Consider the following 112872-nt stretch of genomic DNA (forward strand, 5'->3'; position numbering starts at 1 on the left):
CCATGATCTCGTCTGCACCTATAACTGGGGCGCGATGGATGTGGTGATGGCGCACCGGTTGTTCGCCGACGCTTACCGCTTGCCCCCGCTGGTGCATCACGAGGATGGCTTCAACGAGGATGAGGCGACGCGGCTCAACACCAAGCGTAACCTGTACCGCCGCGCTGCGCTGGGGCGGGCGGCGCGGGTGATCGTGCCGTCGACCGGGCTGGAGGCGATCGCGCGCGACGTGTGGCATCAACCCCCCGAGCGGGTCGCCCGCATCGCCAACGGCATCGACACCGCCGCTTTCGGCAAGGCGCCCGATCCTGCAGCGCTGCCGATCCGCAAGGATGAAGGCACGTTCTGGGTCGGCACGCTGGCGGGCCTGCGCGCGGTCAAGCGCCTGCCCGATCTGGTCGCCGCCTGCGCCAAGCTGCCGCCCGAATGGCATCTGGTGATCTGCGGCGAAGGGCCTGAGCGTGCGGCCATCCTTGCCGCTGCCGAGACCCACGGGATCGCCGCGCGCGTCCACCTGCCCGGCAATGTCGATCCGGCGCGGGTCGTCGGCCTGTTCGATATCTTTGCGCTGTCGTCCGCCTCGGAACAGTTTCCGCTTTCGGTGGTGGAGGCGATGGCGGCCGGCCTGCCGGTCGCCGCGCCGGACGTCGGCGATGTGCGTGCCATTCTGGCCGAGCCCAATCGCGCGGCTGTCAGCCCGCCCGGCGATGTCGCGGCCTTGGGCGCGGCGTTGGCCATGCTCGCCGCCGATCCGGCCCTGCGCGCAAGGCTTGGCGCCGCGAACCAGACCCGCGCCCGCGCCGAATTCGATTTCGCCGGAATGCAGGCGCGCTACGAGGCGGTCTATGGCGCGGCGATGGGCCGGGCCTTCTGATACCTGCCAATCCTCGCAGATTGCTTCATCTCCCGTTCAATCGCCGCGCGTCATCCCCGCCCGAGACCATCCGCCGCCATTGCGCGAAACGCAGCACCTGCCTAAAGAGCGCGCTGCCTCTGCCGCTTGGCGGCGCATGAACTGAACAAGGACAACCGGCCCGCCATGGCGCGCACTCCGACCAACACGCCCCCGGCCTCGACCACCTCGAACGAGGACGAGGTGCTGATCCGCGAAATCGACGAAGCGGTGCGCGAGGATGCCGTGCTCGAATTCCTGCGCAAGCACGGGGTCAAGGTGCTGGGCGGCATCATCCTGGGCATTGCAGCGCTGGGCGGCTATCTGGTGTGGGATCACTTCAGCGAACAGAAGCTGGAACAGCAGTCCGAAACGCTGATCGCCGGGATCGATTACCTCGACCAGCGCGATTATGTGACCGCCGCGGAAAAGGTCGCGCCGCTGCTGGGCGCGGATTCCTCGCCCGGGGCGCGGGCGGCGGCGCGGTTCGTGCAGGCCAGTGCCGCGCTTCAGGCGGGCGACAATGCCAAGGCGAGCACGCTGTTCCGGGCGATTGCTGCCGATGCCGAGGCGCCGCCGGTGATGCGCGATCTGGCCAAGGTACGCGATGTCAGCATCAATTTCGACACCATGAAGCAGTCCGACGTGATTGCGCAGCTCGGCCCGCTGGCCAAGCCCGGCACGCCGCTGTTCGGCAGCGCGGGCGAGTTGGTGGCGATGGCTCACCTCGAAGCTGGCAACCGCGCCGAAGCGGGCAAGCTTTTCGCCGCGATCGCCAAGGACGAAGACCTGCCTGAAAGCCTGCGCAGCCGTGCGCGCCAGATGGCCGGGCTGATGGGGGTTGATGCGGTGGTCGATGTGGACAAGCTGCTGAAGGATCAGGGCGTTGACGTGTCCGGGGGGGATGCTGGCGGCGATGCTGCGGCGCAATAGGACAAGAGGTTTGAATTGACGTGTATGACCAAGGGTAAACTAGCGCGCGCCGCCTTGCTGGCAGGCATCATGGCGGCCGGGCTGACAGGCTGCAAGGGCGGGCTGTTCGGCGGCGACAAGGACAAGACCACGCCGACGGTCGGCAACCGCATGCCGATCCTGTCGCGGATTGAAAGCGGGGCCGAGGTCGATCCCGCGCTCGCGGCGATTTCGGTGGTGCTGCCGCCGCAGCGCAACAACCCGGAATGGGGCCAGGCGGGCGGTTCGGCGAGCAAGTCCTATGGTCACCTCGCGCTCGCAGCCAATCCGCAGAAGGTGTGGACCGCGCGGGTCGCCGGTTCCACCAACCGGATGCGGCTCGCCGCGCCCCCGGTGGTCGGCTCGGGCAAGCTTTACGCCGAAGGCACCGATGGCGTGATCGTCGCCTTCGACAAGACCACCGGCGCGCAGCTGTGGACCCGCGGCGATGACGATCTGACCAAGGATCAGGCACCCTCTACCTTCGGCGGCGGGGTCAGCTACGAAGCGGGCCGCGTCTATGCCACCAACGGCGTGGGCGATACCAAGGCGCTGAATGCCGAAACCGGCGAGGTGCTGTGGAAGGTGAAGCCGGCAGGGCCGCTGCGTGGCTCGCCGACCATCGCCTTTGGTCAGCTGTTCGTGATGACGCAGGACAATCAGCTGATCTCGCTCAACGCCAGCAATGGCGATCTGGTGTGGGATGAAAGCGGCTCGAACACCCAGTCGGGTGTGTTCGGCGTGGCGGCACCGGCGGCCGGGCAGGGGACGATCGTTGCGGGCTATTCCAGCGGCGAGTTGACGGCCTATCGTTACGAAAACGGCCGCGTGCTGTGGTCGGACGCGCTGGCGCGTACCAATATCTCGACCACGGTCGGCACGATCACCGATATCGACGCCGATCCGATCATCGATTCGGGCCGCGTCTATGCGCTGGGGCAGGGCGGCCGCATGGCCGCCTATGAACTGGTCACCGGCCAGCGCATCTGGGAATTGAACCTCGCTGGCATTTCGACCCCGGCGATTGCGGGCGAGTGGATTTTCACGCTGACCGATGATGCGCGTCTGCTGGCGATTGCCCGTTCGTCGGGCCGGGTGCGCTGGATCACCCAGTTGCAGGCGTGGAAGGACGAAAAGGACAAGAAAGGCCCGATCTTCTGGACCGGCCCGGTGCTGGCGGGCGGCAACCTGTGGGTGGCAAGTTCGCGCGGGGAGCTGTGGAAGGTCAGCGCGGGCGAAGGTTCGGCAGAGCTGTTCGCCGATCTCGGCCAGCCGGTCAGCCTCCCCCCGGTGGTGGCCGACGGGTACCTCTACGTGTTGGACGACGCCGGGACGATCCACGCCTTCAAGTGATCTCCTGCAGAGGTTTGCGCCAGACCGGTGCCAGACCCCGTGCCGGGCGCCTTTGGCGCGGGCTTGATCTGCCTTTGGCTGGTTTTTGCGGCCTGTAGCCAAGCTGTTAACCACTCTGCTGTAGGGCAGGACGGCCATGACTGCGCCGTCCTTGTCCGTTCCAACATCGTGCGCTGCCGCGCCGCCTCCGGCCCTGCCGGTGAGCGACGTGTCGACCGGCGTCGGGCTTGCGGGGTTGGCGGGGCTGTTTGCGTGGATCGCCTTCTGCCGCTCGTTCCCGGACATCGCCGCAATGATCGGGCTGGAGGGTGGTCTTTCGCCTGAAAGAGGCGTCCTTTCAGGGCCTTACGCTGCGCTGGCGGCGATGTTGTTCACCGCCTTGCCGATGGCCCTGTGGTCGGTTCTGGTCGACAAGGTTCACCTGCGCCCCTCGACCGGGATCGACTGGAACCGCCCCCGACCGCTGGCTGAAGTGCTGCCGATTGCGGTGGTGAAACTGTGCGGGCTGTGGGCGACATGGGCGGTGCTGGCGGTGTGTTACGCTCTGGCGCGGTGGTATTGGTCGGGCAGTTACCTGTTTGCGATGGACGTGCTGATCGCGGCCATCGTGCCGCTGGTAACACTTTCTGTTCCTTATGTAATCTGGCTTGATCGCTATCTCGTGGAACCGCGCGATGCGACCTTCCAGTTCGGCGCCTTCGTGCTGGGCGGAGGGGTGATCGGGCGCGAGCAATGGGACAATGCCGCGCTTGCCAGGCACTGGCGGGCGTGGATCATCAAGGGCTTTTTCGGAGCCTTCATGATCTCGATCCTGCCCCCCGGCTTTGCGGAGATTGTCGAGGCGGATCCGGCGCAGCTGCTGAGCAATCCGGTGCAGTTTTCGATGCTGCTGGTGACGCTGCTGTTCGTGATCGACGTGCAGATCGGCACGGTCGGCTATCTGCTCACCATGCGCCCGCTGGATTCGCACATCCGGTCGGGCAACCCCTTTCTTGCCGGATGGCTGGCGGCGCTGCTGTGCTATCCGCCTTTCGTATGGGGGATCATCGGGGCCAATGGCCAGATCCTCAGCTACGAAGTCGACACGCCGGGCTGGGCGCACTGGCTGGCGGGCAATGACGCGCTGCTGTGGGCGTGGGGCGGGCTGCTCGTCTTGCTGACAGGCATTTACGCCTGGGCGACGGTGGTGTTCGGCATCCGCTTTTCTAACCTTACCTATCGCGGCGTGCTGACCCACGGGCCGTACCGCTTCACCCGCCACCCGGCCTATCTGTCCAAGAACCTGTTCTGGTGGGCGAGCGTGCTGCCTTTCCTCGTCACCAACGGGAGCACCGCCGATGCCATCCGCAACAGCTTTTTCCTGCTGGTGGTCAATGGCATATACTACTGGCGCGCGCGCACCGAAGAAGCGCATCTGCTGGCCGAGGACGAGAAATACCGCCAGTATCACGCATGGATGGAAGCCCACGGCCTCATCACCGCGCCGCTCGCCCGGCTGAAGCGCGCGATAATCGGCGATCCGGCACCGCGCCCCGGTGAAAGCCCCGCTTTCCCGGCGGAATAGCGCCTCAGAACGACTGTTCGTAAACGCGGCTGATGTCGCCGTTCCACTCGCCGTGGTAAGCATCGAGCAGGCGCTGGGCCGGAACCTTGCCGCTCGCCACGATCTCATCGAGCGTGTCGAGGAAGCCGGTTTCATTATCGCCCGAGGAATTCAGCCGCGCCCGCGCCGCCAGCCCCTTGTGCGCAATCGCCAGCGCCTCGCGCCCGATATCGCGCAGGGTATGGCCGCCGGGGACGGGGGCATCCAGCGCGAGTCTGGGCGCGGTGCCGCGCAGCGCCTCGCGTTCTTCCATCGTCCAGTGCTTGACCAGATCCCATGCCGCATCAAGCGCGCCTTGGTCATACAGAAGCCCGACCCAGAAGGCGGGCAGGGCGCAGATGCGGTTCCACGGTCCGCCATCGGCCCCGCGCATTTCAAGGAAGCTCTTGAGGCGCACTTCGGGGAAGGCGGTGGACAGGTGATCCCACCAGTCGGATTGCGTCGGGCGCTCGCCGGGGAGCACCGACAGCTTGCCATCGAGGAAATCGCGGAACGAAAGCCCCGCCGCGTCGATGTATTTTCCGTCGCGGAAGACGAAATACATCGGCACATCAAGCATGTATTCGGCCCAGCGTTGATAGCCGAAGCCGTCCTCGAAGACGAAGGGCAGCATCCCCGTGCGCGCCGGATCAGTGTCCGACCAGATGTGCGAACGATAGGACAGGAACCCGTTGGGCTTGCCTTCGGTAAAGGGCGAATTGGCGAACAGCGCAGTCGCCAGCGGTTGCAGCGCGAGGCCGACGCGGAACTTCTTCACCATGTCGGCTTCGGATGAATAGTCGAGATTGACCTGAATGGTGCAGGTGCGCAGCATCATGTCGAGGCCGAGATTGCCGACGCGCGGCATGTGGCGCAGCATGATGTCGTAGCGGCCCTTGGGCATGATCGGCAGCTCGGCGCGGGTCTTGTCGGGCCACATCCCGAGCCCGAGATAGCCGACACCGCATTTCTCCCCGACTGCCTTGACCTGTTCGAGATGCCGCCCGGTTTCGGCGCAGGTCTGGTGCAGGTTTTCCAGCGGCGCGCCCGACAGTTCGAGCTGGCCTGCCGGTTCGAGGCTGATCGCCCCGTCCGCGCCTTTCAGCGCGATGACGTTTCCGCCTTCCTCCACCGGGGCCCAGCCGAACTGTTCGAGGCCTCCCAGCAGATCACGGATGCCGCAAGGCTCGTCATAGGACGGCGCGCGCTTGTCCGAATGCTTGTAGACAAGCTTTTCGTGCTCGGTGCCGATGCGCCAGCGTTCGGCCGGTTTCTCACCGCCGATCATCGGGGCAACCAGTTGGTCGAAGCCTTCGATCACCGGATCGTCGGCAGTGGAAGCTTCGCGTGTGCTCATCGCAAGGGGGCCCTTCTCTGGCCGGTTGCCTTAGAAAACTGGTCTGGACGTGGGAAGGCAAATTCGCATGGCACCCGCGTGAACGGCCATCTTTTGCAGCTTCGCGCCGCAGTGGCGGTTGGTTACCAGTCGCCCGCGCTCGCCATCCACACCGACAGGGCGGCAATAGCGGCGGTTTCGCCGCGCAGGATACGCGGGCCGAGGGTAACGGGTCGGGCAGCGGGGTGCGCGCGGATCGCGGCGCGCTCGGCATCGTCGAACCCGCCTTCGGGGCCGGTGAGGATCGCGGCGGGGCCTTGATGGGCGGCAAAGGCGGCGGCGGCCGGTTCGCCGCCCGCTTCATCGGCGAAGAAGAGCGCGCGCTCCGTCGACCAACCGGACAGCAGCGCATCGAGCTTCACCGGCTCGGCCAGCTGCGGCAGCGCGGTGCGGGCGCATTGTTCGGCAGCCTCGGTGGTGATGGCACGGGCGCGGTCGAGGTTGAGCTTGTCGGCGACACAGCGGCGGGTGATGACCGGGGCGATGCGCGAAACGCCCAGTTCGGTCGCCTTTTCGAGGATCAGGTCGAAACGATCCTTCTTGAGCAGCGCGGGGCAGAGCCACAGATCCGGCATCGCCTCGCGCAGCCGGAGCATTTCGACCACCTCCAGCACCACATCACGCTTGGTCACCTCGGCCACGCGCGCGGCCCATTCGCCGGTCACATCGTCGCACAGGATCACGACATCGCCGGGCGCGGCGCGCATGACGCGGGCGAGGTAATGCGCGGGGTTCCCCTCGATCCGCACCACCGCGCCCATCGCCAATGTCTCGGCAACGAACAGGCGCGGGGCGCTCTTGGGGGGCCATGCCGGAACCTTTGGATGGTGCGTTGCGGGCATGGCTTTGCACTAGGCGCACGGGGCGCTAGGGAGCAAGTGATGTCCGCGCGAACCGCACAATTCCTGATCGCCGCCGTGTTCCTGATCCTGGGTGGCTGGGCGCTGTTTGCGCCTGCCAGCGTGATCGAACTGGCGGTGACGCAAGCCTATCGCGACAGCACTTTCCTCACGCGCTTCACCATGGCCTGTTTCGGTTCGCAGGCGTTATTGTTCGGATTGATGGCGCTGGTCACGCGCTGGAGCGCCAAGGCCTTCGCCGTGTTTGCCGTTTTGCTGTTGCCGTTCTTCGGGTTCAACTACTGGTTTCATTACGAGGTGCCGGTGCTGACCAGCATCGGGATGCTCGACTTTGCCGGGAACGTGACGATGCTGGTGCTGGCGATCCTCGGCTGGCGCGCGGCGCGGGCTGAGGACAAACGCGCATGAGCGAGCAGGTCGTCCCCGACAGCGAGCATAAGGGCCTTGTCGCACGCCTGCCGCAGCTGCCGCGCGATCTGGCGCTGCTCGCCCGCTTCGACCGGCCGATTGGCTGGTGGCTTTTGTTCTGGCCCTGCGTGTTCGGCGTGTGGCTGGCAGGCGCGGGGGCGCAATGGGCGCTGCTCGGCTGGCTGCTGGCGGGGAGCATCGCGATGCGCGGGGCTGGGTGCGTCTATAACGACATCGTCGATGCCGATCTCGACCGGCAGGTGGCGCGCACGGCTTTGCGCCCTGTGGCGAGCGGGCGCGTGTCGAAGCGCACCGCGTGGGGCTGGCTGATCGCGCTCTGCCTCGTCGGGCTGGTGGTCTTGCTGCAATTGCGGCTCGAAGCGCAGATCGTGGCGCTTGGCAGTCTGGCGCTGGTGGCGGCCTATCCTTTCATGAAGCGGATCACCTGGTGGCCGCAGGCATGGCTGGGGATGGTGTTCAACTGGGGTCTGCTGGTCGGCTGGACGCAATTGCGCTGGGACAATTGGGAGGTGCTTGCCGCGCTCTATGCCGGCTGCATCTGCTGGGTCATCGGCTACGATACGATCTATGCCCTTCAGGACCGCGAGGATGATGCGATGGTCGGCATTCGGTCATCGGCGCTGGCGATGGGGGCGCGGGTGCAGGCGGGGATCGCGGGGTTCTATGCCGCTGCCGTTGGCCTGTGGGCGCTGGGGTTCTGGCTCTATCGCGCCGATCCGCTGGCCTTGCTCGCGCTGCTGCCGGTCGCCGGGCATCTGGCATGGCAGGTGGCGACACTGGATGCAGACGATCCCGCCAACCCGCTCGCCCGGTTCCGCGCCAACCGCTGGGCGGGCGCGCTGATGGCGGCGGCGTGCTTCGTGGTGGGGAACGCGGGGGCCTGACGCGATGTGCAACCTCTACCGCATGACCAAGAACGCGAGCGAGGTGGCCGCGTGGTTTGATGCGGTGGACGCGGCGCAGGGCGCGAATTTCGGCGCGGAGGTCTATCCCGGCTACCCCGGCCTCGTCGTGGCAGAGGGCGCGGTGCAGGCGATGGCATGGGGTTTCCCGCTGGTGCTGACCGGCAAGCAGGGGCAGAAACTGAAGCCCAAGCCGGTCAACAATGCGCGGACCGACAAGCTCGGCACCTTCTTCTGGCGCCAGTCCTTCGAACGCCGCCGCTGCCTGATCCCGCTCACCGCCTGGGCCGAGGCGCAAGGGGCCAAGGGGCGCATGACCCGCACGTGGATGTCGCTGCCCGGCGTGCCGCTGTTCGCGGCGGCAGGCGTGTGGCGGCAGAGCGAGGAATGGGGCGCGTGCTATGCGATGGTGATGACCGATAGCGCGGGCTCCGACGCGGCAGGCGTGCATGAACGCATGCCCGTGCTGATCGCGCCCGAAGACCACGCCCGATGGCTCTCTGGCCCGCCTGACGAGGCGCAGGCCCTGTGTGGCCCGTGGCTGGGGCCGCTCGTGATTGATCCCACGAACGAGCCATGGGCGCGGACAGGGGGCAGCCAGCCGGGTCTGTTCTAGCCGATCCGGGGCGTCCGGCGGCTGACCGGGTTCGACGAACGGCATGAGCCTCGATCAATTGTGTGTGTTGCTCCACCAACACGGCTTTTCCTGCGCGCGAAGTGCGTTAGGATACAAAGGATTGAATCAGGGGATCCTTCATCATGCTCGAACTCGCTGGCGTCAGCCATGTCTATCCCAACGGCACCCGCGCGCTGGATGATGTGACCCTGTCGATCCCCAAGGGGATGTTCGGGCTGCTCGGCCCCAATGGCGCGGGCAAGTCAACGCTGATGCGCACCATCGCCACGTTGCAGGCGCCGACCGCCGGGAGCATCCGCTTCGGCGATATCGACGTGCTGGCCGAGCCTGATGCCTTGCGCCGCACGCTGGGATATCTGCCGCAGGATTTCGGTGTCTATCCGCGCGTCTCGGCCTATCAGATGCTCGATCACATGGCGGTGCTGAAGGGCATCACCAGCGCGGGCGAGCGCAAGGCGGTGGTCGAACACCTGCTGAATCAGACCAATCTGTGGGCTGTCCGCTCCAAGGCGATTGCGGGCTTTTCGGGCGGGATGCGCCAGCGTTTCGGCATTGCGCAGGCGCTGATCGGCGATCCGCAGCTGATCATCGTCGATGAACCCACCGCCGGGCTCGATCCGGAGGAGCGCAACCGCTTCCTCAACCTGCTGGCCGGGATCGGCGAGAATGTGGTGGTGATCCTGTCCACCCATATCGTCGATGATGTCGCCGACCTGTGCCCGCGCATGGCGGTACTGGCCGGGGGCAAGGTGCGACTCGAGGGCGCGCCGCTTGAACTGATCCGGCAGACGCAGGGGCGGGTGTGGCAGCGCACCGTGCCGCATACCCAGCTTTCCGAGATGCAGGCGCAATACGAGGTGATCTCGCACCGCTTCTTTGCCGGCGAAATCGTCGTCCATGTGCTTGCCGACAGCCAGCCGGATGGCTTTGCCCCGGTCAGCGGCGGGCTGGAGGATGTCTACTTTGCCACCCTCGCCGAAACCCGCCGTGCTGCCGTAGCGGCGTAAGGGGAGGCACCGTCCATGCTTACCGCGCGCCTTGCGGCCTTCGAACTGCGCTATCAGCTCAAGAACCCGGTTTTCTGGGTTTCGGTGCTGATCTTCTTCCTGATCGGTTTCGGCCTGTCCGCGAGCGACAATGTCAGCATCGGGACACCGGGGGCGGTGCACGAAAACTCGCCCTATGCCGTGACCTATCTGATGTCGCTGATGGGCACTTTCTACCTGTTCGTCATCACCTCTTTCGTCGCCAATGCGGTGGTGCGTGATGATGTGACCGGCTTTGGCCCGATGATCCGCGCTACCCCGGTGGGCCGCACCACGTTCCTTGCCGGGCGCTTTCTGGGCGGGCTGGCCATCGCGATCCTGGGCTTTGTCGCGGTGCCGCTGGGCATTGCGACGGGCGCGGCCATGCCATGGGTTGACCCGGAGACCGTCGGGCCGGGCGGCTTTGCCACCTATGCCTGGCCGTTTCTGGTGATCGCGGTTCCCAACATCATCCTGTCATCCGCGCTGCTGTTCAGCCTTGCCACCATCACCCGGTCGATGCTGGCGAGCTATCTCGGCGTGCTGGTGCTGGTGATGGCCTACCTGACCGTCAACGTGATCCTTGCCGCCGATCCGACCTATCAGGACACTCTGGCGCGCTACGAATTGCTGGCTGAAGGCGCGATCCGGCAGGTTTCACGCTATTGGACCGCAGCCGAGATGAACAGCCTCGCGATCCCGCTTGAAGGCAATCTGCTGTTCAACCGCGTGTTCGTGCTGGGCCTGTCGATGGTATTTCTCGCCTTCGCCTGGGCGCGCTTCAGCATGACCGAGCGTGCGCCGTCGCGCTGGCGGCTGCGGCGGCTCGCCAAACAGGCAGCGCGCACTGCCAAGGCGGAGCGCGCGGTGCCGCTTGCGCTTGCCGCCCCGGCCGCGCGCCGTTTCGGGTTCGGCCACGCGGTGCGCACCTTCTGGGCGCGGCTCAAGGCTGAAGTGATGCTGGTGGTCAGGAGCCCCGGCCTGATCGTGCTGCTGCTGATTGCGCTGTGCTTCATCGGGCTCAACCTCGCCTTTGCCCAGACCCAGTTCGGCACGCCGTCCTATCCGCTGACGGCCGATGTGATTGTCGTCGTCCTCAGCAACATGTTCATCTTCACGCTGATCGTCGCGGTGTTCTATGGCGGCGAGCTGGTATGGCGTGAGCGCGATGTGAAGATCGGCGAGATTGTCGATGCGACCCCGGCGCCTGCCTGGGCGATGTTCGTCCCCAAGATCCTCGCGGTGTTCGTGGTGTTGCTGGCGATGGCGCTGGTCGGGATGCTGACGGGGATCGCCTATCAGCTGATGAAGGGCGCGCCGAGCATTGATGTCGGCCTCTATCTCACCGCCTTCGTCCTGCCGCAGAGCGTCGATCTGCTGCTGCTGGCGGTGCTGGCTGTGTTCTTTCAGGTGCTCAGCCCCAACAAATATGTCGGCTGGGGGCTGATCCTGGTGTGGTTTGTGGGCCGGGTGTTCCTCAACAACCTCGGCTACACCAACATGCTCTATAACTTCGGGGGCGGGCCGGGCGAGCCGCTCTCCGACATGAACGGCACCGGCGGTTTCTGGGTCGGCGGGCTGATCGCGCGGGCCTATTGGCTCTGTTTCGGGGTGTTGCTGCTGGTGCTGGCGCATTGGCTGTGGCCCCGCGGCACGGTGGTTTCGGTCTGGCCGCGGCTGAAGGGCATGGGCAAGCGCATCAGTCTCGCCTCGGGCGGGATCGCGCTGGCGGCGGTGGCCGGGATGGTCGGCACGGGCCTTGTGATCCACCACAATATCAAGGTGCTCAACCGCTATCAGACCGCCGACGAGGCCGAGGCCTGGCTGGCCGAATATGAACGCAAATACCTCAAGTTCGCCGATCTTCCGCGCCCGGTCGTTACCGATGTCGCGTTCGATGTCGCGATCTTCCCGGATGAACGGCGGGTGGATGTGACCGGCCATTATGATCTGCGCAACGACAGCGGCGTGCCGATCAGCGAAGTCCATATCCGGCAGGGCGACGAGGCGGTTGAATATAGCCGGCTTGATCTTGCCGGGGCGAGGCTGGCCGAGGATGATACGCGGTTCGGCCACCGGGTCTTCCGTTTCGACACACCGCTCGCGCCCGGAGCGACGACGCGGCTCGATTTTACCTCGCGCGTTTGGCGGCGCGGCTTTGCCAACCGCGGGGCGGCGATCGACGTCGTCGACAATGGTACCTTCATCGACAACACGGTGTTCGCGCCGATCGTCGGGATGGACCGCCGTGGCTTGCTGACTGACCGCATCGAACGGCGGCGGCAGGGCCTGCCCGATGAACTGCGCATGGCAAAGCTGGAGGACACCAGCGCGCAGGCGGAAAACTACATCCGCGCCGACTGGGTCAATTCGCGCATCACCATTAGCACCTCTGCCGATCAGGTGCCGGTCGCGCCGGGCAACAAGGTGTCAGACCGCATCGAAGGCGGCCGCCGCATTGCGGTGTTCGAAAGCCCGGCGCCGATCCTCGATTTCTTCTCGGTGCAATCGGCGCGCTATGCCGAAGCGAGCGACCGCTACGGCAATGTCGAGCTGACCGTCTATCATGATCCGCGCCACGTCTGGAACGTGCCGGCGTTGCTCAAGGCGATGAAGACCTCGCTGGGCTATTACGAGCGCAATTTCGGCCCCTACCAGTTCGGCTATGCGCGGATCATCGAATTTCCGGGCTATCGCACCTTCGCGCAGGCCTTTGCCGGGACGATGCCCTATTCGGAAAGCATCGGTTTTGCCGCTGACGTGCGCGATCCGGAAACGATCGACTATGTCTCATACGTCACCGCGCACGAGCTGGGCCACCAGTACTGGGCGCACCAGATCGTGGGCGCAGACATGCAGGGTTCCACCATCCTGTCGGAAACGCTGGCGGAATACAGCGCGCTGATGGTGATGAAGGAGCTGTATGGCGAGGACAAGATCCGGCGCTTCCTCAAGTTCGGACTCGATCAGTATCTCGCCGCGCGCAAGGCCGATGTCCTGCCCGAACAGCCGATGGTGCGGGTGGAGAACCAGCAGCATATCCATTACCAGAAGGGCTCCCTGGTGATGTATCTGCTCCAGCAGCGGCTGGGCGAGGATGCGGTCAACCGGGCGCTGGCGCGGATGATCGCGCGCTACAAGTTCAAGGGCGCGCCGTACCCGCGCAGCCTCGATCTCATCGCCGAACTGCGCAAGGAGGCGAAAACGCCAGAACATCAGGCGCTGATCACCGACCTGTTCGAGAAGATCACGATCTACGATCTCAAGGCGAAGGAGGCAGTCACCGCCCAGCTTCCCGATCGCACCTGGCGCACCCGCATCACCATCGAGGCGGCCAAGTTCTATGCCGATGGCAAGGGCAAGGAGACTCCCGCCACCCTTGCCGAGAACATCGAGGTGGGCGTGTTCACCGACCGGCCTGGGTCTGGCAGCTTTGCCAAGGCCAATGTGCTGTCGATGAAGCGTTACCCGGTGCGCGGCGGCAGGCAGGTGATCGAGGTGATCAGCAAGGGGCGTCCGACATTCGCCGGGATCGATCCCTACAACTTCTACATCGACCGGGATTCCGACGATAATCTGGTGGCGGTGACGGAGAGCTAGCCTTCCGGCCCCAGTTCCGGATCAAGGTCGCGCGGCCGGGCGAAATGCACCAGCTCGGCGCAGTAGCGCTTCAGCTCGCTCCAGTGCTGGATATCGCATTCCAGCACGGCATAGGCGGCGGTCGGGAATTTCACGACCGCTTCCTTGAACAGCGCGTTTTCCTTGCCCGGCGCCACCAGTTCCAGAAGCACGTCCTGAAGGCCCGGATTATGGCCCGAAATCAGGATCGCGCGTGCCTCGTCATCGCCGCTGCCGGCATGGGCCTCGATGGTCTCGACGATGGTGTCGAAGCTGGCGAGGTAGAGCCGCTGATCATAGATCGGCTCTGCGTCAGGCATTGCGCCTTCCAGCGTCAGCTTGACCCGCACGGCGGGGCTGGCGAGGATCTTGTCCCACTTGATGCCGTGGTCGCGGATATGCTGGCCGATCAGTTCGGCCCCCTTGCGCCCGCGCGCGTTCAGCCCGCGATCGAAGTCGCGTTGGGCCGTATCATCCCAGTCGGACTTGGCATGGCGCAGGATGCCGAGGATTTTCATGGTTGCAAGGCGTCTCCTGATCGCGCGGTCTGCTTGCCCAGAACACCAGCGGCGAGGCGTTGTAAAGCCTCATCGAGCGTCACCCGCAGCACTGGCGTGCCTTGCGGGAAGGCCGACAGCAGCCGGGTGGGGAAGGCAGGGGAAAGGACGATGAAGTGGCCCGCGTCCTCCTTTGACCGGATCAGCCGCCCGAACGCCTGCGCCAGCCGCGCGCGAATGATGCGGTCGTCATAGGCGCTGCCGCCACCTGCCAGTCTGCGCGCCTTGTGGAGAATATCGGGCCGCGGCCAGGGGACCTGCTCCATCACCACGCACCTCAGCGAATGGCCCGGCACGTCCACCCCGTCCCGCAGCGCATCGGTGCCGATCAGGCTGGCGCGCGGATCGTCGCGGAAAATGTCGACGAGGGTGCCGGTGTCGATCGGATCGACGTGCTGGGCATAGACCGGCAGGCCCGCCCGCGCGAGCCGGTCGGCGATGCGGCCATGAACGCTGCGCAGCCGCCGGATCGCGGTGAACAGGCCGAGCACGCCGCCTCCGCAAGCCTCGATGATCCGCGCATAGGCCCCGGCCAGCGCAGGCAGATCGCCCTTGGCGATGTCGGTGACGATCAGCACCTCGGCGCGGCTCGCGTAGTCGAACGGGCTCTCCGCCGCCGAAAGCAGTGGCTCGCCCTCGATATGCGCCGCGCCGGAACGGGCGATGGCGGAGGCCCAGCGGTCATCATCCCCAAACCCCTCGGTGCCGCGGTCGGTCAAGGTGGCGCTGGTCAGCAGCACGCCGTGCGCGGGTTCCAGCACTACCCGGGCAAAGGGCTTCATCGGGTCGAGCCAGCGGCGATTGAGAGCCACATCGAACTCGCGCGCGTCGGAGCGGTCGACCGCGAGCCAGTCGACGAACTCAGGGTCGGCGGGGCCGCCCAGCCGGTCGAGCAGCGCCTCCCACGCCGCGATCAGATCGATCCGCCAGGCAAGCGCGAACCGCGCCCCCTCGATCCGCGCCCGGCCTTGGGCGTCGAGCCAGTCGGGCGGTTCGGCAAGGATCGCCTCCAACCGCCCGCCGAGCCGGATCAGCGGCACACGGATGCTGGCGAGCGCCTCGGCGGCGGCGGCGGCGGCTTCGATCACCTCGCCCGGAAGCCCCGCCGCCTCGGTCTCGATGCCATAGCCCGCATCCACCCCGCCGCTTTCGTCGCGGGCATAGGTCGCGGTGCGCACCGCGGCGAGCAGGGCTTCGAGCGGGCCGAAGGGGGCGTTCTCGGCAAGGCGCTGGAGCCAGCCGTCCGAGGGGAGCAATTGCCCCGCCTTGCAGGCTGCCGCGATGGCTTCGGCGCCTGCATCATCATAGCTGGCGAGATCCGCCAGCCGCGCCGACAGCCCGCGCCTGCGTCCACGCGTTTCCTTTTCCGGGCCGATGATCCAGCGCCGCAGTTCGATCGTTTCCTGCCCCGAAAGCGTCGCAGCAAAGGTGCTGTCGGCGGCGTCGAAGACGTGGTGGCCTTCGTCGAAGATCAGGCGGGTGGGGCGCTGGTTGGGGTCGCGGGCGCGGGCGGCGTTGACCATCACCAGCGCATGGTTGGCGATCACCAGATCGGCCTGCGCGCTATCCCGCGCCGCCCTTTCGATGAAGCACTTCCGGTAATGCGGGCATCCGGCATAGACGCACTCGCCGCGCTGGTCGGTGAGCGCCGCGATCCCGCGCTTCCTGAACAGCGTGCCGAGCCAGCCTGGCAGATCGCCGCCGATCATGTCGCCGTCGCGGGTATAGGCCCCCCAGCGCGCCACCAGCTGCGCCAGCACGGCGGGCCGACCGGCAAAGCCGCCTTGCAAAGCATCCTCAAGGTTGAGCAGGCAGAGGTAATTTTCGCGGCCCTTGCGCACCACCACCGGCGGGGTGCCATCGGGGCGTTTCACCGGCCACGCCCTGCGGCTTTCGGCGCGCAATTGGCGTTGCAGGTTCTTGGTGAAGGTCGACACCCACACCGTCCCGCCGCTCTGCCCCGCCCAGAGCGAGGCCGGGGCGAGATAGCCCAGCGTCTTGCCGATCCCTGTCCCCGCCTGCGCCAGCGCCAGATGCGGGCGACCGGGGGCGGAGCGCGGGGCGAAGACCTTTGCCACATCGGCGGCATAGGCGCGCTGGCCCTCGCGGCTCTCGGCCCCCTCGCCGGTGAGGCGGGCAAGCTGGGCCTGCACGGCCTCGGCGGATAGTTCCACTTGACGCGGAGCAGGGCGCTCGCCTGCTTCCTCCCATTCGGGCAGGCGCGCGAACAGCCAGCGTTCGGCGCGTTCCGGTTTGGCGATGTGGGGTTTCAGCACCTGCGCCCACGGCCAGCGCAGGCGTTCGAGCGTTTGCAGCGCGCTCCACGCGCCCTCGCGCTCGGGCCAGTCGGGGCTCTGGCACATGGCCGCCAGCGCGCCTGCCGCCTGCTGGAGCAGTTCCGGCACAGCGGCGTCGCTTTCCGGCACCGGCAAGCCCAGCGCCTCGGCCAGCCCGCGCGGGGTCGGCACACAGAAGCGTGCGGGGTGGACGAAGGCGAAGGCTTCGAGCAGGTCGAGCCCCGACAAATCCGGGTATCCCAAGCGGCTCGCCACCAGCGGCGCGTTCAAGAGCAGCACCGGGGTGTCGGCGGCGGCCATGATCGCATCGCCTTTGGACACGGCGCGCGTCGTGCCATCGCCCGCGCGCAGCCAATGTCCGCCATGGCTGGCATGGAGCGCGGGGAGGGGCAGGGGACCGGGGGGCGTCACGCGCGCAAGGATGCGCGAGCGGCGCTCGCTTGTAAACGTAGGTCACGCTGACTTTGCCCGGCAGGCTGTCCTACACCGCCCGATCGGCGTAGGCGGGTGCTGTCTCACCGGGGCAGGGCGCGTGAAGAGCCCCTGCTTCCCCTGTCCGTCAACTTATCGAATTCGGATATAAAGCATTGGCAAATTTGAAATAAATCAGAGAACGCCAGCTTGACAGGGTGTCAAGTTTGTCAAGCTGGCCCGCGCCATTGTGCTTGCAAGCTGCCGTTCCATCCCTAATAGCCGCCCCGTCATGACCATCACCCAAGAAGCCCTTATCGCCGCCGCCCAAACTTCCAAGGCCTGGCCGTTTCAGGAGGCGCAGCGCCTCGCCAAGCGCCTGCCGGAAGGCAAGCCCGGCGGCGTGCTGTTCGAGACCGGCTATGGCCCGTCAGGCCTGCCGCATATCGGCACCTTTCAGGAAGTGCTGCGCACATCGCTGGTGCGCCGCGCCTATGAAACGCTGACCGGCGGCGCGGCGACGCGGCTGGTGGCGTTTTCGGACGATCTCGATGGCTTGCGCAAGGTGCCGGACAACGTCCCCAATCAGGCGATGCTGGCCGAGCATCTGGGCAAGCCGCTGTCGCGCATCCCCGACCCTTTCGAAAAGTTCGAAAGCTTCGCCGCGCACAACAATGCGATGCTGCGCGATTTTCTGGATCGCTTCGGGTTCGAATATGAATTCGTCAGTTCCTCGGACTGCTACAATTCGGGCCGGTTCGACGAGGCGTTGCGCGGGGTTCTGGCGAATTTTCAGGCGATCCTCGACATCATGTTGCCGACCCTCGGCGAGGAACGGCGCAAGACCTATTCCCCGGTCATGCCGATCAGCCCGACGACGGGCGCGGTGTTGCAGGTGCCGGTCGAAGTGGTCGATGCAGGCGCGGGCATCATCCGCTTCACCGACGAGGACGGAAGCATTGTCGAGCAATCGGCCTTGGGCGGCATGGCCAAGTGCCAGTGGAAGGTCGACTGGGCGATGCGCTGGGTGGCGCTCGGTGTCGATTACGAGATGTATGGCAAGGACCTGACCGACAGCGGAATCCAGTCGGGCAAGATCGCCCGCGTGCTTGGCGGCCACAAGCCCGAAGGCCTGATCTACGAGCTGTTCCTCGACGCCAAGGGCGAGAAGATCTCCAAGTCGAAGGGCAATGGCCTGTCCATCGAGCAGTGGCTCGAATATGGCAGCGAGGAATCGCTCGGCTATTACATCTTCGCCAATCCCAAGAGCGCCAAGCAGCTCCACGTCGGCGTGATCCCCAAGGCGATTGACGATTACTGGCAGTTCCGTGCCGCCTTGCCGGGTCAGGATATAGACAAGCAACTCGGCAACCCGGTGTGGCATCTGCTGCGCGCCAATCAGCACCATGCAGGGGCCGAGGCTCCGGGGGCGGGTGATACGCTGCCGGTGCCGTTCAGCCTGCTGCTCAATCTGGTCGGCGTGCTGGGGGCGGGCGCGACCCATGAAGCGGTGTGGTCATACCTTGGCAATTATGTCGCCGATGCCGATCCGGCGGCGCACCCGGCGCTTGACGTGCTGGTGATGAAGGCGCTGGCCTATAACCGCGATTTCGTCGCCCCGACGCTGGCCAAGCGCGCGCCGGTGGATGGCGAGGTGGCGGCGCTATGGGCGCTCGATGCCGCGCTCGCCGAAGCACCGGCGGACATGAGCGCGGAGGACTTGCAGACCATCGTTTACGAGATCGGCAAGCAGGAGGAATTCGGGTTCGCTTCCCTGCGCGACTGGTTCAAGGCGCTCTACGAAACCCTGCTCGGTTCCGAACAAGGCCCGCGCATGGGCAGCTTCATCGCGCTCTACGGCATTGCGCCCACCCGCCAGCTGATTGCCGAGGCGCTGGCGAAGGCATGACCTGCGCATGACCCGTGACGCCGATCCGCACAAGCTCGCCCGCGACCTGCTCGGCCGCGACTTCGACGAGCTTGCCGCGGACGAGCAGCGGGTGCTGCGGCGGGTTGCGTCCGGCACTTTCACCGGGCGCGATGCGGATGAACTGGCGCAGGCGCACGAGACATGGAAGGACCGGCTGGCGGATCGCGTCGCGGCGGTGGGCGGCAGCTGGGGCTTTATCGTCGGTTTCGGCGTGGTGCTGCTGGTGTGGACCAGCCTCAACAGCGGGGTGCTGGAGGCGCTGGGGCTGGGGCCGTTCGATGCCTATCCGTTCATTTTCCTCAATCTGATGCTGTCGATGCTGGCCGCGGTGCAGGCCCCGGTGATCCTGATGAGCCAGAACCGGCAGGCGATGAAGGACCGCATCACCGCGCGCCACGATTACGAGGTGAACCTGCGCACCCAGCTGGAAATCCTGCGCCTGTCGCATCGGATCGAGATGCTGGCGCGCGAAGTGCACAAGCTCGCGCCCGAGACTGAGAACCCTCAGACACCCTCTGCGAAATGATTGCGGGCGTTTTGCCGCGTCAACTCCACTTGCGGGTGCGGTACCACTTGGTGATGACATATTTCACCCCGCGCTCAACCGGGGTTCCGGCGTGGAGCGTTGCCTCATTGGGGCGCCCGTCGGTCAGGGCATTGTTCCACAGCAGCAGCACGCCGGGCTTGGGCAGGATCTGGATACCGAGCGCGGTGAAAGCGGTCGAGCCGCCCGCTTCGACCGCATTGAGATAGGCCATCGCGGTCCAGCTGCGTTGCCCGCCCCGCGCTTCCTCCTGCGGCCAGTAGCCTTCGGAGGTGTAGAACCAGTCATTATGCGGCTTGAACTGCTGGCCGGGAAGGTAACGCTGGCCTTGCACCGGCTCGCCGATCTCTGCCTTCACGCCCAGCACCGCATCGATCCGCTGCGAGATCCCCGCCACAAAGGGATCGTGCGGGTCGAGATCGCCCGAATAGGATGTGCGAAAGCCGCTCGCATAGTCGAGCTCGTGGAGCGATGAGGGACGCGCAACCGTATCGATCATGGCGCAAAGCTGGGCGCATTCGTGTGCGGTCAGGAAGTTGCCGATGGCGAAGAGCTCGACCTTCTCGGACGGGATCCGGTAGACAGCGGGACTGGCAGCTAGCCGCGCGCGGACACTGGCGCCAAGCTGGACGAGGGCCTCCTGATCGGGAACGACTGCGGTCACGTCCCAAGCCTAGCAAGCAGAGCCGCGCGAAAAAAGCCCCGCCGGATCGCTCCGGCGGGGCCTGTTCTGGCGAGGTTTCGACCTACCAGAAGAAGTCGTGGATCACATCGACCACTTCACCAGTGTAGATGTCGACCAGCAGCACATCGTCATAATAGCGGACCCACTGGTAGGGACCGTAGACCGGGGGCAGATGGAAGGCCCACGGATCATTGATGAAGAAGCGCGGCTGAAAGAACAGGCTGTCGAGAAAGAAGCCCGTCTGCAACCGGCTGTAGCGGTGCGCCCGGAACGGCGCGACATAGGGGCCGGGGCGGAACAGGAACTGGTTGCCGCGACGGAAATCGAACCAGTCATAGGCCCGGTTGCCACGCCAGCCGCGATCCCAGCGCCGGAAATCCCGGTTGTCCCAGCCAGGGCGGCCGTTCCAGCCCCAGCGCCAGTCGTCGCGCCGCCAGTTGCGCCGGTCGCGCTGCCAATCTCCGCGGCGTCCATCGCGCCAGTCACCCCGGCGTCCGTCACGCCAGTTGCCGCGCGGGCCATCACGCCATTCGGCACGGCGTGCATCGCGGGCGATATCATTGACCTGACCGGCAAAGCCGTCCCTGCGACCATCGCCGCGCCAATTGTCACGCTGACCGTCACCGCGCCAATTGTCGCGCTGGCCATTGCCGCGCCAGTTATCACGGCGTCCATCGAAGCGATCGGCACGCCGCTCACCGCGATTCTCTATGCCCAATGCCCGGCGATCACCGCGATCCTCGATCCGATCGGCCCTCCGCTCGCCGCGATCCTCGATGCGCATCCCCTGACGTTCGGACCGGCGGTCGACGCGATCGGCGGCACCCTCGCGGCCCCGCCAATCCAGCCGGTTGTCGCGTGCATCACCGCGCTGCTCGACCCGGCCAGCGCGAAAGTCACTGCGGCGCTCAACCTGAGCCGCGCGTACTTCGCTACGACGGTCGACGCGGTCTGCGCGCTGTTCGCTGCGCCGTTCGATCCGTGCCGGGCGTGCCTCGGCCTGACGGGCTGCCTGTGCGCGACCGGCTACATCGCCGCCGAAGCCACGAGGGCTGCTCGCCCGACTTTCGCTGCGGGTCCGATCCGGGCGCGGTGCAGGCGCGGCGCGTTCCATCCGGGCTCTGGCCGGTCCGCCGCGATTTTCGCTTCGCATGGATGGTCGGGCGGACGGGCCGGAGGCCGCCTGATAGATCTGCACGTCGGCAGTTTCCTGTGCTGCGACAGGCATGGCAGGAAGCGCCATTGCCAGCGCAAGAGCCAGAGCGGACAGCGAGCCGGTCCGGGCATAGAGGTTCATCATCGCAAGTGCCTCCAGTGTCGCCGGCCCCACCACAAGCGGCTAGTTGATGGGGCGGGTTTAGCGGACGCAGACTGTCGCAGGGATGAACCGGCCCACCGATATTCAGAAAAAACTGCGCTAAAGTGAACGGGTGCAGGCCGTGCTTGACGGGTGGGGGTTTGCCGGAGAAGGCAGCTTTCATGCTAGAAACGCTCGATGAATGCCTCACGGATTGCCGTAACCGCCTGATCCGCGCGCCGCGAGACCGCAAGTCGCCGATGCATACGCCGGTGATCGTGACCGGTGATGTTGATGCGCGTGTGATGGTTCTGCGCGCTTTCGATTCGGTAGCCTGGCGGCTGCGGTTGCACACCGACATCCGCGCACCCAAAGCGCAGGTGATCCCCGCCGATCCCCGCGTGGCGGTGCTGTTCTACGACAAGGGTGCGAAGATCCAGATCCGTGCGCGCGGTCTGGGCGAGATTGTGGCCGCAGGTGATGAGGTCGATGCGGCATGGCGCGCCAGCACCAATTTTGCCCGGCGGTGCTATCTGGGCGATGGGCCTGGTTCGGCCTCTGACAAGCCGACTTCAGGCCTGCCAGCCGAGTTCGAAGGGGTCGAGCCGGACGACGCGCAGCTTCTACCCGCGCGGGAGAATTTTGCACTGCTGCGCATTACGCTCACCGCGCTGGACTGGCTTTATCTTGCGCATACCGGCCATGTCCGCGCGCAATTCGAACGGGTTGATGGCGCTGACAGCTGGAAGGGGCGATGGGTCTCGCCGTGATTGCCAGCCGGGGATCAGGCGGCGGAAGCGGCAGGGGATGACGTTGTTACTGAAGGCGGAGGCAAGAGAAACACCTCCTCAAGCTCGCTGGCTGATACGATATGCCCCTCGCCCTTGTTCAACGCCTGTTTGAGTGCGTATCGGGCCTGCATCATCAGAAAGTCAGCTCCGGCTTCCCCACCCCCGCCTGCAGCAACACCGAAGCTGGCGCTCAGACGGCCGGTGCTGCCGATCTGAGGCAGGTGCAGCCGCGCAAGCAAGCGGCGCAGACGAGCGGCAATGCGCTTGGCCGCGCGTTCGTCTGCGCCATCAATCACGATGGTGAAGCCGTCGCTATCGCTCATGCTGACCTGATCACCGCGGCGAAGGCCCGCCCGCATCACCGCGGCGACGTGCGCGCGCACCTGTTCGTTGGTGTCGGGGTTCCACATGGGACGAAGGCCGACGATCTGGTCGAGCTGACCATGGAGTACCGCCTTCGATCCGGCGCGCATGGCATTGCGATGGTCGGCAAGACTGATCGCCTCGGCAAAGGTGGCCGGCTGCATCAGCGCACTCAAAGGATCGCGGCGTGGATCAAGCCGACGATTGGCAAGCAGTCTTCCCGCCCATACGCCGACCGCTCCTGCGACCAGGTTCAGCACAACCGCCAACTCAAGCGGCACTTCGATTCCCGTGATCACGCCCCTGTTATCCCCATGCGACCTTTTTATCGCCACGGAGAGTGACTTACGTCGCTTTAAGGAAGCGTAAACCTGACGGATCCAGCGCAACATCGCTGGCGGATCGCGCCGCCAGCAGTGCTCCATCAGCGTGTCAGCTTCTTGTAGGCGAGGCGGGTCGGTCGGTCGGCAGCATCGCCCAGACGGCGGCGCTTGTCTTCCTCGTAAGCTTCGAAATTGCCTTCAAACCATTCGACATGGCTATTGCCCTCGAAGGCGAGGATATGCGTGGCCAAGCGGTCGAGGAAGAAGCGGTCGTGGCTGATGACCACGGCGCAGCCCGCGAAATTCTCGATCGCGTCTTCCAGCGCGGCGAGGGTTTCGACATCGAGATCATTGGTTGGTTCGTCGAGCAGCAGCACGTTGCCGCCCTGCTTGAGCATCTTGGCCATGTGCACGCGGTTGCGTTCACCGCCCGAAAGCTTGCCGACGTTCTTCTGCTGGTCCGCCCCTTGAAGTTGAACGCGCCGACATAGGCACGCGTGCTCATGTCCTGCCCGTTGACCTTCATGTAATCGAGCCCGTCGGAGATTTCCTCCCAGACGTTCTTCTTCGGATCGAGATGGTCGCGGCTCTGGTCCACGTAACCGAGGCGCACGGTCGAGCCGATCTCGATCGTGCCGCTGTCGGGCGTTTCCTTGCCAGTGAGGATCTTGAACAGCGTCGATTTGCCCGCGCCGTTCGGGCCGATCACGCCGACGATCCCGCCCGGGGGCAGGGTGAAGCTGAGGTTTTCGAACAGCAGCTTGTCGCCATAGGCCTTGGAGATGTTCTTGGCTTCGATCACCTTGCCGCCGAGGCGCTCGGGCACCTGGATGACGATCTGGGCCTTGCCGACCTGGCGGCTGTCCTGGCTGTTCTGCAATTCCTCGAACTTGCGGATACGCGCCTTGGACTTGGTCTGGCGCGCGGCCGGGGTCTGGCGGATCCACTCGAGCTCGCGTTGCAGCGCCTTCTGCTTGCCGCTTTCCTCGCGGCTTTCCTGCTCCATGCGCTTGGCCTTCTTCTCGAGATAGGTCGAGTAGTTGCCTTCGTAGGGATAGTACGACCCGCGATCGAGTTCGAGGATCCATTCGACCACGTTATCGAGGAAATAGCGGTCGTGGGTGATCATCAGCACCGCGCCGGCATATTCCTTGAGGTGGTTTTCCAGCCACTGCACGCTTTCGGCATCCAGGTGGTTCGTGGGTTCGTCCAGCAGCAGGATCGAGGGCTTCTGGATCAGCAGGCGGGTGAGCGCAACGCGGCGCTTTTCACCGCCCGACAGGTCTTTCACCGGCCAGTCGCCCGGCGGGCAGCGCAGCGCTTCCATCGCGACTTCAAGCTGGTTGTCGAGCGTCCAGCCATCGACTGCGTCGATCCGGTCCTGAAGCTCGCCCATTTCCGCGCCAAGTGCGTCGAAATCGGCGTCGGGCTCGCACATCAGGGCGCTGACTTCGTTGAAGCGGGCCACCAGATCGGCGGTTTCCTTGGCGCCTTCGCGCACGTTTTCGAGCACGGTCTTGGTCGGATCGAGCTCGGGCTCCTGCTCAAGATAGCCGACGGTGATGTTCTCGCCCGGCCAAGCCTCGCCGGTGAAGTCCTTGTCGATCCCGGCCATGATCTTGATCAGGGTCGACTTGCCCGCGCCATTGGGGCCGACGATGCCGATTTTTGCACCCTGATAGAACTGGATGTTGATATTGTTCAGCACCGGCTTCTGCGCGCCGGGGAAAGTCTTGGTCATGCCCTTCATGACGTAGGCGTATTGGGCGGCCATCGGTTGAGTCCTTTGGGATCGGATAGTCGGGTGGAGAAGTTTCGCTGGCGCAGATAGGGAAGGGGAGGGTCAAGGGCAAGCGGCTAGACAGTTGCGTGGAGCAGCGATAGCACCTGCGGTCATGAACCGCATTCTCCCTGCGCTGACCGCGCTTTCGTTTGCTCTCCTGTCTGGTGCAGCCGTTGCTCAATCGCCGTCGCTTGAAGCCGTGGCAGATGCTGCGCTGAAGGGCGATGGCATTGCTTGGGGTTTCGTTGAGGGCATTACCACCGAAGTCGGTCCACGTCAGGCCGGGACCGAGGCCGAAGCGCGCGCGCGGGCGTGGGCGGTGGCATGGCTGAAGCAATCTGGCTTCGAGAACGTCGCGATCGAGCCGTTCATGATGGACACTTGGGTGCCCGGCGACATCGCTCGCGCCCGCGTGACCGCGCCCTTTGCCCAGGATCTGGTCGTCCTGCCGCTTGGCAATTCGGCAGCAACGCCTGCTGGCGGCATTGAGGCCGAGGTGGTGTTTTTTCCGCACTGTCGATGAACTGCGAGCGGCGCCCGAGGGGAGCCTCAAGGGCAAGATCGCCTATATCAGCCACCAGATGCGCCCCGCGCAGGACGGATCGCATTATGGCTTTGCAGGGCCGGTGCGCTGGGTCGGGCCGGGCCTTGCGGCAAGCAAGGGCGCGGTTGGCGTCGTCATCAAGTCGGTCGGCACCGACTATCACCGCAACCCCCACACCGGCGGCACCAGCTTCCCCGCAGGCGTCGCCGCGATCCCGGCAGGCGCGCTCAGCCTGCCCGATGCGGAGAACCTTGAACGCATGTTTGCGCGCGCGAAGGGCAAGCCGCTCACGCTGAGGCTGGAAATGAACCCGCGCCAGATCGGCAAGACGGAAAGCGGCAACGTGGTGGGCGAAATTCGCGGGAGCAACCCCTACCTTCCGCCTGTGTTGCTGGCCTGCCACATCGACAGCTGGTGGAACGCTCCGGGAGCCTTCGACGATGGGGCGGGTTGCGGAATCATTGCCGCCGCCGCGCTCAATGTGGCCAAGGCCGGACAGCCGCTGCGCACCGTGCGCGTGCTGATGGCGGGAGCGGAGGAGACCGGGCTGTGGGGCAGTGCGGCCTACAGCAAGGCGCATATCAACGAGCCCATCGCGGTCGGCCTCGAAAGCGATTTCGGCGCAGATCGTATCTGGCGCTTCGAATCGAACTTCCGCGAAAGCAATCCGACGCTCCACAAGAAGATCGCCGCCGCCGTGGCGCGCTTTGGTGTGTCGGCAGGCAATGATGTCGCCACCGGCGGCGCAGACCTCAACATCGTGCGAGACCAGAAGGGCGCGCTGATCGACCTGCAGCAGGACGGCACCCGCTATTTTGATCTCCACCACACACCCGATGATACGCTCGACAAGATCGATATTGCCCAGCTGCGCCAGAATGTCGCCGTGTGGACGCAGGTGGTGGGTATCATCGCGAACGAGAGCACCTCGATCCAGACCGGCGGTCCGATCCCTTCGGCCCCGCCGATCATGCAAGAGCAATAGCCTCCTCGCCCATACACCTGTGCTGGCCGCATCGCAGCGCAGTTCGGCTATCAGAACTTGAGCAACATCAAGCTGTGCAACGGTGATCCCCATCGCCTGCCTGCAGATCGCCGCAATTGACCAGTGGCCGGCGGACTGAGCCCCGAAAGCACATTGCAATCAGGCTGCAATCGGCGAAGATTCTGCGTGCTTGTCCGAAAGGAGTCCCACTGCCATGACCGCAGCCAGCGCCCATCCCGATGATCCCCATTATGTGCATCGCACCGGCTGGCTGCGCGCGGCAGTGCTTGGCGCGAATGACGGCATCATCTCGGTATCCTCGCTGATCATCGGTGTCGCTGCGGCGATGCCCGAACCCGGGGCGATCATGATTGCTGGCGTTGCCGCGCTGATTGCAGGCGCGATATCGATGGCGGCAGGGGAGTTTATCTCGGTTTCCTCGCAGGCTGATTCGGAGCGGGCTGACATCCGCCGCGAAGCCGAGGCGCTGGCAGCCACCCCTGCTGACGAGGAAGCAGAACTGGCTGCGATCTACCGTGAACGGGGCCTCAGTGTCGAAACTGCCGCCGCAGTAGCGCGCGAACTGACGGCGCTTGATCCCTTGGCTGCCCATGTGCGCGATGAGCTGGGTCTGTCCGAACATCTTGCCGCGCGTCCTCTGCAGGCGGCACTGTCATCTGGTGTGACGTTCAGTGCGGCTGCCGCTGTGCCTCTGCTGGCGGCATGGCTGGCGCCTTCAGCGGCGATTGTCGAAACGGTTGTGACCGTTTCCCTGCTGGCGCTGGCAATTCTGGGCGCGCTAGGGGCCAGAGCAGGTGCCGCCCCGCTCGTGCCGGCTACGTTGCGGGTCGTGGGCTGGGGTGTGTTCGCCATGGCAACTACAGCGGCGGTAGGGCGGTTGTTCGGTATAAGTGTCTGAACGGCGTTGCCAAAGCAACCGCTCTGGCGAGGGCAGATCAGCACCTCGCCAGTAGCGACCTGATCATGCGCTTCTCACGGCCAGAGGCGGGAAGTGCGGCTCTTTACAGTGTTGCTGGAAAAATGGTCGGGGAGACAGGATTCGAACCTGCGACCCTCTGCTCCCAAAGCAGATGCGCTACCAGACTGCGCTACTCCCCGACGCCATGTTGTCCCGCCCTCCCGCGCCCGTTCCGGTGGGCCCGGCAGGATTCGAACCCGCGACCTAGCCGTTATGAGCGGCCAGCTCTAACCGCTGAGCTACAGGCCCCTTGGAAATGGAACCGGAAGGCAGGGCGACGGGTGCCTCTACTCTGCGTCCGCTCCTGAGACAAGCGGGCAAGCGGTGCCTATCCGCCGGTAGCGGCGATGATGTCGGTGACAGTGCAACTGCGCACCCCGCGTCGATCCAACTCCGAATAGACAGCGCCGAACCATTCGTAGAGCGCATCAACATCAACTTGCGTCCGGGCATAGGGGGTGTGGCCAGGGGCAAGGGTGGGACTGTGGAAGGACAACACAACCACCGGAAGACCGCGATCGATCACGATGCCGACCCCGCGCAGTGCCTCCTCGATCGACAGGCCCTCTGGCGTCAGCGCAATGCGTTCAAGCAGTCGAAAGCGGGAAAAGCCTGAGAAGAAGGTCGGAATATGGCGCTGCACCTTGTGGATCATCGGCCCGGCGCGGCGCAGCGGCCCCCAATAGGCGCTCGTCACCGGCAGTTCCAGCAGGCGCATCTCCCCGTCGACCCAATAGGGATCGAGCGGATGGGCGCTGTAATCCGGGCCGCCTTGCGGGCTGTAATCGAACAGCGGGCGCACCGAGGTGTCGATCCTGATCCCTGCGCGTTTCAGCAAATCGCCGGTGTGTGGGCCGAGACCATACCGCCCGGCACGATATATTAACGGGGGGGTGCCGAATGCCTTCTCGATCGCATCGCGAAGGCCCATGAACTTGGCTTCCTCAAGCTTAGCTGGCAGGTTTCCGGCGAAGGAATTGTAGACGTTGATCTCCTCCTCGAAGGGCGGGTTGACCCAGGGATGAAGCTGCACGCCTGCATCCGCCGTGCCGCGCCGCACCGCATCGCCGATGATTTCGACCGCACGCGGATCATGCACGATCGGCCAGTCGACCAGATAGACCGGATGCGCGCCGATTGCCTCGCAAAAGGACTGAAAGCGAGGGATCGCCCCGACGTGGGAGAGGCCATAGCCATCGCGGCGGAAAGGGCGGGTCCAGTCGAACTCTTCTTCAGTGTCGACCGTCAGCAGCACCCGTTGGCCAAACCCCGGCGCAAAGGCGGCCTTGCGGCCTGACGCAGGCACATCGCGCATCGATCCCGTCGTCATTGCCCCCTCACAATGTCGATTATCCCTCCCGTGCGCTAGGCAGAGCCTGACTCCCGGTCAAGAGCGGCAGGGAAAGAACCAGCGTATGGCCATCGCGATCAAGGCTGCCCCCGGCTGCGCGCGCCTCTGCACGGGCCAGCCGCAAGGCAAAGCCGGCACCGAACAGCCCGGCATTGATCGCGCTGCCGCCAGGGGCAGCGGTAGCGGCGAACAGATTGTCGGCAGCAGCCAGTCGCGCGGGCAGGTCGCAGGTAAGCCGCGCCAAGGCACGATGTCCGCCGATGAAGGGCTCGATCTGAACCCCCAGTCGCTCTGAAGGTGAACAAGCCGCAGCAAGGCTCGCCAGCAGCCGCCACACCAGCGCCTCTGCATCATCGTGGTCGATCGCCACCAGCACCGCGGTGGATTCCGCAAAGCCGAGGGCGATCCCCGCCTCCTGAGATGCGAGCACCGGATCAAGCTGCGCCGCCGTGCGCCGTACCAGTTCAGCAAGATCGCATTCGCCTGGCTGGATGGTGACGGCACCAGTCTCCAGGCGGGCAAGGCGATCGAGCTCCTCGAACCCGGCAAGGATGCGCGCTGCGTCCGCTGCAATCGCTGCCGCGAGCGCGCGATATTCATGCGGAGCAGGGCCGAAAAGCTGCTGCTGGATCACTTCCGCATAACCTTGAACTGCAGTCACCGGGGTGCGTAATTCATGGAGGAGCTGGCGGATGCGGTCGGCCTCGCGAGCCTCGGGACCAGAGGGTGCAGCGTGGGGATCGGGCAGGCGGCGCAGACGCCCGACATAGCCGGAGAAATGCCCCTCGTCGCTGAAACGCGGCTCGGCATCGACCAACCACCCGCCCGCGATGGCCGCAGCGCCGGAAAGGGTGATCGGCGTCTGGGTCACAGGCTGGCGACGCTGGAACGCGCGTTCCAGATTGCGCTCGCCGGGCGCACTGGCATCATCAGGCAGCTGTGCCCCGAACAGGCGGGTACCGACGACCATCGGAGCTACCTCGGCGGTGGCCCATTCGATCCGACCGCCAGCATCGGCGGCAAAGCCGAAGCCGGTAACGATACGCGGGGGCCGCTCAGGCAGCTCGCCCAGCGGCAGGCGCGGCGAGCTTTCAAGTTCGGCACGGCTTTCCCCGCGCTCGCGCCGGAACTGGGCAATGCGCTCGACCAAAGCGGAAATCTCGGTGCGTCCATTATCATCCCGGTCGTGGATCCTGGCGGGCGCAGTTGCCTGCGGACGCAGCGGGATGGGCGCAGAGGGGCGCACGGCCGGCTTGGTGGCGGGCGGCTCTGTAATGGTTTCTGCCAGCGCCGCAGCCGGGGCAGGCAACCCGCGATCATGGACGCCAAGGCGCGCCAGCAAAGCCTCAGCATCGACAGGTAGATCACGGCGCAGTCGCAAAAAACCGCGCGCACGCACCGGCAGGCGCGGGATCAGCGCGGTCCAGTCTTCAGAGGTGAGATCCGCCCGGCCCAAGGCAGCGGCAGCGACTTCGGGCTCGTGATCGGCAAGATGCGCTGCCAGGTCGGCGCTGCGGAAGCGCCAGCCGGGCTCGCGGATCATGCGCGCCCGCTCTGGCGCCGGGATTGCTTCGGCCAGCGCGTCCATTCGCAGCCATGCCGTCGCCAGCAGGCTCTGATCGACCTTGCTGTTGCCACGCAAAGGTTCTCGGCCGAGCAGATCGAGCAATTGCCGGAACTGCGTGCGCAATGCCCCCTCGCCTGTGGCGCGCTGGCGCAACACTGTGGCAAGGCGGTCATCGAAAAACACGGCGTCTCCTCAGGCGGGGCGCGGGGGCGAATCGGACGCAGGCCAAGCCCCGCGCAGTCCTGTCATAGCCCGTGCCAGCGTGAACGTCTTATCAGGATGAACCAATAGCCACACTCTGACGCGAAAGGCGCGTTGCAAAGCGGGACAATTGCTGGCAGACCTAATAATATTAGCCAAGCGGGCCATCCGGCGCGCATCTTGTTTCTTTGGGATCATAGGGCACGCGCGTTCCCGACGGGTAAAGGGCGCTGTGCCGAAGGAGCTTCAGCCACGTGGCCAATCTTGACGAAATCGACCGCCGCCTGCTCGCGGAATTGCAGGCGGAAGGCCGCGTCACCAATGTCGAACTTGCCCAGCGTGTCGGGCTGACTGCGCCGCCGTGCCTGCGCCGGGTGCGGGGCCTCGAGGAAGACGGGGTGATCCGCGGCTATCACGCCGATCTCGACCCGTCGAAACTCGGTTTTGCGATCACGGTCTTTGCGATGGTCAGCCTCAAGAGCCAGGCCGAAAGCGCCCTGCGCGAATTCGAGGATCATATGCGCGCGCTGCCCGAAGTGCGCGAATGTCACATGCTCAATGGCGAGATCGACTTCATCCTCAAGATCGTCAGCAAGGATCTGCAGAGCTTTCAGGAATTCCTCACCGGCAAGCTGACGCCCGCGCCTAACGTGGAAAGCGTCAAGACTTCGCTCACAATCCGCACTGCCAAGCACGAACCAGGCGTTCCCTTGTAGGTGGGTGGGGTGGGTGACCGGCTTCTTGCCGCATGCCATTTCTAATGCTATGAGTTTTCAGGTAAAACTATTGAGGCCTGCAATTGCGGCGGCGCGGCTTTGGGCTGACTACCGTGGAAAAGGGGCGTGCGGATGATCGATGAGCCTCCTGCTCCTGCCGAAGCTGTGCTTGCTGTGGTCGAGATTGAAGCTGCTGCTACTGCCCCTGAACCTGACCAGCACCATGGGAACAGGGTCGTGATCGACCTCTTGCAGCTTGTTCCGCCACCACCGCCGCCCGTGTGCGAACCGGATGAGCCCGATCCCTTCAACCCCGAAATCGTGGTGTGCCACACCAGCGAAGTCTCGCAGCGTCTGGGGCCGAAAGTCGGCCCTGAGGATGATGGCTTCGCCAGTGCCATCCCGCGCGCAAGGGTGCAATTGTCCGAAACGACGGCCGCCGAAGCCAATGCCACCAACCCGAGCGTTGGTGGCTGGAACGCGCAGGGCGCTGAATTGCGGCTGAAGATCGACTTTTGATGTCAAGGGTTCGCTGATGCGAACCCATGCGCCGCCCACCACGCCTGCCCACCCGGCTACCAATGATACGATCAGGCTATGGTGGCTGGGCGGGGAGGCACGACGGGCCGTAAAAGCCGCGATCAGTGCAACTTGAGCCGGGGCCGCACGATGCGGTTTACCCGGCCGATCAGCATCAGGAAGGTCGCCTTCACCCAGCCGTGAATGCCGATCAGGTGCAACCGGTAAAGCGAGGTGTAGATGAACCGCGCCAGCCGCCCTTCGATCGCCATGCTCCCGCCGATCAGGTTGCCCATCAGGCTGCCCACGGTCGAAAAGCGGCTCAATGACACCAACGAGCCCTTGTCGTAATAGACAAAGTGCTTGAGCGGCTTGCCCTTCTGCAACCGCACAATGTTGTCGAACACGGTTCCGGCCATCTGGTGCGCGGCCTGTGCGCGCGGGGGGACGGGGCGATCCTCGCCCGGCGGGGTGTAGCTGGCGCAGTCGCCGAGCGCGAAGATTGACGGATCGACTGTGGTCTGGAGCGTATCGGTCACAAGGATCTGGTTGCGGCTGTTGGTTTCAAGCCCGAGCTCCGACAGGAACTCCGCGCCCTTTACCCCCGCTGCCCAGACGATCAGATCGGCCTCGATCACGTCGCCGCACTTAGTGATGAGCTGGCGCGGGCGCGCCTCGATCACCTGTGTCCCCGGACGAACCTCGACGCCAAGCTGGCCCAATTCGTACTTCGCCGCATCGGCAAGTTTGTCGGGGAGGGCGGGGAGGATGCGCGGGCCGGCTTCGAGCAGCGTGACGTGCAGCCTACTCTCGTCGAACACTTCGAGGCCATAGTGCCGCAATGCGCCTGCCGCGTTGTAAAGCTCCGCCGCCAGTTCCACGCCCGTCGCCCCGCCGCCGACGATGGCAACGCGCACCTGTTCATTGGCGGTGGGGTCGTTCATCATCGCCCGGCTCACGCGCAGGCAGTGGTTCAGGAGCCGCGTGCGGAACCGGTCGGCCTGAGCGCGGCTGTCGAGGTAGAGGCAATGCTCGGCGACCCCCGGCACGCCAAAGTCATTCGAGACTGACCCCATCGCCAGCGCGAGGATATCGTAGCGGATGGTATGGGCCTCAATCAGCTCGCTGCCGTCCTCGTCATGCACAGGAGCAAGGCGGATGGTCTTGGCCTCGCGGTCGATGCCTTCAAGGCTGCCCTGAAAGAAGCGATAACCCCAGCGATAGCAATGCCCGCGATAGCCAACCTCGTCGAGATTGGCGTCGAGCGATCCGGCCGCGACCTCATGCAGCAGCGGCTTCCAGATGTGAGAGAGGTTCTTGTCGACCAGGATGATATCGTGCCGCTTGCGGCCATATTTGGCGCCCAGCCGCCGGACCAACTCGAGCCCGCCGGCACCTCCGCCAACGACGACAATCTGGGTCTTGCGGTTCATAACGGCACTCCTTCGCGCTGGTACGCGGCGCAATCCCGGTATGGTGATAGCCGGGCTGCAAGATAAAATCGCGTCAAATCATGCTGCTGATTGGCACCATGATCGTTCTCGAAGGGGAGGTTGTCGCGGCCATAGCGAAGCGGGCGGGAAGGGCCAAGCCTCCCGCCCGCTTTCGGGCTCAAATTTTTGTTGCAGTGCAACATAATTGCACCGGTTGGGGATAACGAGTGATCAGCCCTCGCGTTCCTCCAGCCACTTTTCCAGCCACTTGATCGAATAGTCGCCGTTCAGCACATCGTCCTGCCGCAGCAGTTCCTGGTGCAGCGGGATGTTGGTCTTCACCCCTTCGACCACCATTTCCTCCAGCGCCCGCCTGAGCCGCATGATGCAGCCTTCGCGCGTCCGCCCGTAGACGATCAGCTTGGCGATCATGCTGTCGTAATAGGGCGGGATCTTGTATCCGGCATAAAGCCCTGAATCCACGCGCACATGCATGCCGCCCGCTGCATGATAATAGGTCACAAGGCCTGGCGAAGGCGCGAAATTGAAGGGGTCTTCAGCGTTGATCCGGCACTCGATGGCGTGGCCGTGGAATTCGAGCTCGTGCTGCTGCACCGACAGCGGGCGTCCTTCGGCAATGCGGATTTGTTCGCGCACCAGATCCACCCCGGTGATAAGCTCGGTGACCGGGTGTTCGACCTGCAGTCGGGTGTTCATCTCGATGAAGTAGAACTCACCGTTCTCCCACAGGAATTCGATCGTTCCCGCGCCGCGATAGCCCATGTCGCGCATCGCCTGAGCGCAAACCTCGCCCATCCGCATCCGCTCCTCGGCGGAGATGACGGGGGAGGGGGCTTCTTCCAGCACCTTCTGGTGGCGGCGCTGGAGCGAGCAGTCACGCTCGCCCAAGTGGATGGCATTGCCATTGCCGTCGCCGAACACCTGAAATTCGATGTGGCGCGGATTGCCGAGGTACTTTTCGATATAGACGGTCGCATCACCGAAAGCGGCCTTCGCCTCGGTGCCGGCCTGCTGGATCAGCGTTTCGAGCTGGTCCGGCCCGTTGCACACCTTCATGCCGCGCCCGCCGCCGCCGGAAGCGGCCTTGATGATCACGGGATAGCCAGCCGCTTCGGCAATCGCCTTGGCTTCGGCGATATCGGAAACCGCGCCATCCGAGCCGGGGACCAGCGGCAGGCCGAGCGCGCCCGCGGTGCGCTTTGCCTCGATCTTGTCGCCCATCGTGCGGATATGTTCGGGCTTGGGGCCGATCCAGATGATGTCATGCGCTTCGACGATGTCGGCGAACTTGGCGTTCTCCGACAGGAAGCCATAGCCTGGATGGATCGCGTCGCACTGCGCGATTTCGGCGGCCGAGATGATATTGGCGATGTTGAGATAGGACTCGCTCGCAGGCGGCGGGCCGATGCACACCGCATGGTCAGCGAGCCGCACATGCATCGCGTCGGCATCGGCGGTGGAGTGCACCGCGACCGTCTCGATCCCCATCTCATGCGCCGCACGGTGGATGCGCAGCGCGATCTCGCCGCGATTGGCGATCAGGATGCGTTTGATACCCATGATCTTACGAGATCACCACCAGCGGCTGATCGAATTCGACCGGCTGGGCGTTCTCGATCAGGATCGCGGAGACGGTGCCGGATTTGGGCGCGGTGATCGGGTTCATCACCTTCATCGCCTCGACGATCAGCAGCGTGTCGCCTTCCTTGACGGGTTTGCCGACCGCGATGAAGTTCGCCGCGCCCGGTTCGGGCGCGAGGTAGCAGGTGCCGACCATCGGTGATTTGACGGCGTTGGCCATGTCTGGGCCAGCAGGCGCTGCGGCTTCTGCCGGGGCAGGAGCCGCGGCAGGGGCAGGCGCGGCGGCAGCAGGGGCGGGAGCTGCGGCATAGACGGGCGCGGCTGCAGCCACGGCCCCGCGCGACACGCGTATCTTGCGGTCGTCATCCTCAACCTCGATCTCGGTCAGGCCGGTTTCGTTGAGCAGCTCGGCAAGCTCGCGCACCAGCGCGGTGTCGATGTTCATGCCCCCCGACTTGCGTCCATTTGCCTTGCCGGATTGGCCAGCGTCGTTTGCCATGTATGTCCCTTGTTTTTGTGAAACGCCCGTGAAGCGCGAGGGACTATTGCCGCGAATTGCGGCTGGCAAGTGGCAAAGGCTGGATTTTGTGAAAGTCTGGTGACGGATCAGACCTGCCCGGACGCTACGGCTTCAAGCGCGATGCGGTAGGAATCCGCGCCGTGCCCCTCGACCGTCATGGCGGCGGCCATGCCGACATAGGACAGGTGGCGGAACGCCTCGCGGGTCTTGGGATCGGACAGGTGGACCTCGATCACCGGCGTGCGGATCGCCTTGATCGCATCGAGCAGCGCGATGGAGGTGTGGGTATAGGCCGCCGCATTCAGGAGCACAGCGCGCGCGCCCTGGCCTTGCGCCTCGTGCAGCCAGTCGACCAGCATGCCTTCATGATTGGTCTGGCGCATGTCGATTGCGAGCCCGAGTTCGCGGGCGCGATCCTCCAGCATCCCGGCGATATCATCGAGCGTGGTGGTGCCATAAATCTCCGGCTCGCGCGTGCCGAGGAGGTTGAGGTTGGGGCCGTTGAGGACGTAGACGAGATTGGTCATGCGCAGCGGCTTAGCGGGAAGGCGCGGGGCGGGGAAGGGAATCTCACGCCCCTTCCCACGTCGTGTAGTGGTGGACTGAACAACTGGCGACGAACTTCTCCATGCCTTGCGGAATGAAGGCGCGACTCCAGTCCTCTCCCGCAAATTCCTTGACCGAGCTTTCATCCTGCCATCGCGAGATCATAAGATATTCGTCTGCGTCCCATCGGGAAGGCTTGCATATCTCGACCGCGAGGGCGCCCCGTGCATGGCGCACGGCATCGACTGAGATCGCGGCAAATTTTGCCTCGAATTCTTCGCGTAAGTCAGCGTGGATACGGACGCAAAAAAGCCGGATAATCGGCATCTGTTAGCCTCTCTTGACCAGTGTCGGCGGGACCAAGGCAGGCTAGCGGCGCAATGCTGGCCCGGAAAGTGCCTACCGATCCACACCCCTGACCTTCCCCCACTGCCGCGCTGCCGTGTAGCCAAGGTAGCCGGTGCCGAACAGCGCATAGAGCGGTTCCGGCAGGCCATTCAGATAGGCATTCATCCCCGCCGCAATGTCCCTCGCAGCCACGGGATGGAAGGCGCTCAGCACCCCCATCGGCAGCGCTGCGAGCAGCAGCACATACATCACGTATAGGAAGCTCGGGCGGGCGCGGCTGGTCCAGGGGTCGGCGGAGTTGGCCTCGGCGACGATCGCCTGAAGCTGCGCCTCAATCATCTTCATTTCCTGGGTGCCTTCGAGCGCGATCAGTTCGAGCTTCGCCTTGGCGCGGGCTTCCTTGTCGGGGATGATCTTGTCGATGATCGAGGCGAGGGGGCCGATTAGGGCGTCGATGAGGGACATGGCGCGCGCTCCTGATTGCGTGAGTCGCGCTGAAAATGACCAAATCGGTTACAGTAGGAAAATGATTTAACCTATACATCGCCCGCTTCGGCGAGCAGCCGCTGCGCCAGCGCCAGATGAGGCCGGTCGAGCATCGCCCCGTCCAGTGCCACCACGCCTGCACCAGGGTGGTCGTCAAAGGCCTGCACCACCGCTCTGGCATGGGCCAGTTCCGCGGCGCTCGGGGTGAAGGCCGCGTTGATCGGATCAACCTGCGCGGGGTGGATTGCCAGCATTCCGCGGAACCCCTGCGCGCGCACGCGTCGGGCTCGCGTCTCCAGCGCTTCCAGATCGCGGAATTCCGGCTGCACGGTCTCGATCGCCGCTACCCCTGCTGCCGAAGCGCCGATCAGGCACAGGCTGCGGGCCATTTCATAGGTGTGGGAATATTCGCCATCCGGCCCGCGCTGCTCACGCGCGCCCAAGGCCGAGGACAGATCCTCTGCCCCCCAGCTCATCGCCACCAGCCGTTCGCGCCCCGGATAGTCCCCCGCATAGTCGCCGGTGCGGAACATCGCCGCCGCAGTCTCGGTGACGAGCGCGGCAATCAGCGTGCGCCCCGGCGGGATGCCGTTCGCGGCCTCGAGCGCGGTCAGATAGTGGTGCAGGCGGGTTAGGTCCGCCGCCCCTTCCGCCTTGGGCAGAAACACCCCGCCGGGCTGCGCGGGGATCACCGCGACAAGATCGGCGATACAGTCAGAGGTGGAAACCGGGTTGATCCGCACCCAGAGCCGGGCGCGGTTGTCCGAAGCAGCGATCGTGTCGGCCACCATCTGTCGCGCTGAGGGTTTCTTTTCGGGCGCGACCGAATCCTCCAGATCGAGCAGTGCGATATCAGCCGATCCGTCAATCGCTTTGCCCATCTTCTTTTCGCTGTCGCCGGGGGCAAACAGCCATGAACGCATTTTGGGAAGGGCAGGGTTGGACATGATACGATCCTCTCACCCCCCGCTTACGAAGCAGCATCGGGTGCTGCAAGCCTCAGAACGAGCCCTCGACATCGAAGCTGAAGATCGTGCCGAAGCGCCGGTCTCGCCGTTCGGAGAAGGCGGCGAGGCCCGCTGCGCGGTCGGTGAAGACAGTGCGTTCGAACCGATCGCGTTGCGACAGCAGGTTGCCGACCCGCGCACGCAGGGTCATGCCGGCGACATCCTTGTTTTCGACGAAGGCCGACAGGAAGGCAAAGCTGGGCTGATTCAGAAAGACCTCGTCCAGTCGAACGCCGCGCGCGTTTTTCTCCCAGTTCCCGTCGCCGCCAAACGCCCATGCGGTGCCCGGCACATCGTGCCGGAGGTTGAGCGAGACGTCGAGCAGGTCATTGCCCGAAACTTCGCGCAGGTTGCCCAGCAGAGGGTCGCGCACCTCGCTTTGAGTCCATGCCAGCGCGAGATCAAGCCGGGTGCCTTTCCACCCGAGCCGGTCGGACAGCAGCGTGGCGTTGCTGCTTATGCCGTAGAACCGTGCGGAGGGCAGGTTGCCCGGTGCCTGCCCACCGCCTGCAATCGGAATCTGATCGACGACATCGGTAAAGTCCTCGACGAAGCCGCTGACGTTGAGATTGCCGAGCGCGCCCAGCCGCCAACTCGCCTCCAGCTCGTAAACCCAGCTTTGTTCCGGCACGAGATTGGCATTGGTCACATCGGTGCGATCCTGATCGAGATCGACCGAGGCGATGAAATCGAAGAAGTTGAGCTGGCCGACGACCCGTTCGACGCGGCCCGCGAGATTGAGCGCGGGGCTCACCTTCCAGTCGAGCGAGGCAAACCCCTTCGGGCGCCAGAAACTGCGGGTCAGGCCCTGCGGCCCGGCCTGACTGATGCGCGAATATTCCGCGCCGCCCGACAGTTGCAATTGCAGGTTGTTCGCCAGCGCGCGGCTGAAGGTGAGCCCGGCATCCAGCCGGTCTTCATCGACCCGGTCGCTGGCACCGGGCAGCTCGACCGGTTGCAGCACCCCGGCACCGTCCCGCACGGCGAGGGAGGAATTGATCTCGAGGAAATTGCGAACGCCTTCCACTGCCGCGACGATGTTCCCGCCGACGGCTCCGAAGGTGTATTCCGACCGCAGGATGGTTTCCGCCTCGTCAGCATCCTGCACGAACAGCGAGCCTTGGGGCGCGGTGCCATCGGCAAAAGTTGTCACCACCGCATTGGTGAAGGGGCTGTCTTCGTAGCGATGATAGGCAATCAGCTTGAGCCGCCCCGGCCCGAGCGCGAATTGATAATCCGCGCCGAGTTCGAAATTGAATTCGTCCTCCGACCGGCTGAGGTCGCGCTGCCGTTCGACCGGCGCGCCGGGGGCATTCTGACGCGAAACCTCCGTCTCGCGGAAGAAGAAGCCCTGAGTCTCGCCGGTCAGGTTGAGCACATTGCCGTTGTCAGCCGAGCGTGTGAAGGAGCCCGACAGGCTGAGACGGTCAGAGTTGAAATTGGCCTGTTCGTCACGCTCTGCGACCAATGCGCCCGTGCCGTCGAAGACCTGCTCCGGCCCTTCATTGCCGCGCCGGTTGGAATCATTGCGCAGGGCCAGCGTCCATTCGTTCTTCGTCCCGCCGCCAGCCAGCGCGACCTGCCCGTTCAGCAGGCGGGCGGGTGTGCCGAAGCTGCGGAATTCGGGCGAATAGCGGAATTGCCCGCCGACCTGTCCGCTTGATCGGGTGACGACGTTGAGCACCTGCCCGGTCAGTCCGCCGATATCGAGGCTGGCCCCGTCAACCAGTTCGAGCCGCATCACATCGCCCACCGGGATGCGCCGCAGGGCCTGCACCGGGCCATTGGATTTGCCCGAGATGCGCCGTCCGTTGATCAACACATTGGTATCGGCCTGTCCCAGCCCGCGCGCATTGTCGCCCTGCCTGATGGCAAAGCCTGGAACCTGCTGCGCCATGTCCAGCGCATTGCGCGGCGCAAAGCGCGCAAAATCTTCAGGCGTGAATGTGCTGCGGGTGGTTGCGGCCTGCACCGCGGCGCTGCGTTCCGATCCGGTACCGTCGGGCGTGGCGATGCTGTCCTGCGCGGCGGCACCTGCCGCCCAGCAACCCATGCTTAGCGCAAGCAGAGGCGGGACCAGCAGCGCGGTCGAGGATGCGGACAGGCGAACCATGGAGCGCCTTTGCCTGCACTTGCAAGGCATTGTCGATAGGCAATCGCGCTTCCCATCGCCCAATCGGCAACCGGCTTCGACCAACGGGTTTGGTCGCTGCCTTGCGGAATTGCGAGGGGGGCGTCTTGCCCATGGCGAATGCGCCGATCGGTTGCTATGGAGGACGCGTTTCAACCAGCGGGGGAGCCGTCTGTGGCAATCGCATTTTCCGTAAACGGCAAGCCGGTCAGCGTCGAGGCCGAAGCCGACACGCCGCTCCTGTGGGTGCTGCGTGACGATCTGGGCATGACCGGCACCAAATTCGGATGCGGCGTCGCGGCCTGCGGGGCGTGCTCGGTGCATGTCGACGGTGCCATCACTCGCTCGTGCAGTCTCCCGGTGGGCGAGGTTGCGGGCAAGGGGGTGACCACGATCGAAGGCCTCAAGGGTGCCGACGGCACGCTTCACCGGGTTCAGCAGGCGTGGATAGACGCGCAAGTGCCGCAATGCGGCTATTGCCAGTCAGGCCAGATCATGGCCGCGGTGGCACTGATCGAAAAGGTCGGTACGCCTTCTGATGAGCAGATCGACGAGGCGATGACCAATATCTGTCGCTGCGGTACCTATCCGCGCATCCGCCAGGCGATCCTTGCCGCAACAGGCCGGGCCGCGGCCCAGACGGGAGAGGCATGATGGCAGACAATCCCGCCCCCGATCTTGACCTGCCGGAAACCCAGGCACCTGAGGCCAAGCCCAGGAAGAAGGGGCTCAAGCGCCGCATTTTCCTCGCCGGTTCCGCCTTGCTGGTGGGCGGCGGCGTGTTTGGCGTGTGGTGGATCGACCGCGATGCGAAGTCCAAGGCCAAGGCCCTGACCCAAGGGCCGGGCGAACACGCCTTCCTCACCTGGATGAAGATTGCCGAGGATGACACGGTAACGGTCTATTCGCCGCATATCGACATGGGTCAGGGTTCGCACACGGCGCTTGCCGCGATGCTTGCGGACGAACTCGATGCGGCATGGGACAAGGTCACGATCGAACAGGCTCCTGCCGACCTTGCCTTTGCCAATGCCGCGTTGGCCAAGGGCTTCCTGCCCGAGATGGTCGGCGAGAGCATGGCCGGGCTCGTGCCTGATGCAATCGTCGGCATGATGGCACGCTCGATGCCCTTGCAGATTACCGGCGGATCGTCGGCAGTGCGCTTCACCGGCGAAGTCGGGATGCGCAAGACCGGCGCGGCGGTGCGTACGGCGCTGGTCGCCGAAGCGGCTGACCGGCTCGGTGTTCCGGCCAACGAACTCACGACTGCCGAAAGTGTCGTCACGCATGCCACGTCGGGCAAGTCGCTGCGTTATGGTGAACTCGCGGCAGGCGCGGCCGGACGCTCGCTGGAAAGCGATCCGGTGCTCAAGACCCGCGACCAGTGGAAGCTCATCGGCAAGCCTGTTGCCCGGCGCGACATTCCGGCCAAGGTCGATGGCAGCGCCGTCTATGGGATCGACTTCGCCTTGCCCGACATGCGGGTGGCCACCATTGCCGCAGCTCCAGTGCGGGGCGGCACGCTGGAAAGTGTGGATGAGGCCCCAGCGCTCGCCGTAAAGGGCGTTGAAAAGGTCGTGAAGCTGCCTGATGCGGTGGTGGTGATCGGCAAGGGCTACTGGCCTGCGCTCAAGGGTCTGCAGGCGCTTTCACCGAAATTCTCCGATGGTGGCAACGGCGGGGTATCGACCGCAGCGATCTATGCGGCCCAGGCCAAGCTGCGCCAGACCGCCGAAAAGCCCGACAATGAAGGCGGCGAGGGCGATGTCGAGGCGGCGTTCGGGGCGGCTGGCGCCAAGGTCGTCGAGGCCGAATACCGCGTGCCCTTCCTGCACCATGCAATGATGGAGCCCTTTGCACTGACCGGCCATTTCAAGGAAGGCCAGCTCCATCTGTGGGGAGGTCTGCAAGACCCGCTCAGTACCCGCACCAAGGCGGCGAAGGCTGCCGGGCTGGATGTCGATGACGTGATCTTCAATCCGATGATCATGGGCGGCGGGTTTGGGCGGCGTTTCCCCGATCTGGTCGAAATCATCGATCAGGTCGCGCTGGTGGCCAAGCAGGTGCCATACCCCGTCAAGCTGATCTGGAGCCGCGAGGAGGAGGTGGGTCACGGCACCTATCGTCCGCAATCATCAGCTGGCCTCAAAGCCGCGATTAAGGACGGGCAGATTACCGCGCTGCGGATCGACTACGCCCAGAGCGGCAATGCAGAGGGTGAAGTTCCGTTCATCTATGCGATCCCGGCCACCTCCCGCCGCCATTTTGCCTATCAGTCGAACCAGATCGACGGGCCGTGGCGCTCGGTCAACGCCACGCAATTGGGCTTCTACACCGAAAGCTTCATGGATGAACTTGCGGCAACAGCCGGGGAGGATCCTTACCAGTTCCGGCGCAAGCACCTGCCGGAAGGCTCCCGCCATGTGACAGTGCTCGATGAAGTGGCCAAGCGGTCCGGTTGGGGCTCGCCTCTGCCTGATGGTGTGGGGCGCGGCATTGCCATCGTCGAAAGTTTCGGCACCATCGTTGCCGAAGTCGTCGAGGTGAGCATCAAGGATGATGGCTCACCCAAGGTGCTCAAGGCCTTTGCAGTGGTCGATTGCGGCACGACGGTGAGCCCCGTCAACGCCGAAGCGCAGATTGCGGGCGGCCTCATCATGGGGCTTTCGTCCGCGCTCGGCGAGCAGGTCACGATCGAAGGTGGCGCGGTGGTGGAGAGCAATTTCACCGATTACCCGATCCTCAAGCTCGCTGACGCGCCGCCGGTGGTTGATGTGCATTTCATCGAAAGCGGGGCCAAGACCGGCGGCATCGGTGAACCCGGCCTGCCGCCTGCCTCGCCCGCGCTCGCCAATGCGATTGCGGCGGTGACGGGCAAGCGTATCCGCAACCTGCCGGTGCTGACACAGGCCAAGGCTTAGGGGTCAAGGCTTGACGCTGGAAGGCTGGTCGGCGCTGATCCTTGCCGGTGGGGCAGGGCGACGCTTCGGCAGCGAGGGGGGCGGGGGCAAGTTGCTCGCGGACCTCGCCGGCGCGCCGGTAATCCGCCGGGTGGCGGACCGTGTTCTTGGCGCAGGATTTGCCGAGGTGATCGCCATCACCGGGGCCGGAGATGCATCGATCAGACGCGCGCTTGCGGGTGTCGATGTGTCCATAAGCCACGCCCCCGACTGGGCCGAGGGCATGGCCGCAAGCCTGAGGGCCGGGGTTGCGGCGCTGGCGCCCGAGGCAATAGGGGTCTGCGTGTTCCTCGGCGATATGCCGATGGTGCCGGTTGGGTTATGCCGCCCCTTGGTGGCAGCGGCTGAAACGGCAGGCTACGCCGCGCGCCCCAGGTTCGAGGGCAAGCCCGGCCATCCGGTCGCCTTTGCCCGCGTGGCCTTTGCCGACCTCGCCGGGCTGATCGGCGATGAAGGCGCGGCCGCCATGCTCAAAGGCCGCAGCGACGTGGCCTATTGCGATAACGCCGACAGGGGCGTGCTGCTCGACATCGACACACCGGACGACCTCGCAGCCGCCATTGCAGCGTGGAACGCCTGTGAGACCTCGGCGATCAGCGAAAGTGCGACATCGCGCGGAGCCTTGCCGAACCCGTAAAGCCCGATCGGGGCGCGCAGCCGCGTCAGATTAGCCTCGCGCACACCATGGCCGCGCAGCCGCACAAGCCGGCCTTCCAGCCGCGCCCGCGCACCGATCGCTCCGACATAGAAGGCCTCGCTCCCGAGGGCTGCGGCAAGACCGCGTTCGTCATCTTCGCGGTCGTGCGAGAGCACCGCGATAGCGGTCCAGCGGTCGATCCCGATTTCTGCCAGCGCGTCCGTAACATCGCCACGGTGATAGGCGATGCCGGGGAAAGGCGCGACATCCGGCCCACCGGGAGTGACAAGCACCGCTTTCCAGCCCAGTTCGCGTGCCAGTGTCACGGCAGTCAGCGCTGCGCCGTCCTCTCCGATGATCACCAGCCGCAGGGGCGGCGTGTACAGGCGGGAGTAGCGTGCTCCGTCCCATTGATCTTGAGGGGGCGTTTCGCCAGCGGCTTCGGCGTGGCGGGTCGTGCCATCGCTCCACAACAGCACCGCGCGGCGCGCGTGCCACGCATCGAGCAGGGCAGACACGGCGGGTTCATCGGCCATGACGGGCTCCACCAGCACCGTGATTCCCGATCCGCAGGCGAGGCGAATGTCGATCCACGGACTTCCTTCGCCATAGCGCAGCAGGCGCGGCGCACCCTTTGCCATTGCCATACGGGCGTGGCGGGCGACATCATCCTCGATGCAGCCACCTGACAGGAAGCCCCAGTGTGCGGTGTCGGTGATCAGCATCTGCGACCCGACATCGCGCGGCGCAGACCCGTCGACCGCAATTAGCGTGGCGATAGCAAAGTGCTGAGGCAAAGCCGGGGAGGCCAGCAAAGCCTCGCGAATATCGTCGATCGGGGCGTTGAGACGCCAGCGGCTCATGACAAGGCGGGCTTTCGAGAATGACGTCAGACCCCCAGCCTAGCCCGCGCAATCACGGCGCGCAATCGCTTGCCAAACCCACGCCGTATCACATCGTGCCTATGAACAGTTCAGCACGACCCGGCCGCGATTGTAGCTTTCAAGGGTCGCCGTCACCACGCGCTGCTCTCCGCTACGGATCGCCGGCCTCGCAAAATGACAGACAACGGTCGTGGGAGAAGCGATGTTCTGCGTCACATTCATCCAGTCATTCCAGTTGAAGTTTCGCTGCATCCGTTCGTTCGAGCGTCTGACGTCCGAGGCGGTGACCTTCATGGTGGCGACATATTTTCCGCCATTGAAAGCAATGCTCGATGGCCGAAACAACACTTGCGCGCCCGATGCAAAGAACTCGATCGCTCGGGCCTCATCGCAAAGGAACATGTCGCCGACGTTTTCGATGACCCCCGACCACCGGGCGAATTGGCAATTGGGATTGTTGCTTTGCGTGCTTGTCGATCTTGTCGAGGTCGGCCGCGCCGGAGCTGCCGCAGCATTGGCCTGCGCTGCGAGCCGGGCTTGCTCGCGGCGTTGCTGCTCTGCTGCACGGTCCGCCCGCGCCTTTTCGACGGCAGCCAAGAAATCGCGCCGGTTACGGTCTGAAGGAGCGTCACCCTTGGCGAAATTGCGTGTCGTCTTGGCCACCAGTCGGCCACCTTCAATCTTGTACAGGACATAGGGCAGGTTGGCAGACTTGGTGCGATCCCGCGCTTCAGATGACACAATTACAAGGTTGCCGGCCAGGTCCTCGAAGGCAGATACTGCACCGCCCGTAACGGCCGCGATGTCGCCAGCCGGAACGCTTCGCCAGATAAACTGATACGGCCCCGGTGCAGCTTCCGACATCAGCCAGTTCTGCGAAAAAATCCCGTCGAAACCGGCTGTCGTTATCGCCCCTACACAGGCGGCGTCCGGCTTGGAGAGCTTTTTCACGAGTGATTTTTGGGCCTTGTTGCACTGCGGAGTGTCCGACAGCAACTTGAGCGGCTCATCGAAACTCAAGGTTCCCTTGACGGGTGTCGCGGATAGCTCGTGGACCCGCAGGAAGCCCGCCCTGACCGGCGCTTCGGCCACGACCTGCACCGGAGCGCGTTCCTGCGACAGGTTGCCGTCCCATACGAAACCATTTCTGCCGGTTCTGAGCCAACGGCTTTCCCCGTCGGTACCGGTCACCCAGGTGCCTTCGATGACGGTTCCGGCAGGCAATGTCCGCAAGATTGTCGAGCCGGTAGTCGACGGCTTGTTACGCTCTCTTGCCGCCGACGTCACCCGCACGCTCACAGTGGGACCTTCAGGCCCCGTGTCTTTTGCGATGCCGCCTTGCCGTGGCGGCGCAGTCTTGCGGAAGGGATCGGTCCAGTCGCGCAGAAACTCGGCGGATGAGCGCCTGTCACCCGAACCGTAGATGTTCAGCCAATCGGGACTGAAACGGCTCGGAAAATGGCGAAGTTCGAAGTGCAGGTGACAGCCCTGCGCGGCGCCGGTTTCACCGACAAGGCCGATCTGCTCGGCCTTTCCCACCCTTTCATTGATTGCGAGCTTGCGCCCGTCTGCACGTTTGGGCGCATCGTTGAGATGGAAATACGAGGAAAAGGTTCGCTTCCCGAGCAAGTCCACGTCCCCATGATCGATGATGACCATGTAACCGAGGCTCTTGAAGTTGGGATCCTTCTTGCTGTCGATGACGTCGATGACGATACCGTCGCGCCATGCCAGCACGGTCGAGGTCTTGCACGGTGCAGGAATGTCCACCCCGGCATGCGTGCGGTCGCCCCAGGACGGATAGGTCCCGTGCAGGAATTGCCCCTCCCGACCATTCGGGACAATATCCGTGACTTGCAGTAACTGATCGGTGTTTGCTGACGCTGGAGCGGCGCTGAGCATGCCCGCCACGAGACATCCAAGGCCGAGTCCCCACTTCATCATGCATTTCCTTCTGCTTCGGCGGTGACTGCGGCCCAGATGGTCTCGATGTGGGCGAGGCTACTGCGTGACGCTCTTCGACGAGACGCCGACGATGATTGCAGCAAGATGCATCCCAGTGGGGATAAGCGGGATCCAGTTGAGGCCCGGTACCATATCGAAAACAGCGGCAAGAATTGGGAAGATGACCAGCCAGCCCTTATCGACGACGGCGCCGCGCAGCCAGCTGATGAGCACCAGTCCACCCAGGCAGGCCAGATGCACAAACATCAGGATGTTCAGACCGTTCCCGCCGCCAGCCATGGCATCCGCGGCCGCCAGACCGGCATTCACCACAGCTGAGTTCGATCCGAAATAAGGAAGCACGTAGGTCGGAAACATCAGTAGGAGGTAGAGAATTACAAAAGATGGCCCTGCGGCAACGTACTTCTTGATGGCGTCCATCGGAATATCCCCTAAGAATGATTACTTTGTTGTATTTATTAAATTTTTATGAGCTTTTTCATTATTTTACAATCTCATGCTGCGCGTCCTTGCAACGCCTGGATTGGTGCGGACTTACATTGGTGACATATTGCGATAGCGTGATGAGAGGTCGGCATGGCGCGCACGGCAGCCCAGGATCGTGTCCCACGGCGTGGTGTAGCTTATCTGGGCTACCGCCGATTTCGGCATCGGTTTGAGCCGGTCATGCGCCAGGCACAGCTGACAGCATGACGATGGGATTGTCGCTGACTGGCGCCATGGTTTCAAGTGTCATGTAGCGTGCCCGCTGGACAGCCCATTCGTCGGATTGTTCCATGAGGATCGCGCCGATCAGGCGGTTGATCGCGCCCTCGTTGGGGAAGATCCCGACGACTTCGGTGCGGCGTTTGATTTCGCCGTTTAAACGTTCGATGGGATTCGTGCTGTGTAACTTGGCCCGATGCTCCTTTGGGAACGTCATGTAGGCCAGCACGTCAGGCTCGGCATCGTCCATCAAAGCGGCGAGCTTTGGCAGTTTTGGGCGCATCTGGTCGGCAACGGAGCGCCATTGCTGACTGGCCGCCTCGGGCGTTTCCTGTGCGAAGGCGGTGCCGATGAACGCGGACACGACGCGCCGACCGCTCTTTCCGGCATGGGCCAGCGCATTGCGCATGAAGTGGACACGGCAGCGTTGCCATGTAGCACACAGCAGCTTGGAGACAGCCGCCTTGATGCCTTCGTGCGCATCGGAGATTACCAGCTTCACCCCGCGCAGCCCTCGGCGCGTCAGTTTGCGCAGGAACGCAGTCCAGAAGGGTTCGGCCTCCGACGGCCCGATATCCATGCCCAGCACCTCGCGGCGTCCATCGCTGTTGACGCCGACCGCGATGATAACCGCAACCGATACGATCCGGCCATTCTGACGGACTTTGACATAGGTGGCGTCGATCCAAAGGTAGGGCCAGTCGCCCTCGATCGGGCGATCAAGGAAGGCGTTCACCTTCTCGTCGAGCTCTTCGCACAGGCGGCTGACCTGGCTCTTCGAAATGCCATCCATGCCCAGCGCCTTGACCAGATCATCGACCGAGCGGGTCGAGATACCGTGCACATAGGCTTCCTGGATCACCGCCGTCAGCGCCCGTTCGGCCATCCGGCGTGGCTCGAGGAAGCCGGGGAAGTAACTGCCTTTGCGAAGCTTGGGGATGCGCAGCTCTACCGTGCCAGCGCGCGTCTGCCAGTCGCGTTCGCGATAGCCGTTGCGCTGGACAAGCCGATCAGCGGACTTCTCACCGTGGCCAGCGCCTGTCAGCCCGCCAACCTCCATCTCCATCAACCGCCCGGCGGCAAACGAGATCATGTCGCGCAAAATATCCGCGTCGGGGGCCTTCTCGACCAGCGCGCGCAAGTGCATCAAGGAATCGGTCATCGTGGTTCTCCAGGTTCGAGCTTCGCAACCCAAACCTATCCGAAAACTGCGGTGACCACCCGCGCTGCTGGCTGGCTGCTACAGCGCTATATCGAAAGCGCGCAGCCAGCCAGCAGCGCTAACCCTCAGAACCTACACCACGGCCGGGGACACGACCCAGCCCAGCGCATTGGCAGCAGCAATGATTCCTCCATCCCTTGACGACCTGAAACGAGTCGACATGTCAGGGATAACTTGGAGGAAACGGCGCATTTCTCGCTTTTGTCTAAAAAACCGAGAATGGCACCAGTTGCCCGTGACTTGAATCTGGTGAAGAACAGGACGAAGAAACTAGGGGGCTGTCGTGCGTTTTTTTGTCGACACGGTTCAGGTGCGCTTTCTCTTCAACGAGCAGTTCGGTGGCATCGAAAACTTCGTCGATGAGTGGAAGGCGCGCCGGAGTGACCGCGCGCAGGGCGTCGATCCACGCAGCCTCAAAACGGTCTACAAGTGGCTTGCGGAAGGGATGCCCAAGCACGAGAACTCGTTCTTCGGCTTTTTCGGAGCTCTTGATGCAGATCCGATCGCCCTGATGGATTTTGAACGCAGCGCCTTTGCCAAGAATTTTGGCCGCTTCCGTCAGGCGATCATGCTCGCAGGGCTCAATGTCGGCGGTTTCCGGTCGCTAACGCGGCTATTGCAGCCGGCACAGCACTGGCCTGACAACCATCTGGCCGAATTGTACTATGGCAAGACATGGTCTTCGCGCGATTTCGAGCATGATGCGTGCGCGGCGATCAATTCCTATGTCACGTTCCGGCTCGGCGTAACCAATGAAGACCAACGCGACTGGCCGCGCGCCTATCATATTTCTTACCGCCGCAAGACCAATGCCGACGGCCTTTGGAGACCTTTCGGATCCATCATCTCGCGGCCTTCGGAATTGACGTTGGTGCATGAAAACGGCGCGGTGCAGTCCGCAAAGCCGAGAGCGTCGAAGCTGCCTGTCGAATTCAGGACGTTCTTCGGCCCCAGCGCGGCTGAATTCCGGATTGCAAGCCTTCACCCTTTCGATGCCCAGCTTGATCTTTTCGACGATCCCGAAGTTGCCCTGGTGTTTGCCGGATGAAGCAGCCGGAAGCGGGGGAGAGTGCGGCATCAGTGGCCATCAAGGCACCGCTGGAGCGGGTCGATCAATGGCAGGCTGCGGCTTATGGCAGCGGCGATCTGGGCTTTAATCTCTATTGGACCACCGTCAGCCTGTACATTTTGTACTATTACACCGATGTCCTTGGGATCCCGGCGACTGCTGCCGGTCTGGTATTTCTGCTCGCGATGCTGTGGGATGCGGTCACCGATCCGGTCATGGGGATCATCGCCCAGCGAACCCGCACGCGCTGGGGAAGTTATCGCCCTTTCATCGCGGCCGGGGCAGTGCCGCTATGTCTTTCCATGATGCTGCTGTTTCATGATCCGGGGCTCGATGGCATTGCGTTGATCGCCTACGCGCTGGCCGTGCAGATCCTGTTTCGCACAGCCTACACGATCGCGAATATCCCCTACAGCGCACTTGCATCGAGCATGACCGATTCCTCGCGTGTCAGGAATGCCTTGTCAGCCTGGCGGATTTCGCTGGCGACCATCGGCAGCGCGTTTGTCGGATATTCCACCCTCAAACTGGTGTCCTTCTTCGGGCAGGGCGATGCGGCCAGAGGGTTCTTCCTCACTGCAACTCTTTACGGGGTGCTTTCGCTGCCATTCCTGCTGACAGTCAGTTGCCGCATCAACGAAGGCCGCGCGCGGCCGCGACAGGCTATGACGGTATCCTTGCGACAAGCGCTTGGGGTGCTGCGGCACAACAGGCCGTTCCTGATCGTGCTCGCGGCGACGATGTGTGCCACGCTTGGCGGGGTCATCAGCAGCAAGACGCTCGTCTATTACTTCAAGTATACGCTCGGTGATGAGGCAGCGGTGGGCATGGCGTTTGCAGCCAATTCGCTGATCATCCTCATCGCCACGCCGCTATGGGCTGTGCTCACGTTGCACACCTCGAAACGTTTCGTCTGGCGTGTCGGGGCCATCTGCTCGATCACTGGCTCAGTGCTGCTGTTTCTCAATCCGTTCGAGACGGTCTGGGTCGTGGTAGGCCTGGTAGCCTTGGTGGGAACGGGAGCGGCGGCTGGCTATCTCAGCTTCTGGTCGGCGCTGCCCGACACGGTTGAATATGGCGAGGTGCGAAGCGGCCTGCGGGTCGAATCTCCAACCTTCGGCATCATGAGTTTTGCGCAAAAGGCGAGCTATGGTCTTGCCGTTGCGCTTGCCGGAATGTTGCTCGACCTGATCGGTTATCGCCCCAATGTCGAACAATCGGCGGCGACACTTGCCGACCTAAAGGCGGTCATGACACTTGTCCCGGCCGCCTTCATATTGATCGCCGTCCTCGTGATCGGACACTACTCCCTTGATGCCCGCAATCACGCAAGGCTAGTGACGATCCTGCGCAAACGTGCCGCAAGGGAATCCCGGAATTCAGCCCTGTCCTGAGCCATGAGGTTCAGCCTGTCTGGCCGCGGAACGGGGCTGGAGACATGGCTGCATTCCGGCGATATGGACGCGGCATGGCTCGGCTGCTCCTGTTCAACAAGCCCTTCGGCGTATTGTCGCAATTCACCGACCGTGGATCGCCCACGGAGCGGGCTACCTTGTCGGATTTCATCACGATGAAGGGCGTCTACCCCGCCGGGCGGCTTGACCGTGACAGCGAGGGGCTGCTGCTGCTGACTGATGATGGGCGGCTGCAAGCGCGCATTGCCGATCCGCGTTTCAAGCTGCCCAAGACCTATTTCGTGCAGGTCGAAGGCGATCCGCAGGAGGCGCAGCTGGAGGCCTTGCGCAAGGGCGTGCGGCTGAAGGATGGCATGACCCTGCCGGCTGAGGCATCGCGCATTGACGAACCAGCCCTGTGGCCGCGCGATCCGCCGATCCGCGTGCGCAAGTCCGTGCCTGACAGCTGGCTCAAACTCACGATCCGAGAAGGGCGCAACCGGCAGGTGCGCCGGATGACGGCCGCGGTAGGGCTTCCCACCTTGCGGCTGGTGCGCTGGTCGATCGGCGACTGGACTTTGGCAGGGGTCATGCCGGGACAGTTTATAGAGTTATCCGCATGAATTATCGTCATTCCTTTCATGCCGGCAACAGCGCCGATGTGGTCAAGCATGCGCTGCTGATTGCGCTTGTGAGGGCCTTGCAGTTGAAGCCTTCCGCGCTGACGCTGGTCGATACCCATGCCGGCTGCGGGCTGTATGATCTTGGCGGCGAGGAGGCCCGGCGCACCGGTGAAGCAACGCAGGGCGTGTTGCGCACCTTTGCCGATACGAACCCGCTGCTGGACGACTACCGCGCCGCGGTGCTGGCAGTGAATGAGGGGAAAGAGCCGCGCCTCTATCCGGGAAGCCCGCGCATTCTGGCACAGTTGCTGCGCGAGCAGGACGTCCTGATCCTCAACGAAAAGCATCCCGAAGACATTAACGCCCTGCGCAGCGCGATGCGCGGGACGTCCGCCGCCGTGCATCAGCGCGATGCCTATGAGCTGTGGCTGGCGATGCTGCCCACTCGCACCCCGCGCGGGCTGGTGGTGGTCGACCCGCCCTACGAGCAGACTGATGAACGCACGCGGATCACCGCAACCCTTTCCGCCGCGCATCGCAAATGGGCGCATGGCGTGACGGTGATCTGGTATCCGCTGAAAGACCGCGCAGCGCATGAGCGGTGGAAGAGCAAGTTGCGCCAGACGGGTATCCCGAAATTCCTGAATGTGGAGCATTGGCTCTACGACACGGATCAGCCCGGCACCTTCAACGGCGCGGGGCTGTTCTTCGTCAATCCGCCCTATGCCTTTACGCAAGGCCTGCCGCTCTTGCTCGAGGCCCTTCGCGCGTGCCTTGCGCCGGAAGGGCAAAGGGGCAAGCTCACGGCGGACTGGTTGAACGCATAAGCCGGTCGCGCACAGCCGTCCGGCTTCGCCCTGCGCGCGCTACCTCATCGAAAATGTCCGGAAGGTGTTCGAAAAGTGCCATTCAGGCCCTTTGTCCACTGGTCGGGACGAGAGGATTCGAACCTCCGACCCCCACACCCCCAGTGTGATGCGCTACCAGGCTGCGCTACGTCCCGTCACCAGTGGAGCGGGGCCTATAGGGGGGAGGGACGGGGGTTGCAAGCCGCTTTCATGCAAAGTCTGGTGTGGCCGGTTCACAACGCATTTCCGCGCCATGATTGCGGCTCACTTGCATTGCTGCTAGGCGCGCCCACTTGAACGCAACGGGGCAACGCCCCGGCATTATCTCACGGGATCTGACGGGCCTTATCGCATGACAATCGACCTTCTCGCCGCCGGGGCTGGTGCCGCCGCATCGCCTCCGTCTTGGACTGGTTTCCTGCCCATCGTCGGCATGATCGCAATCTTCTGGTTCCTGATCATCCGTCCGCAGATGAAGCGGCAGAAAGAACACCAGCAAAAGATCGCTGCCGTCAAGAAGGGCGATCAGGTCGTCACCGCGGGCGGGCTGGTCGGCAAGGTCGTCAAGGTCGACGAGACCTATGTCGATCTGGAACTGGGGACCAATGTCCGGGTCAAGGCGATCAAGGCCACGCTGGGCGACATCATCCCGCCGGGCGGCACGCCTGCCAACGATTGATCCGGTTCGCTCCCGGCCAACCGCACTCTGGTTCCTCGCGTGTGAGACCCTGACGCAATGCTCGAATTCCCGCTTTGGAAAAAGCTCTGGCTCTGGGGAGTGACACTGGCCTTCGCCGTGCTGTCGCTGCCGTCGCTGTTCAATGTTTCGGGGCTGGACTGGCCTGCCGCCTTGCCCAATCCGCAGGTCAACCTCGGGCTTGACCTTGCCGGCGGTTCGCACCTGCTCCTTGAGGCCAAGGCTGATGACGTGCGCGTTCAGCGGCTGACGAACATGGAAGAAACCGTCCGCCAGTTGATGCGCAATGCCAAGCCGCGCATCCGCATCGGCGATGTGTCGACCGCGAACGGGCAGCTCTCCTTCATGCTCAACGATGCCGGCGATATCGACCGGGCGCGCGGGCTGATCGAGCCGGTGATGCAGGGCGCGACCGTGACCCGCGAATGGGATCTGGCGGTGGTCGACGGACAGCGGATCGTGCTCACGCAGACCGATGCCGGGGTTGATCAGGCGATCGATGATGCCATGGTCAGCGCCACCGAGGTCGTGCGCCGCCGGATCGACGAACTCGGCACCCGCGAGCCGACGATCATCCGGCAGGGCGATACCCGCATCGTGGTGCAGGTGCCGGGGCTTGAAGATCCCGATGCGCTGCGCGATCTGCTCGGCCAGACCGCGCAGCTCGAATTCAAGCTGGTCGATCTCAACGCCTTGCCCGAAAACGTGCAGGCCGGGATCGCGCCTGCGGGCAGCGAGATCTATCCCTATGCGCCCGGCACGCCGCAATCAGGCGGGTTCGAGGCGGTGCGCCGCCTTGGCGGGATCCGTGGTGACAGCCTCACCGGAGCGCAGGCCAGCGTCGATCCGCAGACCGGTCAGAACATCGTCAACATCACCTTCGATGCGCAGGGCGGTACCAAGTTTGCCAAGCTGACGACCGAGAACGTGGGCAAGCCGTTCGCCATCATCCTCGATGGTCAGGTGCTGTCGGCGCCCAATATCAACGAACCGATTCTGGGTGGACAGGCCCGCATTTCCGGCAGCTTCACCGCAGAAAGCGCCAACAACCTGGCGATTTCGCTGCGTTCGGGCGCGCTGCCGGTGCCGCTGGCGGTGGTCGAGGAACGGACTGTCGGCCCGGATCTGGGCGCGGATTCGATCCGCAAGGGCTTGCTCGCCATGGGTATCGGCAGCCTTGCGGTAATTGCGCTTATGGTCGCCTCCTATGGCCGCTTTGGCGTCTATGCGACCGCTGCGCTGGTGCTCAACGTGCTGATGCTGCTGGGGATCATGGCGCTTGGCGGGTTTACGCTGACCCTGCCGGGGATCGCAGGCTTTGTCATCACCATCGGCGCGGCGGTTGATGCCAACGTGCTGATCAACGAGCGTATCCGCGAGGAGCGGGCGAGGGGGCGCAAGGTCATCGCTGCGGTCGAGACCGGCTACAAGGAAGCCAGCCGCGCGATCTGGGACGCCAACCTCACCAACGTCATTTCCGGTCTGGCGCTGTTCGCCTTCGGTTCAGGGCCGGTCAAGGGCTTCGCGGTGGTGCTGATCATCGGCATCATCACCTCGGTCTTTACCGGCGTCACCCTGACCCGCATGTTCGTCGCCGGGTGGCTGCGCCGCAACCGCCCCGCCGATATCACCATCTGAGAGGAACGAGACGATGAAACTGCTCAAACTCGTCCCGGATAACACCAACATCAAATTCCTGAAGCTCAGGGTGCCGTTCTTCGTGCTCAGCATTGTGCTGATTGTCGGCAGCTGGGCTGCGGTGCTGGTGAACGGCCTCAACTTCGGGGTCGATTTCGCCGGTGGTCAGGAAGTGCGCATGACCTTCGAGGAACGCGAACAGGCACCCATTCCGGGCCTGCGCGAACTGGTCGGCGGCCTCGGCTATGGCGAGCCGGTGGTGCAGGAATTCGGCGCACCCAATCAGGTCTCGATCCGCGTGCCTCTGCCCGAAGGGGTGGAGGACACCCCCGGCGCTGCAACCGCGATCGGGGCCAAGGTTATCGCAACCATCGCCAAGCAATATCCCGATGCCCGCACGGACGGCAACGACACGGTATCGGGCAAGGTCGCGGGCGAGTTCCGCAATCAGGCGATTCTGGCGCTGCTGGCGGCGATGGCGGCCGTGTCGATCTACATCTGGGTACGGTTCGAATGGCAGTTCGGCGTCGGCGCGATGTTTGCGCTGGTGCATGACGTGTCGGTCACGCTGGGCCTGTTCGCCTTGACGCAATGGGAGTTCAGCCTGCAGATCGTTGCGGCGATCCTGGCGATCATCGGCTATTCCCTCAACGACACGATCGTCGTCTATGACCGCATCCGCGAAAACCTGAAGAAGTATCGCAAGATGCCGCTGGCCGAGCTGCTCGACCTTTCGGTGAACGAGACGCTGGCGCGCACGGTGATGACCTCGCTGACGCTGTTCGTGGCGCTCATCCCGCTCCTGATCTTCGGCCCGCCAAGCCTGTTCGGCATGGTTGCGGCGATCACGGCGGGCCTGTTCATCGGCACCTATTCGTCGATCTACATGGCAGGCCCACTGCTGATCTGGATGGGTGTGACATCGGACAGCTTTGTGCCGACCGAGACCGCGCTGGATCGTCAGGAAAAGATCGCGCGCGGGGAAGCGTAGTCTGCCGGGGGGCGGGGCGGTAGGGCTGTGTCGGCGTCAGCCGGCCAGCAAAGCCTCATAATGCGCGGCGAGCGACGCAGCATTCGCGTCCCAGCTAAAGGCTTCCGTCAGCGCGGCGACGGCTTCGCGCGGGGGCGAGGCATTGAGCACCGCATTGACCCCGGCAGCCACGGCTTGCGGGTTGCGTTCCACCAGCCGTCCCGCCGTGTCGCAGGAAATCAGCTCGCGCGCGCCGCCGACGTCGCAGGTCACCACCGGTGTCCCGCAGGCCAGCGCTTCGACCCAGGCATTGGCCAGCCCTTCGTTCGCGGTGGGAAGCACCATCACATCTGCCGCCGAAAGGATCAGCGGCATGACATCATGATCGAGCGATCCGGCGAAGAACACGCGGCTCTCAAGCCCCTCGCTGGCTGCCAGCGCGCGCAAGGTGCTCTCGTCCTCGCCCTTGCCGATCAGCACCAGCCGCGCGCCGGGGATCTCCTTGAGCGCCCGGATGGCGATGGCCTGTCCCTTGCGCTCGATCAGCGCGCCGACACAGGCCAGCAGCGGGGCATTGTCGGGCATGGCAAAACCCAGCTCGCCTGCCAGCTGGCGGCGCAATTGCGTGTGTTCAAGCGGCCGGAATCGGTCGCGATCCAGACCGGTGTAATGCAGCGTGATCTTGTCTTCATCCATGCCCATCGCGGCCATCTGCATGGCCAGATCGCGGCTCACCGCCAGCAGGCCTGTGGCTGTGCGCGCCGCATCCAGCATCTGCGCCTTTGCGAAATCCTGCCCCCCCAGAAGGTGATATCGCTCCCGCGTGCCTTGATCGACAGCGGCAGGCCCATCTCCCCCGCGATGATCGCCGCCGCCGGGCCATCGGGAAAGAAAAACTGCGCGTCGAGCACGTCAATCGGCGCTTCTGCATGAATGCGCCGGACGAGCGGCAGCACCACGCGCGCAATGGCGGCGGCGTTGCGCCGCGCGCCGATGCGCGGGATCAGGGTGAAGCGCGGGCGATGGATGGTGACGCCGCCTTCCCCAGCCACCTCCGGTAGATCGGCGAGCGGACGGTAGCGCCCCAGCGCCAGTGGGGGCAGTCCGATGGGATTGATCAGCGTTACCCGCCAGTCGCCGCGCTTTGCCAGTGCCTCCAGTGACCGCGCGACAAAGGTGCCGAACCGCGGGTTCACCGGGTTGGGATAGAGCGTCGAAATGGCAAGCACGTGCTTCACGGACAGCACCTCTAACGCGCGGGGATTAAAGCGCCCTGACCAGCATGAAGGCCACCGCGATCCATGCCGGATTGTCGACCACCACCTGTTTCTGGCCAGCACCCGGCGGCAAAAGGCCGACAAGGCTGCCGCGCCGGTCGATCAGCCGCCCGAAGGCAAAGCGCCCGCCGGGTCGGGGCAGCAGGCAATCCCGGTTGATCGCGCTGGCGGCGTCCTCGGGATCAAGCGGCCGCAGCCAGATCAGGTCACCGGGGCGGTATTCGCCCACGCTCTCGCTGACGGCCAGCACCATTGGAGCAGGCCCATCGGCCGTGTGCAGTTCGCTTGGCATCAGCGCCTCGCGCGGGGAGGTAAGGGCCTGCGCCCCTGCAGCGGCGAGTTCCGCGACGATCTGCGCAGCCGCAGACGTCTCGGCACGCATCAGGCTTGCTGGCTCGACCTCAAGCGCGGCAGCGATGCGGTTCATCCAGGTGAGCGAAAGCTGGCGCATCCCGGTCTCCAGCCGCCCGATGGTCTGAGCGGTGGTGGGCGGATGGCACGCGGCGGCGAGATCGGCCAGCGTCAGCCCCTTGGCCTTGCGGATGTCACGGATGCGGTTGGTCATGTCACGCCCTCAAGTAGCGAAGCGATAGGGCAGCAAGAACGCCCTCAAGTAGCGGTAGCGAAGCACAGCGCAGCTGAACCGATAGGCCGGCAAGAACACCCTCAAGTAGCGACGCGATAGGCATAGAGAAACGCTTCCAAATTAACCGGATTGGTTTTTCCTTTCCTACAGATGTGCGGTCTTGGCAAGTCTGCCGCGCTCATCAAGCGGAGGAAAAGCCATGAAACGCCAGTTGATCGAACGCGAACTCACCCCTGAAGGCCCGCGTCGGGGGGCGATCAAGGGCGGGGAGAGACCGCGCCGCAGCGTCACGGTCAACCTTGCGGAAAGTCCGCTCGCCTGGCTCCACGCGCGCGGGCATCTTTCCGAGCGGTTGTATGATGCCGGCGAGGCGCTGCGGAGCGATTACGAGCGTGCGCAGCTCTCGGCCAATATCACCATGCGCTGGGATCCGGTGCGGGTGAAGACCACAGGCGAGCGCGGGTTCTCACCGAGCGAGAAGCAGATCGCCGCGCGCCAGCGGTTCGACGGCGCGATCCGTGCGGCGGGGGGCGGGCTGGAGGATATCTTGTGGCGCGTGGTCTGCGCGGGCGAAGGGCTGCCTGAGGCGGAAAAGGCGCTGGGATGGCCGACCCGCAGCGGCAAGCTGGTGCTGAAGATCGCGCTCGAACGGGTGGCGGAGTTCTACCGCATCACCTGATGGCGGGCAGCCTATCCCTGCTGGTCAGGGATCTGGCCCGTTGCCAACCGGTAGATCCCGACGAACACCAAAGCGGTGAAGGTGAGGCCGAACCCCAGCGTGAACACCGTCGGTTCAAATTCGCGGCTCAGCATCAAGGCGCGGCGCATGCCCGGTGCGGTCACCCACCCGGGAACGGCGCCGGGCATCATCCAGACATAGAGCAGGTAGGGGCCCCAGACGGCGAAAAGAATGATGCCGAGAACTGCCTTGATATTCGCCGTCACGATTCGGGCCTCCCTTGCCATCCCGCCCTGGATCGCATGAAGATCGTGAAAAATGCATTATATTGCAGGGATATTTATCCCTCGACCATCTCGGCCAGCATCAGCCAGCGTTCCTCGGCCGCATCCTTTTCCGCCCGCGCATTGGCGATCCCGGCGCTGATCGTGGCGAACCTTTGCGGGTCTTTTGCATAGAGATCAGGATCGCTCAGCAGCGCCTCGCCCTTGGCGATGGCCGCTTCGAGTTCCTCGATCCGCTTGGGCAGGATCTCGTAATCGCGCTGGTCCTTGTAGGACAGCTTGTTGGAGGCTGAAGGCTTTGCAGGCGCCGGCTTTTCAGCCCGGTCTTGCGCGGGGTTAGGCCGGGCTTGACCCCCGCTTGCGCCCCCTTTGCCCGGTGTTGGTGGCGCTTTGCGGCGGGCTTCCCAGTCGGCATAGCCACCGGCGACAATATCCACCTTTCCCGATCCATCGAGCCCCAACGTGATCGTTACCGTGCGATCGAGAAAATCGCGATCGTGGCTGACGATCAACACGGTGCCGTCGAAATCGGCTATAACTTCCTGAAGAAGATCAAGGGTTTCAAGGTCGAGATCATTGGTGGGCTCGTCCAGCACCAGCAGGTTCGCGGTACGGGCAAATTCGCGGGCGAGCAGCAGGCGCGAACGTTCTCCGCCCGATAGGATGCCGACTTTGGTGTCGACCAGACCGGGGTCGAACAGGAAATCCTTGAGATAGGCCTGAACGTGCTTGCGCACCCCCCGAACGTCGATCCAGTCCCCGCCCTGGGCAAGGATCTGACGCACCGTGGCACCCGGTTCGAGCAGCTTTCTCTGCTGGTCGATCATCACCCCGGAAAGCGTGCGGGCGTGGGTCACGGTTCCGGTGTCGGGTTCAAGCTCTTTCGTAAGCAATTTCAGAAGGGTGGTCTTGCCCGCGCCGTTCGCGCCGACGATCCCGATGCGGTCGCCGTTCTGGATCCGCAGCGTAAAGGGCTTGATGATCGGACGGTCCGCGTAGGTCTTGGAAATGCCTTCCGCGACGATGACCGACTTGGACTTGAAATCATCGTCATTGGCGAGTTTCAGCTTGGCCGTTCCAGCGCCGGAGATCATCGCCGCCCGGACAGCGCGCATCTGGTGGAGTTTCTCCAGCCGACCCTGGTTGCGCTTGCGCCTCGCCGTGACCCCGCGTTCGAGCCAGTGGGCCTCGATCTTCAGTTTGGCATCAAGCCGTTCGGCCGCACGGGCTTCTTCGGCATAGACTTGTTCTTCCCACGCCTCATAGCCGCCGAAGCCCACCTCCTTGCGCCGCAGGGTCCCGCGATCGAGCCACAGGGTCGCGCGGGTCAGCCGGGTCAGGAAGGTGCGGTCGTGGGAAATGGTGATGAAGGCCCCGCGGTAACGGCTCAGCCAGTCCTCCAGCCAGTCGATCGCGCCCAGGTCCAGGTGGTTGGTCGGCTCGTCGAGCAGCAGCAGATCGGGCTCCTGCGCCAGCGCGCGGGCAATCGCGGCGCGGCGTTTCTCGCCCCCGCTGGCGGTCGCGGCGGGGCGGCTCATGTCGATACCCAGCTGGCCGGCAATGGCCTCCACTTCGTGCGCGGCGGGGGCATCCTCACCGCCGGTGGCGAACTCCATCAGGGTGGAAAAGGGCGTGAAATCAGGTTCCTGTTCGAGGAACACGATCCTCGTGCCCGGCTTGATCCGGCGGGTCCCGCGATCCGCTTCGATCTTTCCGGTGATGAGCCGAAGCAGTGTCGTCTTGCCGGCACCGTTGCGCCCGATCAGCGCTAGCCGGTCGCCAGGCAGGACGTGGAGATCGATGGGCGCCGCGCCGCTGGTTGGGGTCGGGCCGCCGAACAGCCAGCGTCCGCCCTGTTGCAGAGCGAGGCCTTCGAACGAAAAGATAGGGGGCTGTGCCATGAGAGGCGCCCCTAGGCCTTGCAAGCCCGCCTCACAAGCCCGCCGCCGCTAAGGGGCCGAGTGAAGAAAATCGTCCCGCGCAGCGCCATCAGCATAGCGGCCATAGGTTGCCCCTCATTCACGGCTTGTTCAATGGAGCCACCCTAGGCATGACTGCATCATGAAGCCGATTGTCGCCTTTATCTCCGCCAGTATCGCAGCCATTGCGCTGTCGTCTGTCGCCGTGCCTGCTGCCGCCGCGCAGGATCAGGGGCGGGGCGATCAGGGCGAGGCGCGGCGCGAGGCGGAGGCTGGTACGCAGCTCAAGCTGCGCGAGATAGAGCGGCGTATTCTGCCGCAAATGCAGGGTAGCGAATATCTCGGCCCCGCCTATGATTCGACTGCACGTGCCTATCGGCTCAAGTTCATCAAGGATGGCCGTGTGACATATGTCGATGTTGATGCCCGAACCGGGCGGATCATCGGCCGGTCGCGCTGACCGGAACCCGGCCATGAGGGTAAGCCAAGTGTGTGATCAACGGGGGAAAGCCATGCCCTTGGGCAGCGCGCTTTGCTTGACGCCGCACCTCCAAAGGCGCACCAACCGGCCCATTGTATTGCAGGATAATGGTGGATCATGCGCATTCTGATCGTCGAAGACGAACCGACCCTTGGCGCACAGCTGAAATCGACGCTGGAAGGTCAGGGCTATGCTGTCGACCTTTCTGTAGACGGCGAAGACGGGCATTTCATGGGCTCGACCGAGGATTATGACGCCGTGATCCTTGACCTCGGCTTGCCGGAGATCGACGGGCTGACCGTGCTTGGCATGTGGCGGCGCGAAGGGCGCACTTTTCCGGTGCTGGTGCTGACCGCGCGCGACAGCTGGTCGGACAAGGTCGCAGGGCTCGATGCAGGCGCCGACGATTACCTTGCAAAGCCGTTCCAGACCGAGGAGCTCATCGCCCGCCTGCGGGCGTTGATCCGCCGCGCATCGGGGAATACCTCATCCGAACTCACCGCGGGGGATGTGAGACTGGATACGCGTTCGGGCCGGGTCACGCTCGCGGGCGAGCCGGTCAAGCTGACGGCGCAGGAATACAAACTCCTCTCCTATCTCATGCACCACAAGGGCAAGGTGGTGAGCCGCACCGAACTGATCGAGCATATCTATGATCAGGACTTCGACCGGGATTCCAACACCATCGAAGTCTTCGTCACCCGCATCCGCAAGAAGCTCGGCGCAGACGTGATTACGACGATCCGTGGCCTCGGTTACAGCCTCGACGACCCCGCCGACGCACCGCGCGCCTGAGGACGCGGCCAAGGCGCCGGAGCCGGAGGGCCATACGCCCCTCACCGGGGCGGTGGTGCCGGGTGAGGGCGAAGCTGCTGCGCTTGCCCTGACCGCGCCGCACGGGCAGCCGCGCGCAAGCCTCGCCCGGCGCATGGGGCTTATCGCAGCTGGGTGGATTTTCGTTCTTCTGCTGGGTGGAGGCATTGCGCTCGAGCGTACGTTGACTGCACAGGTCGAAAGCAATTTCGACGAACAGCTCGACTACATTCTTACCGCAATGATTTCGTCAGCCGAAATCGACGCAAGCGGCGAAATCTATTTCTATCGCACACTCGGCGATCAGCGGTTTCTGGAACCCGGCAGCGGGCTTTACTGGCAGATCAGCGGGGGGAGCTATGAGCCTCTGCCATCGCGCAGCCTGTGGGACCGAACACTGACGCTGCGCGGGGCCGTTGGTGATGGTGACAAGTTCGACAGCGATTCCCATTTCTACAACTCCGATCAGTTCGGCGGCGAGCCCTTGCGGATTGCCGAACGTACCGTGATGTTGCCGGGATCGGACACCCGCTGGACCTTTGCTGTCGCAAGCGCGACCGAGCAGATGGATATGCAGATTGGCCGGGTGCGGATGATTCTGATCTGGAGCTTTGTCGTGCTGGGCCTCGGCCTCCTGATCATGGCTCTGTTGCAGATCCATTATGGCTTGTCGCCCCTCCGGCGCGTGCGCGCGGCGATCCAGAGCCTGCGCAGCACGGGCGCGAACCGCATCAACGATCCGCTCCCGCTGGAGGTGCAACCACTCGTTGACGAGCTGAACGCTCTGCTGGAACATTCGGAACGGCAGGCGGAGGAAGCCCGGCGCCATGCGGGCAATCTCGCCCATGCCCTCAAGACTCCGCTGACCGTGTTGACCAACGCCGCCACTGCTCGCGCGCCCGATCTTGGCGAAGCGGTAATGCGTGAGACCCGCACTATGCAGCGCCATGTCGACCACCATCTCGCCCGCGCCCGCGCTGTCGGACGCCGGGCGGTAGGCCATGCGCGCAGCAATGTCCGCGACAGTGCCGAGGCAGTGCGCCGCGCGGTCGAGCGGCTCTATCCTGAGGGCCGGCTCGACATTGCTGGCAGCCGCAGCGCCAATGTCGCGATAGAGCGACAGGATCTTGACGAACTGCTCGGCAATCTGATCGAAAACGCGGCCAAGTACGGGGGGGAGCGTGTTCGTCACTATCGACCCTGACGACGACATGGCACCGCGAGACCCGAAGATGTGCCTGATCTGGATCGAGGATGACGGCGCGGGCATCCCCGAAGCTGAGCGCATCCGCATCTTCGATCGCGGCGTGAGGCTCGATACCGACAAGCCCGGTACCGGCCTTGGCCTTGCGATTGTACGCGATGTGGCGGAAATCTACGGCGGTTCGGTCACGTTGGGAACGAGCGAGGATCTTGGCGGACTGTTGGTCGAGCTACGTTTGCCGCGCGCAGATTGACGATCAGGCGGTGTGCGAAGGGTTTGCCGCCGTTGTGCGTTGAGGTGGCAAGAGGTCATTCGTGGCCTCACTGCAAACAGGGCCATTTGTGGAATGAAATGAACGCGCGCAGCGAGCCATCCGCCCTTGCCAGCAGTTCGGCTCTGACGGTCGATGATGCGGCAATGACGGCACGGCTCGCAGCGCGCGATGCAGCGGCGCTGCGTGAAGTGATTGCGGCACATGCAGCTGCGCTCCACCGTGTTGCCTATCGCATGACTGGCGATGCTCATGAGGCCGAGGACATAGTGCAGGAGGCCTTGCTGCGACTGTGGGACTATGCCCCTAGGCTGGCGGCGCGGCATCCGCTGGGAAGTCAGGCGGCGCGTGCCTTGCGGCTGGGGGGGTGGCTTCAGCGGGTGGTCACCAATCTTGCCATTGATCGGCTGCGCCGTGCGCGGCGGCTGGCGCATGGTTCGGTGCCTGAGGAAGAAGATGAAGCGCCGCTCGCCGATGCCCTGATCGAGGCGGAGGAGCGCGAACAATCCGCCCGCGCCCTGATTGCTGCGCTGCCCGAACGTCAACGCGCGGCGATCGTGCTGACCTATTACGAGGAATTGTCCAATGCCGCCGCAGCCGAAGCGCTCGACATGAACATAAAGGCGTTCGAATCGCTGCTGCTGCGCGCGCGCGCTGCACTGCGCAAGGCTTATGCGGCAGGCATGGAAGGAGACCTGGCATGAACGGTGATCCGATCCTCCCTGACAGTCCGCTGGCGCATGTGCTGGATAATTATCCGGTGCCGCAGTTAAGCGCGGGGTTTGCCGATCGGGTGGTGGCTGCTGCCGAGGCCCGTGCGCCTGCGCTGCCCCCATCGCGCCGCGACCTCTCAGGGCGCGGTTGGCGCACCGGACGCCGCCTTGCCATCGCCGCAGCCAGCTTCACCGCACTCGCCACAGCTGCTGCTGCGACCGGAGTTCTGGAACGGGCGGGCCTGCCGGTTCCGTTTGCCCGGATGGTGTGGGCAAACATCACTAGTGAAACGGCGCCGGCTGCCGCCGCTGCGCCTGCGAAACGCGAGACCGCCGTGGCAGCAACGGCATCGTCGCTGACCCCAGTGAAGATCGAGGGGCCTATCGATACGCCTGAAGAACTGGCCGAGGCTTTTCGCCGGATCGACGAGGTGCGTAGCCGACGACGTGCTGAGCGCCAAGGAACCATCGATCAGCGGATCGACAAGGCGATCGAGCGACGCAATGCCGCTGGCCTGCCTGTTCCCGATGCCGAGCAAAAGGCCCGTCTGCGCGAACGGATCGAACAGGCCGAGGCCGAGCGTGAAGCGCGCAATGAAGAACGCATCCGCCTGCGGCGCGAGGCGTTGCAGCGCAGGGTCGAAAACGGCGAGGCTTTGACCCGCGAGGACATCGTACCTTCCCGGCGAGGTAACGTCCTGCCGCGTGAGCGGCACGAGCAGATCGAACGGCTGCGCACCATGTCGCCTGAGACGCGCCGCGAAGCTTTGCGGCAACTGCCACCAGCAGAGCGCCGCGAAGTGATGGAGGCGTGGCGTCAACGTCGTGCCGGACATCCGGAGGGCCGGGCCCTCGCAGCGCCGCAAACCGCGCCTTCGCCCTCTGATGCGCCCGATTTCGACGCACCTGTCGCCGATCCTCAAACCCGAACCGAAGATCCCACGAGCGATTGATCCTGCCGGTGTCGTCCTATCTGTCCTGCCGATCAATTCAGCTGCGATTCACCGCTGCCAGACGACACAGGTCAAGGACATCGGAGTATCATCGCCATGGCACGCAGCCGTCTTAGCTTTCTGCTGGCAAGCACGCTGCTGGCCGGCTGTGCCGCAGGCGACGGGCTAGAGGGCCAGCGAACAGTATTCAGCAATCCCCATGCGCCACCCGTTATCGATCGGCGCGGGATTGGCCCGCAATGTGATGTCGAGTTCGGCCGGGATGCGACGTGCCTCGGCACTCCGCTGGCCTATCCGGGGGAAGGGCGCCATGTCCTTTTGGGCGATGGCGAGATGCACCGCCTGACACGCAACCAAGCTCGCATTTTGCGGCAAAGAGGGGAATTGCTTGAGGCGCGGCGCAATGCAATGCCAACCCCACCGGCACCGGCACCGGCACCGGCACCGGCACCGCCAATCTCCGCGGTCGCAGGCGAGCAGCGCTGAACTGCTTTAGCCGCCTTGCGCCCGCTCGTGGTGACGGATCACCTCGTCGATGATGAAGCGCAGGAATTTTTCGGAGAATTCGGGGTCGAGATCGGCCTCTTCCGACAGCTTCCTCAACCGCGCAATCTGGCGCGCCTCGCGGTCGGGATCGGCCGGAGGCAAGGTTGCCTTTGCCTTGTATTCACCCACAGCCTGCGTGATCCTGAACCGCTCGGCGAGCATATGAATGAGTGCGGCATCGATATTGTCGATGCTCTTGCGGAACGCGGCGAGCACCGGATCGGGTGCGCGGGAGAGTTGCGGATCTTGCGGCATGGCGCGCGAAACTAGCAGCAAATCTGCGCTTGCCAAGCACGCCGAGCCCGCCCTAATGCCAACCCGACATGAGTGCCGATATCGTCCCACTGCCGCGCAAGGCGCCGACACTCGATCCGATGCTGTCGCTGACAGCCGCGGGCATGAACTCCGTCAACGCCGTTATCCTTGACCGGATGCAGAGCGAGATCCCCTTGATTCCGCGCCTGGCCGGTCACTTGATTTCGGGCGGGGGCAAGCGGCTGCGCCCCATGCTGACACTCGCCGGGGCGGAGCTGGTCGGCTACAAGGGTACGCGCCATCACAAGCTCGCGGCGGCCGTTGAATTCATTCATACCGCAACGCTGTTGCATGATGATGTCGTGGACGGCAGTGAGCTGAGGCGGGGCAAGGCGGCGGCCAATATCATCTTCGGCAATCCGGCCACCGTGCTGGTCGGCGATTTTCTGTTTTCTCGCGCTTTCGAACTGATGACCGAGGATGGATCGCTTAAGGTGCTCTCGATCCTTTCTCGCGCCAGTGCAGTAATAGCGGAAGGCGAAGTGTCGCAGCTCTCGGCCCAGCGCCAGATCGCCACCAGTGAGGAGCAGTACCTCCACATCATCGGTGCCAAGACCGCCGCCCTGTTTGCTGCCGCCAGCCAGATCAGCGCGGTGGTAGCCGAATGTTCGGAAGAACAGGAACACGCGCTCGAAGCCTATGGCCGCAATCTCGGCGTGGCCTTCCAGCTGGTCGACGATGCTATCGATTACGACTCCGATGCCGCCGAAATGGGCAAGGCGCGGGGTGATGACTTCCGTGAGGGCAAGATGACCTTGCCGGTGATTCTCGCCTTCGCGCGCGGCAATGATGAGGAACGCAAGTTCTGGAAGGACGCGATCATTGGCCATCGCACTTCGGATCAAGACCTCGCTCATGCGATTGCGCTGATCGAAAAGCACAATGCGCTTGATGATACCCGTGAACGGGCGCGCTATTTTGCGCATCGGGCGATCGACGCCATCTCGATCTTCCCCGACGGCAAGGCGCGGCAGGCGATGGCCGAAGCGGCGCAATTCGCGGTCGCGCGCGGGCATTGATCAGGCTAACGGCCGGGGCGATGAACCCCGACCTTCCCATTACGGCTGTTCTCCCCGATATCCGCGCGGCACTCATGGACCACGGCGCGGGGGTGCTGATTGCACCGCCGGGTGCGGGCAAGACCACAGCGGTTGCGCCCGATCTGCTCAGGCAGCCGTGGTGCAGCGGCCAGATTATCCTCACCTCGCCCCGCCGCGTCGCCGCCCGAGCGGCGGCGGAGCGCATGGCCGAACTGCTCGGCGAGAAACCGGGCGAGACCGTGGGGTACATGACCCGGCTCGACAGCAAGGTGTCGGCCAAAACCCGCATCCTCGTTGTCACTGAGGCCATCCTTGTGAACCGGCTGGTGGATGATCCGGAATTGCCTGGCGTCTCCGCGTTGCTGTTTGACGAGGCGCACGAACGCGCATTGGACAGCGATCTGGGTCTTGCACTGGCGCTCGAAACGCGCGCTGTGCTGCGCGAGGATCTGCGGGTGCTGGTGATGTCGGCCACCATCGATGGCGCGCGCTTCGCCCGGCTGCTCGGCGAGGGCGCATCCGTAATCGAGAGCGAGGGACGCAGCTTTCCGCTGACAATCAAATGGCTTGGCGGCGATGCCTCGCAGGCGATTGAGGACCGCATGGCTGCCGCCGTGTTGACCGCATGGCGCGATGAGGCGGGCGACATTCTTGCCTTCCTGCCCGGCGTTCGGGAGATTGAGCGCGTGCGGGAGACGCTTGAAACGCGCCTGCCCAATGCGCCGATCCACCCGCTCCACGGTCAGATCGAGCCCGCCGCCCAGCGCGCCGCAATCCGCCGCGACCCTGACAATCGCCGCCGGATCGTGCTGGCGACGGCGATTGCCGAAACGTCCTTGACGCTGGATGGCGTGAGCGTGGTGGTCGATTCCGGCCTGGCACGGCTCGCGGAATTCGACCGGGCCGCAGGCACCACGCACCTCGTCACCCGCCGCGCGTCGCAGGCCTCGGCAGCCCAGCGCGCGGGCCGTGCGGCGCGGCAGGGGCCGGGGGTTGCCTATCGCCTGTGGGAGGAGGCGGGGCACGCGGGTCGCCCGGAATTCACCCCCGCTGAAATCTTGCAGGCCGATCTCGCGCCCTTGCTGTTGCGGCTGGCGAAATGGGGTACCGCCAATCCTGCTGCGCTCCCCTGGCTCGATCCGCCGCCCGATGCTTCTGTGGCAGCGGCGCGCGCAGCACTGGAAGCTCTGGGTGCAATTGACGAAGCCGGGCGGATCACGCCGCTGGGTGAGGCGATTGCAAGCCTGCCGATGGCGCCCGATCAGGCGGCTGCCGTGCTCCACGGCGCGCGGGCAGAGTGCGGCGAGGGTGCCGCGCGGCTGGTGATGCTCATGCAGGAACGCGGACTGGGCGGGCGCGGCGAGGACCTCGCTCAGCGCCTTGCTCGCTGGCGCGCTGATCATTCCCCGCGAGCGGTTGCTGCGGGGCGGATTGCGCAAGGTTGGGCGGCACAGGCGGCCAGGCTGGCGGGTGTGATCGGTGCAACCCCTGCCATCCATGCGGCCGAGGCGCTCGCGCTCGCCCGCCCCGATTTCGTCGCCCGCCGCCGCGACTCTTCGGGCGAGCACTGGATCAGCGCGGGTGGGCGGGGTTACCTGCTCGATCCGGCCTCACCGCTGGCGCGCGCCGAATGGATCGTGATCGGCGATGCGCAAGGGCAGGCCAAGGGCGCGCGCATCACCGCAGGCGTGGAACTCGCGCCGGAGCGGATCGCTGCTTTGTTTACCAAGGAACTGCAAGAGCGCGTCATAACCCGCTGGAACAATGATAAAGGCCGGATCGAAGCGCGGCGCGAACGTAAGCTTGGCGCGATCGTGCTGGCAAGCGTGCCGGAGCCTGCGCCCGACCCCGCAGTCTCTGTGGATATCCTTGTGGACAAGGTGTTGGAGCGGCTGGGGGAAATCCTGCCCCAAGGCTTTCTCGCCCGCGCCCGCTTTGCCGGGGTTGAAGCGCTGTCGTCCGAGGCTTTGCGAGAGCGGGCCGCCGATTGGCTCGCACCGCTGCTCGCCGGGCGGCGCGACCTTGACCTGCCGCCGCACCGCTTTGCCGAAGCCGCGTTGGGCTTGCTCGACTGGAGCCAGCGACAGGCGCTCGACAAGGCTGCGCCCACGCACTTCACTTCGCCCGCTGATACGCGCCACGCGATTGACTATGCGGGCGATGATGCTCCCAGCGTCGAGGTGCGGGTGCAGGGGGTCTTTGGCCTCGACACCCACCCGATGGTTGGCGCTACGCCGCTGCTGCTGAAGCTCACCAGTCCGGCGGGTCGTCCGGTCCAGTCGACCCGCGATCTGCCCGGCTTCTGGCGCGGCAGTTGGCGCGATGTAGTGAAAGACATGAAGGGCCGTTATCCCAAGCATCGCTGGCCCGATCAGCCATGGACGGAAAAGCCGAGCATGAAGACCAAAAACGCCTTCAACCGCAGCGATTCGTGATTTAAGGGACGGCCCATGAGCGCACGTATCTATCAGAAGACCAAGCACGCGATGCAGTCGGGCAAAGCCCATACCGATGAATGGGTGCTCGAATTCGAGCAGTCACAGGCGCGCTTTGCCGATCCGCTGATGGGCTGGACGGGCACGGGCGACACCCAGTCGCAGGTGCGCCTGACTTTCCCGTCGAAGGACGCGGCCAAGGCCTATGCCGCAAAATATGGCATTCCAGCGCGCGTTCACCTGACTCCGCCCAAGCGGCTCAAGCTGCAGGCCTACGCCGACAATTTTCGCTGATTTCTTTTCGCAGCACCATCCGAGGTTGCATCTCTGCTAGGCGAGCCTTCTGGTGTGCTTTGCGCGTCTGCGTCTTTGGCTTCGACTCCGCCATTGCAGCCCTGCGGGCCGATGTCCCTCGGCAATGCTGGCTTGAAATCCGTTACCAACCCCGCCATATCGTCGGCCGGGAGTCGGGTGGACGTTTGCGTCTGCTCACCGGGTCAGGGCCGGAAGGCAGCAGCCCAGGTGGATTGCGGCGGGTCGCTCGGCTCCTTTTTCACCGACATCGCTGGCATGTGCATCATGACAAACCGGGCCTGAGCGCCTAGCCTTGCGCCATGAGTGATTCCGATCCCGAACTGCCCGAGGAAGAAACCGGGCCGACCGCTGCCGAGCTTGAGGCGGCGGGACAGAACGCCCTGTTCGGCGATCCCGCGCCCAATCCTGCATCGCCGTCCGGCACAGAGCAGGCCGCCGCGTCGCCGCGCGCGCCTGTCGCCGCGAGCCAGCCCTACCGTGTCCTCGCCCGCAAATACCGGCCGCAGACCTTTTCCGAGTTGATCGGGCAGGAAGCGATGGTGCGCACCCTCGCCAATGCCATCGCGCGCGACCGGCTGGCGCACGCCTTCCTTATGACCGGGGTGCGCGGGGTGGGCAAGACCTCGACCGCGCGGCTGATCGCCAAGGCGCTGAACTGCGTCGGGCCGGACGGGCAGGGCGGGCCGACAATCGATCCCTGCGGGGTGTGCGAGCCTTGCACCGCGATTGCGGAAGGGCGCCATATCGACGTGATCGAAATGGATGCGGCTTCGAATACGGGGATCGACGATATCCGGGAGATCATCGAGGCGGTGCGCTACGCGGCGGTTTCGGCACGATTCAAGATCTACATCATCGACGAAGTTCACATGTTGTCGAAGGCAGCCTTCAACGGGCTGCTCAAGACGCTGGAGGAACCCCCGCCGCACGTGAAGTTCCTGTTCGCGACCACCGAAGTCGACAAGCTGCCCGTAACGGTATTGAGCCGCACCCAGCGTTTCGACTTGCGGCGCATCCCCGCTGCGATGCTGGCCGAACATTTTGCCCACGTTTGCCGTCTTGAAGGGGTGGAGGCAGAGCCCGAGGCGCTCAGCATCATCGCCGCAGCTGCCGAAGGATCGGTGCGGGATGGCCTGTCTATCCTCGATCAGGCAATCGCCCATGCCGACCTGGATGGCGAGGGCAAAGTTGCTGCGACCCGCGTGCGTGACATGCTGGGCCTTGCCGACAAGAGCGCGCAGCGCAAGTTGCTCGGGCATCTTTTGGCAGGCGATGCCAGGGCCTTGCTGGCCGCCGTTGATGAACAATATGCGCTCGGTGTCGAGCCTTTGGCCTTGATGCGCGCGCTGATGGACCTCACGCACCGGGTGACGCTGGCGCAGGTCTCGGGCGCCGAGCCTGACGCCCCGGCCGAAGAGGAACGTGCCGCGCTCGCCGATTTTGCCGCGCGCCTTGCACCGTCGGAACTGCATCGCCTCTGGCAATTGCTGATCAAGGGGCATGATGAGGTTCGCACCGGCCCTGATCCGCTGGTGTCTTTGCAAATGGCTCTGCTGCGCATCCTGCACGCCGCGCAGATGCCCGATCCGGGCAAGCTGGTGAAACGGATCGAGGAACTTGCGGCGCGCGGCATTGCAGCGGCTCCCGCGGGCGAGGGGACTGCGCCTGCTGCTGCGCCTGTGGCCACCTCCCCGGCGGCGCAGGATTGGGCCGCGCTGGTCGATCAGGTTGATGCCTCGGGCCAGTTGCGCGTCGCCCAGATCATGCGTGATCGGGTGCGGGTGATCACGCTTGCGCCCGAACGCCTTGTCTACCAGCAGGCAGACAGCTTTCCGGACGACCCGGCGCCTGACATCCGAGAGGCGCTGTTCAAGGTCACCGGCAAGCGCTGGCAGGTTGAGCGCGGAAGCGGCGATGCCCAGCCCAGTTTGCGCGAAGCGGCCGAAGCCGCGGCTGCTGCGCAAGACGCGCGCATTCGCTCCGATCCGCTGGTGAAGGCTGCGTTTGAGGCCTTCCCCGATGCGGAATTGATCGGCACCGAACCCCGCGCTGCTGCCGGCGGCAGCCCACCCTGGAATTGAGGAGTACCCCGCGATGAAGTCGATGGAAGAGATGATGGCCGCCGCCCAGAAGGCCGCCGAGACCATCCAGAAGCAGATGAACGAGATGCAGGTGAAGCTCGACTCGATCGAGGTTGAAGGCACGGCAGGCGGGGGGCTGGTAAAGGTTCGTGCCAGCGCCAAGGGCCGCATTCTCGGCGTGAGCATCGACGACAGCCTGATGAAGCCCGAAGAAAAGCAGATCGTCGAAGACCTCGTCGCTGCTGCCTTCAACGACGCCCGCGATCGGGCCGACCGCGTGTCCGAACAACAGATGCGTGAGATGCAGGGCTCGATGGGCCTCCCGCCGGGATTCAACCTGCCTGGAATGGGATAACGCCTTCGAGAGCGCGCGTAGCATGCACTGTCATAGATGATCCTTGGCAGTGATTGGCAAGTCCGTCTCGGCTCGATCTGCCGGGCCTTGGGCTGAGGGCAGGCTAGCGCCCGTTGGGCGTCCACAGCTTAGCCTCATGCTGCCATTGCGGGAGCGGCAAGGCCTTCCCATATCTACCGCATGACCCAGACTTACCCTCTCCTCCCCCTGCGCGACATTGTCGTTTTCCCCGGCATGGTCGTCCCCCTGTTTGTCGGGCGCGACAAGTCGGTGGCGGCTCTCGAAGCGGCGATGGACGCCTCCAAGGACATCGTCCTGCTCGCCCAGCTTGACCCCGGATGCGACGACCCGGAGGGCGAAGACCTCTATGATGTCGGCGTGATCGCGCAGGTGCTGCAACTGCTGAAGCTGCCCGATGGGACCGTGCGCGTGCTGGTCGAAGGCAAGAACCGCGCGAAACTCTCCGCGCTGGAGAATGTCGGCTCTCATCTGCTGGCCGAAGTCACCGTGATGGAGCCTGAGACGGTTGCGGGAAGCGAAGTCACCGCCCTGATGCGTCAGGTAACCGAGCAGTTCGGCGAATATGTGAAGCTGAACAAGAAGATGGGCGAGGACGCTGCAGTCGACCTTTCCGAGGTTGATGATGCCGGCCAGCTTGCCGACACCATTGCAGCGGCGATCAGCGCGAAGGTTTCCGACAAGCAGGGCCTGCTGACAGAGAGCAATCCCTTGAAGCGTCTCGAACTGGTGATGGCCTTCATGGAAGGCGAACTGTCGGTCTTGCAGGTCGAACGCCGTATCCGCGGGCGTGTGAAGCGCCAGATGGAGAAGACCCAGCGCGAATATTACCTCAACGAACAGCTGAAGGCGATCCAATCGGAACTGGGCGGCGGCGATGACGGCGAAGGCAACGAGATTGCCGAACTCACCGAGAAGATCGAGAAGACCAAGCTGTCCAAGGAGGCCAAGGCCAAGGCGCAAGCCGAACTCAAGAAGCTGCGTTCAATGCAGCCAATGAGCGCCGAGGCGACGGTGATCCGCAACTATCTCGACGTGTTGCTCGGGTTGCCGTGGGGCAAGAAGTCGAAGCTGAAGAAGGACATCGCCAAGGCGCAGGAGATCCTCGACGCGGATCATTACGCGCTGGAGAAGGTTAAGGACCGGATTATCGAATACCTCGCAGTGCAGGCGCGCACCAACAAGTTGAAGGGGCCGATCCTGTGCCTCGTCGGACCGCCGGGCGTGGGCAAGACCTCGCTAGGCAAGTCGATTGCCAAGGCGACAGGGCGCGAATTCGTGCGCCAGTCGCTGGGCGGGGTGCGTGACGAGGCGGAGATCCGCGGGCACCGGCGCACCTATATCGGCTCGATGCCGGGCAAGATCGTTGCCAACCTCAAGAAGGCGGGAACGTCGAACCCGCTGTTCCTGCTCGACGAGATCGACAAGCTGGGTCAGGACTTCCGCGGCGATCCGGCCTCGGCGCTGCTGGAGGTGCTCGACCCAGAACAGAACGCCAAGTTCCAGGACCACTATCTGGAGCTGGATCTCGACCTTTCGGACATCATGTTCGTGTGCACCGCGAACAGCCTCAACTTGCCGCAGCCGCTGCTTGACCGGATGGAGATCATCCGGCTGGAGGGATACACCGAGGATGAAAAGGTCGAGATCGCCCAGCGCCATCTGATCGAAAAGCAGGTCAAGGCCCACGGGCTTAAGCCGGACGAGTTTGCGCTGACCGAGGAGGGCTTGCGGGACCTTATCCGCTATTACACCCGCGAGGCCGGGGTGCGCACGCTCGAGCGCGAGATCGCCAAGCTGTGCCGTAAGTCCCTGCGCCAGATCCTCGAGAAGAAGACTGACAGCGTCACGATCACGCCCGACAATCTCAGCGACTTCTCCGGCGTGCGCAAGTTCAAGCACGGCGTTTCGGAAGAGGAACCGCAGGTCGGCGCGGTGACGGGGCTAGCGTGGACGTCTGTCGGCGGTGAACTCCTCACCATCGAAAGCGTCACCACGCCGGGCAAGGGCGAGATCAAGACCACCGGCAAGCTTGGGCAAGTGATGAACGAAAGCGTCGCGGCAGCGTTCAGCTTCGTCAAGGCGCGGGCGCCGGCCTATGGCATCAAGCCGAGCGTCTTCAACCGCAAGAACGTCCACATTCACCTGCCCGAAGGCGCGGTGCCCAAGGACGGGCCGAGCGCGGGGATAGGTATGGTAACCTCGATCGTCTCCACCCTTACCGGTATCGCGGTGCGTCCCGATGTGGCGATGACCGGCGAAGTGACTCTGAGGGGGCGCGTGCTGGCGATCGGCGGCCTCAAGGAAAAGCTGCTCGCGGCCCTGCGCGGTGGCATCAAGACCGTTCTCATCCCCGAGGAAAACGTCAAGGATCTCGCCGAGATTCCCGCCAACGCCAAACAGGGGCTGGAGATCATCCCGGTGTCTCACGTGGATGAAGTCCTGGCGCATGCCTTGACCGCTCCGCTCGAAGCGATCGAATGGAGCGAGGCTGATGATCTCGCAAGCCAGCCAGGTGGCTCCGTTTCGGGAACAAATCCTGGCGGTGCAGAGGTGCCAACCGCACATTGAGGCGCTAGAACGCCGCCACTTGCCGTGATTCGCGGCAGGGTCGCATCCAAATCGGGAGACGATTGGGGCAGTTCCGCATCTGGCCTTGCCAGGCACGGAAATCGCCCCCCTTGGCGCAGGGCATATTGTCTAGGGCTATTTGGCTTTGACAGTTCTTGCAAAAAGGTTTCAATCTCTCGCCTTTGGTTGAGCGCGATTCACACCGATACAACGATATCCTGAAGCGAGGGGGTCCAATATGAATAAGAACGACCTTATCAGCGCCGTGGCCGATGCCAGCGGTCTGTCCAAGAATGACGCCTCGAACGCAGTAGAAAGCGTTTTCGATGCCATCACCAAGGCGCTTTCGAGTGGGGACGAGGTGCGGCTTGTGGGCTTTGGCACCTTTTCGGTTGCCAAGCGCAAGGCGTCCACCGGCCGCAATCCGCGCACCGGGGAACCGATGAAGATCAAGGCGTCGAACCAGCCCAAGTTCAAGGCTGGCAAGGGGCTCAAGGATGCAGTCAACTGATCAGCGCCTGATGGGCTGCTAATCTGACACCAGAAACCCCGCTAGCCGCAAGGCTGGCGGGGTTTTTGATGGTCAGACTGCGCTGCCCGCTGTCAGGGGGCAGCAGCGATCAGGGCGGTCGGGAACTGCGCCGTGCGCGGAGTAATGCGCCAGGAGAGCGCCTCGCCTGTCGTGGTCGCCTCCGGCCCATCGTCGGTATTGTTGGCCAGGATCCGCATACCTTGCGCTGTGCGGATCGTGAAAGTGCCGTCGAGCTGGGGCAAGCCTGGCACCGCCTCACCGTCCGTTGCGCCCGGGCCCATCCCGGCGATCGCACCCAGACCGCCCATCATCCCCGACATCGCATTGTCCGATCCTTGGGCGGTGAAGCCCGGCGCATTGATCCGCAGCTGTCCGTTCTTGCGCCCAAAGGTCTGCACAAACGGGTTGGTGGCGGGAAAGCCCTCGATCAGCGGGAACATGAAATCGTGCCCCAGCGTTCCTTTGACGCGGAAGCTGACGTGGAACAGTCCGTCGCCCTTGTGAACCACCCGCTCCCAGCCTTTCTGGCGCTGGAGCAGCTTGACGAGTTCCTCGGCAGCCTTGGGATCGGAGGGGTCGATCCCACCCATCATCGCGGCCATCTGCTTGGCCTTCTTCTTGGCTTCGGCAGCCCGATCGGCGGCGCCCGCATCCCAGTCGGCGCGCTGTTCGTCGAGCTCCGCCTTTGTGCAGTCGCGCTCTTCGAAGGTCTCGTCATCGTAGCAGGTGGAAGGGGTAAAGCTCTCTTCCGCATTGTCCATCTGGGCGAGTTTGCTGAGGCCAAGGAAGAAGATTTCGCCATCGTAACTGAATGTGAAACTGTCCGGACCGGTCAGCACCATTTCGGATGTAAACTTGCCTGGCGACATGAAGCAGCCCGACAGGACGAGCGCCAGCCCGGCAAGAACGGCAGCAGCGCGCAGGCGGACCGTGGTCAATTTTGTCATGGCAATTCCCTCCCTCGGAGGTGTTCTACGCGCGTGTTGCGACCGCATAAAGTGCAATCGCTCCAGCGTTCGAGACATTGAGGCTTTCGATCGCGGAAGAGATCGGCAGCCGCGCCAGCACATCGCAATGCGCGGCGATATTGTGACGCATTCCTTCGCCCTCTGCCCCCAGCACAATGGCAACAGGGCCGGTCGGCATGACGTCGGCGAGTACCGCTTCCGCCTCTCCGGCAAGGCCGATCCGCCAGTAACCGGCTTCAGCCAGCTCCTCCAGCGCGCGGGCGAGGTTGACCACACGCACCCACGGCACCGTTTCTAGCGCACCAGACGCCGCCTTGGCCAGCACGCCGCCTTCAGGCGGGGCGTGGCGATCCTGCGTCACGATCGCCGCTGCGCCAAAGGCCGCTGCCGAGCGCAGGATCGCCCCGACATTGTGCGGGTCGGTTACCTGGTCGAGCACGACGATGGGGCGATCCGCCTCGCCCAGGGCAACCTCGTCCAGAAAGACGTCCTCCAGTGGCGCGCACTCGAGGACAAGTCCTTGATGTGGAGCATCTTTTGCCACCAAACGTGCAAGATCGACCGGCTGTGCGTGTTCAATCGGGAAGTTTGCGGGCAGTTCGCCGTCGAGGCTCTCGATCCCCTCGGGCGTCGCCCACAGCTTGCGGTGCTGGCGTTCGGGGTTCTTCAGCGCCGCCTCGACCGCATGGCGGCCCCACAGGCGCACTTGCCCGCTTGACGCCCGGCCCGATCCGCGTCCGCCCTTCATGCGTCCTGCACGACCCCTCAGGGCACGCTTTCGTTCACCTTTACTCATGTTGTTTCCCGGCTGAGGCTTTCCAAACGCGCCCCCTGCCAGCAGGGGCATTGACAGGCAAGCAGTGCTTCGCCAAAGGGGCGCCTCTCGGCGGCGGGTCCGGCAACGGACTCGCGCATTTTCAGGGCGTCAGACGCTCAGGATCGCCCCCCTCATGGCAGGGGACTGTGTGGACAGGTGGCCGAGTGGTTAAAGGCAGCAGACTGTAAATCTGCCCGCGCAAGCGTACGCTGGTTCGAATCCAGCCCTGTCCACCACCACCCTTTCTCAGCACATCCCCGAAAAGCCCTAGAAATCGCAGAAAACCAAGGGTATTCTGCTCTACATCGTCCGCACTCGACCGCTTCTGTTTGCTTGCAGCCGGAGCGTAGTGTGGGAGAGGTGTGGGAGTAAAATGATATCCTCCCACACTTGGGTTCTCCCACAATGGCGGCAAAGATGTGGGAGTAACCGATGGGCAAACTCACGGCTGTTGCGGTCAAGGCCGCTTTGGCGAATCCGGGCACCTATCAGGATGGCGACGGACTGGTCCTCAGAGTCGACAAAAGAGGGGGAGCTTATTGGCTCCTGCGAATCCAGCGCGATGGCAAACGTCAGGATATCGGGCTGGGCAGTCCGAAGCTGGTCACGTTGGCCGAAGCGCGCGCCAAAGCGGCGGAACTCCGCAAGGCCGTAAAGGTCGAGAAGCGCGACGTGCTGACGGAGCGCAAGGACGAGGAAGCGGCCAAGATAACCTTCCGCGAAGCCGCCACCCAATATCACTCCGAGAACGAGGCAGGCTGGAAGAGTGATGTCTATGGTCGCCAGTGGCTGGCCAGTCTGGAAAACTACGCGTTCCCGAAACTGGGCGATATGACGACCGGCGGGATCACCGCTGCCGACATCATCGGGGTGCTCACGCCGATCTGGCAGGAAATTCCGGAAACAGCCCGCCAGGTCCGCAACCGGATTTGCGCGGTGCTCGACTACTCCCATGCAAAGGGCTGGCGCTCTACGGAAGCTCCATCAGGCAATAGCAGCCTCAAAGCAGGGCGAGGGCTGCCGCGACAGGTCAAGAAACCGGCCAACCGCAAGGCGATGCCATACGTGGCCGTTCCTCCATTCCTGACTGCGCTGCGGCGCAAGCCATCCTATTCGCGTCTTGCGCTGGACCTTCTCATTCTGACTGGCGTTCGGTCGCAGGAGGTCCGCCTTGCGAAATGGGACGAATTCGATCTGGATCAGCGCCTCTGGACGATCCCAGCCGAACACATGAAGCGCAGCAGGGCGCACATCGTGCCACTTTCAGAAGCGGCTCTGGCGGTGCTCGTGAAGGCCGATGCAATGCAGATGGAGGGAGCCGAAGTGGTCTTTCCTGGCATGACCGGTAAGGCGATGTCCAACATGACCCTGCTCAAAGTTATGCGCGACATGCAGGAGCCTTTCCACGTTCACGGCTTCCGCTCCAGCTTTACTGATTGGGCGGCAAACGAAGGCTTCCCCAATGCGGTTGTCGAAGCGGCGCTGGCGCACAAAACGCCTGATGCGGTGCAGGCTGCTTATCGCCGCACCACCTATCTTGGCACGCCCGAGAATCCTGGCGCGCGCGTGAAGCTGATGGAGGCGTGGGGGAGCTATTGCAACGGCGTGGCGGTTTCCAATAACTCAGGTGTGACAGAGGGCCATAGTGTTTGAAGAATTCTGGATGGCTGCACCCTTGATCCTCAGCTTTCGAGCGTCCCCCAGACTTACGGTTGCGATTGGGTGGTTTGCGAACGATTGGTAATAGCCGATTTTAAAACGGAGACATCCGAACGATCATTGGCTGCGCCTATGACCGATCGCCTCCGCCGCCTTGTAGATCGGCACCTTGAACCAAACCCCATTGCTGACAATGTGTATGCTGCTCCCACGCCCCTGAAGTAGACCCGCAGTACCGGGCGCACCTTTCGGATACTGTAGTCGGCCAAGCTCGTGGCTGTTTTCGCCATCAAGCTTTACGAGTGTGATACGGTTAGCGTCTTCGGCGTAGCCACCGGCGAGCATCACAAACTCATCCTTCACCGCGACAGCTTTTGCTCCGGCAATGCTGTTCGACCAAAACACCGCCTTACCGCTGCTGATGCGAACGATGGGAAAGTCAGTGTAGTAGCAGGCCCATAGATCGGTTCCGGCGAGCGTCATTGCATATGAATCAGCAATCGAGTGGGTATCGCCAACTTCATCATTAAACGACCAAAGCGGGGTGCCGAGCGCATCAAACTGTACGATGCCTCCAGACGATACAGGCCAGCTTCCATCTTTGTTTGGACCTCCGAAAACCCCCTCGTCAAAATATCCAACCCAGATTGTGCCGTCTGGGGAGCACAGCAGATTTTCAATTCCATCGCCGAGGACTATCTCGCGCTCAATCCGTCCGTCATCCGTATAGATGCGCCCGTTTTTCTCGCCTTCTTGCGCACGCGAGTCAGCAACCAGCCAATGGCCGCTAGACATACGGTCAACAACTGGGTGAGCGCCCGATGGCATGATTGTCACATCGGTCTCGGCAATGCCATCGAAGACCGAAAGGCGCATGTCACCATCCCAGACATTCGGATATTTTCGCGAGTGATTGCCGCCATTGACGGCCTCCCACCAGCGCATGTGTTCGGTATGGACATCTTTGCGGGTGCGAATCAGTGCTAACCGTCCATCGGCCAGCGCAGCGTAGCCATAGTCGAACCAACCCTCGGGCGTTGCCGGGAGAGGGGTCGCGTTCGAAATAGTTTTCAATTCTATCATGATGCATTGCTTGCATCTGGCCGCGTCGAGAGCAAGTGGTCAGCGGATCAGAATTCAGTCACCGCAGCTGGGTAGTAAACCGAGTCGCAGGCAGCGCATTTCAAATGGTGAACCAGACCCTTCAGGGCGATATCTCGATAGAACAACTGACCGTCTTTTCGTCCTTCCGCGCCTTTTCGGTGCATCGGTCCAATTCTTCGCGGTTTGCGCTGAGGATGTGCTGCGCCTTCGCCAGCTCTTCCCATGCTTCGGGATTCTGTGACTGGATCAACCGAATTCCGGCCTCCACGATGGTCGGTTCGCCAACGGCCTTTCGCGCCATCCATTCGGGCCACTGCCAGCTCTCAGGCATGGCGCGGGCGATGGTGCCGGGAAGGATTGACCAGAGCAGGATACCTGCGGCCAACCCCACGCCTGCAATGCGCCAGGTCTGACGCTTCTGCTCGGCCTCGGTGCGGACACGCCCTACAAGTGCGGCGAGACGTCCGGTTGCAATGTCCAGGTCCTTGCGTCCGTGCCGGAACAGGTCGCTGGCATCGTGTAGCATGTCGAGCGAGGCGCGCTTGATCTGAACCGCGATGTCTTCCGGCGTCAGCTCGATGGCGGGCTTGTTGCCGATTGCGGTCAGCGTCTTGGAGGCCTGTGCCAGCTGATCGGCCATCTGGCCGAGCGTGGCGGTGTAGTCCGGGATCACGATGTCAGTCCGTTCCCTGGCCATGTTCTGGACGGTATGGCGCACCATCGCCATTTCGCCTTCGAGGCGGGCGAAGGCCTCCGTCGCCGGATCGGACTCTTCCGCTGCGTCCAGTTCAGGTTCCGGCTGCGGCGCGGCTGGTTCCTCGACTTCGAGGTCCAGTTGCACTTCTTCGATGTGATCGTCTTCCATGTCGTTTCTCCTAAATGCCCATGTCGAAAGCGCGGGTGCGCTCGCGAGCGAGGGTTGCTGTCAGTTCATTGGCGATGCTGTGTTCGGGCTTGGGATCGATGCCGAGTTCGCGGGTTTTGCCGCGCAGCAGGCCTTCGACCTGCGGATCGCGTTCAAGCCCCTTCGCCAGTTCGGTCAGCTTGGCCGACACACGGGCAGCGCCTGCGCGGTCACCCTGCTGCTCAAGCTGCTTGCGTGCGGCACTCAGCCCCTGCCAGTCCCTGACAAAGCGCTCGGATCGCAGCGCCGGATCGGTGCGCACGGTGGCTTCGTGCTGCATCGCGCGCATGGCCTCTTGGCTGCGCCCGCCAGCGGCGTCTGCAATCAGCTCAGGCCGCCGATCCAGTGCCTTGGCGAGATCGGTGGCGGCATGGGGGCGCATCGCGTCGAGCGCCTTTCCTGCTTTCTCCAGTGCGTCCTTCTGGTGCGGGAGGACAGGCAAGCCTTGGACCTGCATCGTGCCGATGTCGCCTAGCGCGCGAGCGTAGCGTTCGACCGCGCGGCGCTGCTCGTTCTGCGTGTTCGACTGCACCGGAAGTGGCTCAAGCTGGCGGGCCTGTGGGCGGAAGTTTCCGAAGATCGATTTGGCCTTCTCCGGCACCTGCCGAACCATCTCGATTATGCGCTCGTGGAAGCTGATGCCGCGCAATTCGGCGAAAGCCTGCTCGGGCTTGTAGTCGCCCGCCATATCCTTCCCGCGCTCGCGGCTGAGCGTGCGGACAAGTTTGGACTGGCCGGCGAAGTCATCGCGGCCATAATGCAGCGCCAGCCCTTCGCGGTGGCGCGACATGGCGACATAGGCGGAATGGCTATCCATGCCCGGTGTGGCGAGCACATGGGTACGGTCCACCGTCATGCCCTGCGCCTTATGGATCGTGGCCGCGTATCCATGATCGATGTGGCCATAGTCCTTGGTGTCGAAGGCAACTTCGCGGCCATCGTCGGTGCGCACGGCCATATCCTGTGCGCTGGCTTTCGCGACCGTCCCGAGTGTCCCGTTCTTCACCCTAAGCCCGCGTTCGTTGCGCAGGAAGATGATGCGGTCGCCTGACGCAAACTGGCGCTCGCCACGCGCCACCTTGATCGTGGCATCGGCACCCAGTGCTCCAGCCGCACGCATCTTCTCGCGCGCCATGTGGTTCAGCTCGCGCACCTCGTCATTGGTGTGGGTGAGGATGATTCGGCTGCCGCCAGGGCTGGCTTGCCGCTCCTCATTCCAGCGCTCAATCAGCGTCGTTCGTGCATCCTCTCGCGTGTCGGCGACATGGACCATGTCGCGTTCTTCATAGGTGCGGATCGCATCGCCGGTTCGGCCCGTGGCGAGGTGCCGGGTCGCGTCCTGCTGCCATGCCGAAAGCTGGCGGCGAACTTCGCTGATCTCGACGCCGCCGTGGCGCTCGTGGATTGCGCGGAACGCCGCGCCTGCTTCGATGGCCTGAAGCTGCTGCTGGTCGCCGACCAGGACAACCTTCGCTCCGGCCTTGGCGGCACGGGAGAGCACGCGCTCCATCTGGCGCGTGCCGATCATGCCTGCTTCGTCGATCACGAGCACATCCTTGGCGGTGAGTTGCTCGCGTCCTTTGCCCCACTGATGCTCAAGGCTGGCGATGGTGCGCGATGCGATGCCGGAGCCGTTTTCCAGACCCTCGGCGGCGATGCCGGAGAGGGCAGCGCCGCGCACGGTATAGCCCGCGCTTTCCCATGCCTCGCGCGCCACGCCCAGCATCGCGCTTTTGCCGGTTCCGGCATAGCCGACGACCACGGCAAGACCCTTGCTGTTGGTGACATGCTCGAAGGCAGTTTTCTGCTCGCCGGATAGGACCAGGCCGCGCTTCACCGCGCTGGCAAAAGCGGCGTCCCGCTGCACAACACTGACGGTGTGTTTGGTGCGCTGCGGCAATGCGTCTGCGGCACGATGCAGGCGCTGTTCGGTCTCGATCATCGCCCGCGAAGTGAAGCGATCCTGCCCGTGACCATCCTTGCCCAAGGCGACCAATTCGGAGGAACTGCGCACCGCATTGTAGGCTGCGTCGAACTGCTCCTTGCCATCGCTGTGGCGGTGAACAAATGCGGCAAGATCGCGCTTGGTGAACGTGGCTTGGCTGTGCGTGATTGCGTCCAGCGCCAGAGCGGGATTGGCGATGATCCGCTCGCCATTGCGCTGCGCGATGGCGCGGTGTTCCTCGATCCGCTCGGCCTCAAGGCCGCGACCGCCAATGCGAGAGGCAGCGGGGCCGATCTTGTCCTGCGGTTCAAGCGCAATGCCCTGCGCTTCCAGGCTGCGGTGATCGATTCGCGCATCGATGTCGCGTTCCGCCAAGGCGCGGTTGACATGGTCGGCCCAGCGCTCGCGCCATTGTTCGATCAGCGCGGTCTTGTTCCAGTCGCGGACCTTTGCGCCAAAGCCGTCTTTGGACACTTCGCGCATCGTGAGCATGACATGCGCGTGCGGCTTGGCTTTGCCGTCTTCGCCAATATCCCAATGGACGTTGAGATCGGCAATCATGCCCCCAAACGGGCCAGCGTCGACGAACTCGGCTTTCACGAACTCGCGCGCCAGCTTGACGTTGTCCTTCTTCGACAACTCCCGCGGCAAGGCGAACTCGACCTCGCGGGCAAGCTGCGCATCCTTACGCTTCTCCGCAGCTTCGACCGCGTTCCACAAAGTGGCCCGGTCGGTGAAGGCGTCGGGCGCGCCTTTGGGCAACATCACTTCGGAATGAAGGACGCCTGCCTTGTTGGTGAAATCATGATCGCGGTCGATGCGTTCATCGTGCAGCCGCTCACCAGCACGATAGGCCGCTGCCGCAACGGCGCTGCGTCCGCTCGACCTTCCGATGACCTTTGCGCTGAAGTGAAAGATTGCCATGACGGCAATCCAGTTACACCGCAAACGCCACGTCGGCACGACGTATAAGCGCGCCCTCTCATGATAAAATCCTGATCGGGACTAGGCGGTATCACACTGTCCCGGCGACCTTACTGCATTGGGAAAGCTCACCGATTATCATGGCTCCATCACACCAACGATGGAGATGTCCCATGCGCAAACCCCGCGATTTTGATTCGGAACTGAAGGCCCTTGCTGACAAGGCAAAGCAGTTGAAGGAACGCCGCGTGCACGACCTCGGTGCGCTGGTCACGGCAACCGGAGCCGACGCGCTCGACGCTGAAACCCTTGCAGGCGCGCTGCTCGATGCTGCCGCCAACACCGACAAGGCGACAGGGGAGGGCTGGCGCAAGCGCGGCGCGGCTTTCTTTCAGGGCAAAGGGAGCAACGCTTCGAGCGGACCTGGCCAGCAGCCGGAAGGCACTCTCCCGCTCGGTGGCGGCGCGGCATCGGCTTGAGGCGGCAAAGGCACGAACCGACATGCGCGAATGGCAGGTCAAACGACGCGAACGGACCCGGCAACTGATCGAACTGGGCGGCCTCGTCGCCAAGGCCGATCTGGTCGAACTGACCGACGATGATCGCGCGGCGCTCTACGGCGCGTTTCTCACCGTTGCCGCCAAGCTGCGCGGGCCGGATGGCGCGCAGGCGCTGGTGCTGTTCCGGCGCAAGGGAAAGCGGGCGTTCGAGGCGGAGAACTCAGCCTGATCAGTGAAGGGGCGCGGTGCCCACGTGGAATTATGAGGATATACAGGTCATTCACATTGCTCTGCGAAGGTAGCAACGACTAAATTCAGTGCGAGAGGTAATAATGACCTACAGGACCATCGCATTAGACAAACTTGACGTGAACCAAGCCAATGACCGGCATGGCGAACTGGAAAATGAAACGGCGGCGATTGCTTGGCTGTTTTCCAATCACGGCGCGCAGATGAAAAAGCTGGCGCGCGACATTGCGTCGACGGGTGGGATCTATGAGCCGCCGTTGGTTTACCCGAGCGATGGCAAGTTCGTTGTCTACGATGGCAACCGGCGCACGACATGCCTTAAGCTGATATCAAAGCCCAGGCGTGCACCGTCCATCGAACTACAAAAGTTCTTCTCCGACCTTCACGGCAAATGGAACGGAACGATCCCCACCGCCATAATGTGCCGGGTCGAAACCGACCGGGACAGGATCGACGAGATTCTCTTCCGTCGGCATACCGGAAGTCAGGGCGGTGTCGGTCAGGCGAATTGGGACGGTCGCATGAAGACCACCTTCGTCAATCTGACAGGTAAGGGCGGCGGTCTGAATGTTGCCGACGAGATCGAAGAAAGGTTGCGCGAAGCCAAGATGCTTCCGGGCCGCAAGAAAATTCCGCGCACCAACCTCAACCGCTTGCTTTCGGCCGAGGCCTTCCGCAACCGGGTCGGCATCTCCTGCAACAAGGGCAAGTTTCAGTTCATCCGCAAGGAAGATGCTTCGCTAGCGGCTCTTGCCCGCATTGCGAAAGACCTCGCCGACAAGAAGATCACGCTCGATGATGTATGGGATGTCGAGCGCAAATCGGCGTATTTGGACCAACTTGAAGGTGAGGGTGTTCTTCCCACCGCAGCCGATGCGATTGAGCCTTCCAAGAAGAGCAAGAAGACCCAAGCCAAACCGCTGCCGAAGCCAAAGGCAAAGAAGCCCGAACGCCGTACTCACCTTATACCGCAGGAAGATTATGGCGTTGCGTGGGCAGGGCGTTTGCAGCGGCAAAGGGCAATTTGGGAGGAACTGCAATTTGCATTGGAATTGGAACATCACCCCAATGCGATTGCGGTGCTCTGCAGGGTGCTGCTCGAACAATCGGTCGATAACTATCTGGTGAGAGCTAAGCTGACGACCGCTTTCGAGCACGATGCATTGGCCAAGAAAATCATTTCCAGCGCGGAGAACCTTCACCAGAAGGCCAAGATCGATAAGCGCTATCTCGAAGTGATCCGCAAGGCACGCACGATTGATGCGATCATCTCGGTCGATACGCTTAATAAGTATGTCCACTCGTCGCGGCTTGCGCCATCGCCTGATCACTTGACCGCCATTTGGGACACCTTTGCCGAACTCATCGTGCTTTGCCTCAATGAGTAGGAAAGCGGCATCGGCACATTGGACCGACGAAAAGCCGAAGCGCCGCCAGACACGGTTCTTGAAGCGCTTTATCGTATCGTCGGACAATCATAGCTTCATAGGGCGCCTGTACGATCTCGGTATCGTCAGCATGAACTTTGATTCGTATGATGATTTGGCCAAGTACCCGGACTGTAAATATGTGGTGGATACGGTTAGCAGGGTCGAATCCCTAACTCGCCGGGTCGAGTCACTAAACCTGGCCGGGAACATGCTCTGGCCTGAACCTTTCCCGGACGACTTTAAGAAGCTTCCGATCACGCGTTATGAATGGCTGACCGTCACGGCGGATTTGTTCATCATTCGCTATGTGTCGGTGATCGACTGCGCGCTTCTGCTCATCAATCAGGTGCTCGAAGCAGGACTCGCTGACCGTAACTGCACATATTCGCGGTTGAAACGTGCTGGGCTTCCTGATGCCATATCGAGCCATCTGAGAGCCATGCTCGATGCGCAACAATCGATTCGGGACGAGCGCAATATGCGCATCCATCATGGTTTGGAACGCTCATTCACCGACGATGATGTCACCTTCAAACTGGCCTCGTCATTCACCGATAGAGGTAATGGCATGACGGGGTTCGATTATTACGGGCGACCAATCAATCTCGATATCTCGTTCAGGGAAGGGTTGGTCTGGATGCAAAAGGATTTTGTGCGGCACGCAAATGCTCTGCAAGATCAGCTTGATGCCCTCTATGATCTCTTGTGGCCGGAGTTTGAAGACCGGTTTGGTCCCCTAGTGGCGGTTGCGACCCATGGACTCAATGCCGGGGCCAGAAGGTCGCGTCCATGAGCGGGGTCGATCCCGAGTGCTATCCGCCCGACAATTCCTCGGATGCGACGGTCTGCAGCGAATGTTTCGATGACATCGAACTCACGGAGCGCATCGAGGCTTATGAAACCTCAGGCGAATGCACCTATTGCGAGACAGACCGAGAATTTATCGCCCCGTTTGACGAAATCGCGGAATTTATCGGCGAGCGCATGTCGACTTTTTATGGGCGCGCGGTTGATCAGCTTCCATACGATGGTCGGGAAGGCGGCTATATGGCGTGGCACGTCGACACATTCGATTGCCTGTACGAGTCCATCGGTCTTCCACTGACTTCCAAAAATGAAGAGCGGCTGCGGAACGATTTGGCGTGGCATATCGGTGATGATGCGTGGTGCGATTACGACTGGCTGTCGCTGGAAATCGATCAGAGCCTGCTGAGCAGCTGGGACCAGTTTTGCACGGCCACCAAAGGCGTGAGACGCTTCTTCTTTCACAATCTGGGCGAACCAGAATCGTACCATCCGGACGAGCGCTCGGTCATCCAGTTTTTGCATGAAGTGACGGCTCTCATTGAGGCGATGAACCTCGTACAGACCATTCCTGTCGGCTACCCGCTGTTCAGAGCGCGTCCGCACGAGGGCGAGCCTTGGACCACGCCGCTTGAGCTGGGGCCGCCACCAGTCGAGGCGGCGCTACAATCCAATCGGATGAACCCACCGGGCATTCCGATGTTCTATGGGGCCGAAACAGTGCAACTCGCTGCATTGGAGATTAGGGCGCTCCGCGCGACCATTGGCGAGTTTCGCACGCTGCGCGAGATACGGCTCATCGATCTGGCCAACCTGCCCCCGGTTCCCGGTTTCTTTTCCGAAGCTACGCGCGAAGAGCTACAAGGGCTTTCATTCCTGCACCAGCTCACCGCGGTCATGGCAGAGCCGGTCCCGCAAAATAACCGGGTGAATGTGGATTACATCCCGACACAAATCCTGACCGAGTTTTTCCGCGATTACGGGTTTACGGGCGGCGGGGTCGATGGGGTGCGTTACATAACATCGCTGGGCGTGGCCGGAGCCAACACGGTCTTGTTCGCAACGCAGGACAATGTGGTGACTGATGGAATGGCCGCTTCGGGTGCACGCTGGATCGAACTGGTCGGGACGCAGGAATACACGGCATAGCCTCATCCGCCTCTTTGATAGAATAACGGATGCAAACACGTTCGATGTTTGCTCGGGATCAATCGCTGTCCAGTCCTATAACTGGTGGACATTCGACCGGGTCCTCGCGCCACAAGCTGACTGGCAGCCTTCGTAGAAATCACCCAAAAATCGGACCAGTTGCTTATCGGCCCAATCACAGCCAGACCGAGCGCCGATCCACCATCCGCTGAAACCCTGCTGCAAACGAGGATGTCCTTGCTCGCAACAAAGTTCGTCTGCCGTCAGCAGACCGTGTGAACACGAGCGTGGAAGAGCCAACACGCCCGCGCCAGAGTTCGGCAAATCCTTCGGCATTTTCCTTGCGAGCGCCCAGCGCAGCGGGGACGGCGTGGTAATCGACCCGCTTTTTCAGGCCGAGCCATGAATTGCGCACCAGCAGGTATCGTGGGTTCTGCACCGGCCCGAGAATTTCTGCGATTGCCTGCATGACCTGCCGTTCGGCGGCCCGGCTCACGCCGGTCAGGACGATATCCTTTCGCCCGTCGAGGCTAGTGCGAATTTCGACGTGAGCGGTATCCACTTCGCGCCCGCTAATGACGTCGGCATCGACCAGCGACCTCAAGACAACACGGGTCACCGATTCCAGACTGCCCTCCAAAGTACCGTTGCGCCAAACGAGCTTCCCGGCCTTTGCCAGACGGGGCAGGCTCGCGAGCGTGGCAACACCGGCAAGCCCCATCGCGATGACCCCAATTCCTTCGTAGGATGCCAGCCCCCGCAGTTCGTTGGCTGCTGCAAAGGCTCCGCTACCCGCCGCGCTCCACCCTAGGGCCTGCAGGGTATCGAACCAGCTTAAAGCGCGCGGTGCGTAAAGGGGAGTCGCGGTTTCGCGCACCTGCGCCCGCTCGGCCCCTTCACCGAGCGACACCTTCCAGCGCTCTGCAATGGTGGAGCGGTCTGCTGCTGCTGCAAATGTCTTGAGGTTCGCGAATGCTGCCGGTTTGGAAGGATCGAGGCCCAGGCGGGCAACACCGTCTTCGATGAGGGTGGACGCTCCATTGGAAATCCCTTCGAACGCCTTGAAGCGGCGAGCGACCACTTCAATGTCAGACAACCCAGGTGCGCCTCCATCGTTGAGAAAGCCCCAGTTGAAAGTTGAGACGACCGCGTCCCAGCTTTCGCGATCCTCCGGATCGACTGTCGCCAGATGCCAGATGTTGGCTACCTTGTCGGGCCTGGCCGGATCGATCCGGATTGCTCGTCCGCGCATCTGGTTGGACAGCATGAAAGAAGCCGTATTGCTCGCAAGCACCAGGCTGTTGAGCGCTGGCGCATCCCATCCCTCGCCGAGCAGCGACTGCGTGCCAACGAGTAAGCGAATATAGCCGTGTGTGAACAAGGCCGTGACGAGGCGGACCAGTTCAGCAGTGCCACCGGTCCTGCATTCGATACGCACATGGTCTGGGCAGCCGGACAAATCGCCTGCTCGAAAGCTGCCGGGATCGAGGCGCAGCTCCTCGGCAACGCGGGGCAGCTCCGACAGAGCACGCCTGGGAAGTATGACCAGGCTGCCTGTCAGAACCCCGAGATATTCATCGGCGATGCCTGATCGTCTAAGCTTCTCGAAAATCGGCACCACGCCGAGCTTGGCAGGCTTGAACTCTGCATCCGGACGGTTTGGCAGCTCGCCAGCGCGAATATGATCGGACAACACGACCATGCGCAAATCGCCGTCCAGCGCATCCTGTTCGGCATTCGCGATGTCCACTATGGAATCCAGCTTCCCGAGGCTGGAAGTCATCAGTTTGAAGACTGAACGTGTGTGCTGCAGCCGAACGCGACCACCTTCGATCAGGCCATGACGATTCAGTTGATCGCGCAGGCACTTGAGCCGCGCCGGATCGAGCGGAAATGAGGCCGTATGCTGCGATATCACGCCGTCAAGAAAGCGTTCGAGCCAGAAAAGCGATGGCTGCGGTACATTACGCGCCGACACGCCCAGCAGTCTGAGCGGAGGGCGTGGCAGCTCACGTCCAGCTGATACCAGCAGAACGAGCGTTGCCGATAGCATCTCGGGCGCTTCGAGGATCTCTTCGACATGCGCTTCGGAATCCGTCAGCCAGGGGTGTTCTGCCAGCCAGTCCAGCAACCCGTCGTCTTGGCGCAATTCCATATGCAGCGAACCGATGGCCGCCCGCCTTCTATCGAGCAGCGCCAGAGCATCTTCGGTCGGTTCCGACAGGATGAGGTGATCCTGATGAGGACAGAGATCGCCATTGCGCACCAGTTCGGGAATGCCGATTTCGAGGTCTATCGGCCCGCACAGTTCCTCGTAGCGAGACCATTCGGCGAAGCTGGCATCGTAAGGGGGTGTTGCAGTCAGCGCGACCAGACGGACATCCTCTAGCCGGTTGGCCAGCTCGTTGAGGCATTTCCACCACTCCCGGCGCAGATGATGGGCTTCGTCCAGAACCAGCGTCAGCGGTCCTCGACCATTCAGCTTATCAATCAGCGCATCGAGTTCCTCGCCGCGCCGCAAGCTATCGAGCGACTGGTAAGTCGCCAGAGTCAGTTCCTGGAAGTCTGCCAGATCGCGGGAGATTGCCTCCGTTCTCGGCGGCGTGTCGAGAAACAGCGGGCAAAGGCGGTGTGCCCACTGCTCGCGGATGGCGATTGTCGGGGCAAATACCAGCGTCGGCCTTCCGATACGACGTACGATCTCCAGACCCAGGACCGTCTTCCCCGCCCCAGGGGCGGCAACTACATGCAGTCTTCCATCATCAAAATGCTCGTCCATCTCTTCAAGGATGCGGGCTTGATAGTCCCGCCAGGTCCCCTTGAAGTTCATGTCCTTGAGCATTTTGCCGAAATAGCGATGTCAGCGCTATCCGACTATTCCTACGTCAATGATGTCCTCAAGTTAGCTAGCTGGGGTCGGACTGTGCGTTCTCCAGAGGCGTTTCGAGTCGTGCGCGAAATCCGGCAAAGATGGCGCGGAAATCCATCGCTGCCGTCGCAAATTCGCGCGTGCCAACCGCAAGATCGCGTCGAGCGAAAAAATTCTCAGAACTAAGGGCAAAGAAGCGGCATGTCCGTAATGGTCTCGGACCGTCCATAGACGGTTCAAATCATTCAAATCGTTGACGAATTGCCCGAATCCCAACTGAATCTGACCCTTGCGCCCTTTAGAAAAGTTCTCATTATGTTCCGTAGAGGGGCTGCCAATGTCAAAGTGAGAACGCCCAATGTCCAATACCGAACGCATCATCCGACTGAAGACCGTGCTTGACCGCACAGGTCTCTCTCGCTCCACCATCTATCGCAAGATCGCAGAGGGGACTTTCCCGTCACAGGTGAAGATTAGCGTGCACGGTGCAGGCTGGCATGAGTCAGCCATCAACCGCTGGATCGCCGATCCGGCTCATTATTGTGAAGAGGAACCGGCGGAATGAGTGCTCCGCAATCGGTTGAGCCGATCTGTGTTAGGGTCAATGACGCTGCCCGCATGATCGGCGTCGGGCGGACAAAGCTCTATGAGCTGATCTCCAGTGGTGAACTCGAAGCCGTCAAGATCGGCAAGGCAACGCGCATCACGACAGCCAGCTTGCATAGGCTGGTTGAGCGGCATCGGGCATTAAACTGACTAGGCCGCGAACTCGCAATTGGACAGTGTCAGAGCGCGCCATTATGTTGCACTCAGGCGCTCCGCGAACCGCGCATTTATTCAGCTTTATGGACAAAACGCTGAACCGAACCACCGTTAAATGAACTTAAATGTGGGGGAGAGTGTGGGGGAAGACCTGCCTTTGTTCCAAGAACAGAATTGATATCAAAGCGTTATTTTTCCGGTTCGATTCAAGCCCTGCCACCACTTTCCTTCCTGCTCCCGCCGGTTTCACGTGAAACACTGGCCGCTAGGGCGTGCTGGAGGGGGTCTGACTAGGGTCAAAACGGAGCAAGCAGGGGGCAGGCGTCCACCAGAGGCGTGCTGGAGGCCCGCGAAAACGCGCAGCGCCCGCCCGCCCTTGCCACCGAAGCAGCGAGGACGGGCGGGCGCGCGGTTGCGACCCTTTACGACCCTTGCAGGCTCTTCCCGATCAGGCGGCCAGTTGCTGTGCAGGCTGATCGGCCCAGGCCAGACCCGGCACGTAGCGCGCGTCGACCTTGCCATCCTTCAGCGCAAACAGATGCAGCCAGCCATTGTCGAACAGCGCCCGCACCGAGGGATGCTTTTCAAGGATCTTGAGCATTTCCTCGCGCGGAGCCTCGATCATCACCGAAAGGCGCAGCGGTTCGTGCTGGAGCGCATCGCCATCATGCACCGCCTGCCATGGCAGGCCAGCGCGCAGGCGGCCACCATTGCCCTCGATTACCCCGATTCCGCCGACCACATTGTGGATCAGCTTGTTCCCGCCGCCGAACATCTCGGGCGCGACGCTCGATCCGAAATATTGCAGCGAAATCCAGCTTGCCACCACCACTGGTGCAGTGATGATGAGTTCGAGCGTACCGAAGCCGGCATCCGCCTGCCAGTCATAGGAATGCAGGAACGCCCTGCCGCCAAGGTCGCGGCCCGCGGTTGCAGTGCGCGGTGCGGCGATGAAGGCAGCGCATCCGGCCAGACCCCATTCTGGGCGGATTTCGGCCCAGTTCTGCGCGCGCGCCGGGATGCTGGCGCCGCTGGCACCGGGGATACGCAGCGCCCGTTCGGCCCGGGCCACCTTCGCCGCCTGTGCCAGCCATCCGCGCACCTTGGCAATATCGCCCTCGCGCTCGGCAGGCAGGCCATCGTCATAGATGGTGATCGCATCCGTGGTGGTGTCGTGCAGGCCCGCCACAAACAGCGTGTCGGCCGGAACCTCAACGCCGCGTGTCGCCAGACCGGCGCGGGTTTCGGGATCATTGAGCAGGATCGCCAGCAGCCGCGCCGAAACCTCGCCGGTGTAACCACCGCAGGCGCCGCAGTGATAGGCGCTTTCATGCGGGTTGTTGGTGACATTCCCGCCGTGACCCAGCAGCAGCACGATTGCCCCGTGATCCTGCTTCAGGCTCATCGCCTTGAGCACGGCTGCGCCGGTATCGGCCTTGGCCTCGGCGCTCATCCCACCGATCACTTCCGGAGCGGGTTCAGCCTTGGCCTTGGGCGCAAAGCCGAGCGCCGACTTGACCAGCTTGACCGCATAGACCGGCCCCATCGCCTCGACAAAGGCGAAGGAGCTGACCGCCGCTTGCCGGAACCGGCCCCAAGCCCGCGCCGTGCGGGCGTTGATGCGGGTGGCCTGATCTTTCGCCGGATCGCCCGCACTGGTGGTGTTCACGCCGGGGTTGAGCAGCACCGGCAGCCGCGCTTCAAGGATGTCCGATCCATGCGCGTGGTGGGCCAGCGGCAGGCCGAAAAAGCCTGCAAAACCGATGGTTGCGATCGAGTTGTCGATCCCTTCGAGCGCGCGGCGGAAGACTTCGGAACGCACGTCGATGCAGAAGGCGGCCTGAAGGAAGGGGCGTGCATCGGCTGCAGGCGCGGTGCCTTCAATGTCTTTCGCCAGAGCGGCGGCAAGGCGGCGCTGGTGGCCACGATCGGCAGCGTCCTGGAGGATGGCGAGCGCGACGTCCTGCGCGCTCGCAGCAACCGGTGCAGCGTGGGCGGCGACAGATTGAGCCCACTGGCCTGCAATCGCGGGGGTCTGCACCAGCAGCGCCTCGTCCCAGATCAGGCGGATCGCGAGCAGATCGATCAGAGTGCGATCGGTGTTGCCCGCCAGTTCGGCCTGCCACAGCAGCCAGCGCGCGTGCTGCGCCCAGCCGCCAAGGCTCATGGTCAGGCGGTGGAAGGCGGTGGGTGCGGCCGCATCGGAGATGCCGAGCGTTTCGGCGGCTGACAGGATCGCACGCTCGGCCGTGTCCGGCGCGCTGGCAACATGCGCGCAGAAGCCGTCGAGGCCTGCGATTTCAGGGGTCAGATCATGCATCGCCCACGCGCGCCATGCGGCAAAGGTGTCGGAGCCGGGGGCGGGCGACCACAGCGCCTGTCCGCGGTCGAACTGGCCGGCGGCCCACAGGCCGATGCACTTGTCGATCAGCGCGGGCCAGTCGATCCCGGTCGCCTCTGCGGCAAGGTCGGCGACGGTCGGCAGTGCCTGCGGGGCAGGGTCATCGCCGAGCTGTTCGGCCACTTCGCGCAGCGCCAGCGTGTTGCCGGGCTTGAGCGGCGAGCTGCAGGCTGCAAGCGCATCGGCCAGATCATCGGCGCTGATCCGGCCTTCGGTGATGGCTGCGGCATAATCGGCGCCCTTGCGGGTGACGCGCACACCTGCAACGCGGGCGAGGCGGGCAGCGGCGGTGGCGAGGTCTTCTTCGGTCTGGCCGAGGAAGGGGTTGACTGCCACGGTCGCATCAAGCGGGAAGGCCGGGGGAATGGCGCGCGCGGCGGCTTCGGCAGCGTCGAGCACCGCTGAAAAGCGGGCCGGGGCGATGTCTGCGTGGTTCATCAGCATGGCGATGTCTCCGAAAGAGCGAATTGTCAGCGAAGGGTGGTGGTGCCGGTGGTGCGGAAGCCACCGATCGCGCGGTCGAGCAGGGCGTTGAGATAAAGGCCGTTGGCCAGATGCACCCGGAACCCGGCGGTGGCGGGGTGGTGCGCCCACAGCGGGAACAGCGCCTGTGCAAAGGCAACCAGGCCGAAACTTGCGACCGCCAGCACCAGCAGCGCCCATTCCAGATCGGTCGGCATCGGGGCTGCAGGGAGCAGCGGCCCCCAGATGGCCTGCGCGATCGATTGGAAGCTGAAGTAACCCACCGCAGCAGCGATGGCAGCGGTGATGGTGCGGGTGGTGAGTGCGGCAGGCGCGCGTCCGGCAAGACCCTGCGCGACGAGGTAGGCCACCCCGAAGATCAGGATCGCACCGAGTGCCAGCGCCTGCGGCGACTTGGGGCCGAAGGCAGCGGTGAAGGCGGCGGCGATGGCAGCGAAGATGGCGAGGGCCAGCGTGAAGCTCTTGAGCACCGCGGCAATGCTGGGCGCGGCAACCGGGCCGGGGCGGCGGATGCTGGCGACTTCGGCCACCGCGTTCCCCGAGGAGAGGAAGGCGTGGGCCTTGTAGAGCGAGTGTGCGACGATGTGCAGCAGCGCGAGTGTCCAAAGGCCAAGCCCGCACTGCAGCAGCATGAAGCCCATCTGCGATACCGTCGACCAGGCCAGCGCGGTCTTGATCGCGCTCTGGGTGAGCATCACGGCTGCGCCGAACAGCGCGGTCAGCCCGCCGATCAGGACAAGCGCGGCCATCGCTCCTGTGCTGGCCTGCACCAGCGGCGCGGCGGCGATCAGCAGCACGCCGCCCGAATTGATGATCCCGGCGTGGAGCAGGGCAGAGACGGGGGTGGGGGCCTCCATCACCTCGGTCAGCCAGCCGTGCAGCGGGAAGGCTGCGGTCTTGAGCGCGGCGGCGGTCACGATCGCAGCCACGCCAAGCGTGCCGACAAGGCCGAGGCCGGAAGGCGCGGCAGTTGCCAGAGCGGCGAGATCAAGCGTGCCGAAGCGGGCGAACAGCAAGCCTGCGGCGATCACCAGCATCATGTCGCCGGTGTGCCAGACAATCGCGAACTTGGTGGCGGCGCGCTGCGCCTCGGGCCGGTCGGGATAGAACAGCAGCAGGCGCTTCAAGGTCAGGCCGACCGCGATTGCGGCGAGGATCATGGTTGCCAGCGTGCCCGCCTGGGCGAACACCAGAACCGCTGCGAGCGTGGTCAGCATCAAGCCGTGGAATGCGCCCTCGCGCGCCTCGCCATCGATATAGGTGCGGCTGTAGCGCATCACGATCCAGCCGATGAAGCCGACGAGGCTGGCAACGCTGGCGCTGACCAGATCGCTGCGAAGGGAGATGGCGAAGGCGCCGTCCAGCAGAACAAGACCCGGGGAGGAGGCAAGGGCGGTCTGGACAAGGCCGGCCAGCGCGAGCGCAAAGGCGATGAAGGCTGCACCCTCGGACAGGTGCGGCAGTTTGCCGGGGCGCTTGCCGGGCTGTGCGAGCGCGAACAGGATTACCGGCAGCAGGGCCAGCGGGGCAAGCATGGTCAGAGCGACGGACATGGAGGGACTCCGGCAGCGAGAGGATGTGTGACGCTTTGCCGGATAGGGGGTGGACGAAATTAAAGAAAATACATATTTTGGAGCGAAACGTTCTTCCAAACCGAACAATTTTGCCGGAAAACGCCGATGTCGACGCTCAATCTCCACCATCTGCGCCTGTTCCGCGCCACCGCGCGCGAAGGGACACTGACGGCGGCGGCCAAGGCGCTCAATATCTCGCAGAGCGCCGTCTCCACCCAGATCAAGGCGCTGGAAACCGATCTCGGTCATGATCTGTTCGAGCGGCGCGGGCGCAATCTGGTGCTGACCGAGGCGGGGCGGATCGCGCTCGATTACGCCGATCAGATATTCAGCGCCTCCGAACAGCTCACCGCCACTTTCCGCGCTGTCGGCGGCCAGCGCAAGGTGCTGCGCATCGGCGCGCTGGCGACCTTGTCGCGCAATTTCCAGATGCAGTTCCTCGCGCCGCTGCTGGGCCGCGACGATGTCGAGGTGGTGCTGCGGTCCGGCACCCAGGCAAGCCTGCTGCGCGCGCTCGAGGCGCTGACCATCGACGTGCTGCTCACCAACCAGATCCCGGCGCGCGATGCTGCCAGCCCCTATCTGGTGCGACGGATCGACGAACAACCGGTCAGCCTTGTCGGCGCGCGTTCGCGTCTGGCACTTGCGGGGCAGGGCCTGGCGCGTTTGCTCACCACTGCCCCGTTGATCCTGCCGACACCCGAAACCGCTCTGCGCGCCGGGTTCGATGCGCTGATCGAGCGCATGGGTATTGTCCCGCGCATCGCTGCCGAGGCTGACGACATGGCGATGCTGCGCCTGCTTGCCCGCTCCGATGCGGGGGTGGCGGTGATCCCGCCGATCGTGGTGCGCGACGAGCTGGCCAACGGCACGCTTTACGAATTGTTCCAGCTGCCTGACATCACCGAGCAATTCAGCGCCGTGACCATCGCGCGCACATTTCCCAATCCGCTGCTGCATGAGGTGCTGGACCCGGCAGGCGCCGGGGCAGGCGCCGGGGCAGGCGCGGCAGCGGGACTTGCGGCGAGCAGGGTCGGGCAGTAAGGCCCGCGACCGTCGCAACAAGTTTCATGCAGGAAATGCAAGTCCCCATGACCGCCCCCCTGACCGGCCGCCCCGTCATTTCTGCCACCGGGCTGTTCACCCCGACCGAGAGCATCACCAACGAAGAGCTGGTCGCCAGCTTCAACGCTTTCGTTGACCGCCACAATGCCGCGCATCCCGATGCCGAGCCGCTGGCCTATTCTTCCGTCGAATTCATCGAGAAGGCGAGCGGGATCAAGGCGCGCCACGTGATGAGCAAGGCGGCGATCCTCGATCCCGATGTGATGTGCCCGCGCCTGCCGGAACGCGCGAACGATGAATTGTCGGTGATGGCCGAAATCGGCGTTGCTGCCGCCAGACAGGCGCTGGAGCGCGCAGGCCGCAAGCCGGAAGATGTCGATGCCGTGCTGTGCGCGGCTTCGAACATGCAGCGCGCCTATCCGGCGATGGCGATTGAAATCCAGCAGGCGCTCGGCATCGAAGGCTTCGGTTTCGACATGAACGTTGCCTGTTCCTCTGCGACCTTCGGGATCCAGACAGCGGCCGATTACATCCGTGCGGGCAATGCCCGGTCGGTGCTGGTGGTCAGCCCTGAAATCACCTCGGGCCACCTCAATTGGCGTGATCGCGACAGCCACTTCATCTTCGGCGACGTGGCGACCGCGGTGCTGGTCGAGGACGCCGCGATCGCCGCCGCGCAGCATTGGGAAATCCTCGGCACCAAGCTGAAGACGGTGTTCTCCAACAATATCCGCAACAATTTCGGCTTCCTCAATCGCGCCGCACCGGAAGGCGAAGGCAAGGCGGACAAGCTGTTCGTCCAGGAAGGGCGCAAGGTGTTCAAGGAAGTGGTGCCGATGGTGGCACAGATGATCTGCGACGAGGCCGCGCGGCTCGGGATTGCGCCGGACAGTCTGCGCCGCTTGTGGCTGCATCAGGCTAATGCCGGGATGAACCGGTTGATCGCGCATAAGGTTCTGGGCCACGAGGCGAACGAGGACGAAAGCCCGACCGTGCTCGACACCTATGGCAATACCTCCAGCGCCGGTTCGATCATCGCCTTCCACCAGCATTCCGACGATCTGGCGGCGGGCGATACCGGCCTCATCTGTTCTTTCGGCGCGGGCTACTCCGCCGGCACCGTATTCGTGCGCAAGGTTGCCTGAACGGGCGCGCCGCCTTGCAGGCATGCGCGGGCATCCCTAGAAGCTGAGCGATGGCAGGCGAAATCCTCGACAACAAGGGCCGTGGCGAGGCCGATTGGAGCTGGCCCGCGGTTCATCCGGAAGGGCGCAAGTTCGGGCTGATCGCGGCTGCAGCAAGTCTGTTCTTCCTCGTGATCGGCTGGGAGATCCTCGGCTGGCCGCTGATGATGCTCGCGGTCGGGATCATGGCCTTCTTCCGCGATCCCGAACGTGTGGTGCCGCAAAGCGACAGCGCGATCATATCCCCGGCTGACGGGCTGGTGACGATGATCGCCGAGGTCGAGCCGCCGCTGGAACTGCAGATCGAGGATGGATCGGGCCATGGCGGTTTGCCGTCCGGGCCGGTCACACGGATTTCGATCTTCATGAGTGTGTTCGATGTCCACATCAACCGCACGCCGGTGGGCGGAACGGTGCGGCGGGTGGTCTATATTCCCGGTCGTTTCATCAGCGCCGAGCTCGACAAGGCGAGCGAGGAGAATGAGCGTCAGCATATTCTGGTCGAACGCAGCGATGGGCTGAAGATCGGGTTTACCCAGATCGCCGGGTTGGTGGCGCGGCGGATCGTACCGTTCGTCAAGCCGGGTGATATTCTCGCCAAGGGGCAGAGGGTAGGCCTGATCCGCTTTGGTAGCCGGGTCGATGTCTATCTGCCGGCGGGGACTGATGCGGCGGTCATGATCGGGCAGACGGTGATCGCGGGCGAGACGGTGCTTGCTGAAATCGGCCAGCGCGCACTGATTGAAGGTATTGCCCAGTGAGCCGTACGCCTCGCACACATAATGGTCGCCCGCGCGGTGCGCGCAAGCTTCCCGGAGCGCGTTTCTTTCCGGCCCGGCTTGGCCCCAAGGCAGCCGAGGACGAGGAAGACAGCGAGGCGGGTGTGCGCGGGGCGCGGGGGACAATTGCAGGCGGGCTGACGCTCCGGGCGATGTTGCCCAATGCGATCACGGCGGCGGCGCTGTGTTCTGGGCTGACCGGCATCCGCTTTGCAATCGAAGGGCAGTGGACCTTCGCTATTGGGCTGGTGGTGCTGGCAGGCGTGCTCGACGGGATCGACGGGCGAATTGCGCGGCTGCTCAACGCTCAGTCGCGCTTCGGCGCGGAGCTCGACTCGCTGGCCGATTCGCTGTCCTTCGGCGTGGCGCCCGCGCTGATCCTGTTCATGTGGTCGCTCAAGGAGTGGCCGAGTTTCGGCTGGTTTGCCGCGCTGGCCTTTGCGATCTGCTGCGCGCTCAGGCTGGCGCGCTTCAACGCGCGCATCGATACCGAGGATCAGCCGCACAAGTCCGCCGGATTTCTCACTGGTGTTCCGGCGCCGGTTGGTGCAGGGCTGGCCTTCACCCCGTTATACCTGTGGCATGAGACCGGCATGGAGCTGTTCCGTAGTCCGGTGGTTATGGCCCTGTGGCTAACCCTGATTGCGGCGCTGATGATTTCGAACATGGCAACGCTCAGTTGGGCCTCGCTGCGCCCGCGCCGTTCGATCCGGTTGGGGCTTATCGCTTTTGTGGCTCTCGCCTTTGCTGCCCTGCTGCTTGAGCCGTGGTGGACGCTCACGGCGATCAGCGCGGTCTATCTGGCGCTGATGCCCTGGGGACTGATCAAGTACGGGCGAATCAAGCAGCGGCGCAGGCTTGAAGCGACAGCGGCCGCATCTGACCCCGGCGACGTTCAGCCATAGTCCGACGCGGGGCGGCGCGCAGGCGCATTTCTTGCGGTTCGACCTGCACCGTAAAACCGGCGCGCAGCAGTGCCTGCTCCTCCATCAGCCTGCCATAGGCGACCTGTGCCTTCAGCAGGCAATCGGCAATGACGAGCACCGCGACAGCCCCGGCGATGGCGGTCAGAAATGCGATGGCGATTGCGATCATGACGTGTCCCCTGAATGTCCGTTCGTTCTTTGTTCTCGCGCCTTGTTCCCTACATGTTCCAATCTGTCAAGCGCCTTTCCGCACGCCATCGCGACGAATTTTCGCAAGGCCTGCGCAAAGGGGGCTGGATTTCCCCGCGCGGTGCCGCTAAGGGCGCGCTCGCTCCGGCACGGGCATGAGGTTCGTCGCTGAGGGGCAAATTCGCATGGAAGGCGCACATACCGGTGCCGTAGGCGGGATCTCCGCCCGCGCGGTTCCAGCCTTCCAGAGGAACAACCGGAAAGGAATTACCTATGGCGGCACCTGTCGTCACCATGCAGCAATTGATCGAGGCCGGCGCTCACTTCGGCCACCAGACTCACCGCTGGAACCCGCGCATGAAGCCGTACATCTTCGGCGCGCGCAACGGCGTTCACATCATCGACCTGTCGCAGACCGTGCCGCTGTTCGCGCGCGCGCTCGACTTCGTCGAGCAGACCGTGCGTTCGGGCGGCAAGGTGCTGTTCGTCGGCACCAAGCGTCAGGCGCAGGAGCCGATCGCTGAAGCTGCGCGCATGTCGGGCCAGCACTTCGTCAACCATCGCTGGCTGGGCGGGATGCTCACCAACTGGAAGACGATTTCGGGTTCGATCCGCCGCTTGAAGAGCCTCGAGGAAATGCTTTCGGGCGACACCTCGGGCTTCACCAAGAAGGAAGTCCTCCAGCTTACCCGTGAGCGCGAGAAGCTGGAACTGTCGCTTGGCGGGATCCGCGACATGGGCGGGATTCCGGACGTGATGTTCGTGATCGACGCCAACAAGGAAGACCTGGCGATCAAGGAAGCCAACGTCCTCGGCATTCCGGTGATCGGCATTCTCGACACCAACGTCGACCCCAACGGCATCGCTTTCCCGGTTCCGGGCAATGACGATGCGAGCCGCGCCGTGCGCCTCTACTGTCAGGCGATTGGCGAAGCCGCGCTGGCCGGCAAGGGCAAGTTCCAGGCCGACGTGTCGAGCGACTTCGGCGCGATGGCCGAACCCCCGGCCGAAGCTGTCGTCGCTGACGAACCGGCCGCTGAAGACGCCGAAGCCTGATCTTTGCACGGGTGATTGACCCAAGCCGTCAATCACCCGTCACAATCCCCCTCTAGCGCGCCCGGCATTGCTCCGTCCCCGGTTGGCAGGGCCGGGCGCCTGACAACACACACAAAGGAATTTCTCATGGCCGATATTTCTGTCGCCGATGTGAAGAAGCTGCGCGAGCGCACGGGCGCTGGCATGATGGACGCCAAGAAGGCGCTGACCGAAGCGGGTGGCGACATCGAAGCCGCGGTTGACGCACTGCGCGCCAAGGGCCTCGCCACCGCCCAGAAGAAGTCGAGCCGCACCGCGGCCGAAGGCCTCGTCGGCGTTTTGGTCGAAGGCACCCGCGGCGTTGCTGTCGAGATCAACTCTGAGACCGACTTCGTCGCCAAGAACGACAAGTTCCAGGACTTCGTCACCAAGACGACCGCTGTTGCGCTTGCGCTCGGCACCACCGATGTCGAAGCGCTCAAGGCTGCTGCCTATCCCGATGGCGGCACCGTGGGCGAGAAGCTGACCGACAACGTCGCCACGATCGGTGAAAACCAGCAGATCCGCCGCATCAAGGCGGTTTCGGTGTCTCAGGGCGCCGTGGTTGCCTACATCCACAACGCCGCCGCTGAGGGCCTCGGCAAGATCGGCGTGCTGGTCGCGCTGGAATCGGATGCTGATGCGGACACGCTCGCGGCTCTGGGCAAGGACATCGCCCAGCACGCGGCGGCGATGTTCCCGCAGGCGCTGGACGCAGATGGTCTCGACGCTGAAGTGATCGAGCGCGAGCGCAAGATCGCCGCCGAAAAGGCTGCCGAAAGCGGCAAGCCTGCCGATGTGCAGGCCAAGATGGTCGAAGGCGCGGTCAAGAAGTTCGCCAAGGAAAACGCGCTGCTCAGCCAGATTTTCGTCAAGGATGGCAAGGCGACGGTGGAAGAATACATCGCCAAGACCGCCAAGGACGCAGGCAAGTCGATCAAGCTGGTCGACTATGTGCGCTATCAGCTTGGCGAAGGCATCGAGAAGGAAGAAGTCGATTTCGCCGCGGAAGTGGCGGCGGCCGTCAAGGGCTGATCCTGCTTCACGACAATCCAGCGGCCGTCGCAGCTCCCATGCTGCGGCGGCCGTTTCCTTGACCGCTGCCAGCTTACCCTTTGCGCATTGCCGCTTTGCCGGTTAAGTGCGGCGCAGCCAGATTCCACCCGGAGCATCACACCCCCATGTCCCTGCCGACAATCAAGCGCGTCCTCCTGAAACTCTCGGGCGAAGTGCTTATGGGAGGGCAGCAGTTCGGGATCGATCCCGAATTCGTCGCAGAGTTGGCGAAAGAGGTGAAGGCGGCCAAGGAAACCGGCCTCGAAATCTGCCTCGTCATCGGCGGCGGCAACATCTTCCGCGGCATGGCGGGGGCGGCCAAGGGGATGGACCGGGCGCAGGCCGATTACATGGGGATGCTGGCGACCGTGATGAATGCGCTCGCCATGCAGAACGCGCTGGAACAGCTCGGCGTGCAGACCCGCGTGCAATCCGCGATCGAGATGGACAAGGTGTGCGAGCCGGTGATCCGCCGCCGCGCAGAGCGCCATCTGGAAAAGGGCCGCGTGGTTATCTTCGCCGCCGGTGTCGGCGCGCCCTATTTCACCACGGATAGCGGCGCTGCGCTCAGGGCTGCGGAAATGCGCTGCGATGCGCTCCTGAAGGGCACCAGCGTCGATGGCGTCTATGACAGCGATCCCAAGAAGAACCCCGCAGCAACCCGTTTCGAAACCGTGACTTACGACAAGGTCCTCGCCGACAATCTGAAGGTGATGGACGCCTCGGCCGTGGCGCTGTGCCGCGACAACAAGATTCCGATCGTGGTCTTCTCGATCCGCGAGAAAGGCAACCTTGCCCGCGTGCTGGCAGGCGAGGGCGTCCAGACTATCGTCCAGGACAGCTAAGAGCAAAAGGAACCCAGCCATGCCGCAATATGACAAGGCCGATGTCGAGCGCCGGATGAAGGGCGCGGTGGAATCCTTGAAGAGCGATCTTCAGGGCCTGCGCACCGGGCGCGCGAATGCAAGCCTGCTCGATCCCGTGGTGGTCGAGGTTTACGGCGCGATGATGCCGCTCAATCAGGTCGCCACGGTCTCCGCGCCTGAACCCCGGATGCTGTCGGTGCAGGTGTGGGACAAGTCGAACCTGATCGCGGTCGAAAAGGGCATTGCTCATGCCAACCTCGGCCTCAATCCGATCATTGACGGCCAGACCCTGCGTCTGCCGATCCCCGATCTGACGCAGGAGCGCCGCAAGGAGCTGGCCAAGCTGGCCGACCAGTATGGCGAAAAGGGCAAGATCGCGATCCGCAACGTGCGGCGCGATGCGATGGAAAGCCTCAAGACCGACGAGAAGAAGAAGGACATCTCCGAGGATGACCGCAAGCGCGCCGAAGACGAGGTGCAGAAGCTGACCGACGCCAATGTAAAGGACGTCGATGAAGCTGTGGCCAAGAAGAAGCAGGAAATCCTGACGCAGTAAGGCGGGCAGGAGAGTGGGAACAGGCTTGGACCAGTCGCGCGCCAGACATGTCGCCATCATCATGGACGGCAATGGCCGCTGGGCCAAGAAGCGCGGACTGCCGCGCGCAGTCGGCCATCAGCGCGGGGTCGAGGCGGTGCGGCGGCTGGTGCGCAGCCTTGAGCCGACCGGGCTGGAATGCCTCACGCTTTACGCTTTCTCCTCCGAGAACTGGAAGCGATCCGAGGATGAAGTCGATGATCTGATGAACCTGATGCGCCGGTTCATCAAATCCGACCTGCCCGAATTCGTCGCCAACAATGTCAAGCTCAAGATCATCGGTGACTGGCAAAGCCTTGCACCCGATATCGTCGCCATGCTCGAAGATGCGCTGGCACAGACGGCGCATGGCAAGCAGACGCTGGCCGTGGCGCTCAATTATGGCGGCCAGCACGAGATCGCCCGCGCGGCGGCCAAGGCGGCAGCAGCAGGCGAGGTCTCGATCGAGACCATCGCAGCCCATCTCGACACCCATGATCTACCGCCGCTCGACCTGCTGATCCGCACCAGTGGGGAAATCCGCCTGTCGAATTTCCTGCTGTGGCAGGCGGCCTATGCCGAGATGCTGTTCGTCGATACGCTGTGGCCCGATTTCGAACCGGCGCATCTGACGCAGGCGCTTAATGACTTTGCCCGGAGGGAGCGGCGCTATGGCGGGCGGTGAAATAGGCGCGGGATCGGCGTCCGACCTGCCGATCCGGCTGGGCTCGGCGGTGGTCATGCTGGTGCTGGCCGGCGGGGCGCTGTGGCTGGGCGGCTGGTTCTGGACAGGGTTTGTTGCGCTTCTGGCGCTCGGCGTCTTGTGGGAATGGAATCGGTTGGTGAGCCGTTTCGGCCTTTCCGGGGCGGGCGAGACGCTGTGGTTCTTTGGTGGCGTGATCTATATCGGCGGGGCGGCGCTGGCGATGCTGGCGCTGCGCAATGGAGCGCAGTTTCTGCCCGTAGGCGGGCGAAGCCTGGGTTATGGACCGATTGCCGTGCTGATCGGCTATATTCTCCCGATCATCGCGGTCGATGCAGGTGCCTATTTCGCCGGACGCGCGATTGGTGGGCCGAAGATCGCACCGAAGATCAGCCCGTCCAAGACTTGGGCTGGGCTTGGCGGCGGGGCGCTCGCAGCGGGGCTTGTGGGCATCGGCAATGAACTTGCGGATTTCGGCCCGGCGGCTGGATCGCCGGGTTATGATGTGGCGACACTTGCACTGGCACTGCTCGCGGGCGTGATCATCGCAGTGCTCGCACAGACGGGCGATTTCTTCGAAAGCTGGATGAAACGACGCGCAGGTGTGAAGGATTCGGGCGCCCTCATTCCCGGCCATGGCGGGTTGTTTGATCGGCTTGACGGGTTCCTTGCGGTGTTCTTCGTGCTGTTTGTGATTGCCTTGGGCCTGCGTTTGCTGGGATGATGCGATGATGAAGCGTTCGCTCACCCTGCTCGGCGCGACCGGATCGATTGGTGCATCGACGCTCGATCTGGTGCGCCGCAATCGCGAGGCGTGGCAGGTCGAGGCGCTGACGGCGCAATGCAGCGCGGCGGAACTGGCGGCTCTGGCCATCGAATTCGGTGCAAAGCTGGCCGTGGTCGGTGACGAGGCTTGCCTGCCGGAACTGCGCGCGGCGCTCGGCACCAGCGGGATCGAAGCCGCAGGCGGGCGCGCGGCGCTGGTCGAGGCGTCGGCGCGGCCGGTGGACATGACCGTGGCGGCGATTGTCGGCTGTGCGGGGCTGGCGCCGGTGATGGCGGCGGTCGAGCGCGGCGGCACTATTGCGCTTGCCAACAAGGAAGCGCTGGTTTCGGCAGGCGAAGTGCTGATGGAGGCCGTTGCCCGTCACGGCGCGACCCTGCTGCCGACAGACTCCGAACACAACGCGATCTTTCAGTGCCTTGCCGGCAACCGGATCGAGGATGTGGCGACGATCACCCTTACCGCGAGCGGTGGGCCTTTGCGCACCTGGACGCAGGCCCAGCTTGATGCGGCAACGCCTGCGGAGGCGGTCGCGCACCCCAACTGGTCGATGGGCGCCAAGATCAGCGTTGATTCAGCGACGATGATGAACAAGGGGCTCGAATATATCGAGGCCTATCACCTGTTCCCGGTCGGGCTGGAGAAGCTAGGGATCGTGGTTCACCCGCAGAGCGTCATTCACTCGATGGTCGAATTCCGCGACCGTTCGACGCTGGCGCAGCTTGGCCCCTCGGATATGCGCGTGCCGATTGCCTCGTGCCTCGCCTGGCCGCAGCGGATGGAAACGCCGCTCAGCCCGCTTGATCTTGCAGCCATTGGCGAACTGACCTTTTTCCAGCCCGACGAGGAACGTTTCCCCGCCACGCGATTGGCGCGCGACGCGATCCGGGCGGGAGGCTCTGCGCCTGCGATCCTCAATGCGGCGAACGAAGTCGCCGTCGCCGCATTCCTCGCCGGTCAGATCAGGTTCACCCGCATTGCAGCATTGGTGGAAGAAACCCTGATGCGCAGCAACGACGCCCCGCGCCCGGCGAGCCTCGAGGAAGTGCTCGCTGTCGATCATTCCGCAAGGATGCAGGCACAAAGCCTGCTGGAGAACAAAGCCTTTGTTTGAAAGCCCCCCTTTCTGGATGTACGTTATCGGCTTCCTGCTGCTGCTGGGGCCGCTCGTCACCCTGCATGAACTTGGCCACTATCTGGTCGGTCGCTGGTTCGGCGTTCAGGCGGAGGCTTTTTCGGTCGGCTTCGGCAAGGAGATTGCCGGTTTCACTGATCGGCGCGGGACACGCTGGAAGCTCTCGGCGCTCCCCTTGGGGGGCTACGTCCAGTTCAAGGGAGACATGAACCCGGCGAGCGTCCCTGATGCCGGCGCCCCGGTCGAGGAAGGCAGCTTCCAGCACGCTGCGCTGTGGAAGCGGGCGCTGATCGTGGCGGCGGGGCCAATCACCAATCTGGTGCTGGCGATTGCGATCTTTGCCGCGTTCTTCGCTGTCATCGGCAAACCGGTAATCGTCGGCGAGGAAGACTCGCGCACCATTGGCGCCTTCGCCGAAGGCAGCGTGGCTGAGGCCGCGGGGCTGAAGGTCGGCGATGTAGTGGTGGCCATTGATGGCCGTCCGATCCGCGATTTCACCGAGCTGAAGACGACGATTGCGCTCCATCCGGGACGCAGCATGGTTTTGACGGTCGACCGGGCGGGGGAACAGCGTGATTTCTCGCTCACCGCTGCGCGCGTCCAGCGCCGGGACGATTTCGGCAATGTCAGCACCGAAGGGCTGATCGGGGTCATCCCGGCTGGGGGCGAGTACGAGCTTGAAGATGTCAGCATCCTAGAGGCGATCCCGCTTGGCGTGCAGCAGAGCTGGGATTTCACCGGCATGATGATCACCGGCATCCAGCAGATCCTGACCGGGGAGCGTTCGGTCAAGGAGCTGGGCGGGCCGCTGAAGATCGCGAAGTTCTCCGGCGAGCAGATGAGCATGGGCGCCGCCGCCTTCATCCATTTTGCCGCCCTGATCTCGCTTAATTTGGCATTCATCAACTTCTTGCCAATCCCCGCGCTCGATGGTGGGCACCTGATGTTCTACGCGGCCGAGGCGATCCGCCGGAAGCCGGTGGGGCCACAGGCGACCGAATGGGCTTATCGCACCGGGATTGCATTGGTGCTGATGCTGATGGTGGTGGTGACGGTGAACGATATTGTCTCGCTGCCGATTTTCGGTAGCTGATCAGAGCGCCCGGCACGCTTTGCCGGGGAATTCCGCCCCGTCTGTCGCGAAGCGGGGCGTGCGCGGCTTGATTGAAAAGAGCACATCGGGCAGAGGCGTTGGCCTGCGGGAGGGGACCGCGCAGGCAAGAGTGCAAAAGGTTGCAGACAAGGGATCACGGTGCGCAATGCGCGGCACTGTGATGCACAGGGTTGGAAACGGGATTTTAGCTGCATGAACCGAATGAGCGAGACGGGCCCGGTGCCGGTCAATTGCAACCCCACACTCCAACGCGGCCCTTCGCGCACCCTTCGTCTTGCGGGCGCGCTGTGCTGCGGCTCGATCCTTGCCGGGATGCCTGGGCTTGCCTTCGCTCAGCAGCAGCCCGCGCCAGCGCCCACCGCGCAGCCTGCGCCCCAGCCTGCTGCCGAGCCCGCGCCCGCGCCGCGCAGCAATGTGATCCGCACCATCAACGTGGTCGGAGCAGAGCGTCTCGAGCCGACGACCATTCTCAGTTATATCCGCCTGCGGGTGGGGCAGGAGTACACTTCTGCCGGTGCTGACGAAGCACTGAAGGACCTCGGCGCGACCGAACTTTTCGCCAATTTCTCGATCCGCAATGACGGTGGCAATGTCGTCATCAACGTGACCGAAAACCCGGTGATCAACCGCATCGTTCTGGAAGGCAACCAGCGCCTCAAGAACGACAAGATCCTGCCCGAGATCAAGCTCGCGCCGCGCCAGATCTTCACCCGTTCCAAGGTGCGCGCGGATGTGTCGCGGATCATCGAGCTCTACAAGCGCCAGGGCCGCTTTGCCGCGCAGGTCGAGCCCAAGATGGTGCAGCTGCCGCAGAACCGCGTCGACATCGTGTTCGAGATTTCGGAAGGCCCGAAGTCGAAAGTCCGTCAGATCAACATTCTCGGCAACGAGAAATTCTCCGATGGCGAGCTGCGCGGCGAGATGGTGACAAAGCAGGCCCGCCTCTCCACCTTCCTCAGCTCCAACACCAGCTATGACCCCGATCGTCTGGCCTTCGACCAGCAGAAGCTGCGCCAGTTCTATCTCACGCAGGGCTATGCCGACTTTCGCGTCGTTTCCGCCGTTGCCGAGCTGACGCCCGACCAGAAGGACTTCATCATCACCTACGTGGTGGAGGAAGGCGAGCGCTACAATTTCGGCGAGGTCAAGGTCGACAGCCAGCTGCGCGATTTCGACAGCGAAGTCATGAGCGGCAATCTGCCGATGAAGGAAGGCGATTTCTACAATGCCAAGACGGTCGAGGACACCGTCGAGCAGCTGACCGAACTGGCTGGCCGCTATGGCTATGCCTTTGCCGACGTGCAGCCGCGCTTCAACCGCAATCCTGACGAGCGCAAGATGAATGTCACCTTCATCCTGCGCGAAGCGCCGCGCGTCTATGTCGAGCGGGTCGACATCAACGGCAATACGCTGACGCAGGACAAGGTCGTGCGCCGCGAATTCCGTCTGGCAGAGGGCGACGCCTTCAACTCGCTGGGCGTGCTGCGCACCACTGCGCGCATCAATTCGCTGGCGTTCTTCCAGGAGAATTTTGAAGTCACCCAGACCGAAGGCAGCGCGCCTGACCGGATCGTTCTGGAAGCCAATGTCGAAGAGCGCCCGACTGGCGAATTGCAGTTTTCGGCCGGCTTTTCCTCGATCGAACAGTTCATTCTGGCAGGCAGCATCCGCCAGCGCAATTTCCGCGGGCGCGGGCAGACCATCGGTCTTAGCGTCAACTATTCGCAGTTCTCGCGATCGGCGCAGGTGAGCCTGAGTGATCCCTACATCTTCGATCGTAACATTTCCGGCGGGATCGACATTTATCGCCGGGATTTCAACAGCTTCAACTTCACCGGCAATAACCGCAACACGACCTTCGAACAGGCGACCACCGGTTTTTCGATGCGCGCAGGTGTGCCGCTGACCGAGTACATGTCGCTGGTTGGCAGCTACACGCTCAACTACGAAAACGTGACGCTGGACGAAAACCTGTTCTTTTCCGACCTTGATGGCGATGGCACGCGGGAGTGCGATCCGCTGCGCGCCGGCCGCTTCCTGTGCGATGCGATCGGCACGCGGCTGAGTTCGATTGTGGGTCTCAGCCTCAACTACAACTCGCTCAACTCCCGCATCCGGCCGACTCGCGGCAAGACCGTCTCGCTTAGCGGCGAATTCGCGGGTCTTGGCGGGGATGTGCGCTATGCCCGTTTCCGTGGCCGCGCGCAGCAATTCTGGAGTGTTGGGCGGTCGGGCTTCATCTTCTCGATTCTGGCGGAAGGCGGCACGATCATCCCCTTGCAGGAGCGTCCCGGTGCTGGCGTTGATGACGTGCTGCTGACCGATCGCTTCTTCCTCGGCGAACCGCAGTTCCGCGGCTTCGCGATCCGCGGGGTCGGCCCGCGCATCCTGACACAGACCTCGGTGCTCGACGGCGGACGTCCGCGGCTCGATGAAAATGGCAACATCGTCTTCCTGACCGAACGTCGTCAGGTGCGCGACGACGCGATCGGGGGACGCAACTACTACCTTGGCCGCGCCGAGCTTGAAATTCCGCTTGGATCAGGCGCGCGCGAGCTTGGGCTGAGGCCCTCGATCTGGGCCGACGTCGGGGCGCTGTGGGGCGTCGAGACCCCGGTTCTTACCGTCAACCCGGCCGGCAATCCGCTCCGCAACGAGAACGGGGAGCCGCTTTATCAGATCCCCGGAACCATCACGACCACGACCGATCCGGCCCAGCCTGACGGCACACTCAATATCCGCCTGGTCGAACCGGGCACCAATATCCGCGAGCTGTTCCTCGGCAATTCGCCGAGCCCGCGCATCACCGCCGGGATCGGGGTCAACTGGAACTCGCCCTTCGGTCCCTTCCGCATCGACTTCGCTCAGACCATCCGCAAGGTGGAAGGCGATGACGAGCGCACCTTTACCTTCAACGTAGGAACTCAATTCTGATGACACGTCTTGTCCAGCTTATTGCTCCGGCCGGTCTTGCGCTGGCCGCCCTGACGGCGCTGCCCGCACAGGCTCAGGTCGAAGGCCGAATGGCCACGGTCGACACCACCGGAGCGATCATCAGCACCAACGCTTTCCAGACCTCGTTCGAGCAGGTCTCCACCACTTATGCTCAGCAGACCGAACTGCTGCGCACCAAGGCGCAGGAGCGCCAGACCATCCTCGCCAAGTTCGACAAGAACGGCGACAAGCAGGTCGATGAAGCCGAAAACGAGGCGATGCAGAAGTCAGCCGACTATCCCAAGCTGCAGACCCTCGATCAGGAAATGCAGGGCCTGACCGCCCAGATCGAAGGCGCCCGCATCTTTGCGGTCGAACAGATCGCCGGGCAGCTCAACGCTGCGCTGCAGGATGTGGTCAACACGCAGCAGATCAAGATGGTCATCGATCCCAATACGCTGATCTACGCCCCGCCCGAGGCTGACATTACCCAGCAGGTGGTCACCGCACTCAATGCTAAGGTGCCGGCCGTGGGCATCGTGCCGCCTTCGGGCTGGAAGCCGAGCCGTGATGGCCTCCAGATCTATCAGGAAATCCAGCAGCGTCTCACCATCCTGGCGCAGATCGCGCGGCAGCAGCAGGCCGCCCAGCAACAGCAGCAGGGTAACCCTGCGGCGCCTGTTGGACGCTGATAAGGAACGGAGCTGACACGATGAGTGACACGGGTAGCGCGCCGGCACAGGCGCTGGATTACGATATCGTCAAGATCCTCAAGGCCTTGCCGCATCGCTACCCGCTGTTGCTGGTTGACCGGGTGCGGTCGATCGAGCTGGGCGAACGGATCCACGCGGTCAAGGCCGTGAGCATGAACGAACAGTTCTTTCAGGGCCATTTTCCCGGCGCGCCGATCATGCCCGGTGTGCTGCAGATCGAGGCGCTGGCGCAGGCCGCGGGCATCCTCGGGATCGAGACGATGGAGCTGGCAGGCACAGGCAAGCTGGTTATCTTCATGGGCATCGAGAACGCCAAGTTCCGCGCCCCGGTGACGCCCGGCTGCCTGCTCGACCTCGACGTCGAGTTCACTCAGAAGCGTGCTCGCGTCTACAAGTTCAAGGGTGTGGCCAGCGTCGAGGGGAAGACCACCTGCGAGGTCGAATTCACCGCGATGATGGTGGATAGTATTTGATTTGCGCGGGCTCCTCCGGGCCCGCGTCCTCGGTGCTGTTCCCTCCGCTTTGCTGCGGGGCACCTGCGGCTCGCGCCGTGCGCTCGCGGTGCCTGCGGCACCGATCCATGCACTTTCTCCGAGGGTTCTCCCGGTATCGGTTGCGTAGCGACCGCAAGGCCGACTGGCCGCCCGCAGCGGAAGCGAAGCTGAACCGCCAAAGGCGGGGCACCCGCCCGCAGGGCGTGTGAGCGAGGATTTCGCAACCCGGAGGGGTTGCGGAACACAAAGACTCAGCAGGCGGGGTTGCCTTTCAAGGCAAACCCCGCTAGCGGCCGCGCTTCCCATTTCATAGCACCGCCGGTCGGAACCGGCGCCATGCTGCAAAGGACACCGCCATGAAGACCGAAGGTCACCCCGATTACCACATGATCACGGTCAAGATGACCGATGGCACTGAATTCCAGACCCGCTCGACCTGGGGCAAGGAAGGCGATGTGCTCGCGCTCGATATCGATCCGCTGAGCCATCCCGCATGGACTGGTGGTCGCCAGCAGGTGCAGGAAGGCGGCCGCGTGGCCCAGTTCAACAAGCGTTTCGGCGGGCTTACCCTCAAGAAGTAAGCGGCGTCACAAGCTGCGCGGGCCTCGGCCCGCAACGAGGAGGGCGGCCCGACGGGGTCGCCTTTTTCGTTTGGGGTCAGGGTGGCCGGGGCGTGAGCCTCAACCACCCCTGATCATCACGCCGCGCACTTGATGCAGCGTGTGGCAATCGGACGTGCAGCAAGGCGCGCGCGCGGGATCGTTTCCCCGCAATTGGCACAGGTGCCATAGGTGCCATTTTCGATCCGGGCGAGGGCCGCGCGCACTTGCACAGCCTCGGCCCGCAACACGTCCTCGACGCCTTCCAGCGCCTCGTCATCGGCCAGATCGATCGCCTGTTCCGAGAAATCCGCATCGAGCGGCTGGCGCAGATCATCCTCGATCTCATCAGCCCGCTCGGTAAGTTCGGCCAGCCGCTGGCGCAGCTTTTCGGCAATGTCTGCAAATTCGTCCATCATCCCCTCCATTCGCGTTCGCGATACCATTTGGTGATCACGTATTTCACGCCTTTCCTGACCTTCATTCCGTGATGGAGCGTCGCGTGATTGACACCGCCATCGGCCAGACGATTGTTCCAGCAGAGCAATTTTCCCGCCTCGGGCTGAAAGGTCTTGTCCAGCACCTTGAAACGGGTAGCGCCGCCTGCGGCAACGTCATTGAGATAGATCATGAACGTCCAGGTGCGATTGCCCGACAGGGCGCAATAGCGATCAAAATCGCGCCCGCCCGGCGTGAAGTAGTCGGTGTGGGCCTTGAATTCCTGTCCCTCCGCATACCGCTGGCCCTGAAGGGGTTCGCCATAGGCCGGATCAATCCCGGAAACTTCGCTCAGCAGCGCCTCGATCCGTTTCACCGCAGGCAGGTCGGCGGCAAGATCGCAGGTCTCGCTGGTACGGAAATAGGCATCGCCATTATCGTCCGCGATGGTCGATGGACGGCGGTCGCGTTCGATCAGCGAGACCAGATCGGCGGCGAGATCGGGCGCAACGAATCGCCGCTGCTGGAACACGCAAGCCTTCTGCGTAGGCACGCGCTGCATCCCCGGCTGCGCTGCGAGACGGGCGGCAATTGAGTCGCTGGTGATGTTCATGGCGCTTGCAGGATAGAAGCGCATCGGGGCTTGGCAATGGCCCTGCGTAACAATCTTGCGCGAGCGCGGCCTCAGCGCAGTTTTCGCTTCCCTTGGGAATGGGTTTGTGCAAGAGGCGCGCCTCCCTTGTCAGCGCACTTGACCGCGCCTGTTCCTTGCGTAAACCGCCCGTCTTCGCGCGGGGCTCGCAGCGACCGGAACGGTAGCAGGCGGGCAGGGGCGTGTGGCGATCATAGCTCAGTTGGTTAGAGCGCCGGTTTGTGGTACCGGAGGTCACGGGTTCGAACCCCGTTGGTCGCCCCATCTTCCCCCTTTCGTGAATGCACTTCCGCGCCGGACAGGGGACTGACATGACCGCTTTCTGGGCTGAGCCCGATTTCGACGCACACGAACTTGTGCAACTGGTGCATGACCGGACGAGCGGGCTGACAGCGATCATCGCGGTGCATTCCACCCATTGCGGCCCGGCAGCGGGCGGTACTCGCTTTTGGCATTACAATGATCCGGCGGGCGCGATGCGCGATGTTCT

At 63.6% G+C, this 112872-nt stretch carries 100 protein-coding genes, 5 tRNA genes, 1 other RNA gene and 4 pseudogenes (2 of these 110 only partly in view); 67 read left to right on the forward strand and 43 right to left on the reverse strand.

What is annotated here, in order from left to right; translation table 11 throughout:
- The 4 genes from CHX26_RS08015 to CHX26_RS08030 all read left to right on the forward strand — a co-directional run.
- A protein-coding gene (locus CHX26_RS08015) for a glycosyltransferase (RefSeq protein WP_104941914.1) crosses the window boundary here: on the forward strand, window positions 1-874 show its 3' portion. 257 nt of this gene lie to the left of the window's left edge; the window shows 874 of its 1131 coding nt (coding positions 258-1131); the start codon falls outside the window, past its left edge; its stop codon occupies window positions 872-874.
- Between the two features lie 165 nt (window positions 875-1039).
- Window positions 1040-1825, forward strand: coding sequence for a tetratricopeptide repeat protein (locus tag CHX26_RS08020; RefSeq protein WP_104943338.1), 786 nt, complete (start codon window positions 1040-1042; stop codon window positions 1823-1825).
- A gap of 24 nt (window positions 1826-1849) precedes the next feature.
- The gene (locus tag CHX26_RS08025; RefSeq protein WP_104941915.1) at window positions 1850-3196 is read left to right on the forward strand and encodes a PQQ-like beta-propeller repeat protein; all 1347 of its coding nucleotides are present in this window, start codon (window positions 1850-1852) and stop codon (window positions 3194-3196) included.
- A gap of 136 nt (window positions 3197-3332) precedes the next feature.
- A complete protein-coding gene (locus CHX26_RS08030) occupies window positions 3333-4760 on the forward strand; it encodes a methyltransferase family protein (protein ID WP_104941916.1) in 1428 nt (475 codons plus the stop codon).
- A 4-nt stretch (window positions 4761-4764) separates the two neighbouring features.
- Here the strand turns inward: CHX26_RS08030 and CHX26_RS08035 are convergent, their stop codons facing one another.
- Window positions 4765-6135 carry a glutamate--cysteine ligase gene (locus CHX26_RS08035; RefSeq protein ID WP_104941917.1) on the reverse strand — a complete coding sequence of 457 codons (1371 nt, stop codon included), beginning with the start codon at window positions 6133-6135 and terminating at the stop codon, window positions 4765-4767.
- Window positions 6136-6257: 122 nt separating this feature from the next.
- Window positions 6258-7016: a 16S rRNA (uracil(1498)-N(3))-methyltransferase gene (locus tag CHX26_RS08040; RefSeq protein WP_104941918.1), complete on the reverse strand. Its 759-nt coding sequence runs from the start codon at window positions 7014-7016 to the stop codon at window positions 6258-6260.
- A gap of 39 nt (window positions 7017-7055) precedes the next feature.
- On the opposite strand from CHX26_RS08040, the gene CHX26_RS08045 reads away from it, so the two are divergent.
- The 5 genes from CHX26_RS08045 to CHX26_RS08065 all read left to right on the forward strand — a co-directional run bounded on the left by CHX26_RS08045 (window position 7056) and on the right by CHX26_RS08065 (window position 13627).
- A complete protein-coding gene (locus tag CHX26_RS08045) occupies window positions 7056-7442 on the forward strand; it encodes a hypothetical protein (protein WP_104941919.1) in 387 nt (128 codons plus the stop codon).
- The gene (gene ubiA, locus CHX26_RS08050; protein WP_104941920.1) at window positions 7439-8347 is read left to right on the forward strand and encodes a 4-hydroxybenzoate octaprenyltransferase; all 909 of its coding nucleotides are present in this window, start codon (window positions 7439-7441) and stop codon (window positions 8345-8347) included. Before CHX26_RS08045 ends, ubiA begins: the two co-directional genes overlap by 4 nt.
- 4 nt (window positions 8348-8351) lie before the next feature.
- On the forward strand, window positions 8352-8981 hold the full coding sequence (locus tag CHX26_RS08055; protein WP_104941921.1) for an SOS response-associated peptidase: 630 nt from the start codon (window positions 8352-8354) through the stop codon (window positions 8979-8981).
- A gap of 143 nt (window positions 8982-9124) precedes the next feature.
- The gene (locus CHX26_RS08060; protein ID WP_104941922.1) at window positions 9125-10009 is read left to right on the forward strand and encodes an ABC transporter ATP-binding protein; all 885 of its coding nucleotides are present in this window, start codon (window positions 9125-9127) and stop codon (window positions 10007-10009) included.
- Between the two features lie 15 nt (window positions 10010-10024).
- Window positions 10025-13627: an ABC transporter permease/M1 family aminopeptidase gene (locus tag CHX26_RS08065; RefSeq protein ID WP_104941923.1), complete on the forward strand. Its 3603-nt coding sequence runs from the start codon at window positions 10025-10027 to the stop codon at window positions 13625-13627.
- On the opposite strand, the gene CHX26_RS08070 is transcribed toward CHX26_RS08065, so the two are convergent.
- Window positions 13624-14163 (reverse strand): SixA phosphatase family protein, encoded by a 540-nt coding sequence (locus CHX26_RS08070; RefSeq protein ID WP_104941924.1) that lies wholly within the window; start codon window positions 14161-14163, stop codon window positions 13624-13626. The genes CHX26_RS08065 and CHX26_RS08070 overlap by 4 nt on opposite strands.
- Entirely contained in the window at window positions 14160-16910 is a 2751-nt protein-coding gene (locus CHX26_RS08075) for an ATP-dependent DNA helicase (RefSeq protein ID WP_172449743.1), read from the reverse strand. The genes CHX26_RS08070 and CHX26_RS08075 overlap by 4 nt, the downstream gene beginning before the upstream one ends.
- Before the next feature lie 292 nt (window positions 16911-17202).
- On the opposite strand from CHX26_RS08075, the gene CHX26_RS08080 reads away from it, so the two are divergent.
- Both CHX26_RS08080 and CHX26_RS08085 read left to right on the forward strand, forming a co-directional pair.
- On the forward strand, window positions 17203-18819 hold the full coding sequence (locus CHX26_RS08080) for a lysine--tRNA ligase (protein ID WP_233997079.1): 1617 nt from the start codon (window positions 17203-17205) through the stop codon (window positions 18817-18819).
- A 7-nt stretch (window positions 18820-18826) separates the two neighbouring features.
- Complete coding sequence (locus CHX26_RS08085; protein WP_104941925.1) at window positions 18827-19366, forward strand: DUF1003 domain-containing protein; 540 nt, start codon at window positions 18827-18829, stop codon at window positions 19364-19366.
- Between the two features lie 19 nt (window positions 19367-19385).
- On the opposite strand, the gene CHX26_RS08090 is transcribed toward CHX26_RS08085, so the two are convergent.
- Together CHX26_RS08090 and CHX26_RS08095 are read right to left on the reverse strand one after the other, a co-directional pair.
- A complete protein-coding gene (locus CHX26_RS08090; protein ID WP_104941926.1) occupies window positions 19386-20048 on the reverse strand; it encodes a prolyl hydroxylase family protein in 663 nt (220 codons plus the stop codon).
- Between the two features lie 82 nt (window positions 20049-20130).
- On the reverse strand, window positions 20131-21369 hold the full coding sequence (locus CHX26_RS08095) for an RcnB family protein (protein WP_104941927.1): 1239 nt from the start codon (window positions 21367-21369) through the stop codon (window positions 20131-20133).
- Window positions 21370-21548: 179 nt separating this feature from the next.
- On the opposite strand from CHX26_RS08095, the gene CHX26_RS08100 reads away from it, so the two are divergent.
- On the forward strand, window positions 21549-22136 hold the full coding sequence (locus CHX26_RS08100) for a pyridoxamine 5'-phosphate oxidase family protein (protein WP_104941928.1): 588 nt from the start codon (window positions 21549-21551) through the stop codon (window positions 22134-22136).
- 14 nt (window positions 22137-22150) lie between these two features.
- On the opposite strand, the gene CHX26_RS08105 is transcribed toward CHX26_RS08100, so the two are convergent.
- Both CHX26_RS08105 and ettA read right to left on the reverse strand, forming a co-directional pair.
- Entirely contained in the window at window positions 22151-22909 is a 759-nt protein-coding gene (locus CHX26_RS08105) for a diguanylate cyclase domain-containing protein (protein ID WP_172449744.1), read from the reverse strand.
- Between the two features lie 35 nt (window positions 22910-22944).
- Window positions 22945-24617: pseudogene (ettA, locus tag CHX26_RS08110) on the reverse strand (energy-dependent translational throttle protein EttA).
- A 121-nt stretch (window positions 24618-24738) separates the two neighbouring features.
- On the opposite strand from ettA, the pseudogene CHX26_RS08115 reads away from it, so the two are divergent.
- Both CHX26_RS08115 and CHX26_RS08120 read left to right on the forward strand, forming a co-directional pair.
- Window positions 24739-26155 (forward strand): annotated as a pseudogene (locus tag CHX26_RS08115) (M28 family peptidase).
- A gap of 214 nt (window positions 26156-26369) precedes the next feature.
- On the forward strand, window positions 26370-27074 hold the full coding sequence (locus CHX26_RS08120; RefSeq protein WP_104941930.1) for a VIT1/CCC1 transporter family protein: 705 nt from the start codon (window positions 26370-26372) through the stop codon (window positions 27072-27074).
- Between the two features lie 123 nt (window positions 27075-27197).
- Here the strand turns inward: CHX26_RS08120 and CHX26_RS08125 are convergent.
- The 4 genes from CHX26_RS08125 to CHX26_RS08140 form a co-directional block, all read right to left on the reverse strand.
- Window positions 27198-27274: transfer RNA gene (locus CHX26_RS08125), tRNA-Pro, on the reverse strand.
- A 36-nt stretch (window positions 27275-27310) separates the two neighbouring features.
- Window positions 27311-27383 (reverse strand) — tRNA-Ile (locus CHX26_RS08130).
- Window positions 27384-27462: 79 nt separating this feature from the next.
- The gene (locus CHX26_RS08135) at window positions 27463-28464 is read right to left on the reverse strand and encodes a polysaccharide deacetylase family protein (protein ID WP_104941931.1); all 1002 of its coding nucleotides are present in this window, start codon (window positions 28462-28464) and stop codon (window positions 27463-27465) included.
- A gap of 19 nt (window positions 28465-28483) precedes the next feature.
- Window positions 28484-30235: a histidine kinase dimerization/phospho-acceptor domain-containing protein gene (locus tag CHX26_RS08140; RefSeq protein ID WP_104941932.1), complete on the reverse strand. Its 1752-nt coding sequence runs from the start codon at window positions 30233-30235 to the stop codon at window positions 28484-28486.
- A gap of 272 nt (window positions 30236-30507) precedes the next feature.
- Here CHX26_RS08140 and CHX26_RS08145 point away from each other — a divergent pair, with 272 nt between their 5' ends.
- Both CHX26_RS08145 and CHX26_RS08150 read left to right on the forward strand, forming a co-directional pair.
- Window positions 30508-30969 carry an Lrp/AsnC family transcriptional regulator gene (locus CHX26_RS08145; RefSeq protein WP_104941933.1) on the forward strand — a complete coding sequence of 154 codons (462 nt, stop codon included), beginning with the start codon at window positions 30508-30510 and terminating at the stop codon, window positions 30967-30969.
- A gap of 132 nt (window positions 30970-31101) precedes the next feature.
- On the forward strand, window positions 31102-31488 hold the full coding sequence (locus tag CHX26_RS08150) for a hypothetical protein (protein WP_104941934.1): 387 nt from the start codon (window positions 31102-31104) through the stop codon (window positions 31486-31488).
- A 122-nt stretch (window positions 31489-31610) separates the two neighbouring features.
- Here CHX26_RS08150 and CHX26_RS08155 read toward each other — a convergent pair whose 3' ends face one another.
- From CHX26_RS08155 to CHX26_RS08190, 8 genes are all read right to left on the reverse strand, one after another.
- Window positions 31611-32921, reverse strand: coding sequence for an NAD(P)/FAD-dependent oxidoreductase (locus tag CHX26_RS08155; RefSeq protein ID WP_104941935.1), 1311 nt, complete (start codon window positions 32919-32921; stop codon window positions 31611-31613).
- Window positions 32922-33152: 231 nt separating this feature from the next.
- Window positions 33153-34502 carry an acetyl-CoA carboxylase biotin carboxylase subunit gene (gene accC / locus CHX26_RS08160; RefSeq protein WP_104941936.1) on the reverse strand — a complete coding sequence of 450 codons (1350 nt, stop codon included), beginning with the start codon at window positions 34500-34502 and terminating at the stop codon, window positions 33153-33155.
- Between the two features lie 4 nt (window positions 34503-34506).
- On the reverse strand, window positions 34507-35022 hold the full coding sequence (gene accB, locus CHX26_RS08165; protein ID WP_104941937.1) for an acetyl-CoA carboxylase biotin carboxyl carrier protein: 516 nt from the start codon (window positions 35020-35022) through the stop codon (window positions 34507-34509).
- A 107-nt stretch (window positions 35023-35129) separates the two neighbouring features.
- Complete coding sequence (locus CHX26_RS08170) at window positions 35130-35570, reverse strand: type II 3-dehydroquinate dehydratase (RefSeq protein ID WP_104941938.1); 441 nt, start codon at window positions 35568-35570, stop codon at window positions 35130-35132.
- 43 nt (window positions 35571-35613) lie between these two features.
- A complete protein-coding gene (locus CHX26_RS08175; RefSeq protein ID WP_104941939.1) occupies window positions 35614-35916 on the reverse strand; it encodes an antibiotic biosynthesis monooxygenase family protein in 303 nt (100 codons plus the stop codon).
- A gap of 72 nt (window positions 35917-35988) precedes the next feature.
- A complete protein-coding gene (locus CHX26_RS08180) occupies window positions 35989-36402 on the reverse strand; it encodes a holin family protein (protein ID WP_104941940.1) in 414 nt (137 codons plus the stop codon).
- 71 nt (window positions 36403-36473) lie between these two features.
- A complete protein-coding gene (locus CHX26_RS08185) occupies window positions 36474-37370 on the reverse strand; it encodes an HpcH/HpaI aldolase/citrate lyase family protein (protein WP_172449745.1) in 897 nt (298 codons plus the stop codon).
- Between the two features lie 52 nt (window positions 37371-37422).
- Entirely contained in the window at window positions 37423-39543 is a 2121-nt protein-coding gene (locus CHX26_RS08190; RefSeq protein WP_172449746.1) for a TonB-dependent receptor plug domain-containing protein, read from the reverse strand.
- Between the two features lie 156 nt (window positions 39544-39699).
- Between CHX26_RS08190 and CHX26_RS08195 the strand changes: the two genes are divergently transcribed.
- The 3 genes and pseudogenes from CHX26_RS08195 to CHX26_RS16075 all read left to right on the forward strand — a co-directional run.
- On the forward strand, window positions 39700-40215 hold the full coding sequence (locus tag CHX26_RS08195) for a (2Fe-2S)-binding protein (protein ID WP_172449902.1): 516 nt from the start codon (window positions 39700-39702) through the stop codon (window positions 40213-40215).
- Window positions 40215-42482 carry a xanthine dehydrogenase family protein molybdopterin-binding subunit gene (locus CHX26_RS08200; protein WP_104943342.1) on the forward strand — a complete coding sequence of 756 codons (2268 nt, stop codon included), beginning with the start codon at window positions 40215-40217 and terminating at the stop codon, window positions 42480-42482. Before CHX26_RS08195 ends, CHX26_RS08200 begins: the two co-directional genes overlap by 1 nt.
- Window positions 42483-42492: 10 nt before the next feature.
- Window positions 42493-42990 (forward strand): annotated as a pseudogene (locus CHX26_RS16075) (nucleotidyltransferase family protein); the annotation flags it as partial.
- Between the two features lie 23 nt (window positions 42991-43013).
- On the opposite strand, the gene CHX26_RS08210 reads toward CHX26_RS16075, so the two are convergent.
- The 4 genes from CHX26_RS08210 to CHX26_RS08225 form a co-directional block, all read right to left on the reverse strand.
- Entirely contained in the window at window positions 43014-44021 is a 1008-nt protein-coding gene (locus CHX26_RS08210; RefSeq protein WP_104941944.1) for an XdhC family protein, read from the reverse strand.
- Between the two features lie 99 nt (window positions 44022-44120).
- Complete coding sequence (locus tag CHX26_RS08215; RefSeq protein WP_104941945.1) at window positions 44121-45986, reverse strand: M23 family metallopeptidase; 1866 nt, start codon at window positions 45984-45986, stop codon at window positions 44121-44123.
- A 57-nt stretch (window positions 45987-46043) separates the two neighbouring features.
- Entirely contained in the window at window positions 46044-46427 is a 384-nt protein-coding gene (locus tag CHX26_RS08220) for a hypothetical protein (protein WP_146107682.1), read from the reverse strand.
- A 244-nt stretch (window positions 46428-46671) separates the two neighbouring features.
- Entirely contained in the window at window positions 46672-47874 is a 1203-nt protein-coding gene (locus tag CHX26_RS08225) for an IS256 family transposase (RefSeq protein WP_104941947.1), read from the reverse strand.
- 343 nt (window positions 47875-48217) lie between these two features.
- Between CHX26_RS08225 and CHX26_RS08230 the strand changes: the two genes are divergently transcribed.
- The 4 genes from CHX26_RS08230 (at window position 48218) to CHX26_RS08245 (ending at window position 51847) form a co-directional block, all read left to right on the forward strand.
- A complete protein-coding gene (locus CHX26_RS08230; protein WP_104941948.1) occupies window positions 48218-48982 on the forward strand; it encodes a hypothetical protein in 765 nt (254 codons plus the stop codon).
- Complete coding sequence (locus CHX26_RS08235) at window positions 48979-50397, forward strand: MFS transporter (RefSeq protein WP_104941949.1); 1419 nt, start codon at window positions 48979-48981, stop codon at window positions 50395-50397. Before CHX26_RS08230 ends, CHX26_RS08235 begins: the two co-directional genes overlap by 4 nt.
- Window positions 50398-50471: 74 nt before the next feature.
- Window positions 50472-51020, forward strand: a complete 549-nt coding sequence (locus CHX26_RS08240) for a pseudouridine synthase (RefSeq protein ID WP_104941950.1) — start codon at window positions 50472-50474, stop codon at window positions 51018-51020.
- Window positions 51017-51847: a 23S rRNA (adenine(2030)-N(6))-methyltransferase RlmJ gene (locus tag CHX26_RS08245; protein ID WP_104941951.1), complete on the forward strand. Its 831-nt coding sequence runs from the start codon at window positions 51017-51019 to the stop codon at window positions 51845-51847. The genes CHX26_RS08240 and CHX26_RS08245 overlap by 4 nt, the downstream gene beginning before the upstream one ends.
- 99 nt (window positions 51848-51946) lie before the next feature.
- Here CHX26_RS08245 and CHX26_RS08250 read toward each other — a convergent pair.
- Window positions 51947-52023, reverse strand: a tRNA-Pro gene (locus CHX26_RS08250).
- A 197-nt stretch (window positions 52024-52220) separates the two neighbouring features.
- On the opposite strand from CHX26_RS08250, the gene yajC reads away from it, so the two are divergent.
- From yajC to secF, 3 genes are read left to right on the forward strand one after another with little or no spacing between them, the layout of a single operon-like run.
- Complete coding sequence (yajC, locus tag CHX26_RS08255) at window positions 52221-52547, forward strand: preprotein translocase subunit YajC (RefSeq protein WP_104941952.1); 327 nt, start codon at window positions 52221-52223, stop codon at window positions 52545-52547.
- A gap of 57 nt (window positions 52548-52604) precedes the next feature.
- The gene (gene secD / locus CHX26_RS08260; protein ID WP_104941953.1) at window positions 52605-54203 is read left to right on the forward strand and encodes a protein translocase subunit SecD; all 1599 of its coding nucleotides are present in this window, start codon (window positions 52605-52607) and stop codon (window positions 54201-54203) included.
- Window positions 54204-54216: 13 nt separating this feature from the next.
- On the forward strand, window positions 54217-55194 hold the full coding sequence (secF, locus tag CHX26_RS08265; RefSeq protein ID WP_104941954.1) for a protein translocase subunit SecF: 978 nt from the start codon (window positions 54217-54219) through the stop codon (window positions 55192-55194).
- A 36-nt stretch (window positions 55195-55230) separates the two neighbouring features.
- Here the strand turns inward: secF and CHX26_RS16205 are convergent, their stop codons facing one another.
- Genes CHX26_RS16205 through CHX26_RS08275 form a run of 3 tightly spaced genes read right to left on the reverse strand, consistent with a single transcriptional unit; the run spans window position 55231 to window position 57015 of the window.
- Entirely contained in the window at window positions 55231-55947 is a 717-nt protein-coding gene (locus tag CHX26_RS16205; RefSeq protein ID WP_335682289.1) for a glycosyltransferase, read from the reverse strand.
- Window positions 55905-56411, reverse strand: coding sequence for a hypothetical protein (locus CHX26_RS16210; RefSeq protein ID WP_335682290.1), 507 nt, complete (start codon window positions 56409-56411; stop codon window positions 55905-55907). The genes CHX26_RS16205 and CHX26_RS16210 overlap by 43 nt, the downstream gene beginning before the upstream one ends.
- Before the next feature lie 25 nt (window positions 56412-56436).
- Entirely contained in the window at window positions 56437-57015 is a 579-nt protein-coding gene (locus CHX26_RS08275; RefSeq protein WP_104941955.1) for a helix-turn-helix domain-containing protein, read from the reverse strand.
- A 220-nt stretch (window positions 57016-57235) separates the two neighbouring features.
- Here CHX26_RS08275 and CHX26_RS08280 point away from each other — a divergent pair, with 220 nt between their 5' ends.
- On the forward strand, window positions 57236-57715 hold the full coding sequence (locus CHX26_RS08280) for a DUF6456 domain-containing protein (protein WP_104941956.1): 480 nt from the start codon (window positions 57236-57238) through the stop codon (window positions 57713-57715).
- A gap of 11 nt (window positions 57716-57726) precedes the next feature.
- Here the strand turns inward: CHX26_RS08280 and CHX26_RS08285 are convergent, their stop codons facing one another.
- Both CHX26_RS08285 and CHX26_RS08290 read right to left on the reverse strand, forming a co-directional pair.
- Complete coding sequence (locus tag CHX26_RS08285; RefSeq protein WP_146107683.1) at window positions 57727-57981, reverse strand: hypothetical protein; 255 nt, start codon at window positions 57979-57981, stop codon at window positions 57727-57729.
- 74 nt (window positions 57982-58055) lie between these two features.
- On the reverse strand, window positions 58056-59900 hold the full coding sequence (locus CHX26_RS08290) for an ABC-F family ATP-binding cassette domain-containing protein (protein ID WP_104941958.1): 1845 nt from the start codon (window positions 59898-59900) through the stop codon (window positions 58056-58058).
- Window positions 59901-60060: 160 nt separating this feature from the next.
- Between CHX26_RS08290 and CHX26_RS08295 the strand changes: the two genes are divergently transcribed.
- The 5 genes and pseudogenes from CHX26_RS08295 to CHX26_RS08315 all read left to right on the forward strand — a co-directional run bounded on the left by CHX26_RS08295 (window position 60061) and on the right by CHX26_RS08315 (window position 64353).
- The gene (locus CHX26_RS08295; RefSeq protein ID WP_104941959.1) at window positions 60061-60378 is read left to right on the forward strand and encodes a PepSY domain-containing protein; all 318 of its coding nucleotides are present in this window, start codon (window positions 60061-60063) and stop codon (window positions 60376-60378) included.
- Between the two features lie 138 nt (window positions 60379-60516).
- Window positions 60517-61194: a response regulator transcription factor gene (locus tag CHX26_RS08300; RefSeq protein WP_104941960.1), complete on the forward strand. Its 678-nt coding sequence runs from the start codon at window positions 60517-60519 to the stop codon at window positions 61192-61194.
- A gap of 133 nt (window positions 61195-61327) precedes the next feature.
- Window positions 61328-62669, forward strand: a pseudogene (locus CHX26_RS08305) (sensor histidine kinase).
- Between the two features lie 98 nt (window positions 62670-62767).
- Window positions 62768-63391, forward strand: coding sequence for a sigma-70 family RNA polymerase sigma factor (locus tag CHX26_RS08310; RefSeq protein WP_104941961.1), 624 nt, complete (start codon window positions 62768-62770; stop codon window positions 63389-63391).
- Window positions 63388-64353: a hypothetical protein gene (locus CHX26_RS08315; RefSeq protein ID WP_104941962.1), complete on the forward strand. Its 966-nt coding sequence runs from the start codon at window positions 63388-63390 to the stop codon at window positions 64351-64353. The genes CHX26_RS08310 and CHX26_RS08315 overlap by 4 nt, the downstream gene beginning before the upstream one ends.
- A 165-nt stretch (window positions 64354-64518) precedes the next feature.
- Here CHX26_RS08315 and CHX26_RS15875 read toward each other — a convergent pair whose 3' ends face one another.
- Window positions 64519-64692, reverse strand: a complete 174-nt coding sequence (locus CHX26_RS15875) for a hypothetical protein (RefSeq protein ID WP_172449747.1) — start codon at window positions 64690-64692, stop codon at window positions 64519-64521.
- Between the two features lie 153 nt (window positions 64693-64845).
- Window positions 64846-65154: a chorismate mutase gene (locus CHX26_RS08320; RefSeq protein WP_104941963.1), complete on the reverse strand. Its 309-nt coding sequence runs from the start codon at window positions 65152-65154 to the stop codon at window positions 64846-64848.
- Window positions 65155-65222: 68 nt separating this feature from the next.
- On the opposite strand from CHX26_RS08320, the gene CHX26_RS08325 reads away from it, so the two are divergent.
- The 8 genes from CHX26_RS08325 (at window position 65223) to CHX26_RS08360 (ending at window position 74540) form a co-directional block, all read left to right on the forward strand.
- Window positions 65223-66233, forward strand: coding sequence for a polyprenyl synthetase family protein (locus CHX26_RS08325; RefSeq protein WP_104941964.1), 1011 nt, complete (start codon window positions 65223-65225; stop codon window positions 66231-66233).
- Window positions 66234-66253: 20 nt separating this feature from the next.
- On the forward strand, window positions 66254-68689 hold the full coding sequence (gene hrpB / locus CHX26_RS08330; protein ID WP_104941965.1) for an ATP-dependent helicase HrpB: 2436 nt from the start codon (window positions 66254-66256) through the stop codon (window positions 68687-68689).
- Window positions 68690-68704: 15 nt separating this feature from the next.
- Window positions 68705-68983: an ETC complex I subunit gene (locus tag CHX26_RS08335; protein WP_104941966.1), complete on the forward strand. Its 279-nt coding sequence runs from the start codon at window positions 68705-68707 to the stop codon at window positions 68981-68983.
- A gap of 166 nt (window positions 68984-69149) precedes the next feature.
- An RNA gene (gene ffs / locus CHX26_RS08340) (signal recognition particle sRNA small type) lies at window positions 69150-69244 on the forward strand.
- Window positions 69245-69303: 59 nt separating this feature from the next.
- Entirely contained in the window at window positions 69304-71085 is a 1782-nt protein-coding gene (locus CHX26_RS08345) for a DNA polymerase III subunit gamma/tau (protein ID WP_104941967.1), read from the forward strand.
- Window positions 71086-71098: 13 nt separating this feature from the next.
- Window positions 71099-71440 (forward strand): YbaB/EbfC family nucleoid-associated protein, encoded by a 342-nt coding sequence (locus CHX26_RS08350; RefSeq protein ID WP_104941968.1) that lies wholly within the window; start codon window positions 71099-71101, stop codon window positions 71438-71440.
- Between the two features lie 180 nt (window positions 71441-71620).
- Complete coding sequence (lon, locus tag CHX26_RS08355; protein WP_104941969.1) at window positions 71621-74029, forward strand: endopeptidase La; 2409 nt, start codon at window positions 71621-71623, stop codon at window positions 74027-74029.
- Window positions 74030-74267: 238 nt separating this feature from the next.
- The gene (locus CHX26_RS08360; RefSeq protein ID WP_104941970.1) at window positions 74268-74540 is read left to right on the forward strand and encodes an HU family DNA-binding protein; all 273 of its coding nucleotides are present in this window, start codon (window positions 74268-74270) and stop codon (window positions 74538-74540) included.
- A 92-nt stretch (window positions 74541-74632) separates the two neighbouring features.
- Here the strand turns inward: CHX26_RS08360 and CHX26_RS08365 are convergent, their stop codons facing one another.
- Entirely contained in the window at window positions 74633-75508 is an 876-nt protein-coding gene (locus CHX26_RS08365; protein ID WP_104941971.1) for a hypothetical protein, read from the reverse strand.
- A gap of 25 nt (window positions 75509-75533) precedes the next feature.
- Window positions 75534-76325 carry a 23S rRNA (guanosine(2251)-2'-O)-methyltransferase RlmB gene (gene rlmB / locus CHX26_RS08370; RefSeq protein ID WP_104943343.1) on the reverse strand — a complete coding sequence of 264 codons (792 nt, stop codon included), beginning with the start codon at window positions 76323-76325 and terminating at the stop codon, window positions 75534-75536.
- Between the two features lie 171 nt (window positions 76326-76496).
- Here rlmB and CHX26_RS08375 point away from each other — a divergent pair.
- Together CHX26_RS08375 and CHX26_RS08380 are read left to right on the forward strand one after the other, a co-directional pair.
- Window positions 76497-76582 (forward strand) — tRNA-Tyr (locus tag CHX26_RS08375).
- Between the two features lie 196 nt (window positions 76583-76778).
- Window positions 76779-77999, forward strand: coding sequence for a tyrosine-type recombinase/integrase (locus CHX26_RS08380; protein ID WP_104941972.1), 1221 nt, complete (start codon window positions 76779-76781; stop codon window positions 77997-77999).
- Between the two features lie 123 nt (window positions 78000-78122).
- Here the strand turns inward: CHX26_RS08380 and CHX26_RS15635 are convergent, their stop codons facing one another.
- The 3 genes from CHX26_RS15635 to traA form a co-directional block, all read right to left on the reverse strand.
- Complete coding sequence (locus CHX26_RS15635) at window positions 78123-79088, reverse strand: hypothetical protein (protein WP_146107684.1); 966 nt, start codon at window positions 79086-79088, stop codon at window positions 78123-78125.
- A gap of 121 nt (window positions 79089-79209) precedes the next feature.
- Window positions 79210-79974 (reverse strand): DUF6118 family protein, encoded by a 765-nt coding sequence (locus tag CHX26_RS08395; protein ID WP_104941975.1) that lies wholly within the window; start codon window positions 79972-79974, stop codon window positions 79210-79212.
- A gap of 10 nt (window positions 79975-79984) precedes the next feature.
- Complete coding sequence (traA, locus tag CHX26_RS08400; protein ID WP_104941976.1) at window positions 79985-82882, reverse strand: Ti-type conjugative transfer relaxase TraA; 2898 nt, start codon at window positions 82880-82882, stop codon at window positions 79985-79987.
- A gap of 173 nt (window positions 82883-83055) precedes the next feature.
- Here traA and CHX26_RS08405 point away from each other — a divergent pair, with 173 nt between their 5' ends.
- From CHX26_RS08405 to CHX26_RS08425, 5 genes are all read left to right on the forward strand, one after another.
- Window positions 83056-83361, forward strand: coding sequence for a conjugal transfer protein TraD (locus CHX26_RS08405; RefSeq protein WP_104941977.1), 306 nt, complete (start codon window positions 83056-83058; stop codon window positions 83359-83361).
- A gap of 22 nt (window positions 83362-83383) precedes the next feature.
- Entirely contained in the window at window positions 83384-83611 is a 228-nt protein-coding gene (locus CHX26_RS08410; RefSeq protein WP_104941978.1) for a conjugal transfer protein TraD, read from the forward strand.
- A gap of 103 nt (window positions 83612-83714) precedes the next feature.
- Window positions 83715-85019: a hypothetical protein gene (locus CHX26_RS08415; protein ID WP_199797820.1), complete on the forward strand. Its 1305-nt coding sequence runs from the start codon at window positions 83715-83717 to the stop codon at window positions 85017-85019.
- Complete coding sequence (locus CHX26_RS08420; RefSeq protein ID WP_104941979.1) at window positions 85012-85854, forward strand: Cthe_2314 family HEPN domain-containing protein; 843 nt, start codon at window positions 85012-85014, stop codon at window positions 85852-85854. Before CHX26_RS08415 ends, CHX26_RS08420 begins: the two co-directional genes overlap by 8 nt.
- On the forward strand, window positions 85851-87014 hold the full coding sequence (locus tag CHX26_RS08425) for a HEPN-associated N-terminal domain-containing protein (RefSeq protein ID WP_104941980.1): 1164 nt from the start codon (window positions 85851-85853) through the stop codon (window positions 87012-87014). Before CHX26_RS08420 ends, CHX26_RS08425 begins: the two co-directional genes overlap by 4 nt.
- A gap of 175 nt (window positions 87015-87189) precedes the next feature.
- Here CHX26_RS08425 and CHX26_RS08430 read toward each other — a convergent pair whose 3' ends face one another.
- Window positions 87190-89856, reverse strand: a complete 2667-nt coding sequence (locus CHX26_RS08430) for a DEAD/DEAH box helicase family protein (RefSeq protein ID WP_104941981.1) — start codon at window positions 89854-89856, stop codon at window positions 87190-87192.
- Between the two features lie 385 nt (window positions 89857-90241).
- Between CHX26_RS08430 and CHX26_RS08435 the strand changes: the two genes are divergently transcribed.
- Window positions 90242-90448 carry a helix-turn-helix transcriptional regulator gene (locus CHX26_RS08435; protein ID WP_104941982.1) on the forward strand — a complete coding sequence of 69 codons (207 nt, stop codon included), beginning with the start codon at window positions 90242-90244 and terminating at the stop codon, window positions 90446-90448.
- Window positions 90445-90639: a helix-turn-helix domain-containing protein gene (locus tag CHX26_RS08440; RefSeq protein ID WP_104941983.1), complete on the forward strand. Its 195-nt coding sequence runs from the start codon at window positions 90445-90447 to the stop codon at window positions 90637-90639. The genes CHX26_RS08435 and CHX26_RS08440 overlap by 4 nt, the downstream gene beginning before the upstream one ends.
- 454 nt (window positions 90640-91093) lie before the next feature.
- Here CHX26_RS08440 and CHX26_RS08445 read toward each other — a convergent pair whose 3' ends face one another.
- Window positions 91094-93484: a YbcC family protein gene (locus CHX26_RS08445; RefSeq protein WP_199797821.1), complete on the reverse strand. Its 2391-nt coding sequence runs from the start codon at window positions 93482-93484 to the stop codon at window positions 91094-91096.
- A gap of 32 nt (window positions 93485-93516) precedes the next feature.
- Window positions 93517-95082 carry a proton-conducting transporter transmembrane domain-containing protein gene (locus tag CHX26_RS08450; protein WP_104941985.1) on the reverse strand — a complete coding sequence of 522 codons (1566 nt, stop codon included), beginning with the start codon at window positions 95080-95082 and terminating at the stop codon, window positions 93517-93519.
- 126 nt (window positions 95083-95208) lie between these two features.
- On the opposite strand from CHX26_RS08450, the gene CHX26_RS08455 reads away from it, so the two are divergent.
- Genes CHX26_RS08455 through pssA form a run of 4 tightly spaced genes read left to right on the forward strand, consistent with a single transcriptional unit; the run spans window position 95209 to window position 99036 of the window.
- Entirely contained in the window at window positions 95209-96147 is a 939-nt protein-coding gene (locus CHX26_RS08455) for a LysR family transcriptional regulator (protein ID WP_104941986.1), read from the forward strand.
- 47 nt (window positions 96148-96194) lie between these two features.
- On the forward strand, window positions 96195-97313 hold the full coding sequence (locus tag CHX26_RS08460; RefSeq protein WP_104941987.1) for a beta-ketoacyl-ACP synthase III: 1119 nt from the start codon (window positions 96195-96197) through the stop codon (window positions 97311-97313).
- Between the two features lie 50 nt (window positions 97314-97363).
- Complete coding sequence (locus CHX26_RS08465; protein ID WP_104941988.1) at window positions 97364-98113, forward strand: phosphatidylserine decarboxylase; 750 nt, start codon at window positions 97364-97366, stop codon at window positions 98111-98113.
- Window positions 98110-99036, forward strand: coding sequence for a CDP-diacylglycerol--serine O-phosphatidyltransferase (gene pssA / locus CHX26_RS08470; protein WP_442956907.1), 927 nt, complete (start codon window positions 98110-98112; stop codon window positions 99034-99036). Before CHX26_RS08465 ends, pssA begins: the two co-directional genes overlap by 4 nt.
- On the opposite strand, the gene CHX26_RS15640 is transcribed toward pssA, so the two are convergent.
- Entirely contained in the window at window positions 98972-99226 is a 255-nt protein-coding gene (locus tag CHX26_RS15640) for a hypothetical protein (RefSeq protein ID WP_146107685.1), read from the reverse strand. The genes pssA and CHX26_RS15640 overlap by 65 nt on opposite strands.
- Window positions 99227-99519: 293 nt before the next feature.
- On the opposite strand from CHX26_RS15640, the gene rpsB reads away from it, so the two are divergent.
- The 12 genes from rpsB to rpmE all read left to right on the forward strand — a co-directional run bounded on the left by rpsB (window position 99520) and on the right by rpmE (window position 111274).
- Window positions 99520-100302 (forward strand): 30S ribosomal protein S2, encoded by a 783-nt coding sequence (gene rpsB, locus CHX26_RS08475; protein ID WP_104941989.1) that lies wholly within the window; start codon window positions 99520-99522, stop codon window positions 100300-100302.
- Between the two features lie 126 nt (window positions 100303-100428).
- Window positions 100429-101355 (forward strand): translation elongation factor Ts, encoded by a 927-nt coding sequence (gene tsf / locus CHX26_RS08480; RefSeq protein WP_104941990.1) that lies wholly within the window; start codon window positions 100429-100431, stop codon window positions 101353-101355.
- 146 nt (window positions 101356-101501) lie between these two features.
- Window positions 101502-102221 (forward strand): UMP kinase, encoded by a 720-nt coding sequence (gene pyrH / locus CHX26_RS08485; RefSeq protein ID WP_104941991.1) that lies wholly within the window; start codon window positions 101502-101504, stop codon window positions 102219-102221.
- 19 nt (window positions 102222-102240) lie between these two features.
- Complete coding sequence (frr, locus tag CHX26_RS08490) at window positions 102241-102798, forward strand: ribosome recycling factor (RefSeq protein WP_104941992.1); 558 nt, start codon at window positions 102241-102243, stop codon at window positions 102796-102798.
- Window positions 102799-102859: 61 nt separating this feature from the next.
- On the forward strand, window positions 102860-103501 hold the full coding sequence (gene uppS / locus CHX26_RS08495) for a polyprenyl diphosphate synthase (protein ID WP_233997342.1): 642 nt from the start codon (window positions 102860-102862) through the stop codon (window positions 103499-103501).
- Window positions 103488-104243, forward strand: coding sequence for a phosphatidate cytidylyltransferase (locus CHX26_RS08500; RefSeq protein WP_104941994.1), 756 nt, complete (start codon window positions 103488-103490; stop codon window positions 104241-104243). Before uppS ends, CHX26_RS08500 begins: the two co-directional genes overlap by 14 nt.
- Window positions 104244-104250: 7 nt before the next feature.
- Window positions 104251-105417 carry a 1-deoxy-D-xylulose-5-phosphate reductoisomerase gene (gene dxr, locus CHX26_RS08505; RefSeq protein ID WP_104943346.1) on the forward strand — a complete coding sequence of 389 codons (1167 nt, stop codon included), beginning with the start codon at window positions 104251-104253 and terminating at the stop codon, window positions 105415-105417.
- 16 nt (window positions 105418-105433) lie between these two features.
- A complete protein-coding gene (gene rseP / locus CHX26_RS08510) occupies window positions 105434-106531 on the forward strand; it encodes an RIP metalloprotease RseP (RefSeq protein WP_104941995.1) in 1098 nt (365 codons plus the stop codon).
- A gap of 222 nt (window positions 106532-106753) precedes the next feature.
- Window positions 106754-109486, forward strand: coding sequence for an outer membrane protein assembly factor BamA (bamA, locus tag CHX26_RS08515; RefSeq protein ID WP_104941996.1), 2733 nt, complete (start codon window positions 106754-106756; stop codon window positions 109484-109486).
- Window positions 109486-110178 carry an OmpH family outer membrane protein gene (locus CHX26_RS08520; protein WP_104941997.1) on the forward strand — a complete coding sequence of 231 codons (693 nt, stop codon included), beginning with the start codon at window positions 109486-109488 and terminating at the stop codon, window positions 110176-110178. Before bamA ends, CHX26_RS08520 begins: the two co-directional genes overlap by 1 nt.
- A 20-nt stretch (window positions 110179-110198) precedes the next feature.
- Complete coding sequence (fabZ, locus tag CHX26_RS08525) at window positions 110199-110672, forward strand: 3-hydroxyacyl-ACP dehydratase FabZ (protein ID WP_104941998.1); 474 nt, start codon at window positions 110199-110201, stop codon at window positions 110670-110672.
- A 377-nt stretch (window positions 110673-111049) separates the two neighbouring features.
- On the forward strand, window positions 111050-111274 hold the full coding sequence (gene rpmE, locus CHX26_RS08530; RefSeq protein ID WP_104941999.1) for a 50S ribosomal protein L31: 225 nt from the start codon (window positions 111050-111052) through the stop codon (window positions 111272-111274).
- Window positions 111275-111390: 116 nt separating this feature from the next.
- On the opposite strand, the gene CHX26_RS08535 is transcribed toward rpmE, so the two are convergent.
- Together CHX26_RS08535 and CHX26_RS08540 are read right to left on the reverse strand one after the other, a co-directional pair.
- Window positions 111391-111708, reverse strand: coding sequence for a TraR/DksA family transcriptional regulator (locus tag CHX26_RS08535; protein ID WP_104943347.1), 318 nt, complete (start codon window positions 111706-111708; stop codon window positions 111391-111393).
- On the reverse strand, window positions 111708-112343 hold the full coding sequence (locus tag CHX26_RS08540; protein WP_104943348.1) for a prolyl hydroxylase family protein: 636 nt from the start codon (window positions 112341-112343) through the stop codon (window positions 111708-111710). Before CHX26_RS08540 ends, CHX26_RS08535 begins: the two co-directional genes overlap by 1 nt.
- Before the next feature lie 226 nt (window positions 112344-112569).
- Here CHX26_RS08540 and CHX26_RS08545 point away from each other — a divergent pair.
- Both CHX26_RS08545 and CHX26_RS08550 read left to right on the forward strand, forming a co-directional pair.
- A tRNA-His gene (locus CHX26_RS08545) sits at window positions 112570-112646 on the forward strand.
- A gap of 47 nt (window positions 112647-112693) precedes the next feature.
- Window positions 112694-112872: the beginning of a Glu/Leu/Phe/Val family dehydrogenase gene (locus CHX26_RS08550; protein WP_104942000.1), read on the forward strand. It continues 889 nt past the right edge of the window; the window shows 179 of its 1068 coding nt (coding positions 1-179); its start codon is at window positions 112694-112696; its stop codon lies beyond the right edge, outside the window.

This window comes from Porphyrobacter sp. HT-58-2, from assembly GCF_002952215.1.
Classification (GTDB): Bacteria; Pseudomonadota; Alphaproteobacteria; order Sphingomonadales; family Sphingomonadaceae; genus Erythrobacter.

Bases quoted from the DNA above. Each gene is read 5' to 3' on its own strand.
- CHX26_RS08020 (WP_104943338.1), top strand. From the start codon at position 1,040: ATGGCGCGCACTCCGACCAACACGCCCCCGGCCTCGACCACCTCGAAC.
- CHX26_RS08025 (WP_104941915.1), top strand. From the start codon at position 1,850: ATGACCAAGGGTAAACTAGCGCGCGCCGCCTTGCTGGCAGGCATCATG.
- CHX26_RS08030 (WP_104941916.1), top strand. From the start codon at position 3,333: ATGACTGCGCCGTCCTTGTCCGTTCCAACATCGTGCGCTGCCGCGCCG.
- CHX26_RS08035 (WP_104941917.1), bottom strand. From the start codon at position 6,135: ATGAGCACACGCGAAGCTTCCACTGCCGACGATCCGGTGATCGAAGGC.
- CHX26_RS08040 (WP_104941918.1), bottom strand. From the start codon at position 7,016: ATGCCCGCAACGCACCATCCAAAGGTTCCGGCATGGCCCCCCAAGAGC.
- CHX26_RS08045 (WP_104941919.1), top strand. From the start codon at position 7,056: ATGTCCGCGCGAACCGCACAATTCCTGATCGCCGCCGTGTTCCTGATC.
- ubiA (WP_104941920.1), top strand. From the start codon at position 7,439: ATGAGCGAGCAGGTCGTCCCCGACAGCGAGCATAAGGGCCTTGTCGCA.
- CHX26_RS08055 (WP_104941921.1), top strand. From the start codon at position 8,352: ATGTGCAACCTCTACCGCATGACCAAGAACGCGAGCGAGGTGGCCGCG.
- CHX26_RS08060 (WP_104941922.1), top strand. From the start codon at position 9,125: ATGCTCGAACTCGCTGGCGTCAGCCATGTCTATCCCAACGGCACCCGC.
- CHX26_RS08065 (WP_104941923.1), top strand. From the start codon at position 10,025: ATGCTTACCGCGCGCCTTGCGGCCTTCGAACTGCGCTATCAGCTCAAG.
- CHX26_RS08070 (WP_104941924.1), bottom strand. From the start codon at position 14,163: ATGAAAATCCTCGGCATCCTGCGCCATGCCAAGTCCGACTGGGATGAT.
- CHX26_RS08080 (WP_233997079.1), top strand. From the start codon at position 17,203: ATGACCATCACCCAAGAAGCCCTTATCGCCGCCGCCCAAACTTCCAAG.
- CHX26_RS08085 (WP_104941925.1), top strand. From the start codon at position 18,827: ATGACCCGTGACGCCGATCCGCACAAGCTCGCCCGCGACCTGCTCGGC.
- CHX26_RS08095 (WP_104941927.1), bottom strand. From the start codon at position 21,369: ATGATGAACCTCTATGCCCGGACCGGCTCGCTGTCCGCTCTGGCTCTT.
- CHX26_RS08100 (WP_104941928.1), top strand. From the start codon at position 21,549: ATGCTAGAAACGCTCGATGAATGCCTCACGGATTGCCGTAACCGCCTG.
- CHX26_RS08120 (WP_104941930.1), top strand. From the start codon at position 26,370: ATGACCGCAGCCAGCGCCCATCCCGATGATCCCCATTATGTGCATCGC.
- CHX26_RS08135 (WP_104941931.1), bottom strand. From the start codon at position 28,464: ATGACGACGGGATCGATGCGCGATGTGCCTGCGTCAGGCCGCAAGGCC.
- CHX26_RS08150 (WP_104941934.1), top strand. From the start codon at position 31,102: ATGATCGATGAGCCTCCTGCTCCTGCCGAAGCTGTGCTTGCTGTGGTC.
- CHX26_RS08155 (WP_104941935.1), bottom strand. From the start codon at position 32,921: ATGAACCGCAAGACCCAGATTGTCGTCGTTGGCGGAGGTGCCGGCGGG.
- accC (WP_104941936.1), bottom strand. From the start codon at position 34,502: ATGGGTATCAAACGCATCCTGATCGCCAATCGCGGCGAGATCGCGCTG.
- accB (WP_104941937.1), bottom strand. From the start codon at position 35,022: ATGGCAAACGACGCTGGCCAATCCGGCAAGGCAAATGGACGCAAGTCG.
- CHX26_RS08170 (WP_104941938.1), bottom strand. From the start codon at position 35,570: ATGACCAATCTCGTCTACGTCCTCAACGGCCCCAACCTCAACCTCCTC.
- CHX26_RS08175 (WP_104941939.1), bottom strand. From the start codon at position 35,916: ATGCCGATTATCCGGCTTTTTTGCGTCCGTATCCACGCTGACTTACGC.
- CHX26_RS08180 (WP_104941940.1), bottom strand. From the start codon at position 36,402: ATGTCCCTCATCGACGCCCTAATCGGCCCCCTCGCCTCGATCATCGAC.
- CHX26_RS08185 (WP_172449745.1), bottom strand. From the start codon at position 37,370: ATGTCCAACCCTGCCCTTCCCAAAATGCGTTCATGGCTGTTTGCCCCC.
- CHX26_RS08190 (WP_172449746.1), bottom strand. From the start codon at position 39,543: ATGGTTCGCCTGTCCGCATCCTCGACCGCGCTGCTGGTCCCGCCTCTG.
- CHX26_RS08195 (WP_172449902.1), top strand. From the start codon at position 39,700: ATGGAGGACGCGTTTCAACCAGCGGGGGAGCCGTCTGTGGCAATCGCA.
- CHX26_RS08200 (WP_104943342.1), top strand. From the start codon at position 40,215: ATGGCAGACAATCCCGCCCCCGATCTTGACCTGCCGGAAACCCAGGCA.
- CHX26_RS08210 (WP_104941944.1), bottom strand. From the start codon at position 44,021: ATGAGCCGCTGGCGTCTCAACGCCCCGATCGACGATATTCGCGAGGCT.
- CHX26_RS08215 (WP_104941945.1), bottom strand. From the start codon at position 45,986: ATGATGAAGTGGGGACTCGGCCTTGGATGTCTCGTGGCGGGCATGCTC.
- CHX26_RS08220 (WP_146107682.1), bottom strand. From the start codon at position 46,427: ATGGACGCCATCAAGAAGTACGTTGCCGCAGGGCCATCTTTTGTAATT.
- CHX26_RS08225 (WP_104941947.1), bottom strand. From the start codon at position 47,874: ATGACCGATTCCTTGATGCACTTGCGCGCGCTGGTCGAGAAGGCCCCC.
- CHX26_RS08235 (WP_104941949.1), top strand. From the start codon at position 48,979: ATGAAGCAGCCGGAAGCGGGGGAGAGTGCGGCATCAGTGGCCATCAAG.
- CHX26_RS08240 (WP_104941950.1), top strand. From the start codon at position 50,472: ATGGCTCGGCTGCTCCTGTTCAACAAGCCCTTCGGCGTATTGTCGCAA.
- CHX26_RS08245 (WP_104941951.1), top strand. From the start codon at position 51,017: ATGAATTATCGTCATTCCTTTCATGCCGGCAACAGCGCCGATGTGGTC.
- yajC (WP_104941952.1), top strand. From the start codon at position 52,221: ATGACAATCGACCTTCTCGCCGCCGGGGCTGGTGCCGCCGCATCGCCT.
- secD (WP_104941953.1), top strand. From the start codon at position 52,605: ATGCTCGAATTCCCGCTTTGGAAAAAGCTCTGGCTCTGGGGAGTGACA.
- secF (WP_104941954.1), top strand. From the start codon at position 54,217: ATGAAACTGCTCAAACTCGTCCCGGATAACACCAACATCAAATTCCTG.
- CHX26_RS16205 (WP_335682289.1), bottom strand. From the start codon at position 55,947: ATGCTGGATGCGGCGCGCACAGCCACAGGCCTGCTGGCGGTGAGCCGC.
- CHX26_RS08275 (WP_104941955.1), bottom strand. From the start codon at position 57,015: ATGACCAACCGCATCCGTGACATCCGCAAGGCCAAGGGGCTGACGCTG.
- CHX26_RS08280 (WP_104941956.1), top strand. From the start codon at position 57,236: ATGAAACGCCAGTTGATCGAACGCGAACTCACCCCTGAAGGCCCGCGT.
- CHX26_RS08290 (WP_104941958.1), bottom strand. From the start codon at position 59,900: ATGGCACAGCCCCCTATCTTTTCGTTCGAAGGCCTCGCTCTGCAACAG.
- CHX26_RS08295 (WP_104941959.1), top strand. From the start codon at position 60,061: ATGAAGCCGATTGTCGCCTTTATCTCCGCCAGTATCGCAGCCATTGCG.
- CHX26_RS08300 (WP_104941960.1), top strand. From the start codon at position 60,517: ATGCGCATTCTGATCGTCGAAGACGAACCGACCCTTGGCGCACAGCTG.
- CHX26_RS08310 (WP_104941961.1), top strand. From the start codon at position 62,768: ATGAACGCGCGCAGCGAGCCATCCGCCCTTGCCAGCAGTTCGGCTCTG.
- CHX26_RS08315 (WP_104941962.1), top strand. From the start codon at position 63,388: ATGAACGGTGATCCGATCCTCCCTGACAGTCCGCTGGCGCATGTGCTG.
- CHX26_RS08320 (WP_104941963.1), bottom strand. From the start codon at position 65,154: ATGCCGCAAGATCCGCAACTCTCCCGCGCACCCGATCCGGTGCTCGCC.
- CHX26_RS08325 (WP_104941964.1), top strand. From the start codon at position 65,223: ATGAGTGCCGATATCGTCCCACTGCCGCGCAAGGCGCCGACACTCGAT.
- hrpB (WP_104941965.1), top strand. From the start codon at position 66,254: ATGAACCCCGACCTTCCCATTACGGCTGTTCTCCCCGATATCCGCGCG.
- CHX26_RS08335 (WP_104941966.1), top strand. From the start codon at position 68,705: ATGAGCGCACGTATCTATCAGAAGACCAAGCACGCGATGCAGTCGGGC.
- CHX26_RS08345 (WP_104941967.1), top strand. From the start codon at position 69,304: ATGAGTGATTCCGATCCCGAACTGCCCGAGGAAGAAACCGGGCCGACC.
- CHX26_RS08350 (WP_104941968.1), top strand. From the start codon at position 71,099: ATGAAGTCGATGGAAGAGATGATGGCCGCCGCCCAGAAGGCCGCCGAG.
- lon (WP_104941969.1), top strand. From the start codon at position 71,621: ATGACCCAGACTTACCCTCTCCTCCCCCTGCGCGACATTGTCGTTTTC.
- CHX26_RS08360 (WP_104941970.1), top strand. From the start codon at position 74,268: ATGAATAAGAACGACCTTATCAGCGCCGTGGCCGATGCCAGCGGTCTG.
- CHX26_RS08365 (WP_104941971.1), bottom strand. From the start codon at position 75,508: ATGACAAAATTGACCACGGTCCGCCTGCGCGCTGCTGCCGTTCTTGCC.
- rlmB (WP_104943343.1), bottom strand. From the start codon at position 76,325: ATGAGTAAAGGTGAACGAAAGCGTGCCCTGAGGGGTCGTGCAGGACGC.
- CHX26_RS08380 (WP_104941972.1), top strand. From the start codon at position 76,779: ATGGGCAAACTCACGGCTGTTGCGGTCAAGGCCGCTTTGGCGAATCCG.
- CHX26_RS15635 (WP_146107684.1), bottom strand. From the start codon at position 79,088: ATGATAGAATTGAAAACTATTTCGAACGCGACCCCTCTCCCGGCAACG.
- CHX26_RS08395 (WP_104941975.1), bottom strand. From the start codon at position 79,974: ATGGAAGACGATCACATCGAAGAAGTGCAACTGGACCTCGAAGTCGAG.
- traA (WP_104941976.1), bottom strand. From the start codon at position 82,882: ATGGCAATCTTTCACTTCAGCGCAAAGGTCATCGGAAGGTCGAGCGGA.
- CHX26_RS08405 (WP_104941977.1), top strand. From the start codon at position 83,056: ATGCGCAAACCCCGCGATTTTGATTCGGAACTGAAGGCCCTTGCTGAC.
- CHX26_RS08410 (WP_104941978.1), top strand. From the start codon at position 83,384: ATGCGCGAATGGCAGGTCAAACGACGCGAACGGACCCGGCAACTGATC.
- CHX26_RS08415 (WP_199797820.1), top strand. From the start codon at position 83,715: ATGACCTACAGGACCATCGCATTAGACAAACTTGACGTGAACCAAGCC.
- CHX26_RS08420 (WP_104941979.1), top strand. From the start codon at position 85,012: ATGAGTAGGAAAGCGGCATCGGCACATTGGACCGACGAAAAGCCGAAG.
- CHX26_RS08425 (WP_104941980.1), top strand. From the start codon at position 85,851: ATGAGCGGGGTCGATCCCGAGTGCTATCCGCCCGACAATTCCTCGGAT.
- CHX26_RS08430 (WP_104941981.1), bottom strand. From the start codon at position 89,856: ATGCTCAAGGACATGAACTTCAAGGGGACCTGGCGGGACTATCAAGCC.
- CHX26_RS08435 (WP_104941982.1), top strand. From the start codon at position 90,242: ATGTCCAATACCGAACGCATCATCCGACTGAAGACCGTGCTTGACCGC.
- CHX26_RS08440 (WP_104941983.1), top strand. From the start codon at position 90,445: ATGAGTGCTCCGCAATCGGTTGAGCCGATCTGTGTTAGGGTCAATGAC.
- CHX26_RS08445 (WP_199797821.1), bottom strand. From the start codon at position 93,484: ATGAACCACGCAGACATCGCCCCGGCCCGCTTTTCAGCGGTGCTCGAC.
- CHX26_RS08450 (WP_104941985.1), bottom strand. From the start codon at position 95,082: ATGTCCGTCGCTCTGACCATGCTTGCCCCGCTGGCCCTGCTGCCGGTA.
- CHX26_RS08455 (WP_104941986.1), top strand. From the start codon at position 95,209: ATGTCGACGCTCAATCTCCACCATCTGCGCCTGTTCCGCGCCACCGCG.
- CHX26_RS08460 (WP_104941987.1), top strand. From the start codon at position 96,195: ATGACCGCCCCCCTGACCGGCCGCCCCGTCATTTCTGCCACCGGGCTG.
- CHX26_RS08465 (WP_104941988.1), top strand. From the start codon at position 97,364: ATGGCAGGCGAAATCCTCGACAACAAGGGCCGTGGCGAGGCCGATTGG.
- CHX26_RS15640 (WP_146107685.1), bottom strand. From the start codon at position 99,226: ATGATCGCAATCGCCATCGCATTTCTGACCGCCATCGCCGGGGCTGTC.
- rpsB (WP_104941989.1), top strand. From the start codon at position 99,520: ATGGCGGCACCTGTCGTCACCATGCAGCAATTGATCGAGGCCGGCGCT.
- tsf (WP_104941990.1), top strand. From the start codon at position 100,429: ATGGCCGATATTTCTGTCGCCGATGTGAAGAAGCTGCGCGAGCGCACG.
- pyrH (WP_104941991.1), top strand. From the start codon at position 101,502: ATGTCCCTGCCGACAATCAAGCGCGTCCTCCTGAAACTCTCGGGCGAA.
- frr (WP_104941992.1), top strand. From the start codon at position 102,241: ATGCCGCAATATGACAAGGCCGATGTCGAGCGCCGGATGAAGGGCGCG.
- uppS (WP_233997342.1), top strand. From the start codon at position 102,860: ATGGACGGCAATGGCCGCTGGGCCAAGAAGCGCGGACTGCCGCGCGCA.
- CHX26_RS08500 (WP_104941994.1), top strand. From the start codon at position 103,488: ATGGCGGGCGGTGAAATAGGCGCGGGATCGGCGTCCGACCTGCCGATC.
- dxr (WP_104943346.1), top strand. From the start codon at position 104,251: ATGAAGCGTTCGCTCACCCTGCTCGGCGCGACCGGATCGATTGGTGCA.
- rseP (WP_104941995.1), top strand. From the start codon at position 105,434: ATGTACGTTATCGGCTTCCTGCTGCTGCTGGGGCCGCTCGTCACCCTG.
- bamA (WP_104941996.1), top strand. From the start codon at position 106,754: ATGAGCGAGACGGGCCCGGTGCCGGTCAATTGCAACCCCACACTCCAA.
- CHX26_RS08520 (WP_104941997.1), top strand. From the start codon at position 109,486: ATGACACGTCTTGTCCAGCTTATTGCTCCGGCCGGTCTTGCGCTGGCC.
- fabZ (WP_104941998.1), top strand. From the start codon at position 110,199: ATGAGTGACACGGGTAGCGCGCCGGCACAGGCGCTGGATTACGATATC.
- rpmE (WP_104941999.1), top strand. From the start codon at position 111,050: ATGAAGACCGAAGGTCACCCCGATTACCACATGATCACGGTCAAGATG.
- CHX26_RS08535 (WP_104943347.1), bottom strand. From the start codon at position 111,708: ATGGACGAATTTGCAGACATTGCCGAAAAGCTGCGCCAGCGGCTGGCC.
- CHX26_RS08540 (WP_104943348.1), bottom strand. From the start codon at position 112,343: ATGAACATCACCAGCGACTCAATTGCCGCCCGTCTCGCAGCGCAGCCG.